This is a genomic window from Streptomyces sp. NPDC092296 (assembly GCF_044755465.1).
Lineage (GTDB): Bacteria > Actinomycetota > Actinomycetes > Streptomycetales > Streptomycetaceae > Peterkaempfera.
In genome coordinates this window covers 1-115,343 of record NZ_JBIVRB010000012.1, presented here as the reverse complement: position 1 = coordinate 115,343, position 115,343 = coordinate 1, and the positions used below count along the sequence as shown (strand labels likewise).

Below are 115,343 nucleotides of genomic sequence, written 5' to 3'. Positions count from 1 at the left end.
CCGGGCGTCAGGGGCAGGGGGAGCTGCCGTCGGGGCGGGAGACGCCGGGGCGGGTGTTCAGTGACCACATGTGGGTGCATCGCGGGCACTGGAGGTGGACGATCGGACCGTCGTTGGAGATCAGATAGCGCCAGTGCTCGTCGCAGCTGCGGCGGTCGGCACAGGTCGCGCAGTGGCGGGCGTCGTCGCAGACGGGGCAGGGCAGCCAGGCGCGACGGGCGATGTCCGCCTGGGGGTCAATGGGCAGCCGCACTGCTCGGCCCTTCCCCCGGCAGGACGCCGGCCGCCACCAGCAGGTCGTAGGTGCGCTGCTGCTCGGCGTCCAAGCCCGAGTAGAGGAGGGCGTACGCCTCGTCCTCGCCTCGGAGGGCGGCCACCGGGTCCCAGTCGGGCCCGAGCGCGGCCACGACCTCGGCCCGTCGCCGGGCTTCCTCGAAGGTCAGGTCGATCGTGAAGGGGATGAGGCCGGGGGCGTTGTCCTGGTTCATGGCGAGACTTTCGATCTGCGGGTGGAACCCCACCATCTGTACCAGGGCCCGCAGCGGCAGGGAAGGGTGACCTAAGTCGCCCCCGGGCGGCCCAGGCGGTGCTCCACCCGGGCCGCCCGACGGGGCGCCCCCGGACCGGTCGGCAGGGGTGGGCTGTTGCCGGCACCGAGCCCCGGACGGCAGAGACGGTCCACGCACGGCGCTGTGACGCACTTCACGGCTTCCCCGCAGGACGAACCGGGCCCGGGGGGAGGTTCACGCGTCCATGGACGCCGCGAGGGACCGGGGACGCAGATCGGTCCAGTGGGTCTCGACGTAGTCCAGACATGCCTCCCGGCCGTCCTCGCCGAAGACGACCGTCCATCCCCCGGGCACCGCCGCGAAGGACGGCCACAGTGAGTGTTGGCCCTCGTCGTTCACCAGGACCAGGAAACGGCCTTCGGCGTCATCGAAGGGGTTGGTGCTCATGTCGACTGCCTCCCGAGAATGCCAAGCTTAGGTTAGGCTCGCCTAATTGAAACGAGCCTAGCCTTTCCCCTTCCCGCTCACAAGGAGACGCTCATGCGAGGCCCGGTGGCCGACCGGAAGGACGCCTTCGCCGAGTTCGGGCTGCCCGGCCGACCCGGCACCGACGCGTTCTGGGCGACGGCGGGGACACCCGCGTCGGTGCCTGCCGACGGCGGCGGTTGGGTGACCCTGTTCCTGTGGCGCGGGTCTGCGGCGAGCATCGAGTTCGAGAGCTGGTCAGAGCCGGTTCCCCTACGCCGGTGGGGCGACAGCGACTGCTGGTACGCCGAGGTGCGCATGCCCGCGCGGCTGCGGGTGACCTACCGCTTCCTCGCGGGCGGCACGGCGTACGCGGACCCGCTCAACCCGGTCGGTGCGGGCGGTGACCGGTCCATCGCCGCGACCCCGGACGCCCCGGCCCAGCCGCACTGGCCGGCCATCGGCGCCGCCGACGTCCTGCCCGTTCCGCGCACCCGGATCCGCTGGGCCAGCGAACGGCTCGGCGGGCGGCGCACCGTCCGAGTCCACCCGGTGGGCGGCGGCGGGCCGGTGGTCCTGCTGCTCGACGGGGACGACTGGCTGTACCTGCACCCGGCCATGGCCGCGTTCGACTCGGCCGCCGCCGGCGGCGAGATGCCCGCCGTCACACTCGTCTTCCTGCCGGCCAAGGACCGGGAGGCCGAGTTCGGGTGCGGGCCCGTGCTGTGGGAGGCGGTCCGGGACGAACTGCTGCCGCTGGTCGCGGAGGCCGGCGTACCCGCCGACCGGGACCGGCTGGTGGTCACCGGGCAGAGCCTCGGCGGGCTGAGCGCGATGTACGCGGCGCTGGAGTTCCCGGACCTGGTGTCGCGCGTCGCCTGCCAGTCCGGGGCGTTCTGGTGGGCACCCGGCGCCACGGACCTGGCGGACCCCCTGGGCGGCCCGGTCGGCGGCGCCATCGCCGCGCGCCTGCGGGACCGCCCCGACCTGTCCGGGCTGCGGGTCGCGTTCGACGTGGGGGAACACGAGACCCGGATGCTGCCCCACTGCGCACTGGTCGAGACCCGGGCCGAGCAGGCCGGCGCCACCGTACGAGTCTCCCGGTCCGCGTCGGGCCACGACCGTGCGGGCTGGCGGCACGCCCTGCTCAGGGACGTCGCCTGGGCGCTCGCCTGACGGGTGCCCGGCAGGCAGCGTTCGGCCCCGTCGCCACGGGCGGCCGCCGCCAGCCGGGCACCGTCACCGGGCCACGGCCAGGCAGTAGGCCGCGTCGGTGGCAAGGAGGTTGCGATGGGTGTCCTCGGCGGTGATGACGCCGTCGTCCAGGACGAGGACGCGGTCGGCCACGTCCAGCAGGGCCGGGCTGCTGGTGATCACGATGGTGGTGCGGCCCCGGCGCAGCTCCGCGACGCCCCGTGCGATGAGCTGTTCGGTGACCGCGTCGACGGCTGTCGTCGGGTCGTGCAGGACCAGGATGTCGGAGTCGGCGGCGAGGGCGCGGGCCAGGGACAGCCGTTGGCGCTGGCCACCGGAGAGGTTCGCGCCACGGTCACGGACGCCGTAGTCGAGTCCCTCGCGGTGCAGGGCGACGACATCGGTCAGCATGGACGCCTCGACGGCCTCGGGGACCGTCCGGCTGGTGCCGGACGGGTCGATGTTGGTGCGGAGGGTGCCCGCGAAGATCTCCCCGTCGTACGGATTCACCAGCATATGCTCGCGGACCGCCTCGATCGACAGGTCCGCGATCTGCTGCCCGCTGACGCGTACCACCCCCTCGTACGCGTGGGGCGGGACGTTCACGGCCAGGACCCACGCGAGGTCGGCCGCCGCACGCGGCTGGTAGGCGGCGATCGCCACGAACTCGCCGGCGGACACCTTGAACCTCAGCTTGCGCAGGCTCCCGTACCGGACGCAGTCGATCTCCAGGTCTCCACCGGCGGCCGGGCTCCCCTGCCCGGGGACCGTGACCGGCGGCGCGGCCAGCACCAGCGCCATCCGCTCGGCCGAGGCGCGCGCGGTCATCACGTACTTCGGCATCTCCGAGAACAGCTTCAGCGGTTCGATGATGAACTGCGCCAGCCCCACGGCCATGACCAGTTCCCCGATGGTGACCTGGCCGTCGAACGCCAGCCAGCCCGCCGTCAGGGTCACGGCGGCGGCGAGGACCGCGTTGAGGGCCAGCGCGGTCCCCGCGTACCCGCCGTTCACCCTGGCGACGGTGATCGCCTGGCGTTTCGCCTCCGTGCTGACCTCGCGGTAGGACCGGAACGCCGCGTGGTTGCCGCCGAAGCCGTGCAGCGGGCGCAGGCCGATGATCAGATCGGAGACCTTGGCGCCCGCCCGCGCCACCCGGGCCTGCTGTTCCCGGGTACTGCTGCCGATCCGCTTGGACATCACGCTCAGGGCCGACAGGATCGCGATCGTTCCCACGATCACCAGCAGGCCGAGCCGGATGTCGGCCAGGCCCAGCGCGACCGCCGCGACCAGCACCGCGACCAGCGAGCTGATCAGCAGCGGCACCACCTCGATGATGTCGGCGGTCTGGTCGGCGTCCTCGGTGGCGATGGTCAGCACCTCGCCGGACTTGAGTCCGACGTCCCTGGCCACCGGCTGGAGTCCGCAAGCCGCGACCCGCACCCGCCAGCGGTGGGCCTCGGTGGTGTTGGCCTTCTGCAGGATGCGCATCCCGAACCGCCACGACAGCGACACGGTCGTGATGATCACGGCCAGCGCGGCGATCGACAGGGCGAGCGCGCCGAGGCTCCGGTGGCGCAGCGTGTGTTCGACGATCAGGCCGAGCGCGATGGGGAAGGCGGTCTCCGCCGCCTGGTACAGGCCCATGAGGACGGTGCCCCAGAGCATCGCGCCGACGTTGCGGCGAAGTGCGGTCCGGAGGATGTCGGACCCCTGGCGGGGCCGCTGCGGGTCAGGAGTTGTCATCGAGGTGGCGGGCAATCGCTTCCGGGGTACGCAGGGTGAACAGGTCGCGGATCGTGATCACAGGGCCGTACTCCCGGCGGAGCAGCCCGATCAGTCGCACCGCCAGCATGGAGTGTCCCCCGAGGGACACGAAGTCGCTCACCGCGCTCACCTCGTCATCGTCCAGGTCCAGTGCCTCGGCGAAGAACTCGCACACCGCGGTCTCGGTCTCGGTCTCCGGCCCGCGCTCCCCCGCCGTGGTCAGCGCGCCCAGCGGCCTGGCCTCCGGCAACGCCTGGGTGTCGACCTTCCCGTTCACCGTCAGCGGGATGGTGTCGACCTGGGCGTAGTGGGTCGGGCGCAGGAAGTCCGGCAGTCGGGCGCCCACCTCGGTGGCGACCGCCGCCAGGTCGGAGCCGTCCAGCACCAGGTAGGCGGCCAGCCGGTACGCCCCGTCGACCTGCGGGTCGGGTTGGGCGACCGCGGCGGCGAACCGCACCGCCGGGTGCGCCGCGAACGCGGCCTCGACTTCACCCGGTTCGACCCGGTGTCCCCGGATCTTGACCTGCTGGTCGGTCCGGCCCAGGTACATCAGGTTCCCGTCGGGCCGTCGGACCACCAGGTCCCCGGTGCGGTACATGCGCTCGCCGGGTCCACCGAACGGGCACGCCACGAATCGGTGCGCGGTCTGGGCGGGCTGCCCGAGATAGCCGCGCGCGATGCCGATGCCCGACACGTACAGCTCACCGGGGACTCCGTCCGGCAGGGGGCGCAGCCAGGGGTCCAGGACGTAGACGTCGGTGTTGTCGATCGCCACGCCCACCACCGGGTCCTGGCATGCGAAGGTGCCGACGCCCAGGGTGTTGATGGTGTACTCGGTGGGTCCGTACAGGTTGTAGCCCACCGTCCCCTCGGTCTCGGCGAGCCGCTGCCACAGCGTCGGGGTGACGGCCTCGCCGCCCAGCAGGACCAGCGCCGGGCGCCGCGCCGGGTTGTCGAGCAGGCCCTCGGCCACCAGTTGCTGCGCGTAGGTGGGCGTCACATTGACGACGTCGATCCCGTGGTCGAGGCAGTACTCGACCAGGCGGGGTGCGTCGCGGCGCAGTTCCTCGTCGCAGATGTGCACCTCGTGGCCGTCGGCGAGCCAGAGCAGTTCCTCCCACGACATGTCGAAGGCGAACGACACGGTGTGCGCGATCCGGAAGGGCCGGTGGCCGTGGTCCGCCAGCACCGGTTCGAAGATCCGGCGCTGATGGTTGACCAGCATGTTGGTGAGTCCGGCGTACTCGGTCACCACGCCCTTGGGCTTGCCGGTCGATCCGGAGGTGTAGATGGTGTACGCGGGGTGCCGCAGCCGGTCCGGATCGTCCGGCGCGAATGTCACGAACGGCTCGGCTTCGAGCAGGGGGCGGTCGAGTTCGATCAGGTCGCCGGTCAGCCGGGGCGACACGGCGCTCACGGTGAGGATCACGTCGGGGCGGGCGTCCGCGACGACGGCGGCGATCCGCTCGTCGGGGTGGTCCAGCTCCAGCGGCACATACGCGGCGCCGACGCGCAGCACGGCGAACAGCGCCACGATCGAGTCGAGCGAGCGCGGGAGCGCCAGGCCCACGGTCGTCCCGGGGCCGATGCCGCGCTGGGCGAGCACGCCGGCCACCGCCCGGCTGCGGTCCCGCAGTCGGGCGAAGGTCAGGGTCCGGCCGTGGGCGACGAGCGCCACCCGCTGCGGGTCGCGGTCGGCCGCCTGGTCGAACCGGTCGACCACGGTGTCCGTGCCGATGTCGGTGCGTTCGGCGGGCTCGGGCTCCGGCCCGAGGCCCGGCAGCGCGCCGACCGGGCCGGTCGACCGGGCCAGGTCGTCCAGCAGGCGCAGGTAGTCGTCGAGGAGGCGCCGGGCGTTCCCGGTGTCGTCGTCGCGGTACTCCAGTTTGACCGTCAGCCGGTCGCCGGGGGTGACGACCCAGGTGAACGGGTAGTGGGTGGAGTCGTCGGCCTTCACCGAGGTGATGCCGTGCCTGGCGTTCATCGCGGCGAAGGCGTCCAGGTCCAGGAAGTTCTGGAGCACGAACAGGTTGTCGAACAGGGTGTCATGCCCGCTGGCCCGCTGGATCTCGCCGAGCCCGAGGTGCTCGTGGTCCATCGCCTCCACCCGGGCCGTCTGCACGGCCGTCAGATACTCGCGGACCGTGTCGTGCGGGCGGGCCCGCGTCCACAGGGGGACGGTGTTGAGCAGCACCCCGACGATGCCGGACAGCCCCTCGCCCTCCCGGCCGGAGACGGTCACGCCGAACACGGCGTCGCTGCGGCCGGTGTGGGCGCCCAGCAGGAGGCCGAACGCGCCGGTCAGCACCGAGTTCAGCGTGACGCCGTGCGCCTTGGCCGCTTCCCGCAGCGCCTCCGACTGCTCGGCGGTAAGCGTCCGCACGAGCGCGCGCGGCAGGTCGTCCGAGAGGGACGGCGCCGGTCCGGCGAGCAGCGTGGGGCCGGGGAGGCCGGCCAGCTGCGCCGCCCAGAAGCGCTCCGACTCGGCGGGGTCCTTGGCGTCGAGGAGCCGGGCGTGGTCCTCGAAGCTGGGTGTGGCCGGGACCGGGGCCAGTGGCTCACCCGCGACGACGGCCGCATAGGCGTCGAAGAGGTCCCGCAGGACGATCTCGCGCGACCAGCCGTCCCACAGCAGCAGGTGGTAGCTCAGCAGCAGGCCGTCGCGGTCGCCGGGCAGGCGTACCACGGTCAGCCGGACCAGCGGCGGCTCTCCCGGGTCGAATCCCGTGTCGCGGTCGCGGGCACGGAGGGCCTCGACCTCCGCGTCCGTCGACAGGTGGACCGTGTCGACGTCGACCCGCCGGTCCGCGCTGAGGACCTGGACCGGGTTTCCGTCGTCGTCGGTGGTGAAGCCGGCGCCCACGACCGGGTGCCGTGCGATCACGTACGCCATCGCCTCGGCCAGCGCGTCGGTGTCCAGGCGGCGGTCGAAGGTGAAGTAGCTCTGCGCGACATAGTGCCCGGTCGAGCCCGCCAGCTGGGCCTGGAAGAACAGGCCCCGCTGGAGCGGGGTGACCGGTGCGGTGCGCTCGGCCGTCGCGGAGGCGTCCGCGATGGACTCCAGTGCGCTTTGCCAGTGCTCGGTGATCTCGTCGGGGATTCCCTCGGCGAGGGTGAAGGCCGCGTGCAGGCTTCCGGTGGCCGCGTCGAGCCACACATTGGCCTCGACGGCGTACGGGCTGCCCTGGTCGCCGCCGCTGAGGTGCAGCGCCTGGGACTCGCTGCCCCGGCCGAGGTAGTTGAACAGCACCTGCGGGCGGGCGGTCAGCAGCGGGGCCGTCTGCGGGTTGAGGTACCTGAGCCGGCCGTAGCCGACGTGTGCGCGCTCGTCCGGCTGGCGTGCGGCGAGCTCGCGCGCCGCCGCGACGGGGTCGGTGTGCGCCGTGAGCCGCACGGGCGCGATGGCGGTGAACCAGCCGACGGTGCGGGAGTAGTCGTGGTGTTCCAGCACCGGCACCCGGCCGTGCCGCTCCAGCTCGATCGCCAGGTCGGTGGGCGACGGCTGGATGCGGGTCAGCGCGGTGCGCAGCGCGCCGCACAGCAGCTCGGTGAGGCCGACGCCGAGTGCGGCGGGCGCGGTGCCCGTCACCCGGCCGCTGACGTCGGGCGCGAGCACGACGGTGGTCTGGCGCAGCCCCTCGGGCGCGGGCAGCGGAGCGGGTGCTTCGAGCGTGGTGAGCCAGTGTCCGAGGCCGTCGGTCGCCTGGGCGGACTGGGACGCCAGTGCTTCGGCGTACTCGGCGTAGGAGGTGGTCGCCGGTGCCAGGGTCCGTCCGCGCAGGGCGGCGGCCAGGTCGTCCAGCAGGATCAGCCAGGACACCGCGTCGACGGCGAGGTGGTGCACGGTGACCACCAGGGTCCGGCTCGCCGCCAGCCATGCGAACGCGATGATCTCGCCGGATTCGGGGTCGAGCCGGCCGGCGGCTTCGTTCGCCGCGGTCGTCGGGTCCGTCCCGTCCGCCCGGACGAGCGTGACCTCGCGGGCGGGTTCGGTGCGCAGTGCCCACACCCCGTGCTCGACGCGCAGCCGCAGCCGGAGGGCCGGGTGCGCGGCCACGACGGCGTTCGCGGCGCGCTCGGCGTCGGCGAAGCCGGTGCCCTCGGGGGCCACCAGCGTCCTGGCCTGGGCGAACCGGGCGAGCGAGCCGCCCAGTTCCCGCTGGCGCAGGATGATGGGCGTCGGTGTCAGCGGGCCGTCCTCGCGGCGGGCGGGCGCGGATGCCGCTGCCTGCGGCGTGCGCGTCGCCAGGTGCGCGGCGAGGGCGCGCGGTGTCCGGAGCAGGAACACGTCCCGTGGCGCGATCGGCAGGCCCAGCGCCCTGGCCCGGTTGATCACGGTGATGGCGACGATGCTGTCACCCCCGGCCTTGAAGAAGTCGGTGTCACCGTCCACGGCGGAGCCGGGCAGCGTCTCGGTGAAGATGCCGACCAGTGCGGCGAGCGCGGAGTCGCCGGTGGTCACCGCCGTGCCGTCGTGCGCGGTGGGCGCCGGATCACCGGCGGCCCGCGCGGCCCGCTCGGCCAGGGCCTTGCGGTCCAGCTTGCCGTTGACCGTCAACGGCAGGGCGTCGACCGGCAGCACCCGGCCCGGCACCATGTGCGCGGGCAGCTTCGCGGCCAGCAGGCCGGGGAGGTCGCCGGGCACCCGGCCCACGACGTGCGCGACCAGGTGGTCACCGCTGTCCGCCACGGTGACGGCCGCGTCGACCACGCCGTCCAGTCCCCTGATCGCGGACTCCACCTCGCCGACCTCGATACGGAATCCCTTGAGCTGCACCTGGTCGTCGGCGCGGCCGGTGAACTCCAGTTCGCCGCCGAGCGTACGGCGGGCCAGGTCGCCCGTGTGGTACATCCGGGAGCCGTCACCGGCGAACGGGTCCGCCACGAATCGGCTCGCGGTGAGCCCCGGCCGGCCCAGGTAGCCCAGCGACACCTGGTCGCCGGCGACGAAGATGGCGCCCACCCGGCCCGGCGGCACCGGCCGGAGCCGGTCGTCGAGCAGATAGGTGACCAGGCCGGGGATCGGACCGCCGATCGGGCTGACGTCGGCACCGAGGTCGAAGTCCTCGTCGGTCAGCACCCGGTGGGTGACATGGACGGTGGTCTCGGTGATGCCGTACATGTTGACCAGCTCGGGCGAAGCGGTGCCGTGCCGCTCGACCCAGCCGCGCAGCCGGCCGAGATCCAGCGCCTCGCCGCCGAAGATGATCCGGCGCAGTGCGGTGGCCGGCTCGTCGGCGTACCGGTCGGCCTCGATGAACTGGTAGAACGCCGACGGGGTCTGGTTGAGCACGGTCACCCGGCGCTCGCGGACCAGCCGGTGGAAGTCGACCGGGGAGCGGGTCAGCCCGTACTCCGGCACCAGCAGCTCACCGCCGTGCACCAGCGCGCCCCACAGCTCCCAGACCGCGAAGTCGAAGGAGTAGGAGTGGAACTGGACCCAGACGTCGTGCGGGCCGAAGTCCATGTCGGGCTGGGTGTTCGCGAGCAGGGTCACCACGCTGGAGTGGGGGACGACGACGCCCTTGGGTGTGCCGGTCGATCCGGACGTGTAGATCACATACGCGGGGTCGTGCCAGTCGGCCTCGGGTCCGGCGGTGGCCAGCGGCGGTTCGCCGCCCGGCGGCAGCTCGTCCCCCTGCACGAGCACGCGGGCCGGTACGCCCGTCCGGGCCAGCAGGTCCGTGAAGCGGTCCGCCTGCCCGGGGTCCACGAGGACGACCTGCGGGGCGGCGTCGGCGAGGATGTACTCCAGGCGTTCGTCCGGGTAGGTCAGGTCCAGCGGCACATAGGCGCCGCCCGCGGTGCCGATCGCGACCAGGGCGACCACCTGCTCCAGGGAGCGCGGGACGGCGACGGCGACCCGCTTGCCGGGCCCGACCCCGGCCGCGCGCAGGGCCGAGGCCAGCGCGTTCTTCGCCTCCGCCAGTCCGCCGTAGGTCAGTGACCGGGTGCCGCCGTCCAGAGCGCACTGGGTGACGGCGGTGGCGGCCGGGTCGCGGTGCGCCGCAGCGTCGAACAGTCCGCCCAGCGTCGTCGGGGTGATCCGCGCGGGACGTGGGCCGCCTTCGGCCGCCAGGTCGTCGACCAGGGCGTCCGGCCGGGTGAGCAGGCCGGTGAGGGTCCGGGTGAACGTGCGCAGCATCGCCTGGGCGCTCGTCTTCCGCAGCAGCTCGCCGTCGTGGATCAGGGCGAAGCGCGGCCGGCCGTCGGGGGTGCGCTCCACCACCAGCGTCAGCGGGTAGTGCGGGGCGCCCTCGTTCACGATGTCGGTGATCACCAGGGTGTCGTCCGGCCGCCGCAGAGCGTCGGTGTCGGTCGCCATGTCGAACACCACCAGGGTGTCGAACAGCGGGCCGGGGCCGGTCCGGCGGCCGATCCTCGCCAGTGAGACGTGCTGGTGCGGCAGCACCGCGCTCTGGTGTTCGCGCACCGAGGCGAGCAGGTCGCGCGCCGTGGTGGTGCCGGCCCACCGGGCGCGCACGGGGATCGTGTTGATGAACAGACCCACCATGTCCTCGATGCCGGGCAGCTCCACGTCGCGCCCGGAGACCGTGGAACCGAGCACCACGTCCCTGGCGTGCAGGATGCCGCCCAGCGTCACCGCCCAGGCGCTGTGCACGGCCACGCTCAGCGGTACGCCCGCCGAGCGGGCGGCGGCGTCGATGTCGTCGTCCGGCTCCACGGCGGTGTCGGCGAACCGGTCGGACGGGGTGTGGCCCTCGGCGACCAGCGACGGGCCGGGCAGATCGGCCAGCTGCTCGCGCCACACCCGGTCGCTCGCGTGGTCGTCGCGTCCGGCGAGCAGGCGCACATAGTCGGGGAAGCCGCCGAGCGGGTATCCGCTCCCCGGCGCGTGGTATTCGGCCAGCAGCGTGCGGAGCATCGGCGCCACCGACCAGCCGTCCGCGATGATGTGGTGCACGGTCTGCACCAGGACGTTCCGGTCCGGGCCGCCACGGATCAGGGTGTACCGCATCAGCGGGCCGGTGGCCAGGTCGAATCCGGCGCGGCGGTCCCGCTCGGCGTGGTCGCGGATCTCGTCGTCGGTGATGCCGGGGCGGTCCAGCGTGCTGAACGGCGCCACCACCCCGTTCTCCAGCACGGAGACCACCCGGCCGTCCGCGAGGGCCACGAACCGGGCGGCCAGGTTCGGATACAGCGTGAGCAGCCGGGTGGCCGCCGCCGCGAGCCGGTCGGCGTCCACCTCGCCGTCCAGCGTCAGCAACTGCTGCTCGACGTAGGCGCCCGCCGAGTCGTCGTCGAAGACCGAGTGGTAGTACAGGCCCTCCTGCAACGGGGTCAGCGGCAGGATGTCGCGCAGCGCCGGGCCGTCCAGGACGTCGACATCCGCCTGCGTGAGCGGCACCGGGCCGAAGTCGCTGGGAGAGTGGCCGCCCTGGTCGAGCGCGGCCAGCCCGGCCAGGGCCTCCCGGAAGTACTCGCCGAGCACCGCGATGTCCTCGTCGGTGAACATCCCGTCGGGCCAGGAGACGGTGGTGACCAGCTCATACTCGCCGCCGGCGGCGGGTTCGGCGATCGCGTTGAACTCCAGGGCGCGCGGCAGGCGCATCCTGGGGTCGCGCTTCTCGCCCAGCTGCGCCGTGCTGCCGGCGAGCTGCCAGTCGCCGGCCGCGCCCGCGTCGAAGCGGCCCAGGTAGTTGAAGAGCACCTGCGGCGCGGGCGCGTCGAACCCGGTGCCGGTGAGGTAGCGCAGGGCACCGTAGGAGACGCCGTTGTCCGGCACCCGGGCGAGGTCTTCCTTGACCGCCTTGAGGGCGGCGGCCAGATACCGGGGTGCGGTGAAGTCGGCCGCCGCGCCGGGGTCGACGATCACCGGGAACAGGGTGGTGAACCAGCCCACGGTCCGCGACAGATCGGGCTCGAAGCCGGCCGTGGCCGCCACGAACTGCGCTTCACGGCCGTGGCCTTCGAGTTCGATGTGCGCGTACGTCTGCTGCTGCCCGAGGTCGCGGCGCCACCGGGCGAGGGTGACGGCGAGCGCGGTCAGCAGCACGTCGTTGACGCGCGCGTGGAACTTCGCGGGTATCTCGCCCAGCAGCGCGGCGGTGACGTCGGGGCCGACGGAGAGGGTCCGCACCCGCTCCCGGGCGACGGTGTCGGCTTCGGTCAGCTCGCGCCTGCCCAGCGGCCCGTCCGCCGCCGGCAGGGGACGCCGGAAGTAGGAGCCGTCCGCGTCGGTGGCCGCCCGCTCCAGCAGCTGCGTCCAGCGGCGGAACGACGTGCCCACCGGGGGCAACCCGATCGGCGCGCCCGCGGCGCACTGCCGCCACGCCGTGGCCAGGTCCTCCATCAGGACCCGCCAGGACACGCCGTCCATCACCACGTGGTGGACGGCCACGACCAGCTGCCGGGCCTCGCGGCGCCAGACGGCCCGCAGCATCGCGCCGCCCGCCGGGTCCAGGGCGCCGGTGGCGAGTGCGACGCACTCGTGGAGCGGCCGGTCGCTCTCCTGCCATCCCGCCGCGGCCCGGTCCGGCTCCGGGATGTCGAAGCTCCAGCGGTCGCCGCGCACCAGCCTGGCGCGCAGCATGTCGTGCCGCCGGACCACGGCGGCGAGGATCTCGTCGAGGGCGTCGGCGCTCAGCTCCGCCGGGGTGTTCAGCACCACCGACTGCACAAAGCCGTCGACCGCGTCCGTGGTCTCGCCGAGCCACTGCACGATGGGCGATCCCACCACGGAACCGGTCGCGACATCGCCGTGGTCCACCGTGGCGAGGTCTTCACGGCTCGCCACAGCCGCCAGCGCCCCCACGGTGCTGTGGGTGAAGATCTGCCGGGCGGTGACGTGGAGACCCATCTCGCGCAGTGCGCTCAGCAGTTGGATCGCCAGGATGCTGTCCCCGCCGAGCTGGAAGAAGTCCTGGTCGACACCGACCTCGTCCAACTGGAGCAGCGCCGCGACCGCCGCGCACACCGCGCGTTCCTCGTCGGTGGCGGGCTGGACGAGCGAGCCCGTCCCGATCGCGGGCTCCGGCAGCGCGCGCCGGTCGAGCTTGCCGTTCGCGGTGAGCGGGAACTCCTTCAGCACGACGAGGTGGGCGGGCACCATGTACTCCACCATGTGCCGGACGGCCCATGCCTTGACCTCGTCCGCCCGCAGGTCCTCGCTCCCGGCGGCCGGGATCACATATCCCACCAGGTAGGTGCCGCCCGCCGCGTTCTTCTTCGCGACCACGCAGGTGTGCCGTACCGCAGGGTGCTCCGCGAGGCCGACCTCGACGTCCTCGATCTCCAGCCGCATACCGCGGATCTTGATCTGGTTGTCGGCCCGGCCGAGGAAGTCCAGCGAGCCGTCCGGGGTGAACCGCGCGAGGTCACCGGTCCGGTACAGCCGGGACCCGTCGGCGGCGAAGGGGTTCGCCACGAACCGGGACGCCGTCAGGCCGGGCGCGCCCACGTATCCGCGCCCCAGCAGGAACCCGCCCACGTACAGCTCGCCGCCCATCCCGACCGGGACCGGGCGCAGCTCGTCGTCCAGCACATACAGCTGGGTGTTGGGGTTGGCCTTGCCGATCGACGTCGACAGGCGTTCCGCCGACTCCCGGTAGATGACGTGTGAGACACCGATCGTCGTCTCGGCCGGGCCGTAGCCGTGGTACATCGGGATGCCGAGCTTGGTGCGGAACCGCTCGTACAGCTCGGGGGTCAGCACCTCGCCGCCGCACCACACGTGCCGCAGGCTGTCCAGCCGCCCGGAGTCGCCCGCGATCTCCAGCAGCAGGTCCAGCATGGACGAGACCAGGTAGCTGAAGGTGACGCGCTGCTCGGCGATCACGCTCAGCAGGTGGTGCGGGTCGCGTTCGCCGCCGGGGCGCAGGACCACGAGCCTGCCGCCGCAGACCAGCGGCAGGAAGATCTCGTTGATGGAGATGTCGAAGGAGAGCGGGGCCTTGAACAGCGAAGCGTCGTCATGGCCGAAGCCCAGGATCTCGTGGGCCTGCCACAGCAGGCGCTCGCTGATCGCTTCGTGCCGGATCATCGCGCCCTTGGGCCGCCCGGTCGAACCGGATGTGAAGATCACATAGGCCAGGGAGGCGCCGGGGACGGTGACCCCGGTCCCCTCGGTGGGGTAGGAGTCGAACCGCCAGCCGCCGAGGTCGACGGCCACGGCTTCCGGTTCGCCCGGGGCGTGCTCGCCCGAGTCGTTGAGCTGCACCACGACCCGGGCGTCCGCGATGACGACGGCTCGGCGCGCGGCCGGCCACTGCGGGTCGAGCGGCACGAACGCGCACCCCGCCTGGACCACGCCGAGCAGCCCGATCACCATGTCCGCGCTGCGGCCCAGTGAGATGCCGACGACCTGTTCGGCGGTGAGTCCACGTGCGATCAGGTGGTGGGCCAACTGGCTGGAGAGTTCGGCTGCCTGGCGGTAGGTCAGCGACCGGTGCTCATCGACGATGGCGATGGCGTCCGGCCTGGTCCGCGCCTGCTCGCGGAACATCTCCACCAGGGTCGGGCGGACCCGGTCGGCGTCGGTGTCGTTCCACTCCGCCAGGGTCTTGAGCCTGGCCGCGACGCTGGACGGACCGATGGTGCCGATGGGCCGGTCCGGGAAGTCGGCCAGGTCGTCCAGCGCGAGCTGTGCGTCAGCCGGCACGACGCCGGCCGGCACGGTGATGCTCCGGCCGTCCGGGCCGGTCTCCCACCCGGCGGGCCCGCCGCCGCCGTTGTCGACCCACCCGAGGATGTCGGTGAACAGGGTGCCCGGGGTGAGGTCGATGCCGTCGGGGCTCCGGCCGGTCGCCCAGTACGACAGCCCGATGGCGCACGCTTCGGTGATGGTCGGGTCGGAGTAGTCGCCGGTACGCCGGCGCACATCGGCCAGGCGCGCGGGAGAAAGCAGTACGAGACGAGCGCTCGGTTCCAGCATCGAAGACTCAGCACCCTTTCCGGGAATCGGAGTAGACCTGACCTTGCCTCGGGTGACTAACCGGCCTCTCGCCAGGCCCGCCACAGTCGTGCGTACCGGCCGCCCAGGGCCACCAGCTCCTCGTGCGTGCCCTGCTCGACCACGCGTCCCGCGTCCAGCACCGCGATCCGGTCCGCCGCCATCGCCTGGGTCAGCCGGTGCGCCACGAACAGCGTGGTCCGGCCCGCGCAGGCGGCCGACACGGCCCGCTCCAGCTCGGCGGCCCCCTCGCTGCCCGCCTCGGCGGTCGACTCGTCGAGCACCACCACCGGCGACCGGCCCAGCACCAGCCGGGCCAGGGCGATCTGGGCCACCTTGGTGACGTCCAGGCGCTCGCCGCCCTCACCGACCATGGTGTCCAGCCCCTCGGCCAGCGCCTCGACCCACCCGTCGGCGCCGACCGTGCGCAACGCGTCCATCAGCTCGGCGTCGGTCGCCCCCGGCGCGGCCAGCCGCAGATCGTCGGCGAGCGGACCGGAGAACACATGTGTCTCCTGCGTCAGGATGCTCACCAGGGCCCGCGCGCCGGCCTCGTCCAGGTCGGTGAGGTCGGTCGACCCGATGCGCACCGACCCTGCCTGCGGGGTCCCGATGCCCGCGATCAGCGCGGCCAGGGTCGACTTGCCGGCGCCCGTCGCCCCCACCAGCGCGAGGGAACCGCCGGCCGGGATCGTCAGGTCGACATCCCGCAGGACCGGCTCCTCGGCGCCGGGGTACCGGTACGTCAGCCCCCGTACGTTCACCGGGTACGACGCGGTGTCCGCCGGCGGGACGGCCGGGTCGCCCACCAGCCGGCCTTCCGCGTCCTCCCCCAGCATTCCCACCAGCCGGGTCAGGCTCGCGCCCGACTTCTGCGCCTCGTCGAAGGTGAACATGATGGCGCCCAGCGGGGTGAACAGCCGGTGGAACAGCAGCGGGGCTGCCAGCACCTCGCCCAGGCTGGCGGCATCGGCCTCCAGCAGGGCGTACCCCACCACGATGATCAGGACCAGCCCGATGAACTCGGCGCGGTTCTCCCGGCCGACGAGCCGTCCGAAGAACCGGAACACCTCGATACCGAGGTCGCGCACCCGCCAGGACTCACTGGTGACCTTCTCGCGGAAGGCGTGCTCAAGGCGGTAGGCCCGGACCGTGTCGATCCCGTCCAGACCGGTGATCAACGCCTGTGCGCGGTCGGCCTGGGCCACCCGCTGCTTGCGGTAGAGCGGGGCGGACCGGGGGAGGTACCAGCGCAGGGCCAGCGCATACGCGGGCAGCGCGCCGGCGCCCGCCAGGCCGAGCCGCCAGTCCAGTCCGAACATGCCGACCGTGGCGATGGCGACCAGCACTCCCGCCGAGAACACCGTGGGGATCGCCGTCCGGATGCCCCGGGAGATCACGGCGACGTCGTCACCGACCCTGGAGAGCACGTCTCCCCGGCCGACCTGCTCGATCCGCGTGCTCGGGATTCCGAGGACCACCCGGACGGAGCCCTCCCGCAGCCGCGCGAGGAGATCCGCGCCCAGCCGCCCGATCAGGTAGGTCGACACCGCGGTGGCCGCCGCGCCGAGCAGCGCGGCGGCCCCCAGCAACGCTCCGACCGTGACCAGGATCGAGCGCGGCTCGCCTTCGGCCACCCCGTCGACCACCCGGCCGAGCAGCAGCACCGGGAGCACCTGGAGCGCCGCGCCGACCACCGTGGTGAGCACGGTGGCGGTCGTCAGCCAAGGCACCTCGCGGCACTTGGCCGCGACCCATCGGGTGGCCTCCCGCCCGGTCGCCGTGCGCAGGGTCGCGGTGCGCGGGGTCGCCGGGGCGACGCGCGGATCGGCCGTGATCACGCCGGGACCCGGGCCGGCCAGGGACGGGCGATGCGGATCGCCATCGCTAGCCGACCGCCGACTTGACGAGTTCGTCGATCGCGTACGGCATGGACAGCAGGGTGCCCTGGGAGATGGCCGCGCCGATCGCCGGGCCCTCGCTGTCCAGCAGGTAGGTCACCTTGCCGTTCTTGACCGCGTCCAGGTTGGTGAACAGCTTGAACTTCTTCAGCGCTTCCGTGTCCGCCTTGTCGCCGATCACGAAGATGTGGTCGACGTCGACCAGGTCGATGCGCTCGGGCGAGAGGGTGGTGTAGAAGTTGCCGCCCGCGACCTCGTCGATTGCGGTCTGGTACTTGAAGCCGATGCCCGTCAGCAGCCGCCCGCGCACGTCGGTCGAGGTGAACGGCGCCACCGAGTCCTTGTACCAGGACAGTGCGACAGCGGTCTCGTTCGCGAACTCGGGGTGCGCCTTCTTGGCCGCGTCGAGCCGGCTCTGGGTGTCCTGCACCATCTTCTCGCCCTCCTCGGCCTTGCCGAGTGCCTTGGCGATCTGTAGCGCGTTGTCCTGCCAGGGCGCGCTGAACGGCTCCTTCTCGGCCTTGGTGCGACCCACCGTCGGGGCGATCTTGGAGAGCTTGTCGTAGGCGGCCTGGTCGATCTCGGAGTAGACCGCGATGATCAGGTCCGGACGCAGGGCGGCGATCTTCTCGTAGTTGGGGCCGGAGTCACCGTTCTCCATGATGACCTCGGGCTTGGTGTCGCCCCACTTGTCCTTCACCCAGGGCCACTGGGTGTTGATGTCCGGGCTCCGGCCCGCCGGGTTCGGGTACTGGTCGACCATGCCGACCGGCCTGATGCCGAACGCCAGGATGGTCTGGTCGTCCGTGTAGCCGACGGAGACGACCCGCTGGGGCGCCTTGGTGATCTCCGTAGACCCGAACGCGTGCTCCACGGTGACCGGGAAGGCGCCGGCCGCGGCGGTCGAGGTGCCGCCGCTCGCCTTGTCGGCCGAGCCCGAGCCCGAGCCGGAGCCGCATCCCGCGAGCAGTCCGACGCTGAGAGTCGCGACGGACAGTACCGCCGCCGCCCGCCGCCAGGGCCTCATACGCGCCGTTCTCTGGAGGAGCATCCACAATCCCCTTGCTTCTCGCGCTGCCCGCTACGCCCAGGTCCAAGGGCAGGCAAACCGTGTCCCATCAAGTTAAGGTTAGCCTACCCTAAGCTCACAACTTTGCCGAGAGCTAGCCGAGTTGGACGTGGGTACGCCCGATCGGCACGATGAGCGGCCGGTCACCCACCGGGTCGTCGATCACCTTGGCGCGCAGCCCGAAGGCCTCGTGCAGCACCTCCGCGGTGATCACGTCACGCGGGTGCCCCTGTGCCAGGATCGACCCCGCCCTCATCACGACGAGGTTGTCGCTGTAGCGCGTGGCCAGATTGAGGTCGTGCAGCACCATGACCACCGTGCGCCCCGACTCGTGCAGGTCGTCCACCAGGTCGAGCACGTCGATCGCGTGCGCCAGGTCCAGATAGGTGGTCGGCTCGTCCAACAGCAGCAGGTCGGTGCCCTGGGCCAGGGTCATCGAGATCCAGACGCGCTGGCGCTGTCCACCGGACAGCGAGTCGACCGGACGGTCCGCCAGGTCGGCCACCCCGGTCATCGCCAGCGCGTGCTCCACGACGGCGGCATCGTCGGACGACCACTGCCGCAGCCAGCTCTGGTGCGGATGGCGGCCCCTGGCGACCAGGTCGGCCACCGTCAGCCCCTCGGGTGCGACCGGTGCCTGCGGCAGCAGGCCGAGCTTCCTCGCCACGTCCCTGGTCCTGAGTTTGACGATGTCCTCGCCATCCAGCACGACCGTCCCCCTGGCCGGCTTGAGCAGCCGCGACAGGGTCCGCAGCAGGGTCGACTTCCCGCAGCCGTTGGGGCCGATGATCGTGGTGATCACCCCTGGCGGGATCGCGACGTCCAGATCGTCGATGACCGTCCGGCCGCCGTAGCCGACCCTGACGCCCCTGGCTGCCAGCCGTGCGACGTCATCGGCCCCGGACCCGGTCCCGGTGGTGTGCCGATCGGCCCCGGGCTCGATCCCGGTGATGTGCTGAGCGACCACAAGCCCCCCTTATTTAGGTATGCCTAATCTTTGTACCAGCTATCTCAGGTTCGGCCGCACCAGCAGATAGACGAGGAAGGGACCGCCGATCGCGGCGGTGACCACGCCGACCGGGAGGGTGATCGGCAGTGCCGTACGCGCGACCAGGTCCGCGCCGATCAGCAGCAGGGCCCCCACCACACCGGAGGCCACCAGCGGAGGGGTGGCGCACCGCGCCAGACGCATGGCCACCTGCGGCGCCACCAGCGCCACGAACGGGACCGGGCCGGCCACGCTCACCGCCACACCGGCCAGCAGGACCGCGCAGAGCAGCAGGACCGCCCGGACCATCCGATACCGGACGCCCAGGCCCGCGGCGATCTCGTCGCCGAAGTGCATCGGCTTGAACTGGAACGCCGCACTCGACAGCACGACCAGGATGACGAGCAGGCACCAGAGCGCCGCCCGGAGTTCGTCCCACGACCGGTCCTCCAGCGAGCCGACCAACCAGGCCTGAGCTCGGGCCACGTCCCTGATGTCGGCGGTGACCAGCAGCCAGGTCGTGATCGCCTCCATCACCGCGCTCACCGAGATGCCGATGAGGATGAGCCGGAAGCCGTCGATCCCACGCCGCCACGCCAGGAAGTACACCAGCAGCCCCGTCCCGAGACCGCCCGCGAGAGCCGCGGCGGAGAGGCCCACGGAGCCGACGATCGCCGCGGCGGTGCCGCCCGAGACCGTCACCAGGAAGACCGCGACCGCGCCGGCGCCCCCGGTGACCCCCAGGACGTCCGGGCTGGCGAGCGGATTGCGCGCGATGGACTGGGTGATCGCCCCGGACACCCCCAGCGCGATGCCCACGATGAGCCCGGCCAGGGCGCGCGGCATCCGCAGATCCATGATCACGAACTGGTCGACCGCCGCACCGTGGCCGAAGATCGTGGCGATCACCTGGGGCAGGGCGATGGGGAAGTCCCCGACGCCGATGGACAGGCAGAACAGCAGGAAGGTCGCCGCCGCCAGCAGCAGCGTGACGCAGACGATCCACGGCCGCCATACGAACGACACGCCGCCGAGCCGGACGCCCGGCGCCACCGATGGCTTCACACCTGTTCCGTTCATGCGTTCTTGAACTTTCCGCGCCACACCAGGACCGCGAAGAACGGGGCGCCGAGGAGAGCGACGACGACACCGGCGGCCAACTCGCTCGGCCGCACCACCAAACGCCCCACGATGTCGCAGACCAGGAGGACGATGGCGCCGAGCAGACCCGCGTACGGCACCAGCCAGCGGTAGTCCGGGCCGGCCAGGTACCGGGCCACATGGGCCACCATGAGCCCGAGGAACGCGATGGGGCCGCACGCCGCCGTCGCCGCGCCCGCCAGCAGGGTGATGGCGGTGATGCCGACGGTCCGGCTCAGCGCGATGCTGACTCCCAGCCCCCGCGCCACATCGTCCCCCAGGTTGAGCAGGTTGATGGCGGGCAGCGTGGTCGCCGCCAGCACCAGGCCGACCGCGATGAACGCGGTCACCGGCCAGATGACGTCGAATCCGACGCCGGTCACGGAGCCCGCGTTCCAGAAGCGCAGCGCGTTCAGCGACGCCTGGTCCGACAGGGCGACCGCAGTGGTCATCGCCGCGAGGAACACCGCGACCCCCTGTCCGGCCAGTGCCAGCGTCAGCGGATTGCCGGCCCCCCGGCCGATGCTCGTCACCCCGAACACGACGGCACCGGCCACCGCCGCCCCCAGGAAGCCGAACCAGACGTACTGGAACGGGTTGGCGAACCCGAACAGGGCGATCACCGACACCACGGCGAACGAGGCCCCGGAGTTCACCCCCAGCAGGCCCGTGTCGGCGATCGGGTTGCGTGTGTACCCCTGGATCAGCGCCCCGCCGACCCCCAGGGCGACGCCCGCCACGATCGCGAGCACCGTCCTGGGCACCCGCACGGTCTGCACGATGAGCCTGATCTCGGTGCGCCGCTGGTCGGAGTCCGGCGCCGCGAACAACCCGTGCCACACCTCGGCGGGGCTCAACGCGCGCGCACCGACAGCGAGCGACACCGCCCCGGCGGCCACCAGGATCACCACAAGCGTGCCCAAACCCACAACCCGCCGTCGACGGGACCGTGCTGTGCCCCCGGACGCGGGGCGTTCGACTGTAGCCGTGCCCATGTCGACGTACGCTAGCCCTTTGCCTCGCCGGGGACGAACGGCCGGGCCTCGTCCGAAGCGGACTTCAGGCCCCGGTCGAGGAGCGAGTCCAGGATCTCGCCGACCCTGACGGCAGTGTTGGACAGCAGGGACGACGTGATGCCGTGCGTGTGCTCCGTGGCGCCCTGCAAGTAGATGCCGCAGCGCAGGTCGGGGTCGACCGCGATGCGGTAGTCGCGCTCGACGCGGACGCGGCCCTCCTCGTCGCGGAGGCAGCGGTGTGCGACCTCACCGAGCAGGCCGAGCGGGTCGGCGGGGCTGTAGCCGGTGGCGAAGACCACCACGTCCGCGTCCAGGGCGGTCTCCTCGCCGGTGACGAGGGAGGTGACGGTGGCCCGGACCTTGTCCGGCTCCTCCTTGACGTCGGTGAGCCGGGACACGTTGAGGAAGCGCAGACGCTCGGTGCCGAGGACCTTCTCCCGGTACATCTGCCGGTACAGATCGTCGATCAGGTCGATGTCCACCACGGAGTAGTTGGTGTTGCCGTGGTAGGCCATCAGCCGACGCTTGACGCTCTCCGGCGCGGTGAAGTACTCGTCGACGGCGGCGGGGTCGAAGATCCGGTTGGCGAAGCTGCTGTCGTCGGCGGGGCTGTAGCCGTAGCGGGAGAAGACGGCGCAGACCTCGGCCCGGGGAAAGCGGCGGTGGAGGTAGGCGACGTTCTCGGCGGCGCTCTGTCCGGCGCCCACCACGATGAACCGGGAGGGCGAGGCGCCCTCCAGTCCGTCGACCTTCGCCAGCAGTTCGGAGTTGTGCCAGACGCGGTCGGTGCGCTCCACGCCCTCCGGCATCAGGGGGCGCAGGCCGGTGCCGATGACGAGGTTGCGCGCCCGGTGGACCGCGAGTCCGTCCTCCGAGCGGACCGTCACGTCCAGGTACTCCACCGTACCGTCATGGACGACCGGCATGATGCCGACGACCTCGTGGCCGTAGGAGACCATGTCGTCGACATGGCCGGCGGCCCACTCGAAGTAGTCGTGGAACTCCACCCGCAGCGGGAAGAGGTTCTTGTGGTTGATGAAGTCGATCAACCGCCCCTTGCTCTTGAGGTAGCACAGGAAGCTGTACTCGCTGGTGGGGTTCCGGAGCGTCACCAGGTCCTTGAGGAAGGACACCTGCATGGTCGCGTCGTCGATGAGCATCCCCCGGTGCCAGCCGAAGCGCGGCTGCTGCTCGAAGAAGAGGGCGGCGACCGCTTCCTCCTCACCGACCCGTGCGTTGTGCTCGCTGAGCGCGATCGCCATGGCCACATTGGACGGCCCGAAGCCGATGCCTATGAGGTCGTGGATCAGAGGGGCGTCGCCAGTACGAGCCTGTGCCATGTCACTCCCATCGTGCGGGCGGCCACCGTGCGGGCAGGCAGCCGTCGGTCGAGCATCGGGAAGTACGGAAGTCGGGCACGCCGAAGAACCGCGGCCCAGTAACTTAGGTGAGCCTAAGCTAATTTCGGAGTGCTGTCCACGGACAACCCGGGCAGTCGAGCAGGAGCCGGCCATCAACGCACCTCCAGCGAAGCCCAGTTGACCACTTAGGCAAGCCTTGCTTTACTTTGCACGGCCAGTCCCCACCTGGAGGAGGAACCCCATGCGGGTCGTCATGTTCGGCTACCAGACGTGGGGGCACCGCACCCTGCAGGCCCTCCTGGACTCTGAGCACGACGTGGTGCTGGTCGTGACACACCCCAGGAGTGAGCACGCGTACGAGAAGATCTGGAGCGACTCGGTCGCCGACCTCGCGGAGGAGCGCGGCGTCCCCGTGCTCATCCGCAACCGCCCTGACGACGACGAGTTGTTCGAGCGGCTCAAGGAGGCCGCCCCGGACATCATCGTGGCCAACAACTGGCGGACCTGGATTCCCCCGCGCATCTTCAACCTGCCGCGCCACGGCACGCTGAATGTGCACGACTCGCTGCTGCCGAAGTACGCCGGCTTCTCCCCGCTGATCTGGGCGCTGATCAACGGCGAGGCCGAGGTGGGCGTCACCGCGCACCTGATGGACGACGAGCTCGACGCCGGCGACATCGTGCGGCAGGAAGCGGTACCGGTCGGGCCGACGGACACGGCCACCGACCTGTTCCACAAGACCGTCGACCTCATCGCCCCGGTGACCACCGGCGCGCTCGACCTGATCGCCTCCGGGCACACCGGGTTCACCAAGCAGGACCGGTCCCAGGCGAGCTTCTTCCACAAGCGGTCCATCGAGGACAGCCGCATCGACTGGACATGGCCGGCGGCGGACCTGGAGCGCCTGGTCCGAGCCCAGTCCGAGCCGTATCCGAGCGCGTTCACCTTCCACCGGGGCAGGCGGCTCGAAGTCCTGGCCGCGCGTGTGTCCGAAGGCCGGTACGGCGGCACGCCCGGCCGTATCTTCTACCGCGAGGGCGACGGCGTGGTGATCGTCGCCGGAGCCGATGCCCGCACCGGCCGCAACCACGGCCTGGCCGTCACCCGGGTACGGACCGAGGACGGCCGGGAGTTGCCCGCGGCCGAGTACTTCACCTCCATGGGCGGCTATCTGACCAACCTCTGACCCGCCGGGCCGCGAGGGTGCGGACCTGACGGCGCCCCGAGCTGACGGCCGATCAGGGCGTTCGCGCGATCCGGCTACCGAGCGGGGTGCGGTGCCGGGCAGGCGGCGGCCGGTGGGACGGCCGGGAACGGTGCCGCGCGGCGGAGCCCGGCCCGGCGGGTCACCGCGCCGGGCCGGGCTCCGCCGCGCCGGATCAGGCTGCCGCCACCGGGGCGTGCTCCCGCAGGAGAGCGACGACCCGGCGCATCCACACCGGGTGGGCGGGCCATGCCAGGCCGGAGACCAGGTTGTCGTCGACCACCACCTCGTCGTCGACGTAGTCGGCTCCGGCCGCCTCCAGGTCGGCGGAGATGGTGGGCCAGCCCGCCGTACGGCGGCCCTTGAGCGCTCCCGTCACGGCGAGGATCAGGGGTCCGTGGCACTGGACCGCGATCACTTTCCGCTCGCTGACGAAGTGGTCGACGATGCGCCGCACATGGGTGTCGTAGCGGAGGTACTCCGGTGCCCGCCCACCCGGGATGACCAGCGCGACATAGTCCTCGGGCCGCACATCGGCGAAGGCGATGTCGGCGTCCCAGAGGTATCCGGGCTTCTCGGTGTAGGTGTCGAACCCCTCCACGAAGTCGTGCACGACCAGCTGGATCTTCTTCTTGGAGGGCGCGGCGAGGTGGACCTCGTACCCCTCCTCCAGCAGCCGCTGGTGCGGGTAGACGGTTTCCAGCGCCTCGGAGGCGTCGCCGGCGAGGATGAGTACGCGTGGCATGGGGATCTCCTGTGGAGGGGGTGGGAGGCTGGGGTGGTTCGGCGTAGTCGGGGGGCTAACGCCGGACGGCGGTCGCGGTGATCTCGACCAACTGGCCGGGGTGCAGCAGCCGCTGCACCTGCACCCAGGTCGCCACCGGGGGGACCGCCCCGAAGGCGGAGCGGAACAGGTCGGCGTGCGCGGTGAGCGCGTCGATGTCGGTGGTGTAAACCGTCACGGACACCACGTCGGTCAGCCGGGCGCCGACCTGCTCCAGGGAGCGCCGGAGGATGTCCAGCTCGAACTCCGTCTGCCCGCGCAGGTCGTCGGGGCACACGAGTTCCAGCGCGTCGACCTCACCGCGCAGCGGTGTCATTCCGGACAGGTGGATGGTGTCGCCGGCGACCACGGTCTGCGCGAAGGCGAAGGTGTCGAACACCGACGCGCCGAGGTAGTCGGAAGCGGACAGGTGGCTGGCCATGGAGATCCCTTCGCCGGACTCTCGCCGCGAGAGTCGGGGACATGTGTGTGCGGTGTGTGGGCGATGCCTTGGGTTCCCTGCGGGAAACGGGCTAGAGGTCGAGGACCAGCCGGGACGAGGTGCAGCGGGAGACGCAGAGCATCATGCTGGTCCCGGCGGCGCGCTCGTCGGCCGAGAGCACGGAGTCCCGGTGGTCGGGGGTTCCCTCGACCACCGTGGTCTCGCAGGAGCCGCAGGTGCCCTGGTAGCAGCTGCCGACGTTCGCCAGGCCGGCCCGCTCGACCACGTCGAGGATGGACGTCCGGGCGGGGACGTGCAGCGTCACTTTGGAGCGGACGAGTTCGACGTCGAACGCGGTGTCGGCCACCGGGTTGGGCCGCGCCGCCGGTGCGAAGCGCTCGACATGGAGGACGCCGGGCGGCCAGGACCGGCCGTGCTCCTCGACGGCGGCGACGAGTCCGGGTGGTCCGCAGCAGTACACCGCCGTTCCCGCCGCCAGGCCGTCCAGCTCCGCCGCCAGGTCGAGCCGTCCGTACTCGTCCTCCGGGCGGAGCCGGACCCGGTCCCCGTACCTGCCGAGTTCGCTGAGGAACGCCATGGACGACCTGCGCCGACCGCCGTAGAGCAGTGTCCACGGCACGCCGGCCCGCCCGGCCTGGTCGATCATGGGGAGGAGCGGGGTCACGCCGATCCCGCCGCCGATGAACAGGTAGCGCGGCGCCGGCAGGAGGGGGAAGGCGTTCCGGGGGGTGCCGACCGCGACGAGGCCGCCGACCCGGAGCCCGTCGTGGACCCACTGCGATCCCCCGCGCCCGCCGGGTTCGCGGTACACCGCCACCCGCCACGCGTCGCGGTGCCGTGGAACACCGCACAGCGAGTACTGGCGGACACCGGCGGGCGTGTGCAGGTCCACATGCGCGCCCGGCTCCCATGAGGGCAGCCGCCTGCCGTGGGGATCGGCAAGGGTGAGGGAGACGATGTCGTCGGCTTCCCAGCGCAGTTGCCGGACACGCAGGTCGGTCATCGTGTTCATCCCAGGTCGTGGCGGGACGCGCCGTCAGTTGATGAAGTCACGTGACGGGTGCGTCCGGGGGAAGTCGCGGACGTACTGGAGGAACCGGTTGAGCGCCTTGTCACTGCGGGTCGTGGTGCCCGGCCGGAAGTGGATGGTGTTCAGCACCGGGCGGTCGTCCGCGACGATGCTCTCCTCCAGCGCCTGCACGGAGTCGAGGAACGCCTCCGTGTCGCCCTGGTCGCCGTCCTCCTCCCGGGCCGCCAGCACCAGGAACGAGGTGATCGCTCCGGGCTGGGGGATGCCGAAGGGCATGATGAACCCGAACCAGCGGCCGTTGACCGAGCCCGATTGGTAGAAGATGTTGGTGCCGGTGATGCCGATCTCGTAGGAGATGGGGTCACCGGAGGGCAGCCGCCCCTCGAAGCCGTAGCGGAAGGAGTGGTCGGTCCAGGTGAACTGCTCGGGGTCGGGGTCCCCGTTGTCGAAGGTGATGCCGTGCAGTGCCTTGATGTGCTGGATGTCGGGGGTGTTGGCGCAGAAGACCCACGGGTCGACGGGGAAGATCTCATCCAGCTCCAGCGTCCGCACCACCAGCTCGCCGTCGGGGAACGGGAAGTCCGGCAGGTCGAAGGTGGGGGCGTCGCCGTTGAAGGCCCAGACCAGGCCGTATCGCTCCTGCACCGGGAAGGCGAAGAGCTGCGCGCGGGGCGGGGCCGGGTCGCCGCAGCCGGTGCCGACGCAGGCGCCGGAGTCGTCGAAGCGCCAGTGGTGGAACGCGCAGCGCAGTCGGCCCTCGTGGACGTCGCCCACCGCGAGGTCGGCACCGAGATGCGGACAGTAGGCGCTCAGCACCCTCGCCGCCCCTTCGGCTCCCCGGTAGACCACGACCCGGCCGTCCAGGAAGTCGCGGCCCACGACCTTCCCGCTGGGGACGTCCGAGGAGAGGCAGACCGGGAACCACGATCGGGAGAATCCGCCCTCTCCCTCGGGCGGGACCGGCGGCGCGAGGATGCGGCGGCGCGCTGGTGGGACGGGCTGTTCGAAAGACGTGGCGGACATGGCGGACATGGAGACTCCCTACCCCGCGCGATCGGCGGACGCAGACGTCCGGGATACCGGCTTCGGGTCCCGGGAAGAAGATTAGAGTTAAGGCTCTAGCCGCGTTTCTGGAGTATTAGCTCTAGGGGTGTCGGTGTCAACGAGTTGGACACACTTGCCTCGGCACGGGCGCCGACGGCGGGCAGACGGAGCGGAGGCCAAGGAATCATGGCGGGCACGAAGGACCGGATCCTCGATGGCAGCCTGGAGCTGTTCAACAGCCGGGGCGTCCAGGCCGTGACGACCAATCACATCGCGGACCACCTGGAGATGAGCCCCGGGAACCTCTACTACCACTTCCGCAGCAAGGAGCACATCATCCGCTCCCTGTTCGAGCGGATCGATGCCACCGCCCGCGAGGTGATGGCCCCGCTGTCGGCACCGGTGACGCCGCAGCAGTGGGCCGAGGTCTTCCTCCACGGCCTGGACACGGTCTGGCGGTACCGCTTCTTCTTCGCCAACATCGTGGAGATCGCCGGGCGCGACGAGCTGCTCGCCGCCCGGCTGAGGGGCCTGACCGCGTGGATCCTCGACTGGACCACCACCGCCATCGACGCCCTGATCGAGCAGGGCTCGATGACGGCCCTGCCGCACGACGACCGGCGCCGCCTGGCCGAGGACGTCTTCATCATCATCTGGAACTGGACGAGCTTCACCGTCGCGTTCCGTGGGCCCACCCGGCTGCACGAACTCGACGCGCGCGAAGGCGTACTCCACTCGATGCTGCTGCTCATGCCGCACTTCGAACCGCAGTTCGCCGAACGCGTCCAGACCGCGATCGACCATGCCACGGCCGGGTGACCGCAACGGCCCGCCTCCAAGCACAGCGGCGCCGACGAGGTCGCCGTCGCCGTCCGGCTCAGGGACGAGATGCTCGTCCTGCTCATCACCGACAACGGGCATGGCGGAGCCGACCCCTCCACCGGCGCCGGACCGCAGGGATTGGCGGACCGGCTGGCCATCCTGACGGGCCGGCTCATCGTGACCAGCCCGGTCGGCGGCCCGACCCGACTGCGTGTGGAGGTCCCGTGCTCCGTGTAGTGCCGGCCGAGGACGCGGTGCTGCTGCGGGCCGGCCTGTGGAGTTGCTCGCCCGGGTGGGGCACGAGGTGATCGCCGCCGTGGGCGACGCCGACGAGCCGGCCCGCGCCGTGGACGCCGACCGGCCGGACGTCGTGATCACCGATGTGCGGAAGCCGCCGGGGTTCCGGGACGCGGGTGGCCATCGCGTGGACGAAGGTCTCGATGCCGCCCTGCCGGGGCGGGAAGTCATTGGTCACGATCAGCGTGGTGCCCATGGGACGTCGCCTCACAGCGGTGGGACAGGGGAGGACCGGGCGGTGAAGAGGTGGTTGCGGCGGTCGCCGCCAACCTGCGGGACGGCGATCCGGCGGCCGTGCTGCCGGTGATGAGGCCGGAAGCGGGCGCTCATCGGACGCTCTCCGCAGTGACCGGGCGGCGGGCCGGGCGGACCCGCAGGAGGCGACTTCGGGGCGGGACCGCCGGGTGTGCGCCCCGGACCAGTCGGCACCACGTCACCAGGACGACCGGCAGCGCGAGGTATCCGAATCGACCGGCCGGGGCCAGCAGGAAGGCCAGGGCGAGCCCGGCGGCAAGGCGGTCCGCCGCCGGCACGAGACCACGCGGCGGACACGAGCCAGCCGGCGCACCACAGCCACCCGCGCTTCCCCGCCTCGTGGGCCTGATGAGTAAGCACTCATCCATTGCAGCCCGGTCGGTGGGCCGCGTCATGACGGCCAGGTCGAGACCTGATGGTCGGGTTTCCCCCACCACGGACCCCTGGAGGGCATGTGACGTAGGCGGATTGCACGTGATGCCGCAGTGGGTTCCTCGCATTCGCGTGCGGCCTCCATTACTGCTCCAGACCCGATCGGAGAACACGCCTCTCCGCTGTGCGGGTCGCCGGCCCTCCGACCCGCCGTCTCCGGACTCGATCCGTCCAGGCTGCTCCGGCTTCAGACGTCCTCGCCAACGAGGGTGTCGAACGCCCGGACTCCACCGCACCGCACTCGACCTAAAGCCCCCGGAAAACCCTCCGGGCCGGGCCCCCCTCAGGAGAACCCGCAGGTCACGGGGCGCCTGACTATCCGTCAGGGATTCGGTAAAGGCCGCCGACCCGATATTCGGGTCGGCGGCCTTAAGCATTCCTAAGGACCGATGGCCTTGGACCGGGAATTGTTCATACGCTCTTTCGGTACGCCGCTGCGACCGCTCGTCGCATTCGGCAGGCGTGGGCTGCGACGACCGCGCCCATTCCCCCCAATTCCCTTCCCTGCTGCCCGAAGGACTGAAATGAGTCAATCAGCCGAGGACCGGCTCGACGGCCCCCTGGTGAAGCTGATCATCGTCATGGCGCTGGCGTCCGTCACCGCGACACTCAACGCGACCATCGTCGGCGTCGGACTCGGACCCCTGGCCCAGAGCTTCGACACCACGCTGACCACCGCCGAGTGGGTCATCACCGGCTATCTGCTGGCGGTGGCCGCCACCATCCCGGTGACCGGCTGGGCCGTGGACCGCTTCGGCGGCAAGCGGGTCTGGCTGTTCGGCCTGGTGATCTACACCCTCACCGCGATCGGCTCGGCGCTGTCCTGGGACATCGGTTCGCTGATCGTCTTCCGCATCCTTCAGGGTGTGGCCGCCGGCATCATCGAGCCGGTGATGATGACGCTCACCGCGCGCGCCACGGGGCCCGCCCGGCTGGGCCGGGTGATGGGCCTGCTGGCTTTGCCGATGACGCTGGGTCCGGTGATCGGACCGATCCTCGGCGGCGTCATCGCGGACAACCTGCACTGGAGCTGGCTGTTCCTGGTGAATGTGCCGATCGTGCTGGCGGCGCTGGTGTTCTCGCTGACGGTGGTGCCCGCCGACGCCCCGGCCACGGGCGACCGCGCCACGTTCGACGTGCTCGGCACCCTGCTGCTCAGCCCCGGCTTCGCGGTCCTCGTCTACGGCCTGTCGCAGAGCGCGCACCAGGGCTTCGGCTCCACCACGGTGATCGTCTCGCTGCTCGTCGGCGCGGCCTTGGTCGCCGGGTTCGTGGTGCACGCGCTCACCACCCGCCGCCGGCCGCTCATCGACGTCCGGCTGCTCGCCGGCCGTGGCTTCACCGCCGCCGTGATCGCGATGGCCCTCACCGGCGCCGCGGTCTTCTCGCTCTACGTGCTGCTGCCGCTCTACCAGCAGCAGGTGCACGGCCAGAGCCTGACGGCCGGCGGTCTGCTGCTGGCGCCGTTCGGCGTCGGCACCTTCCTCGGCATGCCGCTGGCGGGCCGGCTGAGCGACAGGACCGGCGCCAACCTGCTCGTACCGCTCGGTGCCGCCCTGGTGGTGCTCGGCATCCTCGGCAACGCACTCTCCGACGCCTCCACCAGCCAGGTGCTGCTCGGCCTGTACGCGGTCGTCGCCGGCCTCGGCCTGGGCTGCGTCGGCGCGCCGACGCTGGCCTCGCTCTACCGCACCGTGCCGCTGGAGAAGACCTCTGGTGCGACCAGCACGATGCTGTCGCTGAACCAGGTCGGCGGGTCCTTCGGCGTGGCCCTGGTGGCCCTGCTCATCCAGCGCGGGGTCGCGAACGGCCAGTCCGTGCGGAACGCCTACTCCACCACATTCTGGTGGGAGCTGGCGATCACCGCGGTGATCGTGGTGGTCGGCCTCGCGCTGCCCGGCCGACCGAGCACCTCGTACCTCACCGGCGATCCTCTCCCCCACCCGAGCGCCACCCGACTTGCCACCCGACATGCCACCCGCGAGCCGCCGGCACGCCCACCGCAGGCCCCGGCCGGCCGACCGCAGGCGTTCTGCGGCAGGTGACGGGTCAACAGCGGCGGACCGCCCGCTATTCCGTCCGTCGGGGGACGTCCGGGGGATGTCCGGGCGATGCCGTCCACCGCACGACCGCTGCCAAGGCTTGCCGGACCCCGTCGTCCACCAGACCGCAGAGGTCCAGGTTTCATCCCCGTCCCGGGGTGCTGCTGATCACGACGGTGATGTCGGCCCCGCGTCTGCGGGCATGATCCGTTCGCGGCGGCTGACACCTTCGAGCAAGAGCGCGACGTGCCTGCGCCAGTCAGCGGCACCGGTCATGTTCGCCATGGCGCCACGGGTGATGAGGGCGAAGTCATGGGCGTGAAAGTCCTCACGGAGGCGGCCGGCGTCGACGGCGCGCCGCACGATGCGTTCGGTGATCGCCGAGAAGTCCGTCTTCTCGGCGGCGATGTCATTCCAGCGCGGATCTGCCGGGCCGAGGAGCGCGAAGCGGAACGCGGCGTCGGCCTGTGCGGACTCCAGGTAGCCGTAGAGCAGCGTCTCGAACGCCGTCCAGGGGTCCTCGTTCTCGTCGGCGGCGCGGGCCAGCGCGGTCATCGCCTCGAACCGGCGGCCGATGATCGCCGCGAGTAGCGCCTGCTTGTCGGCGAAGTGCCGGTAGAGGGTGCCGACGCCCAGGCCGGCGCGCTCGGCGATCTCGTCCATCTGCACGGCGTCGCCGCGCTGGGCGAAGAGTTCGCCGGCGGCATCGAGGACGGACTCGCGGTTGCGCCGGGCGTCGGCGCGCAGCGGGCGTTCGGAAGCGGTCACAGCCACCCACTCTAGTTGACGGCGTGCGGAAGCCGCCGCTATATTCGGAATCGGAGTTCATGTTCCGTATAGAGGAGATGCGATGATCGTCGTCACCACACCGACAGGGCAGATCGGCAGCCGACTGATCCGCCGGCTGCTCGACCAGGACCAGGAGGTCCGGGTCATCGTTCGGGACGCCTCGCGTCTGGACGGCTCGGTCCGCGAGCAGGTCGAGACCGTCAGCGGCTCCCACGACGATCCGGCCGTGCTCGACAAGGCGCTGCCCGGCGCCGAAGCGCTGTTCTGGCTCGTCCCGCCGAACCCGCAGGCACCGAGCGCCGAGGCGCACTACCTCCGTTTCGCCCGGGTAGGCGCCGCCGCCATCGCCCGGCACGATGTCGGCCACGTCGTCGGGGTCTCCAGCGCCGGGCACGGCTGGCCGACCCCGGCCGGCGTCCTCTCGGCGGCCTTCGCGATGGACGCCGAACTCAGCAGGTCCGGTGCGGCGTACCGGGCGCTGTCCATGCCCTTCTACATGGAGAACCTCCTGCGTCAGCTCGATGCCATCGTCGGCCAGGGCGCGTTCTTCCTGACCTGTGCAGGTGACCTGCCGCTGGCGTCGATCGCAACGCGGGACATCGCCGGCACCGCCGCCGACCTCCTCACCGATCTGTCCTGGGCCGGGCAGGAGAACCTCCCCGTCTTCGGCCCCGACCGGCTGACCCCCGACGGCATGGCCGAGGTGATCAGTCAGGAACTCGGGCGTCCGGTCACCTACCGCCGCATGAGCATCGACGACTACGCCTCGCTGCTCCGCTCCCAGGGCGCCCGCGATCAGACGGTCAAGGACCTGACCGAGGCGTTCACCGCCCAGGACCACGGCATCTACGACGCGGACTGGGCGACCGCCAAGCCGACACCGACAGACTTCCGAACCTGGTGCAGGGAAGTACTCAAGCCCGCCGCAGACGCCCGGACATCCTGACCCGGGTGCGGCTCAGGTCCTGTCTCCTGGATCAGGTGCGGAGCCAGATGGTCAGGGCTGCGACTACGACGGTTCCGAGGTCGGCGCAGACGTGATGTGTCGTAGCGGGTGGCCACGGCCCGGTGGTCCTTCGGGGCGGTTGACCGCCCGCTCGACGACGTTGCGCTTCTTCACCCGGCGGCGACCACTCCGGCGGCACCTGGCTGCCGCGATCGACCGGTATCCCGGCGGCGCCGAGGCGTTCAAGAAGCAGCTGACCACCGCCACCATCTCCGTACAGGGCTCCGGCTGGGGTGTGCTTGCCTGGGAACCGACACCACCCCGCTGCCGGTCTTCGACGCCTGGGAGCAACGCCTACCACCTGCGGTACGAGAACGAAGGAGGCGGCCGGTGGCGGCCGACGCCGTGCCGTCGATCCGCCCCGGCTGCCCCAGGTGATCGGAGTCGGGTGCCGAGCGGGCTTCGGGTGCGAGCGCCTGCGTACTCAGGGCTTGAGGAGTTGATCGAACTCCGTCACCTGCGTGCCGTGGCGCGTTCTGGTGTGCTCCAGGACGGCCGCCTTCAGGACATCGGTGAGCACGTCGGCAACGCTGCGGGGAGAGGTGACCTCGGGCGTGTGCTCGTAGTTCCAGACGACGGCGTCCAGGAAGACCGGTGCCGTGAACCGCCATCCCCGCAGCAGGATCACCTGGGAGATCGCCGGATAGGGCGTGTAGACCGGATTGCCGAGCCAGCTGAGCAGCGCGGGCCGGGAGACACTGAAGTCCACACCGGCCCTGCCCAGCGCCCGCAGGACGGCGGGGGCGAGAGGCGGCGCATTGCGGTCCGGGTCCAGCCCGATGAGCTCGTCCCACAGCCGCACCGCGTCCACGACGGTCGCCCGCGCGTCACGTACCTTCCCCTCCTGGTCCAAGGCCTCGGCGGCGGCGAAGAGTTCCCGCGCGCATTCGACCGACGCCGCCGGTGGGCCGTCACTCTCGTCCCGGTCACCCACGTCCCGCCGGAGGACGTGCGCCAACCCCGTCGCCGAGGGCAGGACCACCGCGACCAGGACGGCCAGCAAAGCGCGTCGGCGGGTCGCCCTCACCCACTGCCGACTCGACGGCGTGTCGGTGGCGGCGGCATCGACGTGCCCGAGCGGCACCTCGGGCAACGACGGTGCCCCCGTGGAACCGGGACGGGGAGCGGCGGCGCGGGCCGACGCCTGGGCACCGACACCGGACGGCACACCGAGGGACGCACCGCCGCCCACCGAAACCGGATCGGCCCGGCGGTGGGTCACCACGGGAGGCGGGACCGCGGCCCGCGATCGGAGAGGACCCGGCCTGACGGTGCGCCGCGCCGCGCCGGCCTCTCCTGGCGGGGGCGGACCCCCGCTCAGGACGGTCTGGTACAGGGTCCGGAGCTCCTTACCAGGGTCGGCGCCCAACTCTTCGGCCAGCCGTCGCCGGACGACGCCGTAGCGGTCCAGGGCCTCCGCACCCCGCCCGGCCGCGTGCAGCGCCTGGATCAGCACGCATTCCAGGGGCTCGGCCAGCGGATACTCGGCGGTGAGATCGGGCACGGCGGAGATCACCGCAGCGGGACGGCCGAGCCGGAACTCCGCCTGCGCCCACCGCACCACCGCGTCCAACCGCCGCTGATGCCAGCTCGCCCGGACCTGCGCGGCCCATTCGCCGGAGAGACCGGCCAGGGGCTCTCCCCGCCACAGGCCCAGAGCCTCGGCGAGCGTCGCGGCCCGAGCCTCGTCGTCACACTGCCGGTCATTACCCTGCTCGACCAGTCGACGGAACCGGTGAAGATCCACCAGTTCAGGGTCGACGTCCAGCACGTAGCCGGCGTGCCGGCGCTCCAGCCGCGCCGCCGTCCCGCTCCCGGGGGCGGCCGTCTGTCTCAGCAGCCCTCGGATTCTGCTCAGGTGCGCGTACAGCACAGGCCGGGGGTTGGCGGGTAAGTCGTGGCCCCAGACCCGGTCGATGAGTGCCTCCATCGCGATCGGTCTTCGGGCGTCGACGACCAGCGCGGCCAGCACCACCTGCTGCCGCGGCGTCCCCACGTCGAGTGGCCGGCCCGCCGACCACACCTCGATCTCGCCTAACAGCCGGAAGTCCACACGTTCCCCCCATGTGATCCACAGCACATGCAAGACGTCCCCACCACCCATGCTTGCGGGCCCGCAAGGTCCCCGCAAGGTCGGTGCACAGGCCGCGACGCCAGGGTGGGGACTACCGAGCCGACCGGCTCGGCCCATACGGCCACGGAGACGCTTTGCCGCCGGGCCACCGCGACCGGATCCGAACGGCGTCCGACGGGAGGAGGCCGCGGCGACACCGGGGGACGAGGTCGCTCCCGCTCCGTTCCGTCCCGCTCCGTCGAACCGGCGACGACGAACGCCGGTTACTCGAAACTCACGGAGGAAGTCACCATGTGGATACCCCTCGCCCCACGGCCCGACCATCCCGGCAAGGCCACAGCATCGGCCGCACTGCCGATGCCGGCCGGGCGCCGACGTTCTCGTCTCACTCCGGCGGCCCTGGCAGCGGCCCTGGTGTTCGCCATCTTCGCGGCGCTCGCCCCCACGCCCGCTCAGGCAGCGGAACCCACCCGCTACGAGCTCGTGAACTCCCGGACTCAGCTGCGCGCCGACGTCATGTGGGCGTCGACTGACCCGTACACCGGCGTCTTCCTGTGGCCGGACAACACCAGCGCCTCCCAGGAGTACGAGCTGCTCGACAGCGGAAACGGGTACTTCCGGATCAAGGCCCGGCACTCCGGCCAATGCCTCATGCTCGACTGGCGCTCGGGGTACTACGAGAACGGCACTCGCGTCATCCAGTACCCGTACTGCGACGCCGGCTACGCCCCGGCCGAATGGACCACCGCCTGGGCGCAGCCGAGCTGTACGGGACAGTGCTTCGCCACGACCATGCTCCTGAAGAACCGGGCCACCGGTAGGTGCCTGGACGCGGCGGCTCCGTCCGGCACGCCCGGCGAGCAGGCCCCCTTGCAACAGTGGGACTGCATCTCCAAGGACAACGAGTGGAACACGGGGAACCAGAGCTGGACCCTCCGGCAGCTCAACAATTTCCCCATCATCCACTGAACGCCGCGCGGCGCCGACGGCGGCGGCCCCGTCCCGCGCCGTTCGCCGCCCTGAGGTGAAACGCCCTCCACGGCCCTCGCGACGGCCGTGGAGGGCCCCAGGCCGTGATAACCCGGGCCCGACCAGGCCACCACACGGGACTGGTCCTCGAACGTGATCTACCAAATCGGGCCCCGCCACGAAGGCACACCCGGCAGACTGATCACTACCGATACGCACCCTAGGCCGGGTCGAACGGCAACGCCTGTAGCTGCGGCCCATGCCCGGGGTTGAGCTGCACCCGCAGCGGCTTGACGTCCTTCGCGGCCCGTAGCCCGCCGGTCACCGCTCCGGCTTGGCGGCGTCCGGGTTGAGCAGCCCGTCCACATCCAACAGGACCAGCGGGCGTCGTATGGGCGCGGTCACGGCCTGCACTGTGACTTCTGGCCGATCGGCCGCACACCGGCAGCGGCCCGCTCGACGCGGTGGCGTGGCGGCTGCCCGTTCGCCTCGGGTCGGCACCTGGGTTCGAGCACCGACCGGGGTGGGGCATTGCCGGGCTGGCCGCTGAGTCGCCGCGCGGCCCGTTTCAGGACCCGTCGGGAGTCTTGAGCGTGTGTCGGCCGTTGTCAGCCCGATGCCCCTACCCGGGAGATCGTCCGTTCGCTTGGCGGCGTCAGTGCGGGTACCGACGTGGCGGGCGGTGGCGGGGGAGCTCGTCGCGGAAGTCTTCGATCACCGTGCTGATCTGGCGGGTCAGGACGGTGTGTTCGCTGCGGTCGAGGTAGAGGTTGCCCCGGGCGAGACCAGTGGCGTCGGCACTGAAGTACAGGGTCATCAGCGGGTTGATGAACAGTTCGCTGTTCTTGGTGCGGTCGGTGAATCGGACGTCGCCGAAGTCGCCGCGCAGCGCGGCGGCAATGGAGCCGTTGACGATGCTGGGGCGGCTCGGCGTCGCGGCCTGGGCATGGGCGACGGCGTCGAGGTAGGGGGCGCTTTCGCGGCTGTCGCGGGGGAGGGAGAAGGCACCGAGGTACGCGCCGTCGCGTTCGAGCGCGGCGAGGTTCTCCAGGATCTGGGCGTGGTTGACGCCGTGGTAGGCAGCGATGCCGAAGCCCAGGCAGGCCACCAGTCGCTGATCGATCTCGGTGAGTCCGTTGACGGCGGCGAGGCTGGCCATGTCCTCCTCGGGGGTACCCGGTCCCGACTCGTCGCCGCGCATGAGGATGTCGGTGCCGCCGTCGACCAGCACGATCGCGTCCACGCCGCCGAGGTGGGCGATGGGGGCCCGGTAGGCGGCGCGCAGCGGCTGGACCCCGGTGGGGGAGAGCGCGTAGACGGTCGGGTCCATGCCTTGCAGGGCGAGCCACCGGGCGAGGGTGCGTTCGGGAAAGTAGTCGCCGTGTGCTCGGGTGTCCGGGCGGATCAGGGCGACGTCCTGGTTCACCCACACGTCCAGGTCCAGGCCGTACAAGTCGTCGAAGGACAGGTTCGCCAGTTGCACTTGCTTGCCCGCGCTGCGCAGGGCGAGGGCCAGCGGCAGTCCGGCGTACCCGTCGAAGCCGCCCCCCGCGCCTGAGATCAGGATCCGCTCAGCGCGCCGGAGTCGCTGGAAGAGGGCTGGTTCCTGGAGGGTGTACACCGGCGGACCGCGCCAGGCCCGACGGGGTGCAGGCCCGGCGATTTTCGGTGGGCGGCCGGGCAGGGGTCAGGTGCGCTGGACCGTGGGGCCGGCTGCGACCATTGACGCTGACCAGCACTCACGACTGAGCCCTCGGGGGCGGTCGGCGCGCCCGGCTCCCCGCCTTCCGAGGGGATTGCGCCGCTCAGGCCTGTTCGAGTTCTCCCTGGTGCATCCAGGCGATGACGTCCAAGACACGCAGGATGCCGATGTCCTCACCGGTCCCGGCCTTGGCCCGCAGCAGCGCCAGCTGCTCGCGCAGGGCGCCACCGTCGGCGCGCAGCGCATCGGCCAGCGACGCCCAGAAGGTGTGGTCGACCGCGGGCCGCCGGAACAGGGCCTTGACGCGCCGGTCGTAGACAGGGATCAGGTGCGGTCGCTTGCGGGCCATGAGCTTGCCGGCGACGACGGGTCCGATGCCGTCCGGGCTCGTCGGGTACGTCCCGGCCGGGTTGACCAACCGCTCCCACAACTCCAAGGCCGGGCCGCCCCGCGCGATCAGCCGGTCACTGGCCGAGTCCTCCAGCCGGGCGTCCCGGGGGATGGCCGACAGCAGCCGCTGCCAGTGACCCTCGGGATCGGTCAGCAGGTCGATGGCGCCGTGCGGGGCGGCCGAGACGCTGAGCATGGTGACGGCGACCAGGTCGTCGGCGTCGAACCGGTTGGCAACCTCCGGCCGGTCACCACCGTCGGCGAGCCGCTCGAAGTGGGCGCCGGAGTAGGCGAGATCGCCCCTGGCACGCCGCTGGGTGAAGTAGGCCCGGAGCAGCCGCGCCGACTCCTCGACGTTCCAGTACACCGCGGGTATGTGCAGCTTCGCTATGCAAGACCCCCTGGCCGTCCCACGCGCGGCGACAGCACCGTGCCGCCCGCGTGTGTGCCCTGCGGCACGCGGAGCGCCAGGCTAGCGGGCGGGACGCCCGGCCGGATGCGGAACGCCGCGTCGGCCCCGGGCTCCTCAACGGCTCTTACTTCACCCGAGCCGGAAGAGCTCTCCGTAACGTGGGATGTTGCAGCTCGGTGCCCTGGCAAGGCCGGACGAAAGCGGTGATGGAGGGGCCTGCACGTGATCGACACCGGTGACATCGACGTCTTCTTCGGCCTGGACGTCGGCAAGGGCGAACACCACGCCACCGCCATCACCCCGGCGGGGAAGAAGGCGTTCGACAAGCGGCTGTCCACCACCGAGCCCAAGCTCCGTGAGCTGTTCGCCAAGCTGAAGCCAAGCATGGAACGGTGCTGGTCGTGGTCGATCAGCCGGTCTCGATCTGAGTCCTGCCGCTGGCGGTCGCGAAGGACACGGGCTGCCCGGTCGCCCATCTGCCGGGGCTGACGGTGTGGCGGATCGCCGACTTGTATCCGGGTGAGGCAAAGACGGACGCGAGGGACGCGTTCCTCATCGCGGACGCGGCTCACGCCATGCCGCACACACTCCGGGCGATCGGCGGCAAGGACGAGACGATCGCCAAGCTGGAGATGATCGTCGGCTTCGACAACGACCTGGCCGGCGAAGCCACCCAGGTCGCGAACCAGCTGCACGGCCGCTCGCCCAGATCCACCCCCCGCTGGAGCGAGTGCTGGGCCCGCAGTTGCAGCATCCGGCCGTCCTGACGCTGCTGGAACGGTTCGGATCTCCGGCCCAGATACGCAAGGTCGGCCGACGGCGGCTGGTCACGCAGCTGCGACCGAAGGCACCCAGGGTGGCCGAGCGGGTGGCCGAGGAGATCTTCGCCGCCCTGGACGAGCAGACCATCACCGTTCCGGGGACCGCGGCGGCCGCACCGATCGTCCCAAGCCTCGCAGCCTCGCTTGCCGCCGTGCTTGACCAGCGGAATCCACTGGCGGGGCGGATCGAGGAACTGCTTGAGGCCCACCCTCTTTCAGAAGTCCTGACTTGGCCAGGGAAAATCCAAGCTGGGGCTATCGGCGCCTGCCTGGAGAGCTGCTCGTGCTCGGCGGGGAGGTGGCAGCATCCCCGGTCTGGGAAATCTTGAAGGAGGCCGGCCTCGACCCGGCACCCGAGCGGGCCTCGACCACCTGGGCGGACTTCCTGCGTTCCCAGGCCGACGCCCTACTGGCCTGTGACTTCTTCAAGGCCGTCACACTGTCCGGGGCGAGGCTCTACGCGTTCGCGGTGATCGAGCACGCGAACCGACGGATCCGTATCCTGGGGCAGCCACGCACCCGACAGCGTCCTGGGTGGTCCAGGCCGCGAAGAATCCTGTCATGGACCTCAAAGACGCCGGCTGCCGGGCGCGCTACGCGCTAGCCGATCAGGGACCGGGATGGGGAGTTCCCGCAGTTGTTTGACGAGGGGCTCAAGGACGCGTGTATCGAGGTCGCGCTCAGCGGCGTCCGGATACCGAGGATGAACTCGATCACGGAGCGGTGGGTGCAGACCTGGAAGCGAGAACTGCTGGACCGCACGGTGATCTGGAACCAGCGCCATCTCCTCCTCGCCCTGCGCCAGTTCGAGAGATTCTACAACGAGCATAGGCCGCACCAGGGTCTGTCCGAGGACCCAGACCGGATCGCCCATCCGGACATAGGCCAGTGAGCACGACTCGGCGGCACCCTCCACGAGTGCCGACATGCGGCCTGACCAGCGTGGATGAGGTAATCGGCAAGGGCAATGCCACGCACGCGCGCGCAGGACATGTGGCCCCCAGTTGGCCCCCGACCGCCGCACATCCTGCCAACCGCCCAATCTCGCGCCGGCGGACCGCGTACGAGCCGTCGCGATCCTCGACCGCTCCGGAGGGCGGCCGGCCACCCCCGGGCTGGGGCGGCTCCGTGGTGCAGGTGCGCTGGTCGCGTACGAGGGCTCACAGGACGTCAGGGAACGCCCGCCAGGCGGGTCGGGCTGCATCGGTCGATGCGCATCGGGCGGCAGGGCCCGCCAGGAGGGCACCGCACCGCCGAGCGCATCCCCCGTGAGAGCTACCGGCGCCGTCCGCTCGCGGGTGAATCGCGGATGCCGCGGTGCTCCTAGCGTGGTAGTCGGGCCGCCGCCTGGGCGGCCGACTACCAAGGGGAGGCCACGATGGACATGTCATCCGTCACGCACCACGAGGCCGGCCACGACCGGCTTGCGGACGTCGCCGGTCCGAGCGATGCCACCGGTCCGAACGTCGGCCGCATCGGCCGGATCTGCCGCTCTCCGCTCGGCTGGATGCTGATCGGAATCGTCGGCGTCGGCGCGGTCTCGGCTCTGACCACGACCGGCCCCGGACCGGTGCCGGTGCTGGGAACGGCCGTTGCGGTGGCTGTCTACTGGGCGGTCATGCGCTTCGTCGCGCGACGGCCGGTGCCGGAGATCGCCCGGCGCGGGGCCATGCGGGAAGCTTTGCTCGGCGGCGGGATCGGCCTGGGCTTCATCCTCGTGTCCGCCCTGTTGGTCACGGCGCTCGGAGGCTACTCGTTCTCCTGGGGCGGAAACGGTTTCTGGCACGTCGTGGCGTCCGCGGTCGCCGTGTCGGCGAGCGCGGCGGTCACCGAGGAGCTGATGTTCCGCGGCCTGGCCTTGCAGGCCCTGGAACGGCTGTTCGGCAGCCGTGCCGCTGTCGGGATCACCGCGCTGTTCTTCGGCGCCGCGCACCTGGCCAACCCCGGTGCCACCGCGTGGAGCACACTGGCGATCGCCATCGAGGCGGGCACACTGCTGGGAGCGGCGTTCCTGTGGCGGCGCAGCATCTGGTTCGCCGTAGGTCTGCACTTCACCTGGAACGCCACCGAGCAGCTGCTCGGCATCCCGGTCTCGGGCGACACCGCCAAGGGCCTGCTGTCCATGCACGCCAGCGGTTCAAGCCTGCTGACCGGCGGCACTTTCAGTCTGGAGGCATCGATCGTTACCGTCCTCATCGGTGCGGCGCTGGTGGTCCCGATGTTCGTCCTCGCCCACCGGCGGGGCGGTCTGCTGCCCCGTCAGCGCGCCGCCCGCTGAGCTCTGTACGCGGGACCGCCCCCGGCTGACCGGAACGGAACGGAGACGGAAGTGATGATGCGCAGGTGGTCCCGGAGACCACCGCTGCTGCGGAGGCCGGGTTGGCTGGCGGGACAGCAGCAAGGCACCTGGGACGCTGTTGTGGCGTTGGCTCTCACCATGCTGGCCTTCGTACCGACCCTTTCGCAGGTCGGGGCGCAGATCGGCGACCTGTCCGGTCACCGGTCAAGCCTGGTGAGCCTCGGGCTGACCCTGGGGCAGACGCTGCCGCTGGCGGTACGCACCCGATGGCCCGCCGTCTGCCTGGCCCTCGTCGGCTGCTGCTTCGCGGTGCATCAGGCCCTGGGCTGTTCGGCGACGTTCGGGAGCGTCGGACTCTATGCGGCCCTGTACTCCGCCGGAGCCCACCAGACCTCCTTGCGTCGCACGCTCGCCGCCGCGGCGAGCGCGGGCTACGTCGTGCTGGCGGTCGTCCTGCACCGCCTCGGCTCACCGCAGCGGATCCCGGACTACCTCGCGTTCTTTCTGGTTCTGGCCGGGATCTGGCTGGTGGGCGGTGCCGTACGCAGGCGCCGGGCGGAGGAGGCCGAGCGGCGGCGGCTGGCCGCCGGGGTGGCCGCGGCCGCCGAGCGCGCACGCATCGCACGCGAACTGCACGACGTGGTGACCCACCATGTGACGGCCATGGTGGTCCAGGCCGACGCGGCGCACTTCCTGCTCACGTCCGCGCCGGAACGCGCCGGTGACAATCTGACAGCTGTCAGCGACACCGGTCGCCGGGCACTCACCGAGCTGCGTTACCTGCTCGGCGTACTGGAGGCGACCGGTCAGTCCGCCTCCGCCGCTGCGGACCGGGCACCCACCCTGGGCAAGGTGGGGGACCTGGTGGCGCAGGCCCGCATGTCGGGCCAGCCTGTCGAGTTCACCGAGCGCGGCGAGTGGCGGGCGCAGAGCGTGGACGTGGAACTGGCCGCGTACCGTGTGGTGCAGGAGGCGCTCACCAACGCGATGAAGCACGCGTCCGGGCAGCGGACACAGGTCCTGGTCCAGCACGGCGACGACCACCTCGAGATCGAGGTGGCCACCGAAGGACCCGCACCCTCCTCAGCGACCGCATCCGCCGCCCGAAAGGTGGACCGTGATGGCGGACGAGGACTGGCCGGGCTGCGTGAACGGGTGCGGATGCTCGATGGTGAACTGGTGGCAGGACCCCGGCCGTACGGCGGGTTCCGTGTCCGTGCCCTGATCCCCACCCAGCCCGCGCAGGAGTGACCCGTGAGCGATGCACCACCGCCGATCCGCGTACTCGTCTGCGACGACCAGGCATTGGTGCGCACCGGCTATGTCACCATCTTCTCCTCCCAGCCCGACCTGGAAGTGGTCGGGGAGGCCGAGAACGGGCACGCCGCAGTCGAAGCCGCGCGGCGACTGCGCCCCGACGTGGTCGTGATGGACATCCGGATGCCCCTGCTCGACGGCATCGAGGCGACCCGCCGACTGGCCGGCCCCGGCGTCGTGGCACCACCGAAGGTGCTGGTCGTGACCACCTTCAACGTCGACGCCTACGTCTACGACGCGTTCCGGGCCGGAGCGAGCGGCTTCCTCCTCAAGGACTCGCCCCCTGCGGAGCTGGTGGCCGGGATCCGGACGGTCGCCCGGGGCGAGGCACTGCTGACACCGGCCGTCACCCGCCACCTCATCGGCCATTTCGCCGAACGACTGCGCCCGGCGGACGTCTCCCGGCCGGCCAGGGAGGAAGTCATGAGCGCGCTGACCGGCCGCGAACTGGAGGCGCTCCGATTGATCGCCGAGGGGCTGTCGAACGCGGAGATCGCTGCGGCGATGTTCATCACGCCCGAGACGGTGAAGACCTATGTGTCGCGGATCCTGACCAAACTCGACCTGCGCGACCGCGTCCAGGTCGTCGTCCTCGCCTACCGGATCGGCCTGGTATCCGCCACGTCCTGAGCCGTCGCGGCATCAGGAGACCGTCACGCCGATCTCCTTCCCGGCGTGCGGCCGCTTCTCGAAGTGGCGGTGCGCCTCGACCACGTCGAGGGAGGACACCTTGGCGTCGACGGCGGGCCGCCGTGTACCGAGGCGCACGCCCGCGATCAGGAAGGCCGCCATACGCTTCACCACGCCGGCGGGTCGCGGCTGCCGTCTCGATGTCTGCGTCGTCGAGGATGACCGCAGCGGGCTTCCACCGAGTTCCAGGTGCAGCGGGCGATCCGCTCGCCGGCGATCAGGGCAGTCCCGGTGCCCGGACGTAGTCGACCCAGAGAAGCTGATCTCGCCCACGCGCGGATCGGGTGCCAACGACTCGGAGGCCTCGCGGCCAGCGGTGACGACGTTCACCACGCCCGGCCGCAGACCGACGGCTAAGCCCGCCTCGGCGATCAGGTGGCCTGGCCTGCATCGTCGGTCAGCCGGGCGGGAGCCACCGGCGATGGCGCCGTTTCGGCGCCTCCGCGCCGCCCGAGCAGCACGCCTCCCGCCTGCCCGGCGGGAAGGACATGTCCCCGCGGCCGTCCTGGAGCGGCGCCCGGACGGCGCACCGTACGGCGCACCGGGCGGTCGCCGACATCCCCGTCACGTCACCGAACTACCCGAGGGTGCCTATCAGCTGCCCATCGGTGCCAGCGCAGCCCGCTACATCGGCGCCGCCCCACCAGCCGGACACGGCCCGCACCGTTGCTTCATCGCGGTGCACGCCCTCGACATCACCTCCATAGGCGTCCCGGCCGACGCCACCCCGGCCGGCCAGGGCTTCACCATGGCCGGTCACGCCCTCGGACGCACGGTATTGATCAGCACTGCCGAAACACCCGCCTGACAGCGCCGCCCGACTCACCGGAGGAACAACCGCGATGCACCTCGAAGACCTTCCCGACTCCGCCCGCCCCGGCGACGGCCCGATGGACCTGGACGCCGTCCGCGACGTCAGCCGCGCCATCAGTGCCGCCCACCTGTTCATCTATCTCGCCCCCGAGAGCGCCCAGGAGGCGGCCGAGCTCGGCGTGACCGACCGCGGGCCGGCGTATCTGGCCTTCCGGTCGGCCGCGCTGGGCGCGGTTCCGTGGCAGGTCACGCTCGCGGCCTTCTACAACTTCAGCCCGCGGGCAGTTCGGGCTATGGCGGGCGTGTGGGACGCCGCGCCGCCCGAGCGCTGGCAGGCCGCCCGCTTCCTGGCCGCCGGACGGGCGATGCGGCGTGTCAACGTGCATCTCACGGACGACCAGCTCGCCGAGGCACAGGCGCTGATCGGCCCGGTCGTCGCCGGTGCCGACTACGCCGGCAAGGTGCTGGCCGCCGCCAACACCTCGGTCGCGCTCCCACCCGATCCTCTCGTCGCACTGTGGCAGCAGATCACCGTGGCGCGCGAGTGGCGCGGCGACGCCCATCTCGTCGTGCTCGCCGACAACGGCCTCGGGCCGTGCGACTGCCTCGTGCTGCACACCGCAACGGGCCGCCTCCCGACAGCCGTTGCGCGGGCGACCCGCCAGTGGGACGACGAGGAGTGGGCCGCGGCGACGGCACGTCTCGTCGCGCGCGGCTGGCTCGACTCCAACGCCATGGTCACCGACGCCGGCAGTGCGGCACGCGAGCGCATCGAGGTGGAAACAGACGAGCACTGCGCCGTGCTGTGGGCGCCGATCGGCAACGCGGGTGCCCTACGCCTCGCCTCGCTCATCGCGCCGATCGCCAACGCGTTCACCGCGGCGGAAACGTTTCAGGCCGTTCATGGACGGCAGGACCTCACCTAAACGGTTGGGTCTGATCCATTTTGACGGACACCCCTGATCAGGGCCTCGCCCTCTGGAAGGACGCTGTCCATTGAGGTTTTCTCAGCGAAATGATCTCTGCGCGGCAGGCTGCTCGGCTGTGCCGGGGTGGGCGGGCGAGGCCCGGGTTGCAGACAGACGTGAAGCCCCTGGCAGGACGGGTCTCTCTCACAAGATCGTCCGCTGACCCAGAGGCTTCACGTTGGTCACCTATGCTGCCACGCTCGACGTCCCGCGCCACACCGTCGAGTTCCCCGCCCGCCTGCTGGCCGCCCACCGGCGCCTGATGGGCACCCCGAAGGGCCCGCGGGCGCTCGGGCCGTTCCGGCAGGCTGTCCTGGTGCCGCGCTGGTTCCGCGAACGGGGCTGCGTGCACCGCCCGGCCCGCGACGCCGGCGTCTCCCAGGCCACCGGCTACCGCTACCTCCACGAGGGCATCGCCGTCCTCGCCGACCAGGCCCCCGACCTGCCCGAAGTCCTGAACCGGTGCCAGCGCGAGGGCATGACGCACGTGATCCTCGACGGCACCCCGATCGAGTCGGACCGCCTCGCAGGCGTCCGCGAGAACGGCAGCGACCACTTGTCCAGCCAGAAGCACAAGGCGTTCGGAGGCAACATCCAGTTCCTGTCGGCCCCGGACGGCACCCCGCTGCGGGTCTCCGACGTCGAGCCGGGTTCCACCCCCGACATCACCACCGCCCGCATCCACGCCCTCCCCGCGCTCTGCAAAGCCGCGGCCGACGGCCTGCCCACCCTCGCGGACAAGGGCTACATCGGTGCGGGCATCGGCATCCCCATCCCCGTCCGACGCCCAAAAGGCAAGTCAGAACAGGCACTTCACGTCGACACCCGCATGTTCAACGCTCTGCCGCGGCACGTGCGCGCCCTGGGCGAGCGGACCGCCGCCGAGCTCAAGCAACGCCGGCGCACCCTCCAGCACGTCACGCTCAGCCCCAGCCGGATCGGCGACACCGCCCGCGCCGCCCTCGTACTCAACAGAATCTGGAAGTGATCACCGCTGAGAAAACCTCAGTGGGTCAGCCGGGAAAGGTGGTCAATGCCCCAGGGGCAAGGTCGAAGAACCAGATCCCCCAACCCGTCGTGTCAATCCGCAGCAGCGGGCGCGGATCCGACCCGTCGAACGCAGTGGTGCACAGCCCCACACCCGGCTTGTCGTGCACCAGCCGCCCGTCCCACACCGCCAGCACGCCGCCCCGCTGCTCCGAATTCCAATCGTGGCGCACCGTCCCACCCGAGAGCACGTCCCGCACGAACAGCGGCGGCACATCCTCCTCCGGGTCCTCCTCCACCAGCACCAGTTCCCGGTCGTCTGACCACGACCCGTTTGCGCTTCCCAACGTCAACAGCTCATCGTAAAAGGCTAGTTGTCTGCCATCGGCGACCTCCAGTATGGCCGTGGCGGCGAACTCCCCGTCGGCCAGGTACGTCACCGCAAGCAGCCGCCCGTCCGGAGACCAGCTCACCGCACCTTCCGCCGACGCTTCGCCCTCCGCCAACCACAGCCGTCGTACCGCACCGCCCGCCAGGTCGGTAACGGTCACCGAGGCATGCACCTCCGACGCGTCGTCGGAGAGCACCGCCAGCCGCCCGCCGTCCGGCGAGAGAGCCGCGTACCGGGCCGTCCCGTCGGCCAGCGCGTCGAAGACGCGCTGTTCACCGGTGGCCAGCGTGCGCACCACCAGTTGGCGCTCCGGGCGGTCGATGCGGCCGGTGCACAACACCACCCGGGCACCGTCTCGGGAGAGCGCCAGCGGCCGGGTCACGGACTCCGGGGACATACCCGGCACCCTCACCAATCCGCCGCTGTCGGTACCAGCGAGCATCTCCCCGCCGTCCGGTCGGCCCGGCACCAACAGGAAGGCCGCTCGGCCGAGCGGCCGCTCCGCTACCGGTCCGTCGCCCGTGAACTCCCAGAACCTGTCAGCCACACGGCACCCCCGCAGTTTGAGCTTGTTCCGCTTTGACGGACTCGTTCAGTGTGTTGGTGAAGCTGCGAGGGCGGTCTCGAACCCGGCGGGAGCGCGGTAGCCGAGGCTGCTGTGCGGCCTGCATATGTTGTACCAGCCCTCGATTCACTCGAAGATCGCCGAGTGGGCCGCCGCCCGGTCGGGCCAGGGCCGGTCATCGACCAACTCGCGCTTCAAGGTCGCGAAGAACGACTCCGCGAGGACGTTGTCCCAGCACCGTGCGCGCCTGCGTGCCAACGCGAGCTCCTGGACCACCCGCATCTGGAACCACAGGCACCTCCTCCATGCCCTCCGCGCATTCGAGACCTTCCCCAACGGACATCGACCGCACCGATCTCCCGGCCAAGCGGCCCCCCTCTGCCCACTCCCTCTACCCGATCCGCGAGCCAAACACGCCGAGGGGCCTGAAGGCCCGCCGACGGAACTGATTCAAAGAACCCTCCACGAGTACCGACATGCCGCATGACCAGGGCAGATGATCTAGTGCCGCATCAGGCAACGTTCGCCCTGTTGTGACATGCCGCTCAGCTGCTGTGCCGGGCGGCACTGGACCGCCAGAATGATCACGTGGCTGAGCGCGTGCGAGTCCGTGAGATCGATGACGACGAGGGGCGACGCCTACTGCGGATCATCCGCCGGGGCAGCGGATCGGTGGTGACCTGGCGGCGGGCCCAGATGGTGCTGCTGTCCGCACAGGGCATGCCCATCGCGAAGATCGCCGAGGTGACATTCACCAGCGCGGACCGGGTCCGGGACGTGCTCCACAACTTCAACGCCGACGGCTTCGACTCGCTCTACCCCAAGTACAAGGGCGGGCGGCCGAGAACATTCACGCTGCCCGAGCGCCGCGAGATCAAGAAGATCGCCAAGTCCAAGCCGGCCGAGCACGGCCTGCCCTTCTCGACCTGGAGCCTGGCCAAGCTGGCCGACTTCCTGGTCGCCGAGGGGGTGGTCGACGACATCAGCCACGAGGGCCTTCGCATCCTGCTCCGCGAGGGGGGCGTCTCCTTTCAACGCGTGAAGACCTGGAAGACCTCGAACGACCCCGACTACGCCGCCAAGAAGGCCCGGGTCGAGCAGCTGTACGCGATCGCCGACGGCGAGGTGGTCCCCGAAGAGAGCGAGCCCGAAGTCATCTTCTGCATAGACGAGTTCGGGCGTGCGCCACGAGGCGCTGAGGAATCGTGCGGGAGGAGGAGCCCGCCGCCGGTCATCGCAGTGACCGGTTGAAGCTGGAGGCAGGCTGATCCCCAGGTTGGGGGTGAGGCCGGAAGCAGCCTCGACAACGTAGGGGCGGACCGACACCACCAGACGGTTCGTGCCCGCAAGCGAAGACGGAATGGGTGTAAGGAAACTGAACCAGTGGTTGAAGCCCCGTGAGTCGTCAGCGACCTGCCGAATCTGGTGGATGGGTCGCTTTGCGGTACTGGAGAGTGCTCTGTCCGATGGCCTCTCCTCCTCGGTCGTCCGCTGGCTGGACGGTCAAGGGCCCGGACCAAGACTGCGATGTGCGGTCCGTGGTGATGCCGCCGGGGTAGAGCTGGGCACCGAAGCCGTCGCAGAGATCCTCAGTGAACGTGGGAAGCGATCTGGTGTCGCCCTCCCCGCCTGGCAGCCAGCCGGGCGGCGGGCAGGTGCGACGCTCACTGATGGCACTGGATCGTGGCGGAGTCGCCGTAGTACTCCGAGGACGGGAAAGCCGGCCGCATGGGGAAGGGCGACAGCGTGATAGCAGGTGGGTTGTTGTCGGGGAGGAGCGTTGTTGAATAGCGACGCACCGTCGACTGCTTGGCCGAGCATCTTCGCGGCCGAGCGATGGGTACTCGACCACCAGCTCAAGCTGCACCGATGGGCAAGGGCCGATCCGGAACGCCGGTTCGGCGACGTGTTCAACTTGATCTGCGACCGGTCCACCCTGTTGGTGGCCTGGGAGCGGGTGTCGGGCAATCGGGGCGCCAGGACAGCAGGCGTGGATGCGGTGACGCGTCATCATGTCGAGGACCACGGAGTGATCCCGTTCCTTGAGGAACTGCGTTCCTCGCTGAAGGACGGGTCCTTCACTGCGCTGCCGGTCAAGCAGGCGGTGATCCCTAAGAAGGGCGGCAAGGTCCGTCATCTGGGGATCCCCACGCTGCGCGACCGCGTCGCACAGATGGCCCTCAAACTGGTCCTGGAGCCGATTTTCGAGGTCGACTTCTACCCGTCTTCGTACGGGTATCGGCCCGGACGTCGGGCCCAGGATGCCATCGCCGAGATCCACCGGCTCACCAGCCTCACCTACGAGTGGGTGGTGGAAGGGGATATCACCGCGTGCTTCGACAACGTCGACCATCACGTCCTGATGGACTTGGTGGGAGACCGCCTCAAGGACCGGAAGGTCCTGCGCCTGGTCCGCGCGTTTCTGCGGTCCGGGGTCATCGAGTTGCACGGTGGCTTCGCGGAGAGCCTGAACGGCACTCCGCAGGGCGGGGTCGCTTCCCCGCTGCTGGCCAACATCTATCTCTCCGTGCTGGACCGCTACTTCGCCAGGCTCTGGGACGAGGAGATGAGTCCGCGCTGGCGCAGGCAGTATCGGCGCAAGAGGGGGCTGCCGAACTTTCGGCTGGTGCGATACGCAGACGACTTCGTCGTGCTTGTGCACGGCACCAGGTCGGATGCGGAAGCACTGAAGTCGCAGATCGGTGAACTGCTGGCCAGCAGAATGAAGATGACCCTCTCGGTCGAGAAGACTCACATCACCCACATCGACGACGGCTTCGTCTTCCTGGGCTTTCACATCCAGAGCAAGACCCGTGGCGACGGACGTCGCGTCGTGCTCACCATTCCGGCAAAGCAGTCGCTGGCATCGGTGATGCACAAGATCAAGAAGCTGACGGGGCAGGGAACGACCTCGCTCTCGTTGGCGGAGGTACTGCGGAAGATCAACCCGGTCCTGCGGGGCTGGACGGCCTACTTCCGGTACGGCGCATCGAAGAAGACGTTCTCCTACCTCGGCTGGTACGCGTGGTGGAGGATGCTTCGGTGGATTCGCCGCAAGCACCCCCACCTGACCTGGAAGCAGCTACGGCGGCGCTACTACGGGACCGACCGCATAGCAGAGGACCGCATGGTCCTCTGCAACCCGGCGAAGATGCGGGTCGAGCGTTACCGCTACCGCGGAGCGCAGATCAGCACGCCATGGAACATCGACGAGGTCGATCCCAACGGGGCACGCTTCCGCTGGACCGATCACGACGACATGGCCTTCGTCGGCCGGGTCAGCGAACACCTCACCTGACTCCTCGGATCACGTGGAGAGCCGGATGCCCGGCCAACGGGCATGTCCGGTTCGGCGGGCGGGGACGGGAAAACCGACACCTGCAAGGGTGCACGGCGTCTCGTCCCCGACCCAACCTCTCGGCATCCGCCCCACCCCGGGCGCCAGTGGGCCGAACGCGGCGGCAAGGGCAAGGACCCCGATCGCGAGCCGCGGCCGCGCCGACGGGCCACCTACACCCGCCCGCACGGGGTCCGTCACCTGTTCGCCGCCTACGACCTGGGCAAGGACCAGCTCTACGGCCACATCAAGAAGACCAAGAACCGGAGCAAATTCCTGGAGTTCTGCCGCTACCTGCGCTCCCTGCACCCGGCCGCCAAGCGCATCGCGATCATCTGTGACAACTACTCGCCGCACCTGACCACCAAGCGGTGCCGCTGGGTCGCGGACCGGGCCGAGGCGAACAACGTCGAGATCGCCTACACCCCGGCCAACTCCTCCTGGCTGAACCGGATCGAGGCCCAGTTCACCGCCCTGCGCTACTTCACCCTCGACGGCACCGACCACGCCAGCCACAAGGAGCAGGGCAGCATGATCCGCCGCTACATCATCTGGCGCAACAAGCACGCCCACGATGAGCGCCTACGCGAGCTCGTCAACAGGGCGAACGTTGCCTGATCCGGCACTAGCCTCGATCTTGCATGACGGTCCGCCGACGGAGTCGGTGGACCGTTTCGCTTTCTGTGGCTGATGGCGGGCATGCTGGCGGCCCGAGTGTCGCGTCGGGTGAGCGCCGGGTTCCACTGCTCCGGGTTGGGTCCTCTCTTCGTAGGGACAGATGAATCCGCTGGTCAGCCGGGGTTCGGCAGAAGGGTGAGCCGTTCGAGGGCGTCTGTGATCTCGTGGGCCCAGGGCCAGTGGCGGGCGAGGCGGAGGATGCGGCGCCGACCGGTGGTGACGAGCTGGCCGGCCGCGGAGAACAGGCGGAACCGCAGCCGGCGCGGTTCCCAGAGCCTTGCCTGGCCGGTCAGGGCGAGCATGGGCATCCAGGCCAACAGGTCGAGAGCGATCTGCACGATCTCCAGCCAGATGCCGTTCTGCGCGGTGTCGTGCAGGGGAAGGTTGCGCAGGCCGGTCGAACGCGCGGCCCGGATGCGGTCCTCCGCGCGGGCCCGCAGCCGGTGGCGAAGCTCAAGCTCGGCGATCGGCCGGTCAGGGGTGTTCGTAGCGAAGCAGGTGATCCGCATGCCGTCGGCGTCCGTGATTCTCAACTGGGCTCCGGGGTGGGGCCGTTCTTTGCGGACGATCAGCCGCATGCCCTCGGGCCAGCCGTGAAGGACGTCGCCGGCGAGTTCGGCGACCCAGGCGCCCTCGCGGACCTCGCCGTTCGTCTCGACGGCCGGGGTCCAGGCCGATGCCGGGATCTTGAGGACGTGGCTGTGGATGGCCTCGGTGATCACCATGCCGACCGAGTAGGACAACCAGCGCCCGCGCTGGGCGAGCCAGGCGACGAACTCGTGAGTGCTGCCTGCGGAATCGCAGCGGATGAGGGTCTGCCGCCCACGCCGGTACTTCTTCGGCAGCTGGGCCAGGGCGAGGCGGGCGGCACTGATGTGGTCGGCGGCCGTGTTCGAGCCCGCGTTGCCCGGCCTCAGCAGGGCCGCGACGGCCTCGCCGGTTCCGCCCGGTCCGTGGTCGACGAACCCCATCAGCGGGTGATGGCCGTAAGTCTTCTTCCAGGTCGGGGCGGCGCCCTGCTTGTCCGAGTGCGCGACGACCAGCACTCCGTCCAGGTCCACGGTCACCTGCCCGTCGGCGTCCGGAGCCCGACCTGCAGCCAACTCCCAGACGTGACCGCGGACTTCGGCCCGAGCCGCCCGGATGGCGGTCAGTGCCTTCCCGCTGGCGGCGGCGAGGGTGTCGATCAGGCGGGAGACCGTCGGGTCGGAGGCCACCGGTCCGAACACGGCCGGCTCGGACCGCAGCAGTGCGACGTCGGCGAGGCAGTCCCCGCCGAGCGCGACCGCCAGCGCGAGGTCCAGGAGGACCTTGCCCGGGTCGTGGACGGCCCGCGGCTTGCTCCAGGGGGCGAGCGCTGCGGAGATGGCCCGGTCAAGGCCGGTCTTGCGGGCCGTTTCGACCAGCAGGACCGAACCAGCCTGCGAGACCACGGCTCGGCCGTCGTCCCGGACACGGACATGCGGGTAGGACCCGGTAGGCTGCTTCACCTGGAAAGTGCCTCCGACAGTGGGCGGGAACAAGGACCTCAGCAATCCTCATTCTCGCTGGTCAGGGGCGCTTTTCGCTTATCTGACCGCCTGCCGGACAGCCCGCCTCATGAAAGCGCGAGGCTAGTCAAGGCCGTGCTCGCCCTTCACCTGGCAACGTCAAGCTGAGGTTGGAAAAGCCTCAGTCTCCCGCTGCCGCGAGCCGCCGGGGGCCTCCCGCTCGGGCTCCAACTCATCGGACGCCGCCACGCGGACGCGTCCGTGCTCGGGTGGGCCGGTCAGGTCGTGGTCGCGCTCGCTGCGCGGGAGTCCCATCAGACGGGCAGCAGTCCGCGGCTTTGAGCCTCGTCGCGGGCTCCGGGCTCGGCGAAGGCCTCGATCTCCTGGAGATAGCCGAGCAGCTTCGAGGCCGTTGCCCGCTTGTAGTCCCCCTGGACCTGCGAGCTGAACACCTCCGCGAGCACGCGGGCCACCTCGTCGGCGCCGAGCCCGTAGCCACACAGTTCACTCCCGATGGACGGCAGGTCCGGTTCGAGGAAGATGTCGATCAGTTCGGGAAACAGCCGCCCGGCGAACGTCCGTTCCGCGCGGCCGAGACTGGCCCAGAGGTAGGTGAGGTAGGACGCGAAGTAGGCGTGGTGCCGGCCCTCGTCGAGCGCGTGGTCGTTGAGCACGTCGACCACGGCTTCCGTCGCATCGCGGGACTTGGATATCTCCGTGAGCGATGCCGTGATGAGCGTTTCCGAGACGATCGTGAACAACAGATCGATGAAACCGGCTTGGTCGGGCTTATGCCGGGCCTTGAGCGCTGCGAGCCGGCGCAGGAAGTGCGGCTCGTCGGAAACGGCCGGTGCGATACCGGTGCGCTCCTGGACCTGCCGCATCAGATCGACCGAGAAATATCCGTGGTATGCCTCGTCGCAGTAGATCTTCAGCGCATCGAAGCGCATCTGATCCGGGATCGGCACCTGGATGCTACCCTGGGAAATACCGAGCACGACATAGTTCACCACCATGAACTCCAGCTTCGCAGTGAAGTGCAGGTAGCGGTACAACTGCTGGGTGAGCAACCGGCGGAAGAATTCCGGCCGCAGACCCTTGACGAGCTCATGCTTCGCGACGGGAACCAAATCGACGGGGAACGGGTCCCCGATGTCCTCGGGCAGGATTCTGCGCGGACTGGAGCGCACGGAAGCCCTACGGTCCCAGTTCGCAAAGGCGGTTCGATAGGGGGGAAGCTCGGCCACTGATCCGGCGGGTCCGGCGGCCTTGCGGTTCAGCTGACTTAGTGGGCAGAATGCTGCTGCCGCGCAGCCGGTGAAAAGTCCGACAGTACCGCACATCTCGATCCTCCTAAAGCTCAGGCCGCGAGTTTCGGGCAAGTTCGTGGTGTTACATTCGAGAGAGGCAGCGCTTTATGACGACGCAACCCGACCGACCGGATGCTGAGCAGTTCCATCCCGTCACCGAAGACCAGCTCGCCGAACAGCTGGCGTACTATTCCAGTCGTGCCGGGGAGTACGACGACTGGTGGCTGCGGCGGGGGGCGTTCGACCAGGGCGCGGCCGCCAACGAGCGATGGCTGCGCGAGGCGGACCAGGTCCGGGCCGTATTGGAGTCCCTCGACCTGGGCCAGGACGTCCTCGAACTCGCGCCGGGCACCGGCACCTGGAGCATCCGGCTCGCCCCTCGCGTGCGCAGCCTGCTGCTGGTCGACGGATCCGCGCAGATGCTCGCGCACAACCCCGTCGCCGGGCAGGGCAACGTCCGGACCGTGATCGCCGACCTGTTCGTCTGGGACACCGACCAGCGGTTCGACACGGTAGTGTTCACCTTCTGGATCTCGCACGTCCCCCGGGAAAGGCTCGAAGGCTTCTTCCGGTCGGTCTCCGGATGGCTGCGCGCGGGAGGCCGGGTGTTCTTCGTCGACGATGTGCCCGCTGCCAAGGACGAGCCGCATGTGGCGGGCTCGGCCGGGCAGACGATGGTGCGCCGGCTCAACAGCGGGCGAAGCGCGACGATCGTCAAGAACTTCTACCGTCGCGAGGAACTGGTCTCGGCCGCCGACGCCGCCGGCATCGAGCTCGACGTGCAGGAGACCGAGACCCACTTCCAATACGCGACGGGCCTCAAGCGCTGAACTGGTGGGTCCGGCGGGATGCTCAGCCGACACCGATCGTCGCCGTCCTGAGTTCGGTAAAGAATTCAAACGCGTCATCCGAGCATTCCGCGGGCCCCGCCTGCGACTCCTTCGTCCCGATGTGCGGCATGTGCGGGAACGCGCCGACGCCCGGCCGGTTGACGTGCAGCATGCCGGCCTCGGCCTCGGCCAGGAAGCGACCGATCAGCTTCAGGCTGCCGGTGAACAACGTCGCCGACATCCCGTAGCGGACGGAGTTGTTGATCGCCAAGGCCTCGTCGAAGTCCCGGCAGCGCAGTGCCACCAGCACCGGACCGAAGATCTCGGTGGTCGCCAGCGCGGCGTCCGCCGCCACGTCGGTGATCACCGTCGGCGCCATGAAATAGCCTCCATCCTCGGTCTCGACGGCCGTTCCGCCGGCCCGCAGCCGGGCACCGTCGCGCACGGCGTCGGCGACCGCGTCGAGGCAGCGCTTGAGGCTCGTGTCGTTGATCAGCGGGCCGAGGTCGGTACCCGGGTCATCGGGCGGGCCCACCCGCAGCGCGCCCGCCCGGACCGCGAGCAACTGCACCATCTCGTCGAACACGTCCTCGTGGATGATCGCCCGGCTGGTCGCCGAGCAACGCTGGCCCGCCTGGCCGAACGCGCCGTGCGCGATCGCGTCGGCCGCCTTCGTCAAATCGGCATCCGGGAGCACCAAGACCGCGTTCTTGCCGCCCAGCTCCAGCTGAGTCCTGGTGAACGAGGCCGCCGCGACCGTCTGGACGTGCCGGCCCACCTCGACGCTGCCGGTGAACGAGACTCCACGCACCAGCGGATGCTCGACCAGAGCCGTACCGGCTTCGCCGCCGCCGTGCACGAGATTGACCACCTCGCGCGGAACTCCCGCCTCATGGGCCAGTTCCACCAGCCGCTGCGCGGTGAACGGAGCCAGCGGCGAGGGCTTGATCACCACGGTGCAGCCTGCCACCAGCGCTGGAGCGAGCTTCCAGACGGGGATGGCGAGTGGGAAGTTCCACGGCGTGATCAGCGCCACCACACCGATCGGGTGGCGGCTGGTCGAACTCCACGTGTTCGGGCTGTCGGACGGCAGGGTGCGGCCGCCCAGCCGCCGACCCATACCCGCCGCGAACCGGACGATCTCGATCGACCTGGCGACCTCCGCCGCCGCCTCCGCGCTGGTCTTGCCATGCTCGGTGGTGATCAGCGCGGCCAGCTCGGCGCGATCGCGCTCCATCAGGGCCGCGAGCCCGTGGAGCAGGTCGGCGCGCGCGATCGGGCCCGTCTCACGCCACGCCGCCAGCCGGCCGTGCGCGCTCATCACGGCACGCTCGACGGTCTCCTGACCCGCGACGGGGAACCGGCCGAGCACGGTTCCCGGACGGGCCGGGTTGACCTTCTCCAGCAGCACACCGTCCTCGACGCGCACCCCACCGACCAGATGCGCGCCGACCCACGACTTCACGGCGCTCGTCTCAATGCCCGAGGACATCGGCCTTCCCCCGCCCCTCTCCCCCACCCTCGAGGACCTGCTTGGCGATGTCCTTGCCGATCGACTCGAACCGGTCCTCCGTGGCCAGGAGAGCGGCGACCCCCTGCAGACCGAAGACCTCGCTCAGCGGAGCGAGCTGGTCCTCGACGGCGGCGGCCGACCCGCCGGCCAGGATGGCCTTGTAGACCTGGAGGGTGGAGTTGATCGCGCCCCGCAAACCCTGGTTCGCGTAGATCGCGAGCGCCGCCCCGCCGGCCTTCAACTGCTCCATCGTCACGCTGTTGTAGGTCGTCGGGACGACAACGATCGGCAGAGCGCCGTCGTAGGCGTCGCAGAACGAGAAGATCTCGTCGGGAGTCTTCTGCTTCGAGTGGATCAGCAGCGCGTCCGCCCCGGCGAGTTCGTAGGCCTGCGCACGGCGCAGCGCCTCCTCCAGGCCGAAGCCGGAGATGAACGCCTCGATGCGGGCGACGACCACGAAATCCTCGCTGGCGCGGGTCGCGACGGCTGCCGCGATCTTTCCGGCGAAGTCCTCGATCGGCACCAGCGCCTGGTTGCCCGAGACGAAGCTGTTGAGCTTCGGGAACGTCTTGTCCTCGATGCACACGCCCTGGATGCCCGCCGCCTCGTAGCTGCGGATCATGTGGGCGACGTTACCGATGCCGCCGAAGCCGGAGTCGCAGTCCGCGAGCACCGGAATGGTGACCTTCTCGGCCATCGCGCGGGCGACGGCGAGGACCTCGTTCATGCTCAGGATGTTGGCGTCGGGCACGCCCAGGGACGCAGAGATCTCGAGCCCGCTCGCCCAGACGACATCGAAGCCGGCGCGTTCGACCAGCTGCGCCGTGAGCGGGTTGTGTGCGCCGGCCGCCTTGGTCAGTTCAGAGCCGTGTAACAAGGCACGCAGGGACTTGGCATGCGACATCTAAGCTCTCCTTGAACAGGATGTGAAATCAGGCAGAGAGGTATTGGGCGAAGCGGTCGCGCAGCTCGTGCGGAGTGTGCACGACGCGCCCGCCGACGGGGGCGTTGCGCGGCTCGACCTTCGCCCAGGCGAAAGCGGGCAGCGTGTCGAGCGAGGACCAGTCGTGGTCAGGGCTGTCGACAAGCACCGCCCGGCGATATCCGAAGGCGAGCGCAGCCGAGACAGGGTCCTGGAACGACATGGTGCGCTGGCCGCCCGTGCTGCCATGGACTCCGTTGTCCAGGACGACATGAAGGATCTTGGCTCCGGACGCCGCGACACTCAGCATCCCGCCGGTGTTCATCGCGAACGAGCCGTCCCCGTCGAACACCACGATCAACTGGTCGCGACGGGCCGCGGCGACCCCGACCGCGACGGGGGCGGCCATCCCCATCGATCCGACGAGATAGAAGTTGCCGTCTCGGTCGTCGTGGTTGAAAAGGTCGCGTGAGATGTGGCCGCAGGTGGAGATCACCGCTGCCGTGGGAAAGGCGCGCAGCACCGATCGGAACACGTCCTCGTACTGCACGTCAGACCCCCGAGGTGATCAGGACGGCAACCGGCTGGTTGCCGTCGTCGTAGCGGTCGGCCGCCTCGTCGATCGCCTTGGCCGGGTCGGCCGGGTCCAGGACCACGTGGCCGAAGCAGGCCGCGTCGAGGATGGCGGTCAACTGGCGCCCGATGATGTCGTGCTCGACCGCATCGGTGCCGTCGAAGCCGCGCCAGCTCATGATGACCAGCGGGTTGAGCCCGTAGATCTGGGTGAGCGAGGTGAAGGAGTTCAGGCTGTAGCCGAGCCCCGAGTTCTGCATGAGCACGACGGGCTTGCGACCGCCGAGCCTGGCGCCGGCCGCGATTCCGACCGCGGTGTCCTCCCGCGGCGCACAGACGTACTCGAACCCCAGTTCGTCCGTGACCGCAGGCGACTCCAGGTACCGGAACAGGCCGCCGAGCAGCGAGCAGGGCACACCGGTAGCGAAGTCGAAGCCATGTACGGACAGCCGCCGCAGCACGGCGAGGGCGACATCCGGCGAAGCCTGAGTCATGATCCAAGTCCTTTCGCGGCGTAGATGAACAACACGGTGGTCAGTGCGACGCAGAGCACCAGGAACCACTGGAAGTAGCGACCGCGCAGTCTGGGCACCGTGAAAGGGGCCACGTTGAGGATCGCGACCGCGCATCCGGCCGCGACGGCGCCCGCGACCGCCGCTCCCGGTGCCGCCTCCCAGGGGATGACGAGCACGACGGCCACGACCACGGGGTTGTAGAAGATCGGCAATGCGGTGAGCTTGCCCCCGGACAGGCCGTGGATGTTGAAGTAGGCGAGCCGGGTGACCCCGGCGACGACGATCAGCCCGGCTGGAATCAGCACTTGCGCATGCCACTTGCCGACCGCCGGGACCAGCACTGCCGGCCCGACGCCGCTGCAGATCGCGTCGGCCAGCGAATCGAGTTGAAGACCGAGCGCGGGCAGGTGCGGGGCGCGGTTCCTCGTGTTGCGTGCGATCGGCCCGTCGAAGCAGTCCAGGATCACGGCGATCACCCCGAGCGCGGCAGCCGCAGGAAGCTTGTGCTGGGCCGCGAAGTGGATGCCGAGCAGACCGCTCACCACTCCGGTGAGGGTGCACAGATTCGCCCAGTCTGTCAGCGGGGAGAGAATGGTCGGATTGGCCTGCGCGGCGGGATCGGCGCGCGTGCTCCGCTAGATCACGCGTCGACCACGTTCTGCAGCCAGAGTTCGACGTTCATGTACATCCAGACCTTCTTGCCGTAGAAATCGTGGTCGAGATTCTGCGGGGTCGAGAGAAACCGCTCCATCCGGCGCGGATCGAAGATTCCCCTTCGCGTGGCTGCGGGGTCGAGCAGGACTGCCTTGGCCTCATCGAGCATTCCGGCACGCATCCAGTCGTCGAGCGGCGTGGGAAAGCCCATCTTCTTTCGCTGCGTCAGCTCGCGCGGCAGGTAACGCCCGGCCAACGAGCGCAGCAGCGTCTTGGTGGTGTCCAGGCTCTCGGAAGCCGAGAAGGCGGGGGTGAGAAGGGACCGGGCCTGGGACCAGCGGCTGTTCCAGCGCATCTTGTACTTGACCGGCATCCGCACGAAGGTCTCGATCAGCTCGGAGTCCACGAACGGCACTCGTCCCTCGATACTCGCTGCCATGCCGATCGTGTCGACCTTGTCGAGGATCGCGCCGATGTGCAGATGCTGGAAGGCATGCAGCACCGAGTCGTACGGGTCACCGCCGCGGGTGCGGGCGAAGGAGGTCTCGAACGGCTCTCGGGTGGCGCGGTCGCCGTTGAGCGCGGCGCGGGTTTCGGCGGTGAACAGTTGGTGCTTCTCCTCGAACGGCACCCAGTTGTAGACCCGGTAGAAATGGTCGAGATGCGAGCGCACATCGAGATTGGCGAGAATCGACGTCTGGCTCGGGCCGTGCCCGGCGGCAAGCCGTCCGGCGGCCGCTGCGGGCAGGACCGTCTGCAGGGCCCTGATCTTCTTCCAGTCCAGCGGCGAGCGCATGACCCGCCCGTAACCGCCGAACAACTCATCCGCGCCGTCACCGCACAAGGCCACCGTGATCTCGTGCTTCATCAGTTTCGAGAGCTCGAGAACCGCGATCTCCTGCGGGATCGCCAGCGGCGCGTCACGCTGCCGGATGAGCGGGATCAGGCCCTCGCGGTACTCCTGTTGGCCGACCACGATGTGTTGGTGCTCGGTGCCGACCTCCTTCGCGACCGCTTCGGCGAACCGCCCCTCGTCATAGGCGCCGTCGCCGTAACCCACCGAGAAGGTCTTGATCGGCTGATCGCTCATCCGGGCCATCATCGCGACGATCAGGCTCGAATCGAGCCCGCCGCTGAGGTAGGCGCCCAGCGGGACCTCAGAGACCATGCACCTGCGTATCGACTTCTCCAGCAGATGGTCCGCGCGCTCGAGCCATTCGGCCTCCGAGAGGGAGTGGTCGATTTCGGGTACGGGAAGACTCCAGTACTGCCGGGCCCTCACCTCCTCGCCCTTGATCGTGAGCATGTGGCCGGGCAGGACCTTCTCCATGCCCTCGAAGTAGCCCACTCCCCACACAGGCTGGCGGAACGTCAAGTAACTCGAGATCCCGTCGAGGTCGGGAACTCGGTGGAAGTCCGGATGCGCGAAGATCGACTTCATCTCCGAACCAAAGACGATCTGAGAACCCAGCCGCGCCCAGTACAGGGGCTTGATTCCGAGCCGGTCCCGGGCGAGTATCAGCGTTTCGGCGCGAGGGTCGTGGATCGCGAAGGCGAACATGCCCACGAGCTCGTCGACGACCCGCTCACCCCACTGGAGGTAACCCTGCAGGATCGACTCGGTGTCGCTCGAGGTGCGAAACCGGCGGCCGAGCCCCTCTAACCGGGCCCGCAGTTCGCGGTAGTTGTAGACCTCGCCGTTGAAGACCAGGGCCACGCCGGTCGCCTCGTCGACCATCGGCTGGTGCCCGTGCGGAACGTCGATGACGCTCAGACGCTGAAAGCCGAACCCCACGGTCCCGCTCACATGCATGCCCGTCTCATCAGGCCCGCGATGAACGAGACAGTCTGTCATCGCCCTGAGTAGTTCGATGTCCTCGAACGGCTTTCCGTCAGTCTCGAAGACTCCTGCAACCCCACACATCGGTGCCTGCTCCCCTCTGGTGTATTCCGTTCCTCGTCAATCCCCTGGCGCTATTCGAAGCGTTGCTTGGCCAGCAGGTAATCGTCCCCGTCATCGATCTCGGCCCAGGACCCGCTCGCCACATCCACGAACGAGACCGGCACGCTCGCGCTGATCCCCTCGATGACGGTGGTGAAGTAGGCGTCCTGCCCGCGACCGGCGAGCATCTCCTCACGCACGGCATCGGCGAGCGCGTCCGACGCCCCCGCTCGGACGGTCATCAGACCCACGTAGTTCCCGTCGGACTCGGCCGGGGCGATGTGGTTGCCCATCTCGACCACGCCGTCGCCCGCACGCCTAACCCGCATCGTGCCGGCCAGCCTCGAGGTCTGGTCAACCAGCAGATTTACGCCGCGAAGCCCGGACCACAGATCCGCCACGGCCTGGTCGGACACGATGACGTCCCCGAACAAGACCGCGCAGTCGCGCCCGCGCAGCAGGTCAGCGTTCGCCGCCAGAGTCCAGAGGTTGTTGGTGCGCTCGAACCCCTCGTAGTAGTGCAGAGTCGCGCGATCTCCGACCTCCTTCAAGATCTGATCAGCCTCGTACCCGACGACGACATGCACGTCGTCCACACCGTTCGCAATGAGCTGACTTAGCATCCGCGAGAGCAGCGTCCTGCCGCCAACCTGAATCAAGCACTTGGGTTGCCCTTCGGTAATACCGCGGGCACGAGTACCCCGACCTGCGCAGAGCAGGACGGCACGACGATCTGTCACCTGTTATTCCCCGTAAGTACGGCGCCTCTTAGTGAGCGGTACATCACTGTACTGACTGGCGGGGAGTCCGTAAAGGCCCATTCTTCGACCACTGATTTATGGCACTTCGGCTGATTGAGGACCTCTGCCCGACTATCAGACCTCATGCTGTCTTCGTGCGTGGCTGTATGCACAGCAGCCAAGTAAGATCACGCCACGGCAGCGGCTGAGGCTTTCTCAGCGAAATGATCTACGCGAAGTGGTGTGAAGCGCCGGCTCGGGTGCGAGTCGAATTGGTCGAATCCGAGTGCAAGCAGACGTGAATCCCCTGGTAGGACAGGTCTCACCACAAGATCATGTCCGCAACCACCAGAGGCTTCACGTTGGTCACCTATGTTGCCACGCTTGACGTCCCGCGCCACGTGGTGGAGTACCTCGCCCGGCTGCCGGCCGCCCACCGCCGTGGGATCGGCACTCCGGGGGGCTCGCGGGCGCCGGGGCCGTTCCGGCAGGCCGTGCTGGTGCTGCGCTGGTTCCGCGAGCGGGGCTGCGTGCACTGCCTGGCCCGCGACGCCGGCGTCTCCCAGGCCACCGGCTACCGCTACCTCCACGAAGGCATCGACGTCCTGGCCGACCAGGCCCCCGACCTGCACGAGGTCCTTCACCGCTGCCGACGCCAGGGCAGTCCCACGTGATCCTCGACGGCACACTCGTCGAAACGGACCGCTTCGCCGGCGTCCGGGAGAACGGCAACGACCTGTGGTTCAGCCAGAAGCACAAGGCGTTCGGGGGCAACGCGCGGTTCCTCGCGGCCCCTGACGGCACCCCGCTGTGGGTCTCCGACGTCGAGCCCGGCTCCACCCCCGACATCACCGCCGCCCGCATCCACGCGCTCCCCGCGCTCCACAAGGCAGCGGCCGACGGCCTGCCGACCCTCGCGGACAAGGGCCACATCGGTGCCGGCATCGGCATCCACGTCCCGGTCCGCCGCCCCAAAGGCCACTCCGAACAGGCCCTGCAAGCCGACACCCGCACCACGAACAGCCTGATCAGAGGCATCCGCGCACTCGGAGAACGCGCCGCCCTCATCCTCAACAAAATCCGGAAATGATCACCGCTGAGAAAACCTCACTGCGCCGTGTAGCGCTCGCTACACACGTCGACACCCAACGAGAATCCTCAAACGCCTGACGCCGACCGGTCCGGCCCGGCGTAACGACCCTGTGGAATGAGAGGCCAGCAGCCACGGTGAACACCACGACCCCGCGAACGCTCACAACCGTCAGCTGGATCCACATCCGGAACGGTCGGCTGCTCAACGTCCGCAGCATCGGCCGGGATGCCTTCTACATGCCCGGCGGCAAGATCGAACCCGGTGAGGACTGAAGTAACCCCTGGATCTCCGACACGTTTGATCCATGCCGCGAGGGCGATTGGTTGACCACACCTCACGCGTGCTTGCGCGGGTGTCTGGAAAATCGCGTTGCCCTCGATGCGGCCGGCGGCGTGCGCCATACCGACCGCATCGATCACCAGGCTCGCGCCCATGTGTTCGGCCATCGACCAGCCCACCACCTCACGAGTACACAGGTCGATAACCGTGGCCAGATACAGCCAGCCCTCGGACGTGGGGTGAAGTAGGCCGCCAGCGAGGTGCCCGTGGTTCGGGTCCTTTTCCGACGGCCCCTTCCCGAACGGAACGTGCCCGTTTCCGGGCATCCCGCTCTCCAGAGGTCATTCCTTGAGCGGTTGGGAGATGCGTCCGGCGTGGATCGCGGTGTGGCAGTGGCGGCACACGGCCCAGGGCCCCGGCGTTCTCGCTCTTGGGACTGGTGTGGTGTGGCTTTCCCCGTTGTGACTGCCCGTCAGTATCCGAGTTGACGTACGGGCATGAATCCGCAGGATCGGAGGTTGCTGAGACCGTATCGATCGTGGAGGGTTCGTGCCCGCACGCCCATGTTCCCTCATCCCGCGCCTGCGCGGAAAACCCGCCGACCAGGTCGTCGAGCGGGCGCTGACCGGCAAACTGGCCGGCACATCGTGCCCAGCGAGAAGCGGGTGCGCACACTGGTCGCGGCCGTCGATCCCGGCGCACTGCTCGAAGCCGTCGGACGCTACGCGACCCACCGGCTCGGACGCGCCGGGACGCCCAAGATCCCCGCGCACGTCGCGGCCGAACGCGAGACGCACCGCCGGGCGAAGAGTGCGCGCGAGCGGGCGCCGGCGCGGCGAGTGCCGGCCGCGGACGGCAAGACGCTGCGCGGGTCCGGGCGCACCCGCCACCAGCGCACCCACCTCGTATTACGTACGTTCTTACCGTGGTTCCTCGTCTAGCGCCGGTGCTCGAAGCCCAACGGTCGGCGGCAGATGGACGTCTCGGCCAATTCGGCGAGCCTCCACCATCAGCAATTCGCCCCAATCCTCCCAAAGTCCTGCAATTCGAGGCGCAACCTTCGCGAGCGCAAACTGCGCGTCACTGAATGGCGTATGGATCCCGATTGCCGGGAGCGTCGTGACCGCCTCCCCGATCTGTACCGATGGAGTGGCGGGAGCTGCGACCGCGTCAAATTCGACGACCCCGCGCGCCACATCCGCTCGCACCATGGGCCACCAAGGCGCGTGGGCTTCGGCCTCGTGTCCTTGCCAATGCCTGAATCGTTCTAGCACCTCAGCGAAAGGCTTGCCCAACTCTTTCGCGCCGACATACAGCTCGATGTCGATGTGTTCATGCTTTACCAGAAACTGACGCAGATTCCGGTAGTTCGTGACTCTGTTGGCGCCGTGCTCTCGGGGCTGCGGCAGTTCGAGTGCCCAAGCGTCCTCCGCCCAGACGAACTGGGCGCCGTGTTGTTCAAGCCGAAAGCCGAGTTCGATGTCCTCCCCACCCCAGCCCTCAAAGGCGGTGTCGAATCCGCCCGCCGACCGAACAACAGTTGTTGGAACGGAGACGTTCGTTGTCCAGAACTGCCGCCAGGAGAGATCGCCGAACTTCATACGGGCAGCATCTTGCGTGCGGTCATCCTCATACCGCGGATCAGACGCTGCCAGCTCGAGTGCAACGTCGACTGGGCTATGGAGGATCACCTGGGCGCCGACGCTTGAGTCATCGAGATCGAGACGATATCCGCGCGTGTTCCCAATGACAGCGAGCGGGGAGGCTTCAAGCCCCGAAACAAAAGGTCGGTGGAGTAAGTAGTGCTGCTGAACGAACGACGGACTTGCTAACGCTCCGCAGTCAATCATGGCGATCACCGAGTACTGGGCAAGAGCGATTCCCATGTTACGGGCCGCTGCCACCCGATGGCCACGATCTGGTTGCCATGCATACCTGAGATCGAGCTGCCCGGCGTATCGGTCGACAATCTCGCGCGTGTTGTCGGACGAGCCATCATCGCAAACGATCACCTCAAACCGAACGTCATCGTCCGTTCGCTGCAGGCGGAGACTCTCGAGTGTGCTCGACAGCAATTCCGCGCGGTTGTAAGTCGGCACGATGACAGACATGCCCTGCATGGATCAATCCCCTCTTGCCTCTGCCATCGACCGTTCAACCGATCCATCGTTGACGTGGAAGTCCCGGAACTGACCGGTGTCAGAATTGCCCATCTCGCTGCACATCGGTTCCATCGAGGACCTCTACATGAGCCAAACACCAGTTCATCGCGAGACAGGTCAGCGCGTTATGTATCTGATTTCTCTCAAGAAGCGCCGGAACATCTTCCAGCTTCACCTCGAGGATCTTCAACATTTCTCCGTCGACCGTCTTGAACCAATAGCCGGTACTTATTTGCGGTTCGACCAATGCAAGGAATAACGACGTCTTTTCACCAGTGAAGCCCGGGGATATTACGAACTCGCACAGAGGCGTCGTTTGAAGAGATGTGAAGCCGGTCTCCTCTTCTAGCTCTCTCGCCGCAGCTTCTGTGGGTGTCTCTCCTTGATCTACGAAACCGGCGGGAAGTTCCACATCAGTCTTCCAGCCATGCTTCGCAAAGAGCGCCGGGCGAACCTGTTCAATAAGGTAAATCGTCCGAGTCTCACGACAATATGGGATAACGGCAGCCAGATCAGGAAGATCGATGCAATTCACCGACAGTGCATGCTCAGATATCGGAGAAGTATAAGTTACATTATACCTGGTTGTTTCCCTTGAAGCCGGCTCACTTGCCACATGCAGGATCTGTACATCGTCGATGCCATTGGTATCGTCCTTTACGTTGGCTGCCTCATGACGCGCGCTCACGATGCGCTAACCAAAATGGACTGCAACCAGTCATCAACCTCGTCTACGTTCATCTTGAGCTGTTCTGCGGGGCTCAGTTGCCGTCCGCCAAGGACGACACCCCGTTCGCCTGCTCGGAGCACTGCTTTGACATTGTCCAAAGATCCCAAGTGCTTCCTGACGAGTTCGGCCCCTTTTCGGTTGTGTGGTAGCCCGTATTTCTCGACTACGTGGACGAACCCCTTCAGTTTCTGCCACCAGACATTCGCATTACTGAGGGCGATCCAAGTCGTCTCCGCTTCGGAGTCAAGGGACACGATAGGAACGATCGCAAGATCGCTTCCCTTGCTCTTCACATACCCCAACATGTCGTAGTCGACGCAGAAGTCGAATACGTCGAGCCCTTCTAGCATGTCGATCAGGTATTCCCGCTCGAACATCTTGAACGGACATGTCACGTCTCGCAGTATCAGGTCGAATTCAAGAAGCTGACGTACACGCTTCAGTGTGTAGTTGGCGGTCGACTCGCTCTCTCGTGACTCCTGCCAATGCGAAACGCGCGTTGACCTGCGATCTCCGATTGCAACTCTCACGTCGCCGGCCAAAAGTGGCTGCAAAAGCAACCCGATTTGCCCCAGGCTGTTGCTGTTGTCGCAATCTGTGAACATGGCGTAGTCGTGGTTGTCTGCGGCCGCCCGCTCCAGGCCAAGTATGACAGCACCGCCTTTCACAGAGAGTTCGGCGCTTTTCAGCTTCTTCAGTGGAATATTTGGGGATGGCAGTGCATCGCGAAGGCGCAGCAGCTCGATTGAACCAAATCCCTCCTCCTCGATGATTGCTCGAGCGACTTCTAGACTTCCTTCGGGGCATTCATCATCGACCACGTAGAGTGTCCAGGAAACCGGACTGCCCTCGAACAGCCAGTTGAGCTCGGCAACCTTTGCTCTGAGGGCGTCCTCTCCTGCTGGATTCAGGTCTGTTCGCGGCTGTAGTCGCCGAGCCTCCTTCCAAACGGCAAAGACGATGCCGAGGCTCAATGGCTTAGCGATATTCCTCACGACTCTCTTCGAGGCCGCGAGATAAGCTACCAATTCCGCAAATATCCTGTCACCGTGGGCGAGTTCCAGGATGGCCTCGGGATCTGTGATGTTCTCGTCGACGGTTTTATCGGTTATCCGAAAGGCCTCAGTCCTGTAACTCCAGTCGCTGAGAAAGCGAATCAGATAGTCATTGTCAGGTTCGATTTTACTCGTACTGGCATCCATTGGAGCTTCTCCTTCAGTTGTTAGCCAGCCGATAGGACTTGGAAAGCCAGGCTTTTCCTGACCGGTGACAGCCGACATACGAATCTGGCATGTCTCCGCACTCCCACCATCAGCAGTATTTTCCACGGCTCATCGTCTTTCTCCTGGCGCAAGAACGAGACCAAGGCGGTATGACATCTCGACAACTGCCTCGTCATCGAACACGCCCGGTTCGCGAAGGTACCCGAGGAGCCGCGATGAGGTGGGCGACGTGCGGAGGATGAGCATATTCGGCCTGCCTTGCAGCGTCGATCCAGACGCACTCGACAGCGTTGGCTGCGGCCGTGGCCATGTCGAGCGCCTCATCAGCATTGGAGCCGGCGGCGATAATGTGGGCGCTGCGGTCGCGATTGGAATCGTGCGAGTACTGGATGTCGCCGACGTTGTTGTCGATGCGGGTCTCGACGCGGACCGCGAACTACTCCATAAAGACCTCTCCTTCAATCCCGGACGGAATCTGGTGACGTGCGGGCGGACGGCGCATACCTGCCTGAGGTCACCTCACATACCCGCATCGGTCGGAAGCCGCATCGCTTCACAAACCCAACCGGCCGCACAATCCCGGCCCGACCAACATCCAAGATCAACTATCCCGCTGAATACGTACGAGTAAGGGATTTACGGAAGCGCCTACCGGATCGAGCTGTCGAAAACGTACAGGTCCGGGTAACGCTTTCGCAACCCTTTCGCGGGCGGCCCGGGAAGCGTTACCACGCTGTTATCAGCAACCTGCACGGCAACGGACATCCCTCGCGCATCAGGCGCAAACGCAGCGGGGCGGCCCCCAGGGCTTCGGCGTAGTCGGAGGGCATTCGTTTTGTGATCATGTGAGGCCGAGGAGCGTGAGGGGTCGGCGGGCGTCGCGCGCGTTGTGGCGAAGACCGGCCGCGATGTTCGTGACGCCGCTCAGCCGCAGGGCGCCGACGGCGAGGTTGCGCCAGGTCGCCATCGCGCGGGGCGCGTTGCCGGTCCGCAGCTGGGAGGCGTCCTCGGCGAAGGTCGTGTCGCGGACGTGGTGCGGGGCTTCGGTCTTCCAGTGGTCCCGGATCAGCTGCGCGAGCCGGGCGGCGCCGGCCTGTTCGGCGGTCAGGCTGGTCACCGCGTAGACGGTGGCGATGGTGGTCCTGGCGGTCTTGCGGTCGGTACGGCGGCGCTTGATCTGGACGGCCTGGCAGGCGCCGGGGAAGAGCGGGTTGTTCACGGTCGCGGCCTTGATCCGGCGGATCTCGGCACGCCCGTGGCCGGTGCCGCGGGTGCGGCTCTGGAGCGGGCTGTCCTGCCCGGGAAGGGACTTGAGCTGCTTGCGCGGCTTCTTCTGGTTGCCCTTGACGATCGCGATGCAGTGGGCGGCGCGACCCAGGAGGTAGCCGGCGTGCGCGCGCCGGGTGTGCAGGGCGTCGCTGGTGACCACCGTCCCGGCGAGGCCGGCGACGGTATCCAGCAGTGGCTGGAAGCAGGTGGTCTCACCGGTCTTCCCGCCGACGGCGGGCTGGGCCAGGACCAGCCCGGTGGTGTGCTCCACCGCCGCGAGCAGGTGGACCTTCCGTCCCCGGGCCCTGGCCGCGCCGCGCGGGGACTTGCCGTCGACGGACAGGCCGCGCAGTCCCGCGCGCACGAGCCGGCGATCGGCGCGTCGGCCGCCCACCGCCCGGTCCAGGGCGTCCGCGTCGATGCGGGCCAGCAGTCGGCGGACCGTCGCGTCCGCCGGCAACAGCCGCCGTGGCAGCACCGGATCGGGCCGCGCAGCGAGCCGTTCCAGCACATGCGGCGGTGCGTCCGCGATCCACTCGCCGACCGCCGGCAGGGAAGTCGCCCCCGCCAGCATCGCGCACGCGGTCAGGGCGAGGACGACCGCCAGTGCGTGCCGCACGCCGCGCGGGTCGCGCGGGTCCGGCACCTGAGCCAGCCGCTCCAGCAGGCCGGGTACCTCCCCGGGCCCGACGCCGGGTCGCTCGCGGAGCTGGTCAAGGGCAGGCGGGATCAGCGGTGATGCGTCGGCAGGAACGGTCTCCCAGGCAGGTCACGGGGCGTAGAGAACTCCATGATCTTGGAAGCCCGTGCCTGCCCTGCTCCCACCCCCACCACCCAACGAACCGTCACGAAGCGGACGCCTTCCGACTACGCCGAAGCCCTGGCCGACAGCCCGCGTCACGGTAGGGTTTCGCACTGGCAGCTGCCGATCCGGAGATCAGATCATCTCAAAAGGTCGACTACGGGAGTGCATGTGAAGACCTTGTTGACGTATCGGCTGCGCGCGGCCGGGCAGCTGCTGTTCCTGCTCCGCCATGCCGGGGTGGGGCTCGTCGCGGTGACGGTGTTAGTGCACCTGATCGCAGGCCTGTCGATTCCGTTCGTGATCCTCGGCAGCGGGGTGGTCGTGTCGGCCGCGACCGGGCACGGTGGGTCGCTTGTGGCCGGGGTTGTGCTGGTGGCGGTCGGGCTTGTCGTGCAGCAGCTGACCGCGCCGTTGCAGGTCGCGCTGACCTCGAGCGTGCGATTGCGGGTGGATGCCTTCGCCTCGCAGCGGCTGATCGACTCTGTGGGTGCGGCGACGAATCTGCGCGCGGTCGAGCAGCCTGGGGTCGTCGAGCATGTCGCCGACGCGAACTCGACCCTCGACCAGAGCGCGAGGACGCCGGGCGGTGCCTCCGCTGGGGCGCTCGCGCTGATCGCCAGGTACACGGCGCTGGCGGGCATCCTGGTGCTGCTGGCGGTCCTCACGTCGGTGCCGATCGCGGTGCTGGGGCTGGCGATCGCGCTACTGAACCGGCTCTGCCAGACTTATGCCTTTTCGCTATGGTCCTCGACCACGGTTCGCCTCAGTCGGATCCGCCGTCGCTCGCTGTACCTGCGCAACCTCATGATCGACCCGCTCTCGGCCAGGGACATCCGGATGCTGCGCCTGACCGGGTGGCTCGAGCGGCGGTACCGCTCAGAGGCGATGCGCTATCTGCGGGTGCTGTGGCGCACCAGGCGGCGCGTCTACGGCCCGTCGGCGCTGTACTGCGCGATCGCGACGATGGTCGGCTCCAGCGTCCTGCTGGCGGTGGCGCTGACCGCCGTCGGCGGCCATGGCGGGGTCTCGCCCGGGGCGATCGCGATCGTGCTGCAGGCCGGGCTCGCGTGCGTGATGTTCGGCAGCTTCTTCCCCGAGGCCGATCTTCAGATGCAGTACGGACGGCTGGCGTGGGAATCCATTCTCGCCACGGAGCAGGCACTGCGCACCGGCCCGATCGCAGCCGCCGAGGCGCAGGAACGGGCGGATGCCGCGCCGGCCGCGGTGGGTGACGGGGGCCCGGTCGAGATCACCTTCGACGACGTGGTCTACGGCTACAAGCCCGGCACCGACGTGCTGCGCGGCGTGTCGCTTCGGCTGGAAGCAGGGAAGTCGACAGCGATCGTCGGAGTGAACGGCGCGGGGAAGTCGACACTCGTGAAACTGCTGGCCGGCTTCTACGCGCCCTCGGCCGGGCGGGTCGCGGTTGACGGCGCTGAGTTGACGCCCGACGAGCGGCTCGCGTGGCAGCGGCACGTCGCGATCGTGTTCCAGGACCACGCCCGCTACGAGCTGACACTGCGGCAGAACGTGGCGATGCAGGCGTCCGGTGGCGACGGCGACGATACCGAGATGATCCGGGCACTGCGCGACGCTGGGCTCGGGGATGCCGTCGATGCGCTGCCGCGCGGGCTCGACACGCCACTGTCACGACTGCTGCCCGGCGGCACCGACCTCTCCGGCGGGCAATGGCAGCGGCTCGCTCTCGCCCGCGCGCTGTTCGCGGTGCGGCACGGCGGCCGGGTACTCGTGCTCGACGAGCCGACCTCGCAGATGGACGCCCGCGGCGAGGCTGAATTCTATGAACACTTCCTCGAAGTCACCCGTGGTATCACGACGCTCGTCATCTCGCACCGCTTCTCGTCGGTACGGCGGGCCGACACGATCGCCGTGCTGGATGGCGGCCGGATCACGGAGCTCGGCTCGCACGCCGAGCTCGTCGCGCACCGTGGCACCTACGCGCGCATGTACACGGCGCAGTCCTCCCGGTACGCGCTGAGCGGGGGAGCGCGATGAAGCGGACCCTGAACGCAATTCGCGTCATCCTCGCCCTGTCCTGGTCAATCGACAAGAGGCGCCTCGTCATCGGCGCAGGCCTGCTGCTCCTCGGCAGCATCGCTCAGCCGGGTGTGGCGATATTCGTGCGCGGGCTCACCAACGCGACCATCGCCGGCCGCCCAGCCCTCGTGCTCTCCGCACTCGCGGCGGGCTTAGCGCTGTGCATCACGGGCCAGCTCATGCTGGCCCACTTCGGACACCTGTGGTACTTCGAGTTGGGCGAGCTGGATGAGATCGAGCTGAGCAGCCGGGTGTCGCGAGCCATCCACAACGACCAGCCGCTAGACGAAATCGAGTCCGCCGAGGTCGCCGACAAGATCGAACTGCTGCGGCAGGACATCACGAGCATCCGCATCACGCTGGAGGCGACGATCAGCCTCGGCGCGGTCGCGATCCAGCTCTTCATCACCTGCGTCCTGCTCGCCACGGTCAACCCGCTGCTGCTGCTGCTCGTGCTCGCCGCCGCCGTGCCGGTACTCACGACGAGCGCGTCGGAGAAGCCCGTGCAGGACGCGCGGAAGGATGCCGCCGTGTTCTCGCGGCGCATCCGAAACCTGCGGGATGCCGCGACCACCCCCGACCGGGTCAAGGAGATCCGCCTCGGCGGCGGCGCCGAGCGGGTGCGCGCCCTGCACGGTGACGCACAGGACAGCCTCGCAGCGGCGATGGCCGCCGGGTACCGCCGCTACTACGGAATCCGCCTGCTCGGCCAACTTCCGTTCGCGCTGTGCCTGCTCGGGGCGATCGCCTACACCGCGTACCTGACGCTGCACGGGCACTCAAACGCGGGCGAGCTCGTCATGGTGCTCGCCCTGACGACCCAGGTCGGCGGCCAGGTCGCCAATGCGCTGCAGCAGCTCAACACGGTCGGCCTGTCGGCGACCGGGCTGGAGCGCATCGAGGAGCTGCGTCTGATCAGCGCCGACCACAGTGAGGCCGGCGCTGCGCGCGAGCTACCCGCCCGCCTCGCCTCGGGGCTGCGGCTCGACGGCATCGGCTACCGCTACCCCGGCAACACCGAGCCGAGCCTGACCGGCATCAGCCTGGACATCCCGGCCGGCACATCGGTCGCCGTCGTCGGGGAGAACGGCGCGGGTAAGAGCACGCTGATAAAGCTCGTCCAGGGGCTCTACCGACCGAGCACCGGGCGCATAGAGATCGACGGCATGCTCCTTGATGAGCTGGCGCCGGAGGACTGGCACCGGGCGTCCGCCGCCCTGTTCCAAGACTCCGTGCGCTTCGCCTTTACAGCGCGCGAGAGCATCGGTGTCGGTGACATCGACCGCATCGACGACCCGACCGCAATAGAGGCCGCCATCGACCGGGCGCACGCGCGTTCGGTGACCGACCGCATCGGTGACCTCGGCACCTACCTCGGCCGCGACTACCGCGATGGCGAAGAGCTCTCTGGCGGCCAGTGGCAGACTATCGGCCTCGCCCGCTCCCTTGTGAAGGACAGCCCGCTCGTGCTCACCCTCGACGAGCCGGGGCACTCGCTCGACCCGGAATCCGAACTTCGCATGATCGACGCCTACGAGAGCGCCGCCCGCGACTTCGCCACACGCACCGGCGCAATTACGTTCTACGTGACCCACCGGCTCTCCAGCGTGAGGTCGGCCGATCTCGTGCTCGTGCTGCGCCACGGGTGCGTCGACGCCGTCGGCACGCATGACGAGCTCATCGATCAGGGCGGCTACTACGCCGAGCTATTCACTATGCAGGCCGCCGCCTACACCGACGAGCCCACGGGTTAGCCGCGCCTTGGAGGCAGACTCCCTGAGCTCTGATGGCGGGCAGCGGTAGCGCTCAGCGCTCATGGAGTCGACACGGTTCTCAACACACGCTTGGCTTATGCTGCCGTTGTCATGCGTTCCTGCCAGGCGCGACGCGTTTCGGTCGGCGTCTTTTAACCGAGGATGGAACGTAGGTAGCGTCGGCCCGGAGCGCGGTGCTGGCGTCACCGTCAGTCTGTTTCCCCAGGCCGCTCGCCGAGTGAAGTAGGCCGCCGGCGAGGTGCCCGTGGTTCGGGTCCTTTTCCGACGGCCCCTTCCCGAACCGGACGGGCGGGTTTCCCTCGCATCCGGATCTCCAGTGCTCTACGTCCGGGTGGTGGCTGTGGCGCTGCCCTTGCCGAATACCTCATCCATGCGGGTGGGATGGCCTTTCGCTGTCGACCGCAGGCGCTCAGGCAGGCGCTGCCGCGCGGTGGTGGCGAGTGCGGCATGATGAGCGGTCGTGCTGCTGAAACTGGCGTACCTGGGCTTGACGAACACGTTCGCGCTGCTGCGGCTGCTGCCGATGAGCGACCGCGAGAAGGACATCGAGATCCTGGCCCTTCGCCATCAGATCGCCGTCTGGAAAGACAGCTGAACGGACAACAGGTCCGGTTCCACGCCATCGACCGGGCCTTGCTCGCGTCGCTGCTCCAGGGTCTTCCACGGGAAGCGCTGCGCCGGATGCGGCTGCTGGTGCGGCCCGACACGGTGCTGCGCTGGCACCGCGACCTGGTCGCCCGCCGACATGCTGCCGGTCCAGGCCCAAACGCGGAGGCCGGCCCTGCACTGTGCACGGCGAACTGCTCGTGCTCGGGGTTCCCCCAGCTGTTCGACGATGTGCTCAAGGACGCGGGAATCGAGGTCGTGCTCAGCGGTGTTCGGATGCCCAGAATGAACTCGATCATGGAGCGGTGGGTGCAGACCCGCAGACGAGAACTACTGGACCGCACGCTGATCTGGGACCAGCCACACCTCCTGCACGCCCTGCGCGAGTTCGAGACGTTCTACAACGGGCACCGGCCGCACCAAGGCATCGCCGACGCCCGCCCACTCCACGCACTGCCCGATCCGATCGAAGACCCCGGCCGAATCGCCCACCTGGACATACGACGACGAGCACGACTCGGCGGCATCCTCCACGAATACCAGCATGCCGCCTGAACTGCATGGATGAGGTATTCGGCAAGGGCAGGTCCCCAAGTGGTCCCCAGAGTCATTCCTTGGCGCACTTGACCGGGTCAAGTTCTCGCCGTCCGCACTCTCCAGGCTTTCATGAAAAGAGCCTCTGACCTGGGCTTTCACCCAGATCAGAGGCTCCGACATCGCTGTCGGGACGACAGGATTTGAACCTGCGACCCCTTGACCCCCAGTCAAGTGCGCTACCAAGCTGCGCCACGTCCCGATGCCTCGCTGCCCTGGGCCTTGCGGCTTCCGGCTTTGGGGCTTGTCTCCGGTGTCCCGGCGACGTGGAAAACAATACAGCACGTCGGGGGGTGCTCGCTGCCGGGAGCGGGTCGGTGGGGTGGCGGGTCAGGGGGTGGGGTGGCGGGCGTCGTAGCGGGCGAAGCCGGGCCAGCGGGCGGTGAGGAGCAGGATGGCGGCGACGCAGGCCAGGCCGCCGCTGACGACGGAGAACGCCGGGTTGGTGAGGGAGGCGACGGTGCCCGATTCGAAGTCGCCGAGGCGGGGGCCGCCGGCGACGACCACGGTGAAAACGCCCTGGAGGCGGCCGCGCATGTCATCGGGGGCGCCGACCTGCATCATCGTGTTGCGGAAGATCATGCTGACCGTGTCGGCGCAGCCTGCGAGCGCGAGCAGCAGCAGCCCCAGCCAGAGGTTGCGGACCAGGCCGAAGCCCGCGATGGCCAGGCCCCAGGCCAGGACGGCGCTGATCACGGCCAGCCCATGGCGGTGGACCCGTCCGACCCAGCCGGAGAAGAGGGCGCCGGCCAGGGCGCCGACGGCGGGGGCGGAGACCAGCAGGCCGACGGTGCGCGCGTCGCCGCCGTAGAAGCCGACCGCGAGGGCCGGGAAGAGGGCGCGGGGCATGCCGAAGATCATCGCGGCCAGGTCGGCGAGGAAGCTGGTGCGCAGGTTGGGCCGGTCGCGCAGGAAGCGCAGGCCGTCGAGGACGGAGGCGCGGCCCTTGCGTTCGCCCAGCGGCAGCATGGCGGGCAGCCGCCACATGGCGTAGAGGGTGGCGCTGAAGGCGAGGGCGTCGACCAGGTAGGCAGCCTGGTAGCTCCAGATGCCGATCAGGACACCGCCGACCATGGGGCCGACGGTGAGGCCGAGGTTCATGCTGACGGTGGCGAGGGCGTTGGCGGCGGGCAGCTGGTCGGCCGGTACCAGGCGGGGCACCATCGAGGACCGCGCCGGGGAACTCACCGCGAAGCAGACCGCCTGGAGGGCCACGGCGGCGTAGAGCACGGCGACGTGCTGGAGGCCCAGGGCCGCCTGGGCGGCGAGCACCACCGAGACCAGGGCGAGGCCGGCCGAGCCGAGCAGGCCGAGTTTGCGGCGGTCGACGGTGTCCGCGACGGCGCCGCCGTACAGGCCGAAGACGACCAGCGGGACCAGCGAGAACAGGCCGACCAGGCCGGTGGCGAAGCTGGAGCCGGTGAGCGCGTAGACCTGGACCGAGACCGCCACCGCCGTCATCTGCTGGCCGACCGAGGAGACGGTCTGGCCGAACCACACCCGGCGGTAGTGCGGGCTGGTCCGCAGCGGGGTGATGTCGGCCAGGGCGCCCCGGGCGAGGCGCCGCAGGCGGCCGGACGGGGTGGGCGCGGGAGGGAGGGGGGAGGGCTCGGGGTCGGCGGCTATGGGAGGGCTGGGCGGTGGGAGGGGGGAAGGGCCGGGAACGGGTTCAGCGGGTGTGGGAGGGGTGGGTGTCGGCACGGGGTTCCGTATTCGTGACGAGGTCCGGCGGAGGCGGGTGGCGGCGGGCTGGTCAGCGGCGGAGCACGCTCTTCTCACCGGCCTCGACGGCGACCGGCAGCACATTGCCCGGCGGCGGGAAGGGGCAGATGAAGTGGTCGGCGAAGGCGCACGGCGGCAGATGGGCCCGGTTGAGGTCCAGCTCGGTGCGGCCGTCGGCGTCGGGTGCGGGCAGGGTGAGGAAGCGGAAGCGGAAGGTCTCCCGGCCGCTGGTGGCGTCCCCGAGGACGGTGCTGAGGCCGGTGCCGGTACGGCTGACCTTGAGGGTGCGGGTCTCGCCGCCGAGTTCGAAGGCGACCTCGCCCGCCAGGGCCAGGCCGCGCTCCCTGCCGTCGGCGTTGGGTACGGCCACGATCCGGTCGTCGCCGTACGGGGTGAAGACGGCCGGCAGCGCCCAGGCCGCCGACCACTCGTACGCGTCGATGCCGGCGAAGGCCGCGCGGGCCGCCGAGTCCGGGTCGTACACCCGGACGGCGAAGACGCCCTCGCGTCGGATCGGTACGAGGCGGCGCTCGCCCAGGGTGAGGGTGGACGGCGCCGGGTCGGTGTCGGGGCGCAGCCGTACGGTGCCGTCCACGGGCACGCCGTCGGCGGTGAGGCCGTCCTCGGCGGCGGCGGTGACCACGACGGTGCCCGCCGCGTCCCCGGTGCCGGCGGACCAGCGGCCGGGCAGTCCGGGCAGCGCGGCGGGTGCGGCGGGCGGCTCGTCGAGCCAGTGGGTGCCGGTCAGGGCGAGCGGGCCGTACGGGGCGCCTGCGGCCTCCGTACGGGCGTTGCGCCAGCTCTGCCAGTCGTCACGGCGGGACGGGTCGGTCATCTGGCCCTCCTGGGCGGGGTGCGGCGGGTCGGGAGTCGGGGCGGATCGGGCCGGGTCGGGTCGGGTCGGGGCCGCCGGTCAGGCGTCGGAGACCCGCCTGAAGAGACCTTCCTGCACCACCGAGACGACCAGTTGCCCCTGCCGGTCGAAGATCTCGCCCCGGGCGAGGCCGCGGGCGCCGACGGCGACGGTCGACTCCTGCTGGTAGAGCAGCCACTCGTCGGCGCGGAACGGCCGGTGGAACCACATGGCGTGGTCGAGCGAGGCCATGTCGAAGTGGCGGGGGCCCCAGAGGGGTTCGACGGGCAGCCGGACCGAGTCGAGCAGGGTCATGTCGCTGGCGTACGTGAGGGCGCAGACCTGGATCAGCGGGTCGTCGGGCAGCTTGCCGTTGGTACGGAGCCAGACGCCGCTGCGGGGCTCGACGCCGACCAGCTCCTCCTTGGTCCAGCGCAGCCGCTCCACGTAGCGGATGTCGAAGGGCTGGCGGTGGCTGATGAACGGCGGCCGCTCACCGATCCTGGCGCCGACCTCCTCCAGGGCGCTGGGGAGGTCTTCCGGGTCGGGCACGTCGGGCATCGGGACCTGGTGCTCGAAGGCGGCGGGCTCGGGGCGGTGGAAGTCGGCGGTGAGGGCGAAGATGCTGCGGCCCTGCTGGATGGCGAGTACGCGGCGGGTGCTGAAGGAGCGGCCGTCGCGGAGGCTGTCGACCTGGTACACGATCGGCACGCCGGGTACTCCGGGGCGGAGGAAGTAGGCGTGCAGGGAGTGGACGGGGCGGGCGTCGTCCACGGTGCGGCCGGCGGCGACCAGGGCCTGGCCGGCGACCTGGCCGCCGAAGGTGCGCTGTAGCGACTCCTCGGGGCTGCGGCCGCGGAAGATGTTGAGTTCGATCTGCTCCAGGTCGAGCAGGTCGACGAGGTGGTCGACGGGGCTGCCCATGCGCTTGCTTCCTCTCCCGGTGGCGGCAGGGGGCGGGCGGGGCTCCGCCGGGGGTTGCCGCTTTCTCTCCGCAGAGGAGAAGTCTGGCGGGGGCCGGGGCATTCCCTGGGGCTGGGGGGCGGGGCTTCGCGATGGGTGGTGGGGTGGAGAGTGGGTTGGTTCGGGGTGGTGGGGTGGAGAGTGGGTGGGTGGGGGTGATTGTTGGGTGGGTTGGTTCGGGGTGGTGGGGTGGAGAGTAGGTGGGATGGAGTGGTTGTGGGGTGGGTTGGTTCGGGGTGGTGGGGGGCTGGGCGCGCGGTTCCTCGCGCCCCTGGCGGGGCCGGGTGATGGTCAGGGGAGTTGGGTCAGGGGTGGTGGGGGGCTGGGCGCGCAGTTCCTCGCGCCCCTGGCGGGGCCGGGTGATGGTCAGGGGAGTTGGGTCAGGGACGGTGGGGGGCTGAGCGCGCAGTTCCTCGCGCCCCTGCCGGGGCGGGTGATGGTCAGGGGGGGTTGGGTCAGGGGCGGTGGGGGGCTGGGCGCGCAGTTCCTCGCGCCCCTGGCGGGGCCGGGTGATGGTCAGAGGGGTTGGGTCAGGGGCGGTGGGGGGCTGGGCGCGCGGTTCCTCGCGCCCCTGCCGGGGCGGGGGTGGGTGCTCTCGGCGCGGCCCGGGGCGGGCCCGGTCCCCCAAGGGGGGTGGGCCCGCCCCGGGGGAGGTCAGAGGGAGAGGTGCTGGCCGGGGAGGATGAGGTCGGGGTCGGCGCCGATGGTGTGCTTGTTCGCCGTGTAGAGCCGCTGCCAACTGGTGCCGTACCGGGCCGCGATGGCGCCCAGGGTGTCGCCGCTGCGGACGGTGTAGTGGCGCGCGTGGCCGTTGGTGGCGGCCGGGGTGCGGGTCTCCGAGCGGCTGGCCGTCGAGCCGGTGCTGCGGTGGACCCGGGTGTGGGCCTGGGTGCGGGCCGAGGAGGTGTCCACCCGGGCCGGGGCGCCGCCGCGGGTGAGGCCGGCGCGGGCGCCGCAGACCGGCCAGGCACCGGCGCCCTGGCCCGCGAGGACCTGCTCGGCCACGGCTATCTGCTGGCCCCGGCTGGCCTGGTTCGCGGTCACCGCGTAGCGGGTGCCGCCGTACGCCGCCCAGGTGCTCCTGGTGAACTGCAGGCCGCCGTAGAAGCCGTTGCCGGTGTTGATGCTCCAGTTGCCGCCGCTCTCGCAGCGGGCGACGGCGTCCCAGGTCGAGCCGGAGGCGGCGGAGGCGGAAGTGGCCGTGACGAGCCCCACCGCCGGGAGGGCGGCGACGGCACCGGCGACGACGGCGGCGCGCATCCGGCGGCTGCGGCCGCCCTCGGCGCGCTCGGCGGTCGGGACGGCGTCGGTCTCGTGACGAAGACTCATGGGTTCCTCTCGACAGCCCCGGGCGGACCGTCCGGCACGTACGGGCCGGTTTCCCGGCCGCCGTACCGTCGCTCCGTCCGCTCCGGCGGGCGTGCACGTGTCGGACGTGACGCGCCGCCGCCGACCGCCCCCCACCCCCGCCGGCGGCCTGTCAGATCGCGGCGGCGGTCATCTGGCAACCGCTCAACTGCGGCTGCCCGATGGGCTGGAGGGCGTACCCGGGTGGTGCTCGTTGCACCGGTGACGAACCGTAGGTAGTCCGGCTTGCCGCTTTCAACCAGTTCGGGGTTCTTGCTGCTCACCTGCCCGTTACCGCCGGTAATGATCTATTCGGCGCGTCCGATTCAGGCGTTCTGTCGGTATTCTCCGAAGGCCGGCCGGCAGGCGGCGTGACGGAGCTCACAGCGGCCCGTCCGCAACATTGCGCACACCTTCGACACTCCGCGAGCACTGACGCACGCTCCGCAGTCGGATTGCGATGAATTATCGACTTGGCGACCTCCTAACCGTGACTCCCAACACATCCGGCCGTTGGGCACTGAGGCCGGGGCATCCCGCACCCGGCGCCCCGATCACAGAAACGACCGAGGAGTCCCCGTGCCGCGCATGCTCGACGTCAGCGATGAGGTCCGTGCCGAGATCGGCGACGACGAGGCCGACCGACTGCTCGCCGGCGGCCACGCTCCCGACACCTACGACTGCACGTCCTGCCGCACCCCGGGCGACTCGCTGCGCGAGCAGACCAGCACCGTGCTCTTCATGGGCGACGAGACCGCCGTGCTGGCCTTCGCCCACGCCCGCTGCATCCCCTCCCAGGTGGTCCCGGTCACCGAGGACCAACTGCGCGGCGCGATGCGCAGCATCGGCGACGCCCAGGGCGGCCAGCCGGCCGCCGCGCCGCAGCCCCCCACCGCTGCCGCAGCCGCGACGGGCGGCGAACCGCAGCCCGCCGTGCTGAGCGTCACCTGCGGCCTGGTCCTGTGCGGGGACACCCCGCACGCGGCGCTGGTCGTCGAGCCGACCGTGCCGGTGGGCCGGCCCGGCAGCACCTCCGGGCAGGACGAGTTCCTGCAACTGCTGGTGGAGCACGGCTTCATGGCCGTACGGGATGTGAACAAGCCGCCCGCGCAGCTGCCCGGCTGGTCGGTGCTGATGGCGCTCGGCCAGCTGCACGCCGTGCTCCAGCCCGCGCCGGGCGGCGGCACCGTCGCCTGGTGGCAGGCCCACCAGCCGCTCCAGGTCACCGACACCTGGCGGGCGGCGGCCAGCCGGCAGTCCCAGGTGTTCATGTACGCGGCGCCGGTCGGCACCATCGGCAACCAGCCCCGGGAGGACCTGCTGCGCCAGGCGCTGGACCGGGCCGCCGCGCAGGGCGTGCTGGCCGGCGCGGTGCTGCCGCTGGCCGGTACCTGAGCCCGGTCCCGCCTCGCCCTGCGGGCGGCCTGCCGGTCGGTGATCCCGGGTCACCGGCCGGCAGGCCGCATCCCGGCGGCCTCCCGGTCGTTGGCCGTGTGTGCAGACCTACGACCCCTCCCCCGCCCTCCGGCCGGCCGGCGCCCATGTGATCCCGGGCATGCGACCGGCGTACGAGGCGGAGTACCCCGTCTCCGCCACCCCCATCTACGACGCGCTGTACGCCGAGTACCGGCGGCTGTTCCGGGCGCTGCCCGGCGATCGGGCCGGTGAGGAGGACCTCCGGTTCACCGGGTTCGGCCTGCGGCGGCCGTACGGGGGGCGCCGCGAGGAGATGCCGGAGCAGGGCGGCCGGGGTGCCGGGCAGCCCGACCACACCCATGGCGGCCACGGCTATGCCGCGCCGCACTTCGCCCAGGGGCACCAGCACGGCTCGACCGCACCGGCCGCGCAGGGACAGCCCGGGTTGGGGCAGCCCGGCCAGGGTGGCCAGTCCGGCCAGGGCCACGGCGGCTGGATGCCGGTCGGGCACATCCCCCCGGCCTCGCAGGGGCACGGCCCCGCCGGGCGGCACCGGGGGATGCTCTCCCTCCCGCCGGGCCGGACCGGCCGCCCCTGACGGCCCGGCACCGCTGACGGCCAGGTGGGGGGACGCCCGAGGGCCCCGGCCGCCGCTCCCTCGACGGGGACGGCGGCCGGGGCCCTCGGGCACGTACGGGCCTACTTCCGGCGGCGCTTCTCGCGCACCCGTACCGAGATCGAGATCGGGGTGCCGGCGAAGCCGAACTCCTCGCGCAGCCGGCGCTCCACGAAGCGGCGGTAGCCCGCCTCCAGGAAGCCGGAGGCGAAGAGCACAAAGCGCGGCGGCCGGACGCCCGCCTGGGTGCCGAAGAGGATGCGCGGCTGCTTGCCGCCCCGGATGGGGTGCGGGTGGGCGGCGACCAGCTCACCGAGGAAGGAGTTGAGCCTGCCGGTGGGCACCCGCGTCTCCCAGCCCTCCAGCGCCGTCTCGATGGCCGGGACCAGCTTCTCCATGTGGCGGCCGGTGCGGGCGGAGACATTGACCCGGGGCGCCCAGCGCACCTGGACGAGATCCTTCTCGATCTCGCGCTCCAGGTAGTAGCGGCGCTCCTCGTCCAGCAGGTCCCACTTGTTGTAGGCGATGACCACGGCGCGGCCGGCCTCCACCGCCATGGTGATGATCCGGGTGTCCTGCTCGGCCAGGCTCTCGCTGGCGTCGATCAGGATCACCGCGACCTCGGCCTTCTCCAGCGCGGAGGCGGTGCGCAGCGAGGCGTAGAAGTCGGCACCCTCGGTGAGGTGCACCCGGCGGCGGATGCCGGCGGTGTCGACGAACTTCCAGGTCTTGCCGCCCAGCTCGATCAGCTCGTCCACCGGGTCGCGGGTGGTGCCGGCGACCTCGTTGACGACGACCCGCTCCTCGCCGGCCACCTGGTTGAGCAGGCTGGACTTGCCGACGTTGGGGCGGCCGAGCAGCGCGACCCGGCGGGGGCCGCCGAGCGGTACGCCGAAGGTCTGCGGCGGGGCGGCGGGCAGGGCGTCCATCACGGCGTCCAGCAGGTCGCCGGAGCCTCGGCCGTGCAGCGCGGAGACCGGGAAGGGCTCACCGAGGCCGAGCGACCAGAGCATGGCGGCGTCGGCCTCGGTGGAGGGGCCGTCGACCTTGTTGGCGCAGAGCACCACCGGCTTGCCGGAGCGGCGCAGCAGCTTGACCAGGGCCTCGTCGGTGTCGGTGGCGCCCACGGTGGCGTCGACCACGAAGAGCACCGCGTCGGCGGACTGGATGCCGAACTCGGCCTGGGCGGCGACGGCGGCGTCGATGCCGAGGACGTCCACCTCCCAGCCGCCGGTGTCGACCAGCTTGAAGCGGCGGCCGTTCCAGGTGGCCTCGTAGGTGACCCGGTCGCGGGTGACGCCGGGGCGGTCCTCCACGACGGCCTCGCGGCGGCCGATGATCCGGTTCACCAGGGTCGACTTGCCGACGTTGGGCCGGCCGACGACGGCGAGCACCGGGAGCGGGCCGTGGCCGGCCGCCGCGAGGTCGCCGTCCACGTCCTCGGCGTCGAAGCCCTCCTCGGCGGCCAGCTCCAGGAACTCGGCGTACTCGGCCGGGTCCAGCTCGCCGTGGTCGAAGGCGGTCGCCTCCGGGGAGGTGCCGACGTTCTCGTTGCTCATGTGCGGTGCCGTCTTTCGTCCATCGGTCCGGCCCCGAGGGCCGAAGGGTGCGCGCCACGGGTGTGCGGGCGCGGAGGTCTGGGGGGGGTTCAGCGGCCGGTCAGCTCCCGGGCCTGGGCGAGGTGCCCGGCCAGCCGGGTGCGGACCCGCTCGGACGCCTCCCGCATGGCCGTACGGGTGCGCAGCGGCGAGCCGTCGCCGGCGTCGAACGGGTCGCCGAAGACCACGTCGATCCGGCCGCGCAGCGGCGGCAGCGCACCGAGGCCACGGCCCCGCTCGCCGGTGCCGAAGACGGCCACCGGGACGACCGGGGCGCCGGAGCGCAGCGCCAGGTAGGCCAGGCCGCCCTGCACGGTGGCGAAGTCGCCGTCGCCCCGGGTGCCCTCGGGGAAGACGCCCAGCGCGCCGCCGTCCGCCAGCACCGCGAGGGCGCTGCCGATGGCGGTGCGGTCGGCGCTGCGCCGCTGCACCGGGATCTGGCCGACCCCGCGCAGTACGGCGCCGACCGGGCCGCTGAACATCTCCTCCTTGACCAGGAAGTGCGTGGGGCGCGGGGACATTCCCATCAGCAGCGGGCCGTCCACCAGGTTGGCGTGGTTGGCGGCCAGGATCACCGGCCCCACGGACGGCACCCGCCAGGCGCCGAGCACCCGGACCCGCCAGCCGGTGCGGGCCAGCGCGATGCCGATCCGGCGGCCGACGGCGGCGCCGCGCCCGGTGGGGCGCGGCGGGGTGGCGGCGGCGCGGCTCACGGCCGGGGCCGTGAGCCGGGGTGCCGTACGGGGGTCGGTGCTGCTCACCCGGCGGCCACCGTATGCGGGGCGCGGGCCTGCACCAGGTCGACCACATGGTCGATGACCTGCTCCAGGGTCATGTCGCTGGTGTCCACCGCGACCGCGTCGGCGGCCCTGGCCAGCGGGGCGGTGGCGCGGGTGGAGTCGGCGGCGTCGCGGCGGCCCAGGTCGGCGGCCATGGCGGTGATGGTGGCCTCGTCCACGCCCTTGGCGCGCAGCTCGGCGGCGCGGCGGGCGGCGCGGGCCTCCTCGGAGGCGGTGAGGAAGATCTTGACGGTGGCCTGAGGGAAGACCACCGTGCCCATGTCGCGGCCCTCGGCGACTATGCCGCGCTCGGCGGCGACGGCGGAGGCGCGCTGGAGCTCGACCAGGCGGCTGCGGACCTCGGGGACGGCGGCGACGGCGGAGACCCGGGAGGTGACCTCGGGGCCGCGGATCGGGCCGGCCACGTCCTGGCCGTCCACCGTGATGGTGGGGCCCGCCGCGTCCGTACCGGAGACGATGACCGGCTTGGCGCAGGCGGTGGCGACCGCCTCGGCGTCCTCGACGTCGATCTCGTTGGCCAGCATCCACCAGGTCATCGCCCGGTACATGGCACCGGTGTCGAGGAAGCTGAGCCCCAGCCGGGTGGCGACGGCGCGGGAGACGGTGGACTTGCCCGAACCCGAGGGTCCGTCGATGGCCACGACGACCGGGGCGTCCGCTCGGCCGGCAGTTTCCACGGGGGACCTCTCTTCACGGCGTGGTCTTCGCACCATGGCGTTCGGGGCATGGCGCGGGGGTGGTGTGCCTCAAGGTTAGTCGACCCGGGCGACCCCGTGGACCGCGACCGCCCGGACCCGTGACACCGGACCCGTGACACCGAGACCGTACCCCTTCCTGTCGCGGCCCCCGGTCAGTCCCGCACCCGCCAGCCGCGCTCGCGCAGCGCGGTGATGAGCCCGGTCGCGGCGGACGGGGCCACCGACAGCTGGACCAGGCCGGCCTGCTGCCCGGTGGAGTGCTCGATGGAGACGTCCTCGACGTTGACCCCGGCCTCGCCGGCGTCGCTGAACAGCCGGGCCAGCTCGCCGGGCTGGTCCCCGATGAGGACGGCCACCGTGGCGTAGCGGGTGGGCGGGGCGCCGTGCTTGCCGGGGATGCGGGCCTGGCCGGCGTTGCCGCGCCGCATGACCTCGGTGATGCCCCGGACGCCCGCCAGGCGCTTGGCCTCGTCGGCGGCCTGGAGGGAACGCAGCGCGGTGACGGTCTCACCGAGGTCGCCGGCGAGGTCCTCCAGGATGTCCGCGACCATGTCGGCGTTGGCGCTGAGGATGTCCACCCACATCCGGGGGTCGGAGGCGGCGATCCTGGTGACGTCGCGCACGCCCTGTCCGCAGAGCCGTACGGCGGTCTCCTCGGCGTGCTCCAGCCGGGCGGCGACCAGCGAGGAGAGCAGCTGCGGGGTGTGCGAGACCAGGGCGACGGCGCGGTCGTGCGCGGCGGCGTCCATCACCACCGGTACCGAGCCGCAGAGGGCGACCAGCTCCAGCGCGGCGTTGAGGGTGTCGGTGTCGGTGTCGGGGGTGGGGGTGAGCACCCAGGGGCGGCCCTCGAAGATGTCGGCGCGTCCGGCGAGCGGTCCGGAGAGCTCCCGGCCGGCCATCGGGTGGCTGCCGATGTAGTGGGTGGTGTCCAGGCCGAGCGCGGTGATATCGGCGCGCGGGCCGGACTTCACGCTGGCGACGTCGGTGTAGCAGCGGGCCAGGCCGCGCTGCTGGCAGTCGGCGAGCACCTGGCCGACCAGCAGCGGCGGCACGGCGATGACGGCGAGGTCCACCGGTTCGGCGGCGGGTTCGACGGTGCCGGCGCCGAGTGCGGCGGCGGTGCGGGCGGCGTCGGGGTCCGCGTCCTCCAGGTGCACGGTGATGCCGCGCGCCGTGAGGGCGAGGGCGGTGGAGGTGCCGATCAGTCCGGTGCCGACGACGGCGACTGTGCGCATGGCGGTGTACGTCCCCTGGAGGCGTCGGGAGCCGGCCCGGCCGGTCGGTCCGGGCCCTGGGGCCATTGTCCACCAGTGGCCGGGCCGGGCGACGCGGACGGGTGGCAGGCCAGCGGACCGGGACTGGCCGGCGGACCGGGGCCGGGCGATGGACCGGTGGCCGGGCGGCGGCGCAGGCACCGCCCGGCCGTCCGGTCGGTGCCGCCCGGCATCCCGCTCCGGGCGGCTGCGGGACAGGCTAGCGACGGCGCCCGCGATCCGGGACGGCGGTTCCGCCAGCCGAGACGGTTACGGCAGCCGAGACGGTTCCGGTACCCGGACTGCCCGGACTGCCCGGACACGGCAGAGCGCCACGCGGCGGCGGGGCCGCTGCGTGGCGCTCATGACCGGGCGGGGGCGGCTAGAGGCCGACCTCGCGCATCAGCTGGCCGACCTCGGGGTTGGTGAGGCGGCGCAGCCAGCCGGACTTCTGGTCACCGAGCGCGATCGGCCCGAAGCGGGTGCGCACCAGGCGCTCCACCGGGAAGCCGGACTCGGCGAGCATGCGGCGCACGATGTGCTTGCGGCCCTCGTGCAGGCTGACCTCGACCAGGTAGTTCTTGCCGGTGTTCTCGACCACCTTGAAGCTGTCGGCGCGGGCGAAGCCGTCCTCCAGCTCGATGCCCTCCTTGAGCCGCTTGCCCAGGTCGCGCGGGATGGGCCCGATGATCGCGGCGAGGTAGGTCTTGGTGACGCCGTAGCGGGGGTGGGTGAGGCGGTGGGCCAGCTCGCCGTGGTTGGTGAGCAGGATGATGCCCTCGGTCTCGGTGTCGAGCCGGCCGACGTGGAAGAGGCGGGTCTCCCGGTTGGTGACGTAGTCGCCCAGGCACTGGCGGCCGTCGGGGTCCTCCATGGTGGAGACCACGCCGGCGGGCTTGTTGAGCGCGAAGAACAGGTGCGACTGGGTGGCGACGGTGAGGCCGTCCACCCGGATCTCGTCCTTCTCCGCGTCGACCCGGACGCCCTGCTCCCGCACGATCTTGCCGTTGATCTCGACGCGGCCCTGGTCGATCAGCTCCTCGCAGGCGCGGCGGCTGCCCATACCGGCCCGAGCGAGGACCTTCTGCAGGCGCTCGCCCTCGGGCTCGCCGAAGGTCTTGGGGACCTTGACCTGGGGCTTGTCGTGGCGGGCACGCACCGCGTCCTCGATCTTGGCCTCCAGCTCGCGGGAGCGGGCGGGGCGCTGCGGGGCACGGCCCTGGGAGGACGGGCCCGGTCCACGGCCCTGGGCGGGACCGCGGCCCTGGCCGCCGCCCTGGCCCTGCGGCCTGCGGCCGCCGCCCGAGGAGGGGCGCCCGCCACCGTACTCACCGCCGCCGTAGCTGCGCTCACCGTAACCGCGCTCACCGTAACCGCGCTCGCCGTAGCTGCGCTCCTCCGGGCGCGGCGGCCGGGAGTCGCGCTGCTGGCGTCCGTCCCGCTGCCCGCCGGACTCCGGCCGGGGCGAGCCGGAGCCCGGCCGGGGGGAACCCGACCCCGCGCCCCGGTAGCCGCCCCCGCGCTCGCCACCCTGGCCGCCCTGGCCGCCGCGCCCTCCGGTCTGGCCGCGGCCGGCGCCGCCGCCCCGGTTGCCGTACCCGCCGCGGTTGCCGCCCTGGCCGCCGCTGTTCCTGCCACTGCTACGCATGAAAAGTCCGTTGTCGATTCCGTCGTCGGCCCAGCTGAAGAGTCCCAGCTGAAATGGAGCTGCTGTCGCGTCGTACTGGCGACGCCCCTACTGTCCGTCCCGCGCGGCGGCGACCGCCTCGGCGATCACTGAGCCCTCCAGCGACTCCGCTTCCACGTCGTCGACCTCGGGCAGGAAGGGGGCCAGCTCCGGCAGCTCGTCCAGGCCGCGCAGCCCCATCCGCTCCAGGAAGTAGTTCGTCGTCCGGTACAGGATCGCACCTGTTTCGGGTTCGGTGCCCGTCTCCTCCACCAGACCCCGCTGCACCAGCGTACGCATCACGCCGTCGCAGTTCACACCGCGCACGGCGGAGACCCGGGATCGGGACACCGGCTGACGGTACGCGACGACCGCCAGTGTCTCCAAGGCGGCCTGGGTGAGCCGGGCCTGCTGGCCGTCCAGGACGAAGCGGTCGACGGCGGGGGCGCAGTCGGCCCGGCTGTAGAAGCGCCACCCGCCGGCGACCAACCGCAGGTCGAAGCCGCGCCCGGCCTCGGTGTACTCGGCGGAGAGCGCCCGCAGCGCGGCGGCGACCTCCCGGCGGGGCCGCTCCAGCACCGCCGCCAGGTGGGCTTCGGTGGCGGGCTCGTCGACCACCATCAGGATCGCCTCCAGCGCGGCCCGCAGCGGTACGGCCGCCAACGCGTCCGGCTCCGCCTCGGGCTCGGGCTCGGGCTCGGTAACGGGCTCGGACGCGGTGACGGGCTGAGGCGCGGGCTGGGGCCGCGGCTCGTCCCGCAGCGGGGCGAGGGCCGGTGGCAGCTGCTCGGCGGGCCGGGGCCGGCCGGGGAGGCCCAGCCGGCGGCGGGCGGGGCGCTGCCGGGGGGCGTACGGGGCGTCGCCCGCGCCCTCGTGGAGGCCGTCGTCGCTCATCCCGGGTCACCGTCCTTCGTACCGCCGCCGCGCCGTCGCGCGGCGGCGCCGTCGTCCTGCTGCTCCGGCGGCCGGTCGAACTCGTCGGTGACCTCGACCTGCCGCCCCTCCGCACCGATCCACACCACAGTCAGCTCGCCCAGCGCCTCGGCCTGCTCGAAGGCGAGCACCCGCTCCCGGTACAGCTCCAGCAGCGCCAGGAAGCGGGCCACCACGGTGAGGCTGTCCGCCGCGTCCTCGACCAGCTCCGTGAAGCTCGCCTCCCCGGCCGCCCGCAGCCGCTCCAGCACCAGCGCGGCCTGCTCCCGGACGCTCACCGGCGGGGTGTGGATGTGGTCCACATAGACCACCGGCCGGGGCTTGGGGGCCATCGCCCTGGCCGCGAGCCGGGCGAACCGCTCCGCGCCGATGCTGATCACGACCTCGGGCAGCAATGCGGCGTGGTGCGGCTCCAGGCCGACCGTACGGGGCCGCTGCCGCTGCTCGGCCGCCCAGCGCTCCGCGAAGACGGCGGCGGCCTGCTTGTAGGCGCGGTACTGGAGCAGCCGGGCGAAGAGCAGGTCGCGGGCCTCCAGCAGGGCCAGGTCCTCCTCGTCCTCGACCTCGGCGGCGGGCAGCAGCCGGGCGGCCTTGAGGTCGAGCAGGGTGGCGGCGACCACCAGGAACTCGGTGGCCTGGTCCAGGTCCCAGTCCGGGCCCATGGCGCGGATGTGGGCGATGAACTCGTCGGTGACCTTGGAGAGGGCGACCTCGGTGACGTCCAGCCGGTGCTTGGAGATCAGGCCGAGCAGCAGGTCGAAGGGGCCTTCGAAGTTGGCCAGCCGGACCTGGAAGCCGCCCCTGGGCGGCGCGTCGGCGGCCTGCGGCGCAGCTGCGGCCACCGCGCCGGGGGGCGCGTGGTCGGGGCCGGGCTCCTCGGACGCCGGGTGGTCCGGGAGGTCCGGGGGGTGGTCTGGGGTGGTCGGCATCGCAGTCCATGGTGCGCCCTGCGACGGCCGTACGGCGTCCGGCAGCGGCGACACGCGGGGCGGGTGCCCCGGGAGGGCGTCCGGTCAGCGGCCGCGCAGGCGCCGTACCAGGATGCTCGCCTCGCCGCGCTGCTCCAGGTCGGCCAGGACCACGGCGACCGCCTCGCGCACGATCCGGCCCCGGTCGACGGCCAGGCCGTGCTCGCCGCGCAGCACCAGCCGCGCGTGTTCGAGGTCCATCAGCTCCTCGGCGGAGACATAGACGGTGATCTTCTCGTCGTGCCGCTCCCGGCCGCTGGGGCGCCGGGCGGCGTTGCGCGACTTGCGGCGGGCGTTCCCCTCGGCGCCGGGCGGCGTCCCGCCGCCCACCGGGCGGCCGACCTGGCCGGGGCCGGCGCGCCGGGCCGCGGCGTCGGCGTCGGCCGCGCTGCTGTGCTCCTCGCCGGGACCGGCCCCCTCGGCGCCGGGGCGCGGCCGCTCGCCGGGGCGGGCGCCCTCCTCGGGCTGCCGCTGCTCCCCGCCGCCGGCGCCCTGGGCGGCGCCCGCCCCTCGGGCGGTCTCCGGCCGGGCCGCGTCCTGCTGCCGGGCGAGGGAGGGCGAGAGTGCCATTCCCCCGGTGGTCCGGAACAGTTCGTCGGCTCCCGGGAGACTCACTCGGCGGGGCACCGGGCGAGCACCTCCCTGGCGAGCTGGCGGTAGGCGGCGGCGCCCACCGAGTTGGTGGCGTAGGTGGTGATCGGCTCGCCCGCCACGGTGGTCTCCGGGAACCGCACGGTACGGCCGATGACGGTGTGGAAGACGTGGTCACCGAACGCCTCGACCACCCGGGCCAGCACCTCGCGGCTGTGCACGGTCCGCGAGTCGTACATGGTGGCCAGGATGCCGTCCAGCCGCAGTTCGGGATTGAGCCGCTCGCAGACCTTCTCGATGGTCTCGGTGAGCAGCGCGACACCGCGCAGCGCGAAGAACTCGCACTCCAGCGGGACGATCACGCTGTGCGCGGCGGTGAGCGCGTTCACGGTGAGCAGGCCGAGCGAGGGCTGGCAGTCGATGATGACGTAGTCGTAGTCGGGCAGCAGCGGCTTGAGCGCCCGCGCGAGCGCCGACTCGCGGGCCACCTCGCTGACCAGCTGGACCTCGGCGGCCGACAGGTCGATGTTGCTGGGCAGCAGGTCCATGCCGGGGACGGCGGTCTTCAGCAGCACCTCGTCGGCGGTCATGCCCCGCTCCATGAGCAGGTTGTAGACCGTGACGTCCAGCTCCATCGGGTTGACGCCCAGGCCCACCGACAGCGCGCCCTGCGGGTCGAAGTCGACCAGCAGCACCCGGCGGCCGTACTCGGCCAGCGCGGCGCCCAGGTTGATGGTGGACGTGGTCTTGCCGACGCCGCCCTTCTGGTTGCACATGGCGATGATCTGCGCCGGTCCGTGCTCGCCCAGCGGCGCGGGGATCGGGAAGTACGGCAGCGGTCGGCCGGTCGGGCCGACCCGCTCGCGGCGCTGCCGGGCGGCGTCCGGGGCCAGCGTGGCGGCGTACTCGGGGTCGGGCTCGTACTCGGCGTCGGGGTCGTCGTACGCCCCGTAGGGGAACTCGCTGTAGGAGAGGCCGTGTTCGGCCAGGTCGCCCTCGTGGTCGGCGGCCTGACGTGCCTCGAAGGTACGGACGGCCACCGAGCCGACGGCATGCAACCGGGTACCGGGGTCGTCACCCGGCCGACCGGCGGCGTGCTCCGCCAGTCCTGGCTGACCACCCCCGGGAGCAAATGTCGACTCATTCACAAGTCGTCTTACCTCCTTGGCGACCAGGACACTTCTTGATTGGTCAGCGTGAAGACAGAACGCCGACGGTTCGCGACTCTAGGCCGTTTCAGGCGTTCGCAGCAACACAATCCACCGTAGTGGGCCCGATGTGTCGGGTACGCAAGCCCCGCCTGTCAAGAGATCAACGGGGCCCTGACGGCATTGTTCCGCCGGGACGGCAAAGCGGCAGGTCGACTTGGACCACGGCTCGGGTGAGACGGGACACACATGTTGACGTGGCGACAATACCGCGTGACCGGGCCGGTGTCCGGGCATGCCGCAGGGCGGGACACCATCGGGTGTCCCGCCCTGGCCGGGGCGCCGGGGGCCGACCCCTGACGCCCCGGCAGCTCCGGGGGCACCGGTCGGACCGGTGGCCGGTACGTCAGGCGAGCACGGTCTCCAGGTCGGCGGCGTGCAGGCCGTGGGCCTCGGCGACCGGGCCGTAGGTGAGCTGGCCCTCGTGCGCGTTCAGGCCCTTGGCGAGCGCCGCGTCCCGGCGGCACGCCTCCTTCCAGCCCCGGTTGGCCAGCTCCACGATGTAGGGCAGCGTGGCGTTGGTCAGCGCGTAGGTGGAGGTGTTGGGCACCGCGCCCGGCATGTTGGCGACGCAGTAGAACACCGAGCCGTGCACCGGGAAGGTCGGGTCGTCGTGCGTGGTGGGACGCGAGTCCTCGAAGCAGCCGCCCTGGTCGATGGCGATGTCGACCAGCACCGAGCCCGGCTTCATCCGGGAGACCAGCTCATTGGTGACCAGCTTGGGCGCCTTGGCCCCGGGGATCAGCACCGCGCCGATCACCAGGTCGGCGTCCAGGACGGCCTTCTCCAGCTCGAAGGCGTTGGAGGCGATGGTCCGGATGCGGTTGCCGAAGATCCGGTCGGCCTCGCGCAGCTTGTTGATGTCCCGGTCCAGCAGCGTCACCTGGTAGCCCATGCCCATGGCGATGGTGGCCGCGTGCCAGCCGGAGACACCGCCGCCGATCACGACGGCCTTCGCCGCCGCCACGCCGGGGACGCCGCCGGGCAGCACGCCCCGGCCGCCGGACGGGCGCATCAGGTGGTACGAGCCGACCTGCGGGGCCAGCCGGCCCGCGACCTCGGACATCGGCGCCAGCAGCGGCAGCGCGCCACCCGCCAGCTGCACGGTCTCGTACGCGATGGCGGTGGTGCCGGACTCCAGCAGCGCGTCGGTGCACTCCCGGGAGGCCGCCAGGTGCAGGTAGGTGAAGAGGGTCTGGCCCTTGCGCAGCCGGTGGTACTCCTCGGCGATGGGCTCCTTGACCTTCAGCACCAGGTCGGCGGTGGCCCAGACCTCGTCGGCGGTGTCGAGGATGACCGCGCCGGCGGCGGTGTACTCCTCGTTCGGAATGGACGAGCCGACGCCGGCGTCGCGCTCGATGACGACCTGATGGCCGCCCCGGACCAGCTCATGCACGCCGGCGGGCGTGATGGCCACGCGGTACTCGTGGTTCTTGACCTCGCGGGGGATGCCGACCTTCACGGCTATACACGTCCCTTGCCTGGGGGTCCCGGCCGGCAATGCACCGGCGGGTGGTCGCATGGCGTTGGCACGCCGTCGTGTCAACGCACCGCGCGACTGCAATCGAGTGTAATGAAGCCCAGGCCAAGCACCAGCCTTACAAACCGACCAAATATCTGGCGATCATTGGCAGTTTCGTAGGCTTGCCAGCGAGCCGACCTCGCAAAGACGATTGATTCGCCCGCAAGGTGCCAATCATGATGAGCCGGACACCTGTGCGGCCTGCGCCCGGTGCAGCCGCGCCCCGGTGGCGTCGCCGGTCCGCTCCAGCGCGTCCGCCAGGCCCCGCAGCGCCGCCGCCTCCAGCGCCGGGTCCGCGACCCGCCGCGCCACCAGCAGGGCCTCCCGGTGGGCGCGCAGCGCCTGCTCCCACTGCCCGGCCCGCAGCAGCAGCCGGGCCGCCGCCAGCCCCACCCCCACCTGGGCCGCGTCCTCCCCCAGCCTGCGCAGCAGCGCCAGCGCCGCCCGGTACTCCCGACCCGCCTCCTCGTACCGCCGCCGCGCGCCGTGCGCCTCGGCCAGCCGGGCCAGCAGCCGAACCTCCGCCCGCTGCTCGCCCCGGGAGCGGCGGACGGCCAGCGCCCTGCCGTACCAGTCGGCGGCGCGCAGCGGGTCACCGAGCGCCCGGTGCGCACCGGCCACCGCCTCCAGCGCACGGGCGCCCGCGGCGTCGTCCGCCGCCGCCCTGGCCGGCTCCAGGGCGGCGTGGTAGCGGTCCAGCGCCCGGCGGTGGTCGCCGGCGGCGGTGAGCAGGTCGCCCAGGTTGATCAGCGCTGCGGCCTCCCGCTGCGGCTGCCGGGTGCGCCGGGCGACCACCAGCACCTGGCCGTGCAGCTCGTACAGCACGTCGGGTGCGGCGATCCCGGCGGCGGGCAGCGTACGGACCAGCGCCGCGACCAGCCGGGCGGCCGGGCCGTCCAGGTCGGCTGCCCGTACCGCGTCCCGGACGGCGGCGCGCAGCAGCGGCAGTTCCCGGGCGAGCCAGTCACGGGCGTGGGCGGCGGAGTGCAGCCGCAGGGCGCCGGGCAGCGGTTCGGGGGCGGGCTGCCCCGGCTCGGGGGCCAGCAGCGCCCGGCAGGAGTCCACCAGTCGGACCAGGCGTTCCAGCAGCCGGGCACGGGCCAGCTCGGTCTCCGCCGGGCGCTCGGTGTCCGCGAGCAGCGCGGCCAGCGGCTCGTACAGCCGGGCGGGCAGCCGGTAGCGGACGGTGCCGTCGGGCCGGGCGGGCTCCTCCGCCAGCAGCTGCTGCTCGGCCAGTCGGCGCAGCAGCAGCTCGGCGGAGTCGGCCGGGCAGCCGGCCAGGGCGGAGGCGGTGCGCCGGTCGGCGGTGCCCTCGGGGGCGAGGACCAGCAGCCGCAGCAGCCTGGCCTGGGCGGCCGGCAGGCCCCGGTAGAGCAGCACAAAGGCCCAGCGGTGCCGGTCGTGCGCCGCGCCCGGCGGCTCGGCGGCCTCCCGGGCGGGGGGCACGGCGGCGGGCGGCACGGCGGCGGGCGGCTGGTCCCGATCCCGGTGCTGGTCCTGGTCGGCCGGGTCGGCGGCGGGCGGGTCGGCGGCGGGCGGCGGGGCGGCGGCGCGGTCGGCGCGCGGGCCGTCCCGGGTGGGGGCCATCGCGTCGACCGCGCGCCCCCGGTGGGCGGCGGCGCGGGGGCCCGGCGCCGGGCGGGCCCTGAGGCGCGGCCCGGTCAGCGGCTCCTCGGTGCGGCGCAGCCGGGCCGAGCTGTCCACCGGCCGGGATGCCTCCGGTGCCGTCCCGGGCACCGCCGGGCCTTCGGCCGCCGCCGGGCGGCCGCTGAGGCGCGGCCCGGTCAGCGGCTCCTCCGTACGCAGGAGCCGGGACGCCTCACCCTCCGCTCCCGGCGCGGCGGGCGCCGCCGCCCCGGCGCGGACGGCCTCCCAGACCAGCAGGGCGTCCCCGTCGGCGGCCGTCACCGGGGGTGCGCCCGAGGGGGTGGGCGGCGGGTCGGTGTGGAAGGAGTCCCAGACGGCGAGCAGGTCCTCGCCCCGGGCGGCCGGTGGCTCGGCGGGCGCGGGCGGCGGTACGGGCGCGGCGGCGGCCGCCGCTGCCCGCGCGGCCGCCCGGGGGGTGTCGGCCAGCGCCTGGACGGCGTCGGGGACGGCCGCCCGGGGCCGGGTGCGCAGCCAGCCCGCCGCCAGCCGCAGCGCGCCGGGGTGGCAGCCGCACGCCTCGGCCAGTTCGGCGGCGCCGACCGGGTCGCAGACCACCCGGGTCTCCCCCACCAGGGCGGTGAGCAGCGCCACGGCCGAGGCCGGGTCCAGGCCGCCGAGTACGCAGGGCCGGGCGTCCGCGATGCCGGTGAGCGGACCGGCGGCGGTGGCCACCACCAGGCAGCCGGCCTCCTCGGGCAGCAGCGGCCGCAGCCGGGCGGCGTCGGGCACGTCGTCCAGCACCAGCACGGCCCGCCTGCCCCGCAGGGTCCGCCGCAGCAGCGCGCAGGCGGGGTCCTCGGCCGGATCACCGGCCGGGCCTGCGGTCTGATCATCGGCCTGGTCGGTCTCAGGATCGGAGTCGGTGCCGGTGCCGGTGTCGGTGCCGGTGTCGTCCGGTGGCAGCCCGATCGCACCCGGGGCCACTCCGAGGGCGGCCAGCAGCTCCCGGGCGGCCCGGCCGGGCGGCACCGGGGTGCCGTCGGGGCCGGCGAGCCGGGCGAAGAGCCGGCCGTCGGGGTAGTCGGCGGCGACGCTGCGGGCGAACCGTACGGCCAGGGCCGTCCGCCCGGAACCGGGCCGCCCGGCGACCACCAGGACCCGGGGGCGGCCCGCGTCGGGCGCGGCCGGTCCGGTCAGCCCGGCGCGGGCGACCTCGGCGCGCAGCGCGGCGAGTTCGGGGTGGCGGCCGACGAAGGGCTCGGGGTCGGGCGGCAGCAGGTCCGGTGCGTGCCGGCGCACCGGGTCGGTCGCCGTCTCGCCTGCCACGCGCGCCACTCCTGACACCTCGCCACCCGGCGGGCCGGCAGTGGTCCCGGCCTGCGGCGCGGCGGCTGCTCAGCCCCTTGGGCGGAAGGGTAGTTCACCGGGGCCGCCCAACCGGACGGCTGCGGTCGTACCAGCCTACGGATCACCCGTTGGGCGTCAGGAGGACGGGAACGGCCGGGCCGGCCAGGGGGCGTCGGCCGGGCGCAGCGCGTCCGGGCCACCGCCGGCCAGGGCGGCGTGCAGGGCGAGCGCGCCGGTGACCAGCGCCGGGTTGTGCAGCTCCCCGGCGAGCACCAGCCGGACCAGGTCGGCCAGCGGCACTCGCTCGATCTGGATCTCCAGCTCCTCGCCGGACGCCTGGTAGCGGTCGCCGGTCGCCTCCGCGAGGTCGCGGGCGAGGAAGATCCGCAGGGCCTCGTCGGAGCCGCCGGGCGTGGTGTAGAAGTCGACCAGCACCCGCCAGTCCTCGGCCTTGCAGTGCGCCTCCTCGTACAGCTCCCGCTGGGCGGCGTGCAGCGGGTTCTCACCGGGGACGTCCAGCAGCCCGGCCGGGATCTCCCAGAGCCGCTGCCGGACCGGGTGCCGGTACTGGCGCACCAGCAGCACACGCTGCCGGTCGTCCAGGGCGAGCACCGCGACCGAGCCGGGGTGCAGCTGGTAGTCGCGGGAGGCGAGGGAGCCGTCCGGCATCCGCAGCCGATCGGTGCGCACCCCGGTGACCTTGCCCCGGAAGGGGGTCGTGGACGAGCTGACCGGCCACTCCTCGGCCTGGTCGCGGATGTCGGCTGCGCTGCCTGCCATCGGCCCTGCCACCTCTGCTGCTCGGGTTCGGCGTACGCCCTCCAACCTACCCGGCGGCGGCCGCGCAAGATCGCGCGACCGCCGCCGGGGTGGACCGAACCGTCTACTGCCGGGCGGCCTGCTGCTGCCGGACGATGGCGGCGGCGACCAGGCCCGCGAACAGCGGGTGCGGGCGGGTCGGGCGGGACTTCAGCTCCGGGTGCGCCTGGGTGGCCACCAGGTAGGGGTGCACCTCGCGGGGGTACTCGACGTACTCCACCAGGTCGCCCTTGGGCGAGAGGCCGGAGAAGAGCAGCCCGGTCTTCTCCAGGTCGGTGCGGTAGGCGTTGTTGACCTCGTAGCGGTGGCGGTGGCGCTCCTCGACGTACTGCTCGCCGCCGTAGACCTCGCGGACGATGGAGCCCTCCGCGAGCTTGGCCGGGTAGAGGCCGAGCCGCATGGTGCCGCCGAGGTCGCCCTTGCCGTCCACGATGTCCAGCTGCTCGGCCATGGTGGAGATCACCGGGTGCCGGGCGGCGGAGTCGAACTCGGTGGAGTTGGCCTCGTCCAGGCCGGCCAGGTTGCGGGCCGCCTCGATGACCACGCACTGCAGGCCCAGGCAGAGGCCGAGCAGCGGGATGCCGTTCTCCCGGGCGTAGGTGATGGCGGCGACCTTGCCGTCCACCCCGCGCTCGCCGAAGCCGCCGGGGATGCAGATCGCGTCGACGTCCCCGAGCAGCTCCCGGGCGCCCTCCGGGGTGCGGCAGTCGTCGGAGGTCACCCACTTGATCTCGACCCGGGCGTTGTTGCCGAAGCCGCCGGCCCGCAGTGCCTCGGTGACCGACAGATAGGCGTCGGGCAGGTCGATGTACTTGCCGACCAGCGCCACCTTCACCTGGTGGGCCGGCTGGTGGACGCGGCGCAGCAGGTCGTCCCACTGGGTCCAGTCCACGTCGCGGAACGGCAGGTCGAGGCGGCGGACCACGTACGCGTCCAGGCCCTCGCTGTGGACGACCTTGGGGATGTCGTAGATCGACGGGGCGTCGGGGCAGGCGATCACCGCCTCCTCGTCCACGTCGCACATCAGGCTGATCTTGCGCTTGATGGCCTGCGGCACCTCGCGGTCGGCGCGCAGCACGATGGCGTCCGGCTGGATGCCGATGTTGCGCAGCGCGGCGACCGAGTGCTGGGTGGGCTTGGTCTTCAGCTCGCCGGAGGGGCCGATGTAGGGCAGCAGCGAGACATGGACGAAGAAGACGTTGTCCCGGCCGACCTCGTGGCGGACCTGGCGGACCGCCTCCAGGAAGGGCAGCGACTCGATGTCGCCGACGGTGCCGCCCACCTCGGTGATCACCACGTCGACGTCGTCGGTGGCCATCCGGCGGATGCGGGACTTGATCTCGTTGGTGATGTGCGGGATGACCTGGACGGTGTCGCCCAGGTACTCGCCGCGCCGCTCCTTGGCGATCACCGTGGAGTAGACCTGGCCGGTGGTGACGTTGGCCGAGCCGTGCAGGTTGGTGTCGAGGAACCGCTCGTAGTGGCCGATGTCCAGGTCGGTCTCGGCGCCGTCGTCGGTGACGAAGACCTCACCGTGCTGGAACGGGTTCATGGTGCCGGGGTCGACGTTGAGGTACGGGTCGAGTTTCTGCATGGTGACCCGCAGGCCGCGCGCCTTGAGGAGGGCGCCGAGGCTGGAGGCGGTGAGCCCCTTGCCCAGGGAGGAGGCCACACCTCCGGTGACGAAGAGGTGCTTGGTCGTCTGGGTCTTGCCGGAGTGGGGCAGTGCCAACAGGGGGCTCCCGTGGGTCGCAGGTCGGTGACGCCTGTGGAGTGGGATCTCGACTGCCGCGCCTGGCGACGCGCCGGCGGCCCCGGAAGGGGGTCGCAGGGCTGTCGGATCGGCGGGTCCGGTGCGGTGGTTCCCACCAGTCCACGGGATACCAGGGTATCAGCGCCCGGAAGGGTACGTGTCCGCGCAAGGTCCGCGCGGGGGGTCGGCCCGCTCGGAGTGATCAGTTCCGGATAGCCCGCAGGGGTGATCCTGCACCCTCCGCGTGGGCTACTTTTCGCACGATCGCGGCCCAACGGGCACGTCGGGATCGACTCAGGGCTTCACGGATGCCCCGTCCGTCGTATTCTGCACGGACGCATCGCCGACACACAGGGCAGTCGGTCGCAGGGGGGCGGACGACGTCCCCTGCCGCCGTCCACACCGCCCGCACCGGAGCCCGCCGAGGTTTCCGCGGCCCCCGGAGCGCCACCAGCGCCTCCAAGGAGCCACCCGCCGCCACCGAGCAACGGCCCCCACCATGCCCACCCGCCGGACGATGCCGTGCACCATCGCGAACTGGAGATCCACGTGGCCGGCCGTATCGAGGACTACGCACTCATCGGGGACATGCAGACCGCCGCCCTGGTCAGCAGGGACGGGGCGGTGGACTGGCTCTGCCTACCCCGATTCGACTCCCCCGCCGTCTTCGCCGGGCTGCTCGGCACCGACGAGCACGGATTCTGGCGGATCGGACCGGCCGACGTGCCGCCCGCCCCCGCCGCCTTCCCCCGGGTGCAGCAGGAGGCACCCAGCGAGTTCGACACCACCGGCGAGCTCAGCATCCCCGCCACCGCGCTGGCCCCGGCCGTCCCCGCCGACCGCCGCCGCTACCGGGGCGACTCCCTCATCCTCGAACAGGAGTGGGACACCGAGCTCGGCAGCGTCCGCGTCATCGACTTCATGCCGCCCCGCCACCTCACCGAGGGCAGCGGCGTCCCCCAGATGATCCGCATCGTCGAGGGCCTGAACGGCCGGGTCCGGATGCGCTCCGCCCTGCGGATGCGCTTCTCCTACGGCCGCGTCGTCCCCTGGGTCCACCGCCTGGACGAACCCGACGGCTCCTACCGCACCGTCGCCGTCGCCGGACCCGACTCCGTCTGGCTCGACGGCGCCGCCGAGACCTACGGCCGCAACCTCACCACCTACTCCGACTTCACCGTCCGGGCCGGCGAACGCGTCGCCTTCGCCCTCACCTGGCAGGCCTCCCACCTCGACGCCCCCGACCGCCCCGACGCCGAAACCGCCCTTCAGGCCACCGAGGACTTCTGGCACGGCTGGGTCGAGCAGTGCACCTTCTCCGGCCACTACCGCGAAGCCGTCATCCGCTCCCTGATCACCCTCAAGGCCCTCACCTACGCCCCCACCGGCGGCATCGTCGCCGCCCCCACCACCTCACTCCCCGAGGACATCGGCGGCGTACGCAACTGGGACTACCGCTACACCTGGCTCCGCGACGCCGCCATCACCCTCTCCTCCCTGCTGCGCACCGGCTACCGCGAAGAGGCCCGCGCCTGGCGCGAATGGCTGCTGCGCGCGGTCGCCGGCGACCCGGAGAACCTCCAGATCATGTACGGCATCGCCGGCGAGCGCGAACTCGGCGAGATGGAGCTGGACTGGCTCCCCGGCTACGAGGGCTCCACCCCCGTACGCACCGGCAACGGCGCCGCCGACCAGCTCCAGCTGGACGTCTACGGCGAGGTCGTCGAAGCCCTCTACCTCGCCCACATGACCGGCCTGGCCCGCAGCGACCACGCCCACCTGCTCCAGCTCAAGCTGATCGGCTACCTGGAGCAGCACTGGACCGAGCCCGACGAGGGCATCTGGGAGGTCCGCGGCCCGCGCCGCCACTTCGTCCACTCCAAGGTCATGGCCTGGGTCGCCGTCGACCGCACCATCAAGCTGCTGGAGGGCACCCAGACCGAGGGCCCCATCGAACGCTGGCGCGAACTGCGCGAGGCCATCCACGCCGACGTCTGCGAACGCGGCTACGACACCGAGCGCAACACCTTCACCCAGTACTACGGCGGCAAGGAACTCGACGCCTCCCTCCTGCTCATCCCCCAGGTCGGCTTCCTGCCCCCCGACGACAAGCGCGTCATCGGCACCATCGAGGCCATCCAGCGCGACCTGCTCACCGAGGACGGCTTCGTCCTGCGCTACCCCACCCACGGCGAGGGCGGTGGAAACGTCGACGGCCTGCCCGGCGACGAGGGCGCCTTCCTCGCCTGCTCCTTCTGGCTCGCCGACGACCTCGCCATGATCGGCCGGGTCGGAGAGGCCCGCGACCTCTTCGAGAAGCTGCTCGCCCTGCGCAACGACGTCGGCCTGCTCGCCGAGGAGTGGGACCCCCGCCGCAAGCGCCAGGTCGGCAACTTCCCCCAGGCCTTCAGCCACGTCCCCCTGATCGACACCGCCCTCCGCCTCAGCGCCACCGGCGCCTACCAGGGCTGACGACCGGGGTCCCGGCCGCCGTCTGCCGTGACCGTGCGGACCGTACGCTCGGGCATGGCCCACAGCTCCACCGTGCCGTAGAGGCAGTCCAGCATCCGGGCCGGCGCGAAGGCGTACAGCGAGTCCAGCTCGCAGAGCATGTCCACGGTCACCAGGCCGGGCCCGGCCCGCAGGTCGGCCCGCTCCAGGTGCACATCGGTGCGTACCAGCCGGTGCGCACCGCCGGGGCCGTGCCGGGGGATGTCCGGGTCGCCGCGCAGCTGGAGCAGCGGCAGCGGCGGCCCGCCGAACTGGGTCAGGTCCGCCGGGCGGTCGGGGGTGGTGGTCAGCGTGATCAGCGGTCGGCCGGTGCTGCCGACCGTCATCAGCCGCTGGCCGCCACCGCCGCCGAAGTCGATGAACGACGTCCGGCGCGGACCGGCGGCGCCGACCCGCCCGGCTGCCGGGTCCTCGGGCAGGTGCGAGTACGCCACCGGGAAGAAGTAGTGCAGCTCCCGGTCGAGCGCCACCCGGACCGACACCCCCGCCAGCCGGTACGCCTCCACGCCGGGCAGCGGGAAGTCCAGTCCCCACACCAGGCAGCGGACCGGGTCGTCCCAGGGCGTCACCCCGGCGGGCAGCAGCGGCGCGATCTGCTCCCCGTCGGCCTCGTAGCAGCCGACCAGCAGCCGTACCCCGCTGAACCGCCGGCGGCGGTGCCTGGCAGGCATCGGACCGGGCCGAGCAGGATCGGGCGGATCGGGTTCGGGCGCGGCCATCTCCCTCCTCGGAACGCTTGCGACGGGCAGGACGTACGGGGACAAACCCCCACCGCCAGTCTGGGTCCCGCGCCGAGCACCCGCCATCCGGTCGGCTCACCGGCCCGCCCGCCCGTCAGGAGCGCTGCACCAGCTCGTCGTAGATGGAGAGCACCTGCGCCACCGTCGCCACCTCGTCCGGCCAGGTCAGCGCCTGCGCCCTGCCCTGCTCCGCCAGCCGCGCCCGGCACGGCGCGTCCGCCAGCAGCCCGGCGACGGCCCGGCCCAGCGCCGCCGCGTCCCCGTACGGGACCAGGACCGCCGCGTCCCCGACCAGCTCCGGCACCCCGCCCACGGCCGTGGCGACCAGCGGCACCCCCGCCCGCAGCGCCTCCTGCGCCACCAGCGGCCGCGCCTCCCAACGGCTGCTGATCACCACCAGGTCGGCGGCGGCCAGCAGCTCCGGCACATCGGTACGGTGGCCCAGCAGCAGCACCGGCAGGCGCTCGGCGGCCACCCGGTCGCGCAGCGCACCGCCCTCCGGCCCCTCCCCGGCGATCACCACCAGCGGCCTGGGATCGAGCCCCGCCAGCAGCCGGGAGGCGTCCAGCAGCAGGTCGAAGCCCTTCTGCGCGGCCAGCCTGCCGACCGCGAGCACCACCGGCCGGTCCGAGGCGCCCGGCAGCGCCGCCCGCGCCGCCGCCCGGTCCAGGGTCGCGGCGGGCAGCGGCGGCGCGGCCACCGGACCGAGCCGGGCGTCGCCCGCGCCCAGCTCGCGGGCGCGGGCCACCAGGTCGGAGGAGGCGCCGAGCAGCAGGTCGGCGGCGCGGGCCACCCTGCGCTCCATCAGCCGCAGCAGCCGCCGCTCCATGCCGGTGCCCAGCAGCGCGTGGTGCATGGTGACCACCAGCGGCGTCTGCGGCCGCATGCCGGGCACCCGGCCGGCGGTGCGCAGCGCCAGGTCGGAGAGCAGCCCGGCGCGCAGCCCGTGCGCGTGCACCACCCCGGCGCCGGTGAACGCCCGGCGCAGCTCACCGATGGCCGCCGCGTCGGCGCGCGGGCCTGAGCTGGGGGTGATCTCCACGGGGTGGAAGCGGGCGCCGGTGGCGGAGAACCCGAACTGCTGGTCGGTGGCGGCCGGCCCGCACACGGTCACCGTGAGGCCGTGCGCCACCAGCCCCTGGGCGAGGGAGCGCACATGGGCGCCGATGCCACCGGTGCTGGCGGCGACGACGAGCACCGCGTGCAGCTGCCCCGGCTCGGGTACGGGGGCCGTTCCCCGGACTGAGGTGTCGTCCACGTCGTTCGCTCCGAGTCGTTCTGTGCCGCGGAACGCGCCCCTGACGCCGCGGCAGCGGCCGGGTCGCGGCCTGCGTTCGGCGTTGGGCACCGGTGGTGTTGCATCGCAGAGTGTAGGTGCCACCATGCCAGGTCGCGCTTCCGGATGGGCAGTCAGTGCGGGGTGCGTCGGCGGCGGTCGCCCGTTGCCGACCGTACGGCCGGTTCAGGGCGCCGCCGACCGGGGGAGCCCGGCCGCGTCCAGCCGGCGCAGCGGCGGCCAGGACCACCACTGCTCCCGGTAGGCGCCCCGCTCGGCGGCGGTGTGGAAGGCCGCCAGGGCGGCCGCGCGCAGCACCAGCGCGGTACGGCCCGAGCCGGCCGCCCAGGCGGTGCCGAGTGCCGCGCCCAGGGCGTGCGCGCCGCAGTCGCCGAGCATGGTGCGTTCGGCCAGGTCGTCGGGGAGCAGCGCCGCCGCGGCCCCGACCGGCGCCGCCGCCAGGGCCGACCCGGCCCGGCCGCGCAGCACGGTGGGCAGCCCGGCGGCCAGCACCGCCTTGGCGGCGCGGCCGGGCCGTACGTCCAGCAGGTCGACCGCGCCGGCGGTACCGGCGATCACCGCGGCGGCCAGCAGCCGGTCCAGCGGGCGGCGCTGCACCAGGCAGCCCGCGCCGAGCGCCGCCGTGCCGATCCCGGCCAGTTTCACGGCGCCGGAGGTGACCCGGCCGCGCCGCAGTGCGGCGAGGTGCGCCCGCAGGCCGCGCTCGGGGCCGCCCGCCAGGTCGTCGTAGCTGCCGCAGCCGGCGGCCGTGGCGGCGGCCAGGACGGTGGCGGCGCGGACGCCTCCGGGGAGCTGCGGGGCCGCGCCGACCGCCGTGCAGAGGGCGGCGGCGACCGCCGGGCCCTGGTAGAGGGTGACCACCCGCGCCCGGTGGTTCCGGCGCTCCCACAGCGCGGGCTCCCCCGGCGGGACGCGGTTCAGCGTCGCGTACACCGCGCGGGCTCCGCCCGCCGCCGCGAGCAGCACCAGCAGCCGCCCGCCCTCGCCCCGGCCGCGCTGATCGCTGCCGGCCGCACCCCGTCCGGCCGCACCCCTTCTGGCCGCACCCCTTCTGGCCACCGTCTGCCCTCCTGGTCCCGGTCGATCTCTCGTCGGCGTCGGCCGCGTCCGTCAGGAGGCCGCCCGGCCGCGCGGCGTGCGGGCGGCGGCGAGCAGTTCCTCGGCGTGGGCCCGGCCCAGCTCGGAGTCCTCCAGACCGGCCAGCATCCGCGACAGCTCGCGCACCCGCCCGGCGTCGTCCAGCACCTTCACCCCCGAGCGGGTGACCGTGCCGTCGCTGGTCTTCTCCACCACCAGATGGCGGTCGGCGAAGGCCGCCACCTGCGGCAGGTGGGTGACCACCACCACCTGGGCGCTCTCGGCCAGCTTGGCCAGCCGACGGCCGATCTCCACCGCCGCCTTGCCGCCGACGCCCGCGTCGACCTCGTCGAAGAGGTACGTGGGCACCGGGTCGGCCCCGGCGAAGACCACCTCCACCGCCAGCATCACCCGGGACAGCTCGCCGCCGGAGGCGCCCTTGGCGATCGGCCGGGGCGGCGCGCCCGGGTGCGGGGCGAGCAGCACCTCGACCTCGTCCACGCCGTACGGGCCGTAGGCGACGGTGCGGCCGCCGACCTCAAGTCCGGCCGGGTCGTCGTTCTGCCGGACGTCGAAGCCGACCCGGGCGTGCGGCATGGCCAGCTCGGTGAGCTCGGCGGTGACGGCCGCCGCGAAGCGGTCGGCGGCGGCGTGGCGGGCGGCGGACAGCTCGGCGGCCAGTGCGCCGAGCGCGGTGTGCAAGTGCTCCCGCTCGGCCGCGAGGCCGCCGATCCGGTCGTCGTCGCCCTCCAGCTCGGCCAGCCGCTGGGCGGCGGTCTCGGCCCAGCGCAGCACCTCGGCGACGCCCTCCTTGGCACCGGTGTGCTTGCGGACCAGCTGGGAGAGGACCGCGCGGCGCTCCTCCACCGCGGCCAACCGCGCGGGGTCGGCGTCCAGGCCGTCGGCGTAGCCGGCCAGGTCGGCGGCGACGTCCGCCAGCAGGTAGCCGACCTCGTCCAGCCGGTCACCGAGCGCGGCCAGCCGGGGGTCGTGCGTCCGTACGGCGTCCAGCGCCCGGCGGGCCTGGGCGACCAGCGTGCCCGCGTCGACCGACTCCGGGTCGGCGGGGTCGCCGGCCAGGGCGGCGTGCGCCAGGGTGGCGGCGGAGGCGAGCGCGTCGGCGTGGCCGAGCCGCTCGGCCTCGGCGGCCAGCTCGGTGTCCTCGCCGGGCCGTGGCTCGGCGGCGGCGACCTCCTCCAGGCCGTAGCGCAGCAGGTCGGCCTCCTGGGCGCGCTCGCGGGCCCGGGTGGTGAGCTCGTCCAGGGTGGCCGTGACCTCCCGCAGCCGCCGGTAGGCGGCCTGGTAGCGCTCCAGCGGCCCGGTGACGGCGGCCCCGGCGTACCGGTCCAGCGCGCCGCGCTGCCGGGCGGGCTTGAGCAGCCGCTGCTGGTCGGTCTGGCCGTGCACCGCGATCAGGTCCTCGCCCAGCTCCCCGAGCAGCCCGACCGGCACCGCCCGGCCGCCGACGTGCGCCCGCGACCGCCCTTCGGCGGAGACGGTACGGCTGATCAGCAGCGCGCCGTCGTCCAGCTCGGCGCCCGCCTCGACGGCCCGCAGCGCGGCCGGGGCGTCGGCGGCGAGGCTGATCCGGCCCTCCACCACCGCCCGCCCGGCGCCACCGCGGACCAGCCCCGGGTCGGCGCGGCCCCCGAGCAGCAGTCCCAGGCTGGTGACCACCATCGTCTTGCCCGCTCCGGTCTCGCCCGTCACCGCCGTGAAGCCCGGCGACAGCTCGACCACGGCGTCGTCGATCACACCCAGAGCCCGTATCCGCATCTCCTCCAACACGGACACGACCTTACGAGGTTCCGGGGCCGCTGTGCGACGAGCGCCCACGCCGTGCCGGGAAGGTTCATTCGATTCGGGCGGGTTTTCGGCGGGGCGGTACGCGGTACCCGGGGGCGTGATCTGCCGTACGGACGAGAGGGGCGCTCCCATGACCGACAGCGCGGCACCGGCGGGCCGGGAACCGTCCGGCGGGCAGCTGGTCCCCGACTTCGACCGGCTGCCCGTCGAACAGCTGCGGAACCGCATCCGCTCACTCACCCGGGAGCAGCTGCGGCAACTGCTCGCCCATGAGGAGCGGCACGGCGGCCGGACGGCGGTGCTGGAACTGCTCCGCACCCGCATCGCCCAGGTCGCCGCGCACGACACCGACGGCCCCGGCTGAACCCACGCGGTCCAGGCCGGTTCGGTTCCGGGACCCGCTCGGTTCCGGCCCGTTTCAGTTCTGGCCCGTTTCAGTTCTGGCCCGTTTCAGTTCTGGCCCGTTTCAGTTCTGGTTGGGCACGCCCCGCCAGCCCGCCACCGGCAGCGCGAACTTCGCCACCAGCCGGTCGGTGAACGGCGCCCGGTGCAGCCGGGCCAGCCGCACCGGGATGCGGCCGCGCCGCACCTCGACCCTGGCCCCGGCCGGCAGCTCCACCGACCGCCGCCCGTCGCACCAGAGCACCCCGTGCGGCGTCTTGGGCAGCACCTCCACCGCCAGCACCGAGCGCGGCGAGGTGACCAGCGGCTTGGCGAACAGCGCATGGGCGCTGATCGGCACCATCAGCAGCGCCTCCACCTCCGGCCAGACCACCGGCCCGCCCGCCGAGAAGGCGTACGCGGTGGAGCCGGTGGGCGTCGCGCAGACCACGCCGTCGCAGCCGAAGTTGGACACCGGGCGGCCGTCGACCTCGGTGACCACCTCCAGCATCCGGTCCCGGGCGGCCTTCTCCACCGACGCCTCGTTGAGCGCCCAGTCGCGGTGCACCACCCGGCCGTCGGTGCGGACCAGCACATCGATGGTCATCCGCTCCTCGACCTCGTAGTCGGCGGCCACCACCCGCTCCACGACCGTCGCCAGGTCGTCACGCTCGGCCTCCGCCAGGAAGCCCACCCGCCCCAGATTGACGCCCAGCATCGGCACGCCCGTCTGCCGGGACAGCTCGGCGCCGCGCAGCAGGGTGCCGTCGCCGCCCGCGACCAGGATCAGTTCGCAGCCGGCCACCGCCCCCGGCGCCGCGTCGACCGTCTCCACCCCGGCGGGGAGGTCCATGTCCTCGGCCTCGGCGGCCAGCACTCTGATGCCGATGTCCGCCTTCAGCAGGCCGTTGACGAGGTGCTCGACGCTGCGCAGCGCGGCCGCGCGGCCGGTGTGCGCGATAAGGAAGACCGTTCGCAAGTCACTCATGCCCTCTCCATACGCCTACCCGGGCGCGTCCACGGCCGGGCGGCGCCCCCTCCTGGTTGTGGTTGGCACTGCGGTCGGGCCGCACCGTCGCGGCCGAGCCTTTCGCGACCGAGCCTCCGCGACCGGGGGCTTCGGGCCGGGACGTGCTCGGAACCCTACCGGGGCCCCTCCTCCACGGCGCGATCCGCGTCCGCCGGGTCCAGCGGGGGCGCTCCCCGCCGGAACCAGAGAAAGTACTCGACGTTCCCGGACGGGCCGGGCAGCGGGCTCGCGGTGACCCCCAGCACCCCCAGCCCCAGCTCCCAGCCCCGGGCCGCGACCTGGCGCACGGTCTCGGCGCGCAGCTGCGGGCTGCGGACGACACCGCCGCTGCCCAAGCGCTCCTTGCCCACCTCGAACTGCGGCTTGACCATCAGCACCAGGTCGGCGTCGTCCGCGCAGCAGGACGCCAGGGCGGGCAGCACCAGCCCCAGCGGGATGAACGACAGGTCCCCGACCACCACGTCGACCGGCTCGCCGCCGATCCGCTCCTGGGTCAGCTCGCGGACGTTGGTGCGGTCCATCACGGTGACCCGCTCGTCGCTCTGCAACGACCAGGCGAGCTGCCCGTAGCCGACGTCGACCGCCAGCACCCGCCCGGCGCCCGCCCGCAGCAGCACATCGGTGAACCCCCCGGTGGAGGCGCCCGCGTCCAGGCAGCGGCGGCCTTCCACCCGCAGCCCCAGCGGGCCGAACGCGGCCAGCGCGCCGGCCAGCTTGTGGCCGCCCCGGGAGACGTAGTCGGGGTCGTTCTCGTCCTTGGCCACCACGACGGCCGCCGAGGTCTCCACCTGGGTGGCCGGCTTGGTCGCGGTGGTGCCGCCGACGGTCACCCGCCCGGCCGAGATCAGCTCGCTCGCGTGCTCGCGCGAGCGGGCCAGCCTGCGGCGGACGAGTTCCGCGTCGAGTCGGCGTCGTGCCACTGCCACGGGTGCTTCAGCTCCTAGGGCCCCTGCGGGGGGCCGGGTCGGTCGTCGAGGGCGGCGAGGGTGCTCCTCAACCGCTGGTGGACATCCTCGTACACGGCGACATGCGCGTCGGTGGGGGTGCCCTCCAGTTCCTCCAGGCGGGACAGTACGGCGTCCACCTCGGCGTTCCCGGTCTCCTCCGGCTCGACGGGCGGCAGCGGGCGTGCGGCCGGGTCGACGCCGGCCGGCTCACTCACCGCCGGCCGCCCGTCGGCGGGCGGCGGAGGTCTTCTTGGCCGTGGTCTTGGCGGTCTTCTTGGCGGTGGTGCCCGCGGTGGTGGTCTTCTCGATCGCCGTCCGCGTGACGGCGGCCTTCTTGGTGGCGGCCTTCTTCACGGCGGCCTTCTTGGCGGCCGTCCGCTTCGCCGCCGCCACCTGCTCGGCCTTGACCCCAGACACCTGCTCGGGGGCCTCCTGCCCGGGGCCCACCTTCTCCGAGGTCGGCTTCCCGGCGGCCGTCTTGCGCGGCACCGGGGTCTTCCTGGCCGGTGCCTCCTCGGCGGCGGCCCGCCTGGCGGGTGCCGTACGGGCGGCGGCCCGGCCCTCGGCCACCTGCCCGGCGGTGGGCGCGCCCCGGCGGCCCGCCGCGCCACCCGGCCCGGTCGTCTTGCGCGGCACCGGGGCCTTCTTCGCCGGAGCGGCCTCGGCAGCGGCCTCCGCAGCCGACTCGGCGGCGGCCTCCGGCCCGTCCACCGGCTCGTCCGCCACCGGGATGCGCACCGGCCGGACCGGCCGCTCCGCCCCGGTCTCCTGCTGCCAGCCCGCGCCGAACAGCTGCTCCGCACGGGCCTGCGGCGGCGCCTCCTCCTCGGCCGCCGCGCCGCTCTCCTCCACCTCGCGCAGCTTGCGCTCCAGCAGCTCCAGCAGCACCCCGGTCTTGACCACCTGGTCACCGACCCAGCCGGCCAGCTGCACGGTCCGCTCGGCCTCGGAGCGGACCAGGCCGACCACCAGGTCCCGCCCGGTGCGCCCGGCGGCCACCACATCGTCCGCCACCGACTGGAGCGACCGCGCGGAGGCCGGTACCTGCTCGGTCAGCGCGCGTTGGAGTGCCTGGACGTCCACTCCGCCCCGGTCCAGCAAGTCCCTGGCCGTGTGCACCGTGCGTCTGCCCGTCTCCTCCGCGATGTCCGCGGCGAACTGCACCCAGCCGCGCAGCGTGTCGCGCATCAGGTCTCCTCGCTTCCTCCGCACCGCGCGCCGCCCCGCTCGGGCCGACGCTCCGGGGCGCCCGTGATCACCGGAGCGCCCCCTGACGACGCTACCGCCTCCACGCCCGGCGCGGCGGGCGAGCGTACCGGCCGCCCGGGTCCACGGGTGCCCTTCCACCGCTGGGGTACGGTCCCCGAAACGACCGTACGAGGGGAGCGTGCCCACCATGGCGACCTCCGAGGAGTGCCGGGAGGCACTGACCCGGCTCAGCGAGAAGCTGACGGACTCCGACGGCGAGGTGCGCCGGGCGGCGGCGCTGGACCGCTCCCTCACCTGCCGGATCACCGACCTGGACGTCACCTTCGCCGGGCGGCTGCGCGGCGGCCGGATCGAGGACGTGGTGCAGACCCCCGGCGCACCGGTCGACCGGGCGCAGATCCGGCTGGCGATGACCAGCGACGACCTGGTGGCCCTGGTCGCCGGGGAGCTGCACTTCGCCTCCGCCTGGGCACATGGCCGGGTCCGGCTGGAGGCCGGACTGCGCGACCTGCTGCGGCTGCGCTCGCTGCTCTGACGACCCGGCCGCCGCAGAGCCGTCCGGGTCACGGCAGGGCCGGCGAGCGCAGCCGCCCGGGTCACAGCCCCAGCTCGGCCAGCGCCTTGCGGCCGTCCGGCACCTGCCCGCCGCCCTCGACCGCCGTCCACGCGGCGGCGCACAGCACCCGCAGGCCGTCGTACCGGTCCTCGCCACCGCCGGTCAGCCGCAGCTCCCCGCCGTCCACCGCCGCCGTCCACCCGCCGCAGCGGTACGCCCCGCCGGCACCGGCCGGCTCGACCTCCGGCTGCGCGGTGAGCAGCGTCCGCAGGTCGGCGCCGACATAGGTGGGCCGGTGCCGCGGCGGCGCGGCCAGCAGCTGCGCGGCCGTGGTCACCCCGGTGAGCACCAGCAGGCTGTCGACGCCCCCGTTGTAGGCACCCTCGATGTCGGTGTCCAGCCGGTCACCGACCACCAGCGGCCGCCGGGCACCGGTACGGATCACCGTCTCGCGGTGCAGCGGCGGCAGCGGCTTGCCCGCCACCACCGGCTCCACCCCGGTCGCGGTGCGCACCGCCGCCACCAGCGTGCCGTTGCCCGGGGCGATGCCGCGCCCGGTGGGGACGGTCAGGTCGGTGTTGGACGCCACCCACGGCAGGCCGCTCCGCACCGCGTACGCGGCCTCCGCGAGGTCGTGCCAGCCCACCGAGGGGTCGAAGCCCTGGACCACCGCAGCGGGACCGTCGTCCAGTGAGCGCACAGGGCGCAACCCGCGCTCCTCCAGTGCCTCCACAAGCCCCCGCCCGCCGACCACCAGCACCGCCGACCCGGCCGGCACCCGCTCGGAGACCAGCCGGGCCGCCGCCTGCGCCGAGGTGATCACATCGCTGGGTTCGGCGGAGACGCCCAGCTCGGTGAGGTGCGCGGCGACCGCCGTCGGCGGCCGGGAGGCGTTGTTGGTGACGTACGCCAGCCGCATGCCCGTCTCGCGGGCGGCGTTCAGCGACTCCGCCGCGTGGTCGATGGCGTTCGGTCCCGCGTAGACCACGCCGTCCAGGTCGAGCAGCGCGGTGTCGTACTCCGCGGTGAGCGGCCGGGCGCAGCCCGCCGGGCTCAGCCGGGGCCCCGCGCCACCGCTCTGCCGGGCGTGGTCCTGCGGGTCCCCGTCCTGGGGCGTACCGGGTGCCGTGTGTGTCATTCCTGCTCTTCCTGTCGGTCGGTGGACCGGTGGCCCGGCCATCGCGGGTGCGGCGGCACCGGGCCGAACTCCCCGGCCCGAGCGCGCAGGGTCGCCCGGGTCTGCCGCAGCGCCGCGCGGTAGTGGTCCGACTCCGGCCGCATGGCCACCGCCAGCGCCAGATGCTCGGCCGACGTCTCGAAGTCCCCCAGCCGCGCGGCCGCCAACCCCCAGCCGAACTGCGCGTAGTCGTCCGAGGGGTCGGCCAGCGCCACCACTCGGAAGTTCTCCAGTGCAGCAGCGTACGACCCCGCGTCGAACTGGGCCCGAGCCAGGGTCTCCCGGATGCTGCGCGACTCCGGCTCGGCGGCGGCCGCCCGCGTCAGCAACTGCTCGGCCGCCGCCGCGCTGCCCTGCGCCAGCAGCCTGCTGCCGCGCCGGAACCACTCGTAGACGCTCTCCCGCGCCTCGTCACCGCCGCCCACCTCCGCACCACCGGCGCCCTCGCCGCCACCGGGCCCCTCCGGGGCACTCCGGTCCCGAGCCCGCTCCTGTCCCGCCGTCATGCCGCGCCCCTTCCCGGTCGGCTTGCACGGCCGCCTGCACCGGGCATCTGATCACCCGGTCGGACGTACCCGATTACCATGCCCACAATGGAAGCACTCAGTGCACACGGTGCAGCAGCTTCTCAGCACGGCGGCCCCGGCGATCCCGGGCACGTCGCCGCAGCGGGACTGTCGCTGGCACCCTTCCGCGGCCTGCGCTACGTGGCGGAGCGGGTCGGCGGCCTCGCGGCGGTGACCTCGCCCCCGTACGACGTGGTGGACCCGGAGCGGTTGCAGACCCTGGAGACGGCGGACCCGTACAACGTCGTCCGGCTGATCCTCCCCCGGCCCGAACCGGACCAGGGCGGCGGCGCGGACCCGGCGGGCGACAGCCGCTACCGGCACGCCGCCCGACTGCTGGCCGCCTGGCGGCGCGAAGGGGTCCTGGCCGCCGACGACACCCCCGCCCTGTACGTCTATGAACAGCGCACCCCCGGCGACGACCCCGGCGGCGGGAGCCTGCTGCAACGCGGCCTGATCGGCGCCCTGGCGGTGAGCCCGCCCGAGGCGGGCGTGGTGCTGCCGCACGAGGACGTGATGCCCCGCCCGGTCGCCGACCGCGTCGGCCTGATGCGGACCACCCGCGCCAATCTGGAGCCGCTGCTGCTCACCTACCGGGGCAAGGGGGGCGCGGCGGGGGTGGTGGAGCGCGCGGCCCGGCGCGAACCGCTGCTCGCCACCACCACCTCGGACGGCACCCGGCACCGGCTGTGGGCGGTCACCGACCGTACGGAGCACGCCGCGGTCGCCGCCGACCTGTCCACCTGCCGCGCCCTGATCGCGGACGGCCACCACCGCTGGGCGATGTACCTGCGGCTCCAGCGCGAGCACCGGCACCTGGCACACAGCCCCTGGGACCGGGGCCTGGTGCTGCTGGTCGACACCGCCCGCTATCCGCTGCGGGTCCGGGCCATCCACCGGGTGCTCCACCGGCTCCCCCCGGCCGAGGCAGTGGCCCGGCTGGGCGACGGCTGGCGGCTGGACGTCGCGGGCGGCTCACTGCCGGCGGCGCTGGACGCGCTGGCGGCGGCCAAGGCGGACGGCGGCAACGCCTTCGCCCTGGCCGGGGACGGCCGGTTCCGGCTGCTGCGCGGGCCCGGCACGGCGGCGCTGCGGGAGGCGGTGCGCGCGGACCGGCCGGAGGAGTGGCGGCGGCTGGACGCGACGGTGCTGCACTCGGTGCTGCTGGACACGGTCTGGCGGGTGCCGGACGCCCCGGACCACATCGGCTACCTGCACGACGCGGCGGCGGCCGTACGGGTGGCGGAGCGGTGCGGCGGCACGGCGGTGCTGATGCACCCGGTGGACGAGGGGGTGGTGCGGCGGCTGGCGGAGCAGGGCGTGACGATGCCGCGCAAGTCGACCTCGTTCGGGCCGAAGCCCGCGACCGGGCTGGTACTGCGCAGTCTGGAACTGGGCTGAGCCGCAAGCCGAAAACGGGAGTGCCCCGCCGGATCACCGGCGGGGCACTCCCGTTCTGGCTCAGCTGTCCTTGCGGTCGGCGGCGGGCTGCTCCGCGCCGGCCTCGGGCTCCTGGAACGGGCTGCTCAGGAAGGTCTCCTCGGAAGCGGCGGGCTCGTCGTCCGCCTCATCCTCGTCGTCCTCGTCCTCCTCCTCGTCCTCGTCCTCAGCGTCGTCACCAGCGTCGGCCTCGGCCTCGTCCTCAGCGTCGTCACCAGCGTCGGCCTCGTCCTCAGCCGGCCCGCCGTCCTTGGCAGCGTCGTCCGCCTCGTCCTCGTCCTCGGCGTGCTCCGGGGCGAGGGCGTCCACGAACTCCAGGCCGTCGATCTCGGCCAGCCGCTCCGCCGCGTTGGTGAGGCCCTCCGGGTCGGCGTCGGCCGCCTTGGCGAACCAGTCGCGAGCCTCCTCCTCACGCCCGGCCGCGATCAGTGCCTCGGCGTAGGCGTACCGCAGCCGCGCGGTCCACGGCTGCACCGAGTTGGACGCCAGCTCCGGGCTCTGCAACGTCACCACGGCGGCCTCAAGCTGCCCCATGTCGCTGCGGGCACCGGCCGCGACCAGCCGCATCTCGACCTGGCCGGCCTTGTCCAGCTGCTTGACCTCGGGCTCACCGGCCATCGCCAGCGCCCGCTCGGGACGGCCGAGCCCACGCTCGCAGTCGGCCATCACCGGCCACAGGTCGGCACGGCCGGTCATCCGCCGCGACGCCCGGAACTCGGTCAGCGCCTCCGAGTACCGCTCGGTGACGTACGAGGCGAAACCGGCCGCCTCCCGGACCGCCGCCACCCGCGACGCCAGCCGCAGCGCCACCCGCGAGTACGCGTACGCCTCCTCCGGCTCGCTGTCCAGCAGCCGGGCCACCATCACCAGGTTGCGGGCGACATCGTCCGCGAGCGTCTTCGGCAGGCTCTTGAGCTCCTGGCGGACGTCAGCGTCGATCTCCAGACCGGTGACGTCCTCCGGGATCGGCAGCCGCCGCACGGGCTCGTAGTTCAGCCTGCGGTCGTCCTGCTCGCCACGCCCCTCGTACGGACGGCCGCCCCGGTCGTCGCGCCGGCCGTAACCGCCGCCACCGGACCGGTCGTCCCGACGCGGAGCGCCGCCACCCCGGTAACCGCCTTCACGCGGCCCCCGGTCGCGGTCCCGGTCGTCCCGCCGGAACCCGCCGCCGCTCGGGCGGTCGTCCCTGCGGAAGCCACCCTCGCGCGGACCACGGTCGCGGTCCTCACGCGGCCGGAAGCCACCCTCGCGGGACCCACGGTCATCCCGCTGGAACCCACCAGGCCGGTCATCCCTGCGGAAGCCGCCACCGCTGGGGCGGTCGTCCCTGCGGAACCCGCCCTCACGCGGCCGGTCCTCACGCGGACGGAAGCCGCCCTCACGGGGAGCCCGGTCATCCCGCCGGTCGTCCCGCTGGAAGCCGCCGGGACGGTCGTCACGCCGGAAGCCGCCGCCGCTCGGCCGGTCGTCCCTGCGGAAGCCACCCTCGCGCGGACCACGGTCGCGGTCCTCACGCGGACGGAAGCCACCACCACTGGGGCGGTCGTCCCTACGGAAGCCACCCTCACGCGGCCGGTCCTCACGCGGACGGAACCCGCCCTCACGAGACCCACGGTCATCCCGCTGGAACCCACCGGGACGGTCGTCACGGCGGAAGCCACCACCGCTCGGGCGGTCATCCCTACGGAACCCACCCTCACGCGGCCGGTCCTCACGCGGACGGAACCCACCCTCACGCGGACCACGGTCGTCCCGCCGCTCGTCACGACGGAACCCACCCGGACGCTCCTCGCGGCGGAACCCGCCCTCACGGGGAGCCCGGTCGTCCCGCTGGAACCCACCGGGACGGTCATCCCTGCGGAAGCCGCCACCGCTCGGCCGGTCATCCCGCCGGAAGCCACCCTCGCGCGGACCACGGTCACGGTCCTCACGCGGACGGAACCCACCACCACTGGGGCGGTCATCCCGACGGAAACCACCCTCACGCGGCGCGTGGTCACGGTCGTCCCGCCGGAACCCACCGGGACGGTCGTCACGGCGGAAACCACCGCCGCTCGGGCGGTCGTCCCTGCGGAACCCACCCTCACGCGGCCGGTCCTCACGCGGACGGAACCCGCCCTCACGAGACCCACGGTCATCCCGCTGGAACCCACCGGGACGGTCGTCACGGCGGAAGCCACCGCCACTGGGCCGGTCATCGCGCCGGAACCCGCCCTCGCGCGGACCACGGTCACGGTCGTCACGCGGCCGGTACCCACCGCTCGGCCGGTCGCCGGCCGGGCGGTCGTCACGGCGGTAGGAGGAGCCACCGCGGTCGTCACGGCGGAAGCCGCCGCCACCCCGGGTGTCATCACGGCGCGGGCCGCGCTCGTCCGACCGGTGCCCGCCGCTGCGGGGTTCATAGCCCCGGCCGTCACGCGGGCCGCGACGGTCAGCACCCCCCTGGCCCTGCGGGCCGTCTCCCGAACGACGCTCGGGACGGTCGTGGGGTGGGTTCGACATCGAGATGGCTCCTTCTGGGTCTGCTGCTCTGCCGCGGCAGCGCTGGTGCTGCGTGTACGCGGCGCGGTGCCGACTGTGGCGCACCGTCTTCCATTGTCCTGCATCCGCCTTTGTCATGCCCGCGCTCTGCCGGCCTGATCAAAAAGGCAAAACAAAAAGCCGTGGCCCCAGCGGATCGCTGGGGCCACGGCTTGAATGATTGTTCGGCGGTGTCCTACTCTCCCACAGGGTCCCCCCTGCAGTACCATCGGCGCTGTGAGGCTTAGCTTCCGGGTTCGGAATGTTGCCGGGCGTTTCCCTCACGCTATGACCACCGAAACCCTTTTTGGGATTCAGCGAACACACTTTTCAATTGAGAAGTGTCCGGTGTGACCGGAAACTGTTCGTTGTCTCAGAACAACACAGTGGACGCGTAGCAACTATGGACAAGCCCTCGGCCTATTAGTACCGGTCAGCTCCACCGATCACTCGGCTTC

General features: G+C 71.5%; 88 protein-coding genes, 1 tRNA gene, 1 rRNA gene and 12 pseudogenes. 33 read left to right on the top strand and 69 right to left on the bottom strand.

What is annotated here, in order from left to right; genetic code table 11:
- Window positions 1-7 precede the first annotated feature (7 nt).
- The 3 genes from ACIQGZ_RS22970 to ACIQGZ_RS22960 all read right to left on the bottom strand — a co-directional run bounded on the left by ACIQGZ_RS22970 (window position 8) and on the right by ACIQGZ_RS22960 (window position 956).
- The gene (locus tag ACIQGZ_RS22970) at window positions 8-253 is read right to left on the bottom strand and encodes a hypothetical protein (RefSeq protein WP_402604631.1); all 246 of its coding nucleotides are present in this window, start codon (window positions 251-253) and stop codon (window positions 8-10) included.
- On the bottom strand, window positions 237-488 hold the full coding sequence (locus ACIQGZ_RS22965; protein WP_402604629.1) for a DUF6400 family protein: 252 nt from the start codon (window positions 486-488) through the stop codon (window positions 237-239). The genes ACIQGZ_RS22970 and ACIQGZ_RS22965 overlap by 17 nt, the downstream gene beginning before the upstream one ends.
- 255 nt (window positions 489-743) lie before the next feature.
- Window positions 744-956 (bottom strand): MbtH family protein, encoded by a 213-nt coding sequence (locus ACIQGZ_RS22960; RefSeq protein WP_402604627.1) that lies wholly within the window; start codon window positions 954-956, stop codon window positions 744-746.
- Between the two features lie 93 nt (window positions 957-1,049).
- On the opposite strand from ACIQGZ_RS22960, the gene ACIQGZ_RS22955 reads away from it, so the two are divergent.
- The gene (locus ACIQGZ_RS22955; RefSeq protein ID WP_402604625.1) at window positions 1,050-2,150 is read left to right on the top strand and encodes an alpha/beta hydrolase-fold protein; all 1,101 of its coding nucleotides are present in this window, start codon (window positions 1,050-1,052) and stop codon (window positions 2,148-2,150) included.
- Window positions 2,151-2,213: 63 nt separating this feature from the next.
- Here the strand turns inward: ACIQGZ_RS22955 and ACIQGZ_RS22950 are convergent, their stop codons facing one another.
- From ACIQGZ_RS22950 to ACIQGZ_RS22915, 8 genes are all read right to left on the bottom strand, one after another.
- Entirely contained in the window at window positions 2,214-3,914 is a 1,701-nt protein-coding gene (locus tag ACIQGZ_RS22950; protein ID WP_402604622.1) for an ABC transporter transmembrane domain-containing protein, read from the bottom strand.
- Window positions 3,901-14,829: an amino acid adenylation domain-containing protein gene (locus ACIQGZ_RS22945; RefSeq protein WP_402604619.1), complete on the bottom strand. Its 10,929-nt coding sequence runs from the start codon at window positions 14,827-14,829 to the stop codon at window positions 3,901-3,903. The genes ACIQGZ_RS22950 and ACIQGZ_RS22945 overlap by 14 nt, the downstream gene beginning before the upstream one ends.
- 56 nt (window positions 14,830-14,885) lie before the next feature.
- Entirely contained in the window at window positions 14,886-16,688 is a 1,803-nt protein-coding gene (locus ACIQGZ_RS22940) for an ABC transporter ATP-binding protein (protein ID WP_402604617.1), read from the bottom strand.
- A gap of 46 nt (window positions 16,689-16,734) precedes the next feature.
- Entirely contained in the window at window positions 16,735-17,799 is a 1,065-nt protein-coding gene (locus tag ACIQGZ_RS22935; protein WP_402604615.1) for an iron-siderophore ABC transporter substrate-binding protein, read from the bottom strand.
- 112 nt (window positions 17,800-17,911) lie between these two features.
- Window positions 17,912-18,760 carry an ABC transporter ATP-binding protein gene (locus ACIQGZ_RS22930; protein ID WP_402604788.1) on the bottom strand — a complete coding sequence of 283 codons (849 nt, stop codon included), beginning with the start codon at window positions 18,758-18,760 and terminating at the stop codon, window positions 17,912-17,914.
- A gap of 63 nt (window positions 18,761-18,823) precedes the next feature.
- Complete coding sequence (locus tag ACIQGZ_RS22925; RefSeq protein WP_402604612.1) at window positions 18,824-19,885, bottom strand: FecCD family ABC transporter permease; 1,062 nt, start codon at window positions 19,883-19,885, stop codon at window positions 18,824-18,826.
- The gene (locus ACIQGZ_RS22920; RefSeq protein WP_402604610.1) at window positions 19,882-20,940 is read right to left on the bottom strand and encodes a FecCD family ABC transporter permease; all 1,059 of its coding nucleotides are present in this window, start codon (window positions 20,938-20,940) and stop codon (window positions 19,882-19,884) included. The genes ACIQGZ_RS22925 and ACIQGZ_RS22920 overlap by 4 nt, the downstream gene beginning before the upstream one ends.
- Window positions 20,941-20,951: 11 nt before the next feature.
- A complete protein-coding gene (locus ACIQGZ_RS22915) occupies window positions 20,952-22,301 on the bottom strand; it encodes a lysine N(6)-hydroxylase/L-ornithine N(5)-oxygenase family protein (RefSeq protein WP_402604608.1) in 1,350 nt (449 codons plus the stop codon).
- A gap of 262 nt (window positions 22,302-22,563) precedes the next feature.
- Between ACIQGZ_RS22915 and ACIQGZ_RS22910 the strand changes: the two genes are divergently transcribed.
- The gene (locus tag ACIQGZ_RS22910; protein ID WP_402604606.1) at window positions 22,564-23,508 is read left to right on the top strand and encodes a methionyl-tRNA formyltransferase; all 945 of its coding nucleotides are present in this window, start codon (window positions 22,564-22,566) and stop codon (window positions 23,506-23,508) included.
- Window positions 23,509-23,701: 193 nt separating this feature from the next.
- On the opposite strand, the gene ACIQGZ_RS22905 is transcribed toward ACIQGZ_RS22910, so the two are convergent.
- From ACIQGZ_RS22905 to ACIQGZ_RS22890, 4 genes are all read right to left on the bottom strand, one after another.
- Window positions 23,702-24,271 carry a DJ-1/PfpI family protein gene (locus tag ACIQGZ_RS22905; RefSeq protein ID WP_402604603.1) on the bottom strand — a complete coding sequence of 190 codons (570 nt, stop codon included), beginning with the start codon at window positions 24,269-24,271 and terminating at the stop codon, window positions 23,702-23,704.
- Window positions 24,272-24,326: 55 nt separating this feature from the next.
- A complete protein-coding gene (locus ACIQGZ_RS22900; protein ID WP_402604601.1) occupies window positions 24,327-24,731 on the bottom strand; it encodes a RidA family protein in 405 nt (134 codons plus the stop codon).
- A gap of 91 nt (window positions 24,732-24,822) precedes the next feature.
- The gene (locus ACIQGZ_RS22895) at window positions 24,823-25,755 is read right to left on the bottom strand and encodes a PDR/VanB family oxidoreductase (protein WP_402604599.1); all 933 of its coding nucleotides are present in this window, start codon (window positions 25,753-25,755) and stop codon (window positions 24,823-24,825) included.
- A gap of 33 nt (window positions 25,756-25,788) precedes the next feature.
- Complete coding sequence (locus ACIQGZ_RS22890; RefSeq protein WP_402604597.1) at window positions 25,789-26,805, bottom strand: aromatic ring-hydroxylating dioxygenase subunit alpha; 1,017 nt, start codon at window positions 26,803-26,805, stop codon at window positions 25,789-25,791.
- A 207-nt stretch (window positions 26,806-27,012) separates the two neighbouring features.
- On the opposite strand from ACIQGZ_RS22890, the gene ACIQGZ_RS22885 reads away from it, so the two are divergent.
- From ACIQGZ_RS22885 to ACIQGZ_RS22875, 3 genes and pseudogenes are all read left to right on the top strand, one after another.
- On the top strand, window positions 27,013-27,645 hold the full coding sequence (locus ACIQGZ_RS22885) for a TetR/AcrR family transcriptional regulator (protein WP_402604595.1): 633 nt from the start codon (window positions 27,013-27,015) through the stop codon (window positions 27,643-27,645).
- Between the two features lie 239 nt (window positions 27,646-27,884).
- Window positions 27,885-28,064 (top strand): annotated as a pseudogene (locus ACIQGZ_RS22880) (DNA-binding response regulator); the annotation flags it as partial.
- 1,092 nt (window positions 28,065-29,156) lie between these two features.
- Window positions 29,157-30,677 carry a DHA2 family efflux MFS transporter permease subunit gene (locus ACIQGZ_RS22875; protein ID WP_402604592.1) on the top strand — a complete coding sequence of 507 codons (1,521 nt, stop codon included), beginning with the start codon at window positions 29,157-29,159 and terminating at the stop codon, window positions 30,675-30,677.
- A 165-nt stretch (window positions 30,678-30,842) separates the two neighbouring features.
- On the opposite strand, the gene ACIQGZ_RS22870 is transcribed toward ACIQGZ_RS22875, so the two are convergent.
- A complete protein-coding gene (locus tag ACIQGZ_RS22870; protein ID WP_402604589.1) occupies window positions 30,843-31,442 on the bottom strand; it encodes a TetR/AcrR family transcriptional regulator in 600 nt (199 codons plus the stop codon).
- 82 nt (window positions 31,443-31,524) lie between these two features.
- Here ACIQGZ_RS22870 and ACIQGZ_RS22865 point away from each other — a divergent pair, with 82 nt between their 5' ends.
- Both ACIQGZ_RS22865 and ACIQGZ_RS22860 read left to right on the top strand, forming a co-directional pair.
- A complete protein-coding gene (locus ACIQGZ_RS22865) occupies window positions 31,525-32,409 on the top strand; it encodes an NAD(P)H-binding protein (protein ID WP_402604587.1) in 885 nt (294 codons plus the stop codon).
- Between the two features lie 94 nt (window positions 32,410-32,503).
- Window positions 32,504-32,668, top strand: a pseudogene (locus ACIQGZ_RS22860) (hypothetical protein); the annotation flags it as partial.
- A 225-nt stretch (window positions 32,669-32,893) separates the two neighbouring features.
- Here the strand turns inward: ACIQGZ_RS22860 and ACIQGZ_RS22855 are convergent.
- Window positions 32,894-34,522, bottom strand: coding sequence for a BTAD domain-containing putative transcriptional regulator (locus ACIQGZ_RS22855; protein ID WP_402604585.1), 1,629 nt, complete (start codon window positions 34,520-34,522; stop codon window positions 32,894-32,896).
- A 312-nt stretch (window positions 34,523-34,834) separates the two neighbouring features.
- On the opposite strand from ACIQGZ_RS22855, the gene ACIQGZ_RS22850 reads away from it, so the two are divergent.
- Window positions 34,835-35,512, top strand: a complete 678-nt coding sequence (locus tag ACIQGZ_RS22850; RefSeq protein ID WP_402604582.1) for an RICIN domain-containing protein — start codon at window positions 34,835-34,837, stop codon at window positions 35,510-35,512.
- Between the two features lie 655 nt (window positions 35,513-36,167).
- Here ACIQGZ_RS22850 and ACIQGZ_RS22845 read toward each other — a convergent pair.
- A complete protein-coding gene (locus ACIQGZ_RS22845) occupies window positions 36,168-37,133 on the bottom strand; it encodes a DUF1152 domain-containing protein (RefSeq protein ID WP_402604580.1) in 966 nt (321 codons plus the stop codon).
- A gap of 184 nt (window positions 37,134-37,317) precedes the next feature.
- Window positions 37,318-37,971: a DUF6308 family protein gene (locus ACIQGZ_RS22840; protein WP_402604578.1), complete on the bottom strand. Its 654-nt coding sequence runs from the start codon at window positions 37,969-37,971 to the stop codon at window positions 37,318-37,320.
- Between the two features lie 267 nt (window positions 37,972-38,238).
- On the opposite strand from ACIQGZ_RS22840, the pseudogene ACIQGZ_RS22835 reads away from it, so the two are divergent.
- The 5 genes and pseudogenes from ACIQGZ_RS22835 to ACIQGZ_RS22815 all read left to right on the top strand — a co-directional run.
- Window positions 38,239-39,067 (top strand): annotated as a pseudogene (locus tag ACIQGZ_RS22835) (IS110 family transposase); the annotation flags it as partial.
- Window positions 39,067-39,729: pseudogene (locus ACIQGZ_RS22830) on the top strand (integrase core domain-containing protein); the annotation flags it as partial. The pseudogenes ACIQGZ_RS22835 and ACIQGZ_RS22830, both read left to right, overlap by 1 nt.
- Before the next feature lie 486 nt (window positions 39,730-40,215).
- Complete coding sequence (locus ACIQGZ_RS22825; protein ID WP_402604576.1) at window positions 40,216-41,115, top strand: lysostaphin resistance A-like protein; 900 nt, start codon at window positions 40,216-40,218, stop codon at window positions 41,113-41,115.
- A gap of 54 nt (window positions 41,116-41,169) precedes the next feature.
- Window positions 41,170-42,387: a sensor histidine kinase gene (locus ACIQGZ_RS22820; RefSeq protein WP_402604786.1), complete on the top strand. Its 1,218-nt coding sequence runs from the start codon at window positions 41,170-41,172 to the stop codon at window positions 42,385-42,387.
- A gap of 3 nt (window positions 42,388-42,390) precedes the next feature.
- Window positions 42,391-43,083, top strand: coding sequence for a response regulator (locus ACIQGZ_RS22815; RefSeq protein WP_402604574.1), 693 nt, complete (start codon window positions 42,391-42,393; stop codon window positions 43,081-43,083).
- A gap of 12 nt (window positions 43,084-43,095) precedes the next feature.
- On the opposite strand, the gene ACIQGZ_RS22810 is transcribed toward ACIQGZ_RS22815, so the two are convergent.
- Window positions 43,096-43,245: a hypothetical protein gene (locus tag ACIQGZ_RS22810; protein WP_402604571.1), complete on the bottom strand. Its 150-nt coding sequence runs from the start codon at window positions 43,243-43,245 to the stop codon at window positions 43,096-43,098.
- Between the two features lie 84 nt (window positions 43,246-43,329).
- A pseudogene (locus ACIQGZ_RS22805) lies at window positions 43,330-43,515 on the bottom strand (aldehyde dehydrogenase family protein); the annotation flags it as partial.
- 62 nt (window positions 43,516-43,577) lie between these two features.
- On the opposite strand from ACIQGZ_RS22805, the pseudogene ACIQGZ_RS22800 reads away from it, so the two are divergent.
- From ACIQGZ_RS22800 to ACIQGZ_RS22790, 3 genes and pseudogenes are all read left to right on the top strand, one after another.
- Window positions 43,578-43,951, top strand: a pseudogene (locus ACIQGZ_RS22800) (YbhB/YbcL family Raf kinase inhibitor-like protein); the annotation flags it as partial.
- Between the two features lie 34 nt (window positions 43,952-43,985).
- A complete protein-coding gene (locus ACIQGZ_RS22795; protein ID WP_402604569.1) occupies window positions 43,986-44,882 on the top strand; it encodes a hypothetical protein in 897 nt (298 codons plus the stop codon).
- Window positions 44,883-45,102: 220 nt separating this feature from the next.
- Window positions 45,103-45,912, top strand: coding sequence for a transposase family protein (locus ACIQGZ_RS22790; RefSeq protein WP_402604566.1), 810 nt, complete (start codon window positions 45,103-45,105; stop codon window positions 45,910-45,912).
- A gap of 25 nt (window positions 45,913-45,937) precedes the next feature.
- On the opposite strand, the gene ACIQGZ_RS22785 is transcribed toward ACIQGZ_RS22790, so the two are convergent.
- Complete coding sequence (locus ACIQGZ_RS22785) at window positions 45,938-46,849, bottom strand: TolB family protein (RefSeq protein WP_402604563.1); 912 nt, start codon at window positions 46,847-46,849, stop codon at window positions 45,938-45,940.
- 144 nt (window positions 46,850-46,993) lie between these two features.
- The gene (locus ACIQGZ_RS22780; RefSeq protein ID WP_402604561.1) at window positions 46,994-47,125 is read right to left on the bottom strand and encodes a hypothetical protein; all 132 of its coding nucleotides are present in this window, start codon (window positions 47,123-47,125) and stop codon (window positions 46,994-46,996) included.
- A gap of 330 nt (window positions 47,126-47,455) precedes the next feature.
- Here ACIQGZ_RS22780 and ACIQGZ_RS22775 point away from each other — a divergent pair.
- The 3 genes and pseudogenes from ACIQGZ_RS22775 to ACIQGZ_RS22765 form a co-directional block, all read left to right on the top strand.
- Window positions 47,456-48,046, top strand: a pseudogene (locus ACIQGZ_RS22775) (helix-turn-helix domain-containing protein); the annotation flags it as partial.
- Window positions 48,047-48,650: 604 nt separating this feature from the next.
- A complete protein-coding gene (gene ltrA / locus ACIQGZ_RS22770) occupies window positions 48,651-50,165 on the top strand; it encodes a group II intron reverse transcriptase/maturase (protein ID WP_402604558.1) in 1,515 nt (504 codons plus the stop codon).
- Window positions 50,166-50,294: 129 nt separating this feature from the next.
- Window positions 50,295-50,822, top strand: a pseudogene (locus ACIQGZ_RS22765) (transposase); the annotation flags it as partial.
- Window positions 50,823-50,995: 173 nt separating this feature from the next.
- On the opposite strand, the gene ACIQGZ_RS22760 reads toward ACIQGZ_RS22765, so the two are convergent.
- Together ACIQGZ_RS22760 and ACIQGZ_RS22755 are read right to left on the bottom strand one after the other, a co-directional pair.
- Entirely contained in the window at window positions 50,996-52,372 is a 1,377-nt protein-coding gene (locus tag ACIQGZ_RS22760; RefSeq protein ID WP_402604555.1) for an IS1380 family transposase, read from the bottom strand.
- Window positions 52,373-52,686: 314 nt separating this feature from the next.
- The gene (locus tag ACIQGZ_RS22755) at window positions 52,687-53,715 is read right to left on the bottom strand and encodes a diiron oxygenase (RefSeq protein ID WP_402604553.1); all 1,029 of its coding nucleotides are present in this window, start codon (window positions 53,713-53,715) and stop codon (window positions 52,687-52,689) included.
- Window positions 53,716-53,789: 74 nt separating this feature from the next.
- Between ACIQGZ_RS22755 and ACIQGZ_RS22750 the strand changes: the two genes are divergently transcribed.
- The gene (locus tag ACIQGZ_RS22750) at window positions 53,790-54,512 is read left to right on the top strand and encodes a class I SAM-dependent methyltransferase (RefSeq protein ID WP_402604550.1); all 723 of its coding nucleotides are present in this window, start codon (window positions 53,790-53,792) and stop codon (window positions 54,510-54,512) included.
- Between the two features lie 22 nt (window positions 54,513-54,534).
- On the opposite strand, the gene ACIQGZ_RS22745 is transcribed toward ACIQGZ_RS22750, so the two are convergent.
- The 7 genes from ACIQGZ_RS22745 to ACIQGZ_RS22715 form a co-directional block, all read right to left on the bottom strand.
- Window positions 54,535-56,004 (bottom strand): aldehyde dehydrogenase family protein, encoded by a 1,470-nt coding sequence (locus ACIQGZ_RS22745; RefSeq protein WP_402604547.1) that lies wholly within the window; start codon window positions 56,002-56,004, stop codon window positions 54,535-54,537.
- Entirely contained in the window at window positions 55,988-56,929 is a 942-nt protein-coding gene (locus ACIQGZ_RS22740) for an isocitrate lyase/phosphoenolpyruvate mutase family protein (RefSeq protein ID WP_402604545.1), read from the bottom strand. Before ACIQGZ_RS22740 ends, ACIQGZ_RS22745 begins: the two co-directional genes overlap by 17 nt.
- 28 nt (window positions 56,930-56,957) lie before the next feature.
- Entirely contained in the window at window positions 56,958-57,497 is a 540-nt protein-coding gene (locus ACIQGZ_RS22735) for a thiamine pyrophosphate-dependent enzyme (RefSeq protein ID WP_402604542.1), read from the bottom strand.
- 1 nt (window position 57,498) lies between these two features.
- Window positions 57,499-58,014, bottom strand: a complete 516-nt coding sequence (locus ACIQGZ_RS22730; RefSeq protein WP_402604539.1) for a thiamine pyrophosphate-binding protein — start codon at window positions 58,012-58,014, stop codon at window positions 57,499-57,501.
- Entirely contained in the window at window positions 58,011-58,598 is a 588-nt protein-coding gene (locus ACIQGZ_RS22725) for a CDP-alcohol phosphatidyltransferase family protein (protein WP_402604784.1), read from the bottom strand. The genes ACIQGZ_RS22730 and ACIQGZ_RS22725 overlap by 4 nt, the downstream gene beginning before the upstream one ends.
- Before the next feature lie 77 nt (window positions 58,599-58,675).
- Window positions 58,676-60,613 (bottom strand): asparagine synthase (glutamine-hydrolyzing), encoded by a 1,938-nt coding sequence (gene asnB / locus ACIQGZ_RS22720; RefSeq protein ID WP_402604537.1) that lies wholly within the window; start codon window positions 60,611-60,613, stop codon window positions 58,676-58,678.
- A 50-nt stretch (window positions 60,614-60,663) separates the two neighbouring features.
- Complete coding sequence (locus tag ACIQGZ_RS22715; protein ID WP_402604535.1) at window positions 60,664-61,371, bottom strand: NTP transferase domain-containing protein; 708 nt, start codon at window positions 61,369-61,371, stop codon at window positions 60,664-60,666.
- A gap of 335 nt (window positions 61,372-61,706) precedes the next feature.
- On the opposite strand from ACIQGZ_RS22715, the gene ACIQGZ_RS22710 reads away from it, so the two are divergent.
- From ACIQGZ_RS22710 to ACIQGZ_RS22700, 3 genes are all read left to right on the top strand, one after another.
- On the top strand, window positions 61,707-62,045 hold the full coding sequence (locus tag ACIQGZ_RS22710; protein ID WP_402604533.1) for a hypothetical protein: 339 nt from the start codon (window positions 61,707-61,709) through the stop codon (window positions 62,043-62,045).
- On the top strand, window positions 62,042-62,461 hold the full coding sequence (locus ACIQGZ_RS22705; protein ID WP_402604530.1) for a transposase family protein: 420 nt from the start codon (window positions 62,042-62,044) through the stop codon (window positions 62,459-62,461). Before ACIQGZ_RS22710 ends, ACIQGZ_RS22705 begins: the two co-directional genes overlap by 4 nt.
- A 137-nt stretch (window positions 62,462-62,598) precedes the next feature.
- Window positions 62,599-62,736, top strand: a complete 138-nt coding sequence (locus ACIQGZ_RS22700; RefSeq protein ID WP_402604798.1) for a hypothetical protein — start codon at window positions 62,599-62,601, stop codon at window positions 62,734-62,736.
- An 81-nt stretch (window positions 62,737-62,817) separates the two neighbouring features.
- Here the strand turns inward: ACIQGZ_RS22700 and ACIQGZ_RS22695 are convergent.
- A pseudogene (locus ACIQGZ_RS22695) lies at window positions 62,818-62,982 on the bottom strand (DDE-type integrase/transposase/recombinase); the annotation flags it as partial.
- 408 nt (window positions 62,983-63,390) lie between these two features.
- Between ACIQGZ_RS22695 and ACIQGZ_RS22690 the strand changes: the two are divergent.
- The gene (locus tag ACIQGZ_RS22690) at window positions 63,391-63,684 is read left to right on the top strand and encodes a hypothetical protein (RefSeq protein ID WP_402604527.1); all 294 of its coding nucleotides are present in this window, start codon (window positions 63,391-63,393) and stop codon (window positions 63,682-63,684) included.
- Here the strand turns inward: ACIQGZ_RS22690 and ACIQGZ_RS22685 are convergent.
- From ACIQGZ_RS22685 to ACIQGZ_RS22665, 5 genes and pseudogenes are all read right to left on the bottom strand, one after another.
- Window positions 63,664-64,854, bottom strand: coding sequence for a glycosyltransferase (locus ACIQGZ_RS22685; protein ID WP_402604526.1), 1,191 nt, complete (start codon window positions 64,852-64,854; stop codon window positions 63,664-63,666). The two genes, ACIQGZ_RS22690 and ACIQGZ_RS22685, sit on opposite strands and share 21 nt — an antisense overlap.
- 88 nt (window positions 64,855-64,942) lie before the next feature.
- Window positions 64,943-65,593, bottom strand: a complete 651-nt coding sequence (locus tag ACIQGZ_RS22680) for an NUDIX domain-containing protein (protein ID WP_402604524.1) — start codon at window positions 65,591-65,593, stop codon at window positions 64,943-64,945.
- Window positions 65,590-66,837, bottom strand: coding sequence for a glycosyltransferase (locus tag ACIQGZ_RS22675; protein ID WP_402604522.1), 1,248 nt, complete (start codon window positions 66,835-66,837; stop codon window positions 65,590-65,592). Before ACIQGZ_RS22675 ends, ACIQGZ_RS22680 begins: the two co-directional genes overlap by 4 nt.
- A 193-nt stretch (window positions 66,838-67,030) precedes the next feature.
- Window positions 67,031-67,270, bottom strand: coding sequence for a hypothetical protein (locus tag ACIQGZ_RS22670; protein WP_402604782.1), 240 nt, complete (start codon window positions 67,268-67,270; stop codon window positions 67,031-67,033).
- Between the two features lie 588 nt (window positions 67,271-67,858).
- A pseudogene (locus ACIQGZ_RS22665) lies at window positions 67,859-68,746 on the bottom strand (ISAs1 family transposase); the annotation flags it as partial.
- Between the two features lie 348 nt (window positions 68,747-69,094).
- Between ACIQGZ_RS22665 and ACIQGZ_RS22660 the strand changes: the two are divergent.
- The 3 genes and pseudogenes from ACIQGZ_RS22660 to ACIQGZ_RS22650 all read left to right on the top strand — a co-directional run bounded on the left by ACIQGZ_RS22660 (window position 69,095) and on the right by ACIQGZ_RS22650 (window position 73,926).
- Entirely contained in the window at window positions 69,095-70,948 is a 1,854-nt protein-coding gene (locus ACIQGZ_RS22660; protein ID WP_402604519.1) for an ABC transporter ATP-binding protein, read from the top strand.
- Window positions 70,945-72,744: an ABC transporter ATP-binding protein gene (locus ACIQGZ_RS22655; protein ID WP_402604517.1), complete on the top strand. Its 1,800-nt coding sequence runs from the start codon at window positions 70,945-70,947 to the stop codon at window positions 72,742-72,744. The genes ACIQGZ_RS22660 and ACIQGZ_RS22655 overlap by 4 nt, the downstream gene beginning before the upstream one ends.
- 481 nt (window positions 72,745-73,225) lie before the next feature.
- Window positions 73,226-73,926 (top strand): annotated as a pseudogene (locus ACIQGZ_RS22650) (integrase core domain-containing protein).
- A 167-nt stretch (window positions 73,927-74,093) separates the two neighbouring features.
- Here the strand turns inward: ACIQGZ_RS22650 and ACIQGZ_RS22645 are convergent.
- The 5 genes from ACIQGZ_RS22645 to ACIQGZ_RS22625 form a co-directional block, all read right to left on the bottom strand.
- Window positions 74,094-74,167, bottom strand: a tRNA-Pro gene (locus ACIQGZ_RS22645).
- Window positions 74,168-74,295: 128 nt separating this feature from the next.
- A complete protein-coding gene (locus ACIQGZ_RS22640; RefSeq protein ID WP_402604779.1) occupies window positions 74,296-75,591 on the bottom strand; it encodes an MFS transporter in 1,296 nt (431 codons plus the stop codon).
- Between the two features lie 127 nt (window positions 75,592-75,718).
- Window positions 75,719-76,522, bottom strand: coding sequence for a DUF1684 domain-containing protein (locus ACIQGZ_RS22635; protein ID WP_402604515.1), 804 nt, complete (start codon window positions 76,520-76,522; stop codon window positions 75,719-75,721).
- Between the two features lie 78 nt (window positions 76,523-76,600).
- Window positions 76,601-77,464 (bottom strand): acyl-CoA thioesterase, encoded by an 864-nt coding sequence (locus ACIQGZ_RS22630; protein WP_402604513.1) that lies wholly within the window; start codon window positions 77,462-77,464, stop codon window positions 76,601-76,603.
- Between the two features lie 693 nt (window positions 77,465-78,157).
- The gene (locus tag ACIQGZ_RS22625; protein ID WP_402604511.1) at window positions 78,158-78,832 is read right to left on the bottom strand and encodes a transglycosylase family protein; all 675 of its coding nucleotides are present in this window, start codon (window positions 78,830-78,832) and stop codon (window positions 78,158-78,160) included.
- Window positions 78,833-79,429: 597 nt separating this feature from the next.
- Here ACIQGZ_RS22625 and ACIQGZ_RS22620 point away from each other — a divergent pair.
- Window positions 79,430-80,245, top strand: a complete 816-nt coding sequence (locus tag ACIQGZ_RS22620) for a hypothetical protein (protein WP_402604508.1) — start codon at window positions 79,430-79,432, stop codon at window positions 80,243-80,245.
- 160 nt (window positions 80,246-80,405) lie between these two features.
- Window positions 80,406-80,864, top strand: a complete 459-nt coding sequence (locus tag ACIQGZ_RS22615; RefSeq protein ID WP_402604505.1) for a hypothetical protein — start codon at window positions 80,406-80,408, stop codon at window positions 80,862-80,864.
- Between the two features lie 101 nt (window positions 80,865-80,965).
- Here ACIQGZ_RS22615 and der read toward each other — a convergent pair whose 3' ends face one another.
- From der to ACIQGZ_RS22550, 13 genes are all read right to left on the bottom strand, one after another.
- A complete protein-coding gene (der, locus tag ACIQGZ_RS22610) occupies window positions 80,966-82,441 on the bottom strand; it encodes a ribosome biogenesis GTPase Der (RefSeq protein WP_402604504.1) in 1,476 nt (491 codons plus the stop codon).
- An 89-nt stretch (window positions 82,442-82,530) separates the two neighbouring features.
- On the bottom strand, window positions 82,531-83,193 hold the full coding sequence (locus tag ACIQGZ_RS22605; RefSeq protein WP_402604777.1) for a lysophospholipid acyltransferase family protein: 663 nt from the start codon (window positions 83,191-83,193) through the stop codon (window positions 82,531-82,533).
- A 44-nt stretch (window positions 83,194-83,237) separates the two neighbouring features.
- The gene (cmk, locus tag ACIQGZ_RS22600) at window positions 83,238-83,957 is read right to left on the bottom strand and encodes a (d)CMP kinase (protein WP_402604502.1); all 720 of its coding nucleotides are present in this window, start codon (window positions 83,955-83,957) and stop codon (window positions 83,238-83,240) included.
- Window positions 83,958-84,130: 173 nt separating this feature from the next.
- Window positions 84,131-85,216, bottom strand: coding sequence for a prephenate dehydrogenase (locus tag ACIQGZ_RS22595; protein WP_402604500.1), 1,086 nt, complete (start codon window positions 85,214-85,216; stop codon window positions 84,131-84,133).
- Window positions 85,217-85,616: 400 nt separating this feature from the next.
- On the bottom strand, window positions 85,617-86,882 hold the full coding sequence (locus tag ACIQGZ_RS22590; RefSeq protein ID WP_402604498.1) for a pseudouridine synthase: 1,266 nt from the start codon (window positions 86,880-86,882) through the stop codon (window positions 85,617-85,619).
- 87 nt (window positions 86,883-86,969) lie between these two features.
- Window positions 86,970-87,521 (bottom strand): SMC-Scp complex subunit ScpB, encoded by a 552-nt coding sequence (gene scpB, locus ACIQGZ_RS22585; RefSeq protein ID WP_402604774.1) that lies wholly within the window; start codon window positions 87,519-87,521, stop codon window positions 86,970-86,972.
- Window positions 87,522-87,790: 269 nt separating this feature from the next.
- Window positions 87,791-88,762, bottom strand: a complete 972-nt coding sequence (locus ACIQGZ_RS22580; RefSeq protein ID WP_402604496.1) for a segregation and condensation protein A — start codon at window positions 88,760-88,762, stop codon at window positions 87,791-87,793.
- Window positions 88,763-88,846: 84 nt separating this feature from the next.
- Window positions 88,847-89,428 carry a hypothetical protein gene (locus ACIQGZ_RS22575; RefSeq protein ID WP_402604494.1) on the bottom strand — a complete coding sequence of 194 codons (582 nt, stop codon included), beginning with the start codon at window positions 89,426-89,428 and terminating at the stop codon, window positions 88,847-88,849.
- A complete protein-coding gene (locus ACIQGZ_RS22570; RefSeq protein WP_402604773.1) occupies window positions 89,413-90,498 on the bottom strand; it encodes a ParA family protein in 1,086 nt (361 codons plus the stop codon). The genes ACIQGZ_RS22575 and ACIQGZ_RS22570 overlap by 16 nt, the downstream gene beginning before the upstream one ends.
- Before the next feature lie 448 nt (window positions 90,499-90,946).
- A complete protein-coding gene (ald, locus tag ACIQGZ_RS22565; protein ID WP_402604491.1) occupies window positions 90,947-92,062 on the bottom strand; it encodes an alanine dehydrogenase in 1,116 nt (371 codons plus the stop codon).
- Between the two features lie 234 nt (window positions 92,063-92,296).
- Window positions 92,297-95,035: a tetratricopeptide repeat protein gene (locus tag ACIQGZ_RS22560; RefSeq protein WP_402604489.1), complete on the bottom strand. Its 2,739-nt coding sequence runs from the start codon at window positions 95,033-95,035 to the stop codon at window positions 92,297-92,299.
- Between the two features lie 156 nt (window positions 95,036-95,191).
- Window positions 95,192-95,836, bottom strand: coding sequence for an NUDIX domain-containing protein (locus tag ACIQGZ_RS22555; protein ID WP_402604486.1), 645 nt, complete (start codon window positions 95,834-95,836; stop codon window positions 95,192-95,194).
- Between the two features lie 103 nt (window positions 95,837-95,939).
- Window positions 95,940-97,607 (bottom strand): CTP synthase, encoded by a 1,668-nt coding sequence (locus ACIQGZ_RS22550; protein WP_402604484.1) that lies wholly within the window; start codon window positions 97,605-97,607, stop codon window positions 95,940-95,942.
- A gap of 570 nt (window positions 97,608-98,177) precedes the next feature.
- Here ACIQGZ_RS22550 and ACIQGZ_RS22545 point away from each other — a divergent pair.
- Window positions 98,178-100,100, top strand: coding sequence for a glycoside hydrolase family 15 protein (locus ACIQGZ_RS22545; protein ID WP_402604771.1), 1,923 nt, complete (start codon window positions 98,178-98,180; stop codon window positions 100,098-100,100).
- On the opposite strand, the gene ACIQGZ_RS22540 is transcribed toward ACIQGZ_RS22545, so the two are convergent.
- The 4 genes from ACIQGZ_RS22540 to recN form a co-directional block, all read right to left on the bottom strand.
- Window positions 100,088-100,810, bottom strand: coding sequence for an acetoacetate decarboxylase family protein (locus ACIQGZ_RS22540; protein WP_402604482.1), 723 nt, complete (start codon window positions 100,808-100,810; stop codon window positions 100,088-100,090). The two genes, ACIQGZ_RS22545 and ACIQGZ_RS22540, sit on opposite strands and share 13 nt — an antisense overlap.
- Before the next feature lie 163 nt (window positions 100,811-100,973).
- Window positions 100,974-102,137 carry a glycosyltransferase family 4 protein gene (locus ACIQGZ_RS22535; RefSeq protein WP_402604480.1) on the bottom strand — a complete coding sequence of 388 codons (1,164 nt, stop codon included), beginning with the start codon at window positions 102,135-102,137 and terminating at the stop codon, window positions 100,974-100,976.
- Between the two features lie 204 nt (window positions 102,138-102,341).
- Complete coding sequence (locus ACIQGZ_RS22530) at window positions 102,342-103,235, bottom strand: hypothetical protein (RefSeq protein WP_402604479.1); 894 nt, start codon at window positions 103,233-103,235, stop codon at window positions 102,342-102,344.
- 51 nt (window positions 103,236-103,286) lie between these two features.
- Window positions 103,287-105,029 carry a DNA repair protein RecN gene (gene recN, locus ACIQGZ_RS22525; RefSeq protein ID WP_402604768.1) on the bottom strand — a complete coding sequence of 581 codons (1,743 nt, stop codon included), beginning with the start codon at window positions 105,027-105,029 and terminating at the stop codon, window positions 103,287-103,289.
- A gap of 160 nt (window positions 105,030-105,189) precedes the next feature.
- Here recN and ACIQGZ_RS22520 point away from each other — a divergent pair, with 160 nt between their 5' ends.
- Window positions 105,190-105,423 (top strand): hypothetical protein, encoded by a 234-nt coding sequence (locus ACIQGZ_RS22520; RefSeq protein ID WP_402604477.1) that lies wholly within the window; start codon window positions 105,190-105,192, stop codon window positions 105,421-105,423.
- 102 nt (window positions 105,424-105,525) lie between these two features.
- On the opposite strand, the gene ACIQGZ_RS22515 is transcribed toward ACIQGZ_RS22520, so the two are convergent.
- From ACIQGZ_RS22515 to ACIQGZ_RS22500, 4 genes are all read right to left on the bottom strand, one after another.
- Window positions 105,526-106,428 carry an NAD kinase gene (locus tag ACIQGZ_RS22515; protein ID WP_402604475.1) on the bottom strand — a complete coding sequence of 301 codons (903 nt, stop codon included), beginning with the start codon at window positions 106,426-106,428 and terminating at the stop codon, window positions 105,526-105,528.
- A gap of 155 nt (window positions 106,429-106,583) precedes the next feature.
- Window positions 106,584-107,390 carry a TlyA family RNA methyltransferase gene (locus ACIQGZ_RS22510; protein ID WP_402604765.1) on the bottom strand — a complete coding sequence of 269 codons (807 nt, stop codon included), beginning with the start codon at window positions 107,388-107,390 and terminating at the stop codon, window positions 106,584-106,586.
- A 20-nt stretch (window positions 107,391-107,410) separates the two neighbouring features.
- On the bottom strand, window positions 107,411-107,632 hold the full coding sequence (locus ACIQGZ_RS22505) for a hypothetical protein (RefSeq protein ID WP_402604472.1): 222 nt from the start codon (window positions 107,630-107,632) through the stop codon (window positions 107,411-107,413).
- Window positions 107,625-108,605, bottom strand: a complete 981-nt coding sequence (locus tag ACIQGZ_RS22500) for a hypothetical protein (RefSeq protein ID WP_402604470.1) — start codon at window positions 108,603-108,605, stop codon at window positions 107,625-107,627. The genes ACIQGZ_RS22505 and ACIQGZ_RS22500 overlap by 8 nt, the downstream gene beginning before the upstream one ends.
- Before the next feature lie 208 nt (window positions 108,606-108,813).
- On the opposite strand from ACIQGZ_RS22500, the gene ACIQGZ_RS22495 reads away from it, so the two are divergent.
- Window positions 108,814-109,161, top strand: coding sequence for a sterol-binding protein (locus ACIQGZ_RS22495; protein ID WP_402604468.1), 348 nt, complete (start codon window positions 108,814-108,816; stop codon window positions 109,159-109,161).
- Window positions 109,162-109,222: 61 nt separating this feature from the next.
- Here the strand turns inward: ACIQGZ_RS22495 and ACIQGZ_RS22490 are convergent, their stop codons facing one another.
- Both ACIQGZ_RS22490 and ACIQGZ_RS22485 read right to left on the bottom strand, forming a co-directional pair.
- Window positions 109,223-110,320: an HAD-IIA family hydrolase gene (locus ACIQGZ_RS22490; RefSeq protein WP_402604466.1), complete on the bottom strand. Its 1,098-nt coding sequence runs from the start codon at window positions 110,318-110,320 to the stop codon at window positions 109,223-109,225.
- The gene (locus tag ACIQGZ_RS22485) at window positions 110,317-110,865 is read right to left on the bottom strand and encodes a tetratricopeptide repeat protein (protein WP_402604464.1); all 549 of its coding nucleotides are present in this window, start codon (window positions 110,863-110,865) and stop codon (window positions 110,317-110,319) included. The genes ACIQGZ_RS22490 and ACIQGZ_RS22485 overlap by 4 nt, the downstream gene beginning before the upstream one ends.
- Before the next feature lie 87 nt (window positions 110,866-110,952).
- Here ACIQGZ_RS22485 and ACIQGZ_RS22480 point away from each other — a divergent pair, with 87 nt between their 5' ends.
- Window positions 110,953-112,326, top strand: a complete 1,374-nt coding sequence (locus ACIQGZ_RS22480) for a DUF1015 family protein (protein WP_402604463.1) — start codon at window positions 110,953-110,955, stop codon at window positions 112,324-112,326.
- A gap of 60 nt (window positions 112,327-112,386) precedes the next feature.
- Here ACIQGZ_RS22480 and ACIQGZ_RS22475 read toward each other — a convergent pair whose 3' ends face one another.
- The 3 genes and pseudogenes from ACIQGZ_RS22475 to rrf form a co-directional block, all read right to left on the bottom strand.
- The gene (locus ACIQGZ_RS22475; RefSeq protein ID WP_402604762.1) at window positions 112,387-113,346 is read right to left on the bottom strand and encodes a hypothetical protein; all 960 of its coding nucleotides are present in this window, start codon (window positions 113,344-113,346) and stop codon (window positions 112,387-112,389) included.
- Window positions 113,347-113,385: 39 nt separating this feature from the next.
- A pseudogene (locus ACIQGZ_RS22470) lies at window positions 113,386-114,153 on the bottom strand (tetratricopeptide repeat protein); the annotation flags it as partial.
- Window positions 114,154-115,068: 915 nt separating this feature from the next.
- Window positions 115,069-115,185, bottom strand: a 5S ribosomal RNA gene (gene rrf, locus ACIQGZ_RS22465).
- Between the last annotated feature and the right edge of the window lie 158 nt (window positions 115,186-115,343).

Coding starts and splice junctions, on each gene's coding strand:
- ACIQGZ_RS22520 (WP_402604477.1), top strand. CDS start 105,190: ATGACCGACAGCGCGGCACCGGCGGGCCGGGAACCGTCCGGCGGGCAG.
- ACIQGZ_RS22960 (WP_402604627.1), bottom strand. CDS start 956: ATGAGCACCAACCCCTTCGATGACGCCGAAGGCCGTTTCCTGGTCCTG.
- ACIQGZ_RS22865 (WP_402604587.1), top strand. CDS start 31,525: ATGATCGTCGTCACCACACCGACAGGGCAGATCGGCAGCCGACTGATC.
- der (WP_402604504.1), bottom strand. CDS start 82,441: ATGAGCAACGAGAACGTCGGCACCTCCCCGGAGGCGACCGCCTTCGAC.
- ACIQGZ_RS22910 (WP_402604606.1), top strand. CDS start 22,564: ATGCGGGTCGTCATGTTCGGCTACCAGACGTGGGGGCACCGCACCCTG.
- ACIQGZ_RS22965 (WP_402604629.1), bottom strand. CDS start 488: ATGAACCAGGACAACGCCCCCGGCCTCATCCCCTTCACGATCGACCTG.
- ACIQGZ_RS22890 (WP_402604597.1), bottom strand. CDS start 26,805: ATGTCCGCCACGTCTTTCGAACAGCCCGTCCCACCAGCGCGCCGCCGC.
- ACIQGZ_RS22595 (WP_402604500.1), bottom strand. CDS start 85,216: ATGCGCACAGTCGCCGTCGTCGGCACCGGACTGATCGGCACCTCCACC.
- ACIQGZ_RS22900 (WP_402604601.1), bottom strand. CDS start 24,731: ATGGCCAGCCACCTGTCCGCTTCCGACTACCTCGGCGCGTCGGTGTTC.
- ACIQGZ_RS22895 (WP_402604599.1), bottom strand. CDS start 25,755: ATGACCGACCTGCGTGTCCGGCAACTGCGCTGGGAAGCCGACGACATC.
- ACIQGZ_RS22500 (WP_402604470.1), bottom strand. CDS start 108,605: ATGCGCGACACGCTGCGCGGCTGGGTGCAGTTCGCCGCGGACATCGCG.
- ACIQGZ_RS22955 (WP_402604625.1), top strand. CDS start 1,050: ATGCGAGGCCCGGTGGCCGACCGGAAGGACGCCTTCGCCGAGTTCGGG.
- ACIQGZ_RS22755 (WP_402604553.1), bottom strand. CDS start 53,715: ATGTGCGGTACTGTCGGACTTTTCACCGGCTGCGCGGCAGCAGCATTC.
- ACIQGZ_RS22810 (WP_402604571.1), bottom strand. CDS start 43,245: ATGGCGGCCTTCCTGATCGCGGGCGTGCGCCTCGGTACACGGCGGCCC.
- ACIQGZ_RS22630 (WP_402604513.1), bottom strand. CDS start 77,464: ATGGGCAGCCCCGTCGACCACCTCGTCGACCTGCTCGACCTGGAGCAG.
- ACIQGZ_RS22540 (WP_402604482.1), bottom strand. CDS start 100,810: ATGCCTGCCAGGCACCGCCGCCGGCGGTTCAGCGGGGTACGGCTGCTG.
- ACIQGZ_RS22915 (WP_402604608.1), bottom strand. CDS start 22,301: ATGGCACAGGCTCGTACTGGCGACGCCCCTCTGATCCACGACCTCATA.
- ACIQGZ_RS22515 (WP_402604475.1), bottom strand. CDS start 106,428: ATGAGTGACTTGCGAACGGTCTTCCTTATCGCGCACACCGGCCGCGCG.
- ACIQGZ_RS22745 (WP_402604547.1), bottom strand. CDS start 56,004: ATGTCCTCGGGCATTGAGACGAGCGCCGTGAAGTCGTGGGTCGGCGCG.
- ACIQGZ_RS22885 (WP_402604595.1), top strand. CDS start 27,013: ATGGCGGGCACGAAGGACCGGATCCTCGATGGCAGCCTGGAGCTGTTC.
- ACIQGZ_RS22875 (WP_402604592.1), top strand. CDS start 29,157: ATGAGTCAATCAGCCGAGGACCGGCTCGACGGCCCCCTGGTGAAGCTG.
- ACIQGZ_RS22750 (WP_402604550.1), top strand. CDS start 53,790: ATGACGACGCAACCCGACCGACCGGATGCTGAGCAGTTCCATCCCGTC.
- ACIQGZ_RS22635 (WP_402604515.1), bottom strand. CDS start 76,522: ATGACCGACCCGTCCCGCCGTGACGACTGGCAGAGCTGGCGCAACGCC.
- recN (WP_402604768.1), bottom strand. CDS start 105,029: ATGCGGATACGGGCTCTGGGTGTGATCGACGACGCCGTGGTCGAGCTG.
- ACIQGZ_RS22920 (WP_402604610.1), bottom strand. CDS start 20,940: ATGGGCACGGCTACAGTCGAACGCCCCGCGTCCGGGGGCACAGCACGG.
- scpB (WP_402604774.1), bottom strand. CDS start 87,521: ATGGTGGTCGACGAGCCCGCCACCGAAGCCCACCTGGCGGCGGTGCTG.
- ACIQGZ_RS22615 (WP_402604505.1), top strand. CDS start 80,406: ATGCGACCGGCGTACGAGGCGGAGTACCCCGTCTCCGCCACCCCCATC.
- ACIQGZ_RS22730 (WP_402604539.1), bottom strand. CDS start 58,014: ATGACTCAGGCTTCGCCGGATGTCGCCCTCGCCGTGCTGCGGCGGCTG.
- ACIQGZ_RS22950 (WP_402604622.1), bottom strand. CDS start 3,914: ATGACAACTCCTGACCCGCAGCGGCCCCGCCAGGGGTCCGACATCCTC.
- ACIQGZ_RS22590 (WP_402604498.1), bottom strand. CDS start 86,882: ATGCGTAGCAGTGGCAGGAACAGCGGCGGCCAGGGCGGCAACCGCGGC.
- ACIQGZ_RS22495 (WP_402604468.1), top strand. CDS start 108,814: ATGGCGACCTCCGAGGAGTGCCGGGAGGCACTGACCCGGCTCAGCGAG.
- ACIQGZ_RS22490 (WP_402604466.1), bottom strand. CDS start 110,320: ATGACACACACGGCACCCGGTACGCCCCAGGACGGGGACCCGCAGGAC.
- ACIQGZ_RS22795 (WP_402604569.1), top strand. CDS start 43,986: ATGCACCTCGAAGACCTTCCCGACTCCGCCCGCCCCGGCGACGGCCCG.
- ACIQGZ_RS22945 (WP_402604619.1), bottom strand. CDS start 14,829: ATGCTGGAACCGAGCGCTCGTCTCGTACTGCTTTCTCCCGCGCGCCTG.
- ACIQGZ_RS22485 (WP_402604464.1), bottom strand. CDS start 110,865: ATGACGGCGGGACAGGAGCGGGCTCGGGACCGGAGTGCCCCGGAGGGG.
- asnB (WP_402604537.1), bottom strand. CDS start 60,613: ATGTGTGGGGTTGCAGGAGTCTTCGAGACTGACGGAAAGCCGTTCGAG.
- ACIQGZ_RS22710 (WP_402604533.1), top strand. CDS start 61,707: ATGTCCGCAACCACCAGAGGCTTCACGTTGGTCACCTATGTTGCCACG.
- ACIQGZ_RS22925 (WP_402604612.1), bottom strand. CDS start 19,885: ATGAACGGAACAGGTGTGAAGCCATCGGTGGCGCCGGGCGTCCGGCTC.
- ACIQGZ_RS22580 (WP_402604496.1), bottom strand. CDS start 88,762: ATGCCGACCACCCCAGACCACCCCCCGGACCTCCCGGACCACCCGGCG.
- ACIQGZ_RS22625 (WP_402604511.1), bottom strand. CDS start 78,832: ATGAGTCTTCGTCACGAGACCGACGCCGTCCCGACCGCCGAGCGCGCC.
- ACIQGZ_RS22555 (WP_402604486.1), bottom strand. CDS start 95,836: ATGGCAGGCAGCGCAGCCGACATCCGCGACCAGGCCGAGGAGTGGCCG.
- ACIQGZ_RS22740 (WP_402604545.1), bottom strand. CDS start 56,929: ATGTCGCATGCCAAGTCCCTGCGTGCCTTGTTACACGGCTCTGAACTG.
- ACIQGZ_RS22480 (WP_402604463.1), top strand. CDS start 110,953: ATGGAAGCACTCAGTGCACACGGTGCAGCAGCTTCTCAGCACGGCGGC.
- ACIQGZ_RS22655 (WP_402604517.1), top strand. CDS start 70,945: ATGAAGCGGACCCTGAACGCAATTCGCGTCATCCTCGCCCTGTCCTGG.
- ACIQGZ_RS22685 (WP_402604526.1), bottom strand. CDS start 64,854: ATGTCTGTCATCGTGCCGACTTACAACCGCGCGGAATTGCTGTCGAGC.
- ACIQGZ_RS22675 (WP_402604522.1), bottom strand. CDS start 66,837: ATGGATGCCAGTACGAGTAAAATCGAACCTGACAATGACTATCTGATT.
- ACIQGZ_RS22825 (WP_402604576.1), top strand. CDS start 40,216: ATGGACATGTCATCCGTCACGCACCACGAGGCCGGCCACGACCGGCTT.
- ACIQGZ_RS22905 (WP_402604603.1), bottom strand. CDS start 24,271: ATGCCACGCGTACTCATCCTCGCCGGCGACGCCTCCGAGGCGCTGGAA.
- ACIQGZ_RS22820 (WP_402604786.1), top strand. CDS start 41,170: ATGATGCGCAGGTGGTCCCGGAGACCACCGCTGCTGCGGAGGCCGGGT.
- ACIQGZ_RS22935 (WP_402604615.1), bottom strand. CDS start 17,799: ATGCTCCTCCAGAGAACGGCGCGTATGAGGCCCTGGCGGCGGGCGGCG.
- ACIQGZ_RS22850 (WP_402604582.1), top strand. CDS start 34,835: ATGTGGATACCCCTCGCCCCACGGCCCGACCATCCCGGCAAGGCCACA.